The organism is Cyanobium sp. FACHB-13342 (genome assembly GCF_014697415.1).
GTDB lineage: Bacteria > Cyanobacteriota > Cyanobacteriia > PCC-6307 > Cyanobiaceae > Cyanobium_A.
This window is the reverse complement of sequence record NZ_JACJRT010000014.1, coordinates 163,263-267,074: the sequence shown is the minus strand read 5'-3', so window position 1 is coordinate 267,074 and position 103,812 is coordinate 163,263. Positions and strand designations below refer to the sequence as shown.

Sequence of the window (103,812 nt, the reverse complement as noted above, 5' to 3'; positions counted from 1 at the left end):
TGGCAGTGGGAAAGTGCCTTTGGGGTGGAGCTGAACGATGATGGAACAACAGGGTATGCCGCTGTTGATGTGGTTGGAGGGCGCCTGGTGCGCCCGATCGGAGCTGTTTATGGGGGGACCTACTACATCGACCGTGATGGCGATGGGGATACGGATGACCTGCTGAAGCTGCGCAACAGCTCGGGTGTGAGTTACAGCGATGCGAGTTCAGCATCGTGGGACGCCAAGGGAGCACGTGCTTTTGGAACTGGGTATCAAGTGCTGCTGGATGGCACGGGGGCCTATGAAGGTCAAGGCCTGGTCTGGACCACGAACAGCGCTGGAGTGATTACGGGCAGTACGGGCTGGCTCTCGGGCCAGAGCCTATGGACGTGGGAAGACGCTTTCGGGTTTGACGTTAATGCGGATGGTGCCCTTGGTGATCCCAATGCATATCAGCCCAATCCCCTTCTGCCTATTAGAACCGACCTTCTTCAAACCACGTATCTAATAAGCCAAACTGATTATAGAACCTCAACGACAATCGAGTCCTCCGGCTCACGTACAGATTCTTTTTCCTACTCATATGATTATCAATATCTCTTAGATGCTCAAGACAGGCCTCTGGCTGTCAAGCGAGATACGATTCAACTTGATTCTACATATACTCAATCCGGTCCTGACTATGTTGATTATTTTTATTATATCTACGGCCCTAGCGGCATTGCTGTTGCTGAGTTCTTCGCTGAGGACAATCGTGAAGGTTATATCGCTAACCCTGTTGAGCTTCGTCGAATTGTAACTGTTAACGTCCTCGATGGTGGGTTGATCGCCGCAGAAAAGCTTGTTTTTTCTCAGGGTAGTCTTTATGCGGGTTCCTTTGGTCAAAGTTTGTCGTTAAGTGAAGCTGTCGGCTATCGATATGAAAGCGGTCCCAACGGTGGCATTTTCAATGAAGCAATTGAAAACCTTCCTTGGCCTGATCCCACAACCTTTGATGCAAGTGTTGAAATCTTCGGCGGTGTACGACAGACAACCTACACCTCGACTCCCATGAGTTTTTATGATGGTCGGCTTGTTGTCACTGAGACCGGTGATTCCATTGGTTATGACGCAGTTGTCTTCAATCCTCCCTCAGGCGATGATGAGGCGGGAATATCTTTTTCGGTCGACCTCTATGAGGGTGGTTCGGATAGCCTGTTGCGCTGGCTTCGGTCTGATGTGCTTTTCGACTCTCCTAGTTCTGCCCTGGAGATCATCAGCGGGGCCTACCTAAATGTATTTGGTGCCGCAGAGCCATCGGATAGTCTCTTGGCATCCCGACTTGTATCACAGGGTTCCTATGGGATTGGAGATGATCCATATTCGCGCTCTGTTGTGTATCAATACGATTCTCTAACCGGTCTAATGACGGGCTTCAGCGAGTCTTATCGCTCTGAAGATCCGTTTGGTTCATATAGTTCTCAAACTAATATCCAGGCTACCTATTCGACGGGTCTGTCCGCAGAAGCTCAATTGATCCCTGATTCTTCTTTGCTCGATGCGATGTCAACGCAATTGGCTCAGACTGCACTCCTGCAATTCCAGTGGACCCCGGAACAAGGCTTGTTGTTTGCCGATCTCTACACTGGGCTTTAGGCCTGAAGTTCGCGTCTCAACCGATCTTGAGTTCAAAAGCCGTGATGGCCTTATAAGCTGATTACAAAAACAATTGCGCAAGAACCCTTCTTGTTGGCGGGGATGGCTTTGAAAGGCGTTGGTTATCGCCCTATTCCCTTACCGTGTAGCTGATCTGCTCGCCCACCTTAAAGAGTGGGATCGTGGTGTTGATCACGGTGTCCACCGTGGAGATTTCGTCTGGGCTTTCGTCGGTGCGTACCACTACTACGCCTGGCGGGTTGGTGTAGGTGTAAATGTTGGTGCTGTTGGATTCCTCAAACCGGCCTGAGCCTGATGTCTTGATCGGTTTGGGTCCTTTTTTGTACCAGGTTTCGTTGAATACAAAGCTGTTCTTGCCCGTGCTCACCTGTTCCACATGGCTGTAGGAGCCATCGGTTGAGCTGCCTCTCCATTTCGAGGTGCGGGTGTTGAGCGCGGAGGCTGGATCATCCCTTCGCTTGGCGCGGGTCAGCTCATCACAGGCCAGCAGGTTGCCAGCCAGGAGCAGCCCTGTCGCGAGGGCGAGTCCGCGATGGAGCGCCTGTTGGCTTGCCATGTCCGATTCCCACACCATGGCTGACTGCACCCTATGGACCCTGGCGGGCCGTGTCAAACGGCCTGGGTGCCAGCAGTTCCCCCGAATTGTGTGCTCCCCGTCATTCAGCTTCATGGACCGCTTTTGGCCGAAAGAGCCAGCCATAGCTGCGGTTTGCCTTGTTCAGGTTGCGTCGTGCGAGTTCGCTCCTGTGTCGTAATGCGGACGGTGGTCGCTGAACTCGCTATCGATAGGGGCAGTTGTCCTGCCCTGTGGGTTTGTACCTCCTTCACTTGCACCTCCATGGCCTGTTTCGGGGTCATGACCTCGAACTGGGTCGTGATGCGGACACCGGAGGGCAGACCACCTACGTGCTCGAGTTGGCCCGCAGCCTCGCCCTGCGGCCGGAGGTGGAGCGGCTGGACGTGGTGACACGGCTGATCCGGGATCGCCGCGTGTCTGCCGATTACGCCCAGCCCTGGGAGTCGCTGGGCCCCGGTGCCGCCATACGGAGGCTGGCCTTCGGGCCACGCCGCTATCTGCGCAAAGAGTTGTTGTGGCTGCACCTCGATGCGTTGGCCGATGCGCTCACGGAAAGCCTGCTTGCCCAGGACCGTTTACCCGATTGGATCCATGCCCACTACGCCGATGCCGGTTACGTGGGTGCCCTGCTGCGGCAGCGTTTGGGCATTCCGCTGGTGTTCACCGGCCACTCCCTGGGCCGGGAGAAGCGGCGGCGCCTGATCGATGCGGGTGTGGATCCGCGTCAGATCGAGGAGCACTACGCGATGGCCCGGCGCATTGAAGCTGAAGAACTCGCCCTGGCCCACAGCAATCTGGTGGTGACCAGCACCCGGCAGGAGCTGGAGGTGCAGTACGCCCGCTATGGCCGCTTCTGCGCGGATCAGGCCGCCGTGATTCCCCCCGGTGTCGACCTGCGCCAGTTCTTTCCGCCCCAGGCCGCCCTGGAGGAACCCCTGGTGCAGGGGCTGATCGAGCCCTTTCTGCGCGATCCCGCCAAGCCGCCGGTGCTGGCCATCTGCCGGGCCGATCACCGCAAAAACATTCCGGCCCTGGTGGAGGTGTTTGGTCGCTCCGAGCGTCTGCGGCAGCAGCACAACCTCGTGCTCCTGCTGGGTTGCCGCAACGACCCCCGCCAGCTGGAGAAGCAGCAACGGGAGGTGTTCCAGCAGGTGTTCGAGCTGGTGGACCGCTTTGATCTCTACGGCCAGGTGGCCTATCCGAAGCAGCACGAGCGCCACCAGATTCCGGCCATCTACCGCTGGGCGTCACGGCTGGGTGGTGTGTTCGTCAATCCAGCCCTCACCGAGCCCTTCGGCCTCACCCTGCTGGAGGCCGCGGCCTGCGGTGTACCAATCGTGGCCACCGATGACGGCGGTCCCAAGGACATCCTGGCTCGCTGCCAGAACGGTCTGCTGGTGGACGTGTCCGACCTCGATGCCCTGCAGCAGGCCGTGGAGGACAGCCTGGCCCAGCCTGAGCGCTGGCGGCGCTGGCGTGACAACGGGGTGGAGGCAGTGAGCCGCTCCTTCAGTTGGGACGCCCATGTGAACCACTACCTGGGGGCGGCGACGGCCGCGGGCCACCAGGCCGCCAGCCTGCGGCCCCGCCGCTGGTTTCAGCAGGGTGAAACCGTTCCGCCTGAGCGTCCCGAACGGCTGATCGTGCTCGATCTCGATGCCAGCCTGGCCGATCCGGATCCGAGCACCCTGGCTGAATTGCGGCGACGTTTGCTGGCCGAACCCCAGCTGGGCATTGGCCTCACCAGCGGCCGCTCGATCCAGGCGGCCCGCCAGCGCTTTGCTGAACTCCACCTGCCCGAGCCCTGGCTGTGGATCACCCAGGCCGGCACCGAGATCCACATCCGCACGGCCGAGGGCCTCTGGCCCGATCACCACTGGCAGCGCCACATCGGCCGGCGTTGGGACCGGGGTGCGGTGCAAGCCGCGCTGGCGCCACTCCAACCGCGGCTGCGCCTGCAGGATCCGGCCCAGCAGGGTGCCTTCAAGGTGAGCTATCTGCTGCAGGAGCCCGACCAGGGCATCCTGCCCCTGGTGCGTCAGACCTTGCAGCAGCACGCTCTGGCGGCCCGAGCCCACCTCTTCCAGCACTGGTACTTGGATGTGCTGCCGCTCACCGCCTCCAAAAGCGAGGCCCTCCGCTATGTCGCCCTGCGCTGGCAGCTACCCCTCAGCGCCATCCTGGTGGAGGCCAGCGAGCAGGGGATTGGAGCATCACCGCTTTCTGCGGGGCTGAAGACTCTTCTCCCTCAGGGCAGGGGTTCTTCGCTGCTGACGCCGGCGTAGTGGCTGTTGCCGTCGGGCATCCAGTAGCTCAGGTCGTTGTGCCAGAACGCCCGGCCGGGCAGTTGGCGGGTGGCGAGTTTGGTGCTGGCCATGGCGGTGAGCAGCTGCCCCATCTCCACGGGGGAGAGATCGGTTTTGACATCGTCGCCGGCGATCTTGAGCAGCTCCGGCAGCCGGGCCAAGGTGGTGGGCTGGGCCAGTTTGCGGAACACCTCGGCGAGCACCAGTTTTTGCCGCTCCATGCGGCCCAGGTCGCCCAGTTCATCGTGGCGGAAACGCAGGAAGCCTTCGAGCTGCTCCCCCTTCAGCACCTGGCGGCCGGGGTACAGGTCGATGTAGAGGTTTTGGGTGTTGTCGACGTAGTACAGGCGCTTGGGCACGTCGACCTCGACCCCGCCGAGGGCGTCCGCCAGGTGTTCAACGGCCCGCAGGTTGACCCGCACATAGCGGTCCACCGGTGCATCCAGCAGGTTGGTGAGTTCCTGTTTCAGGGCCCCCATGCCGCCGAAGGCATAGAGGGCATTGGCCTTGACGATGCCGTACTCGGCCGATTCCACAAAGGTGTCCCGCGGCACCTGGGTGAGCTGGGTGGTGCCGTCCTTCAGCTGCACCGTGAACATCACATCGGTGTTCTCGCCCACGTTGTCGGTGCCGATCACCAGGATGCGCCGGTTGCCGATGCCGAAGGGATTGATCAGGCTGGTGAGGTGTTGGGGCCCATGCACCAAGGCCGCCATCGCCCCACTGGCCAGCTGGGGCAGGGGCCCGGCCAGGCCATAGCCGAGGGCGATGCCCAGGGCGAAGGGCACCAGGGGGCGGCGTCGGTTGCGGCGAGGGCTCTCGCCGGCGTGAGCAGCGGGTTTGGGCCGGCCGGTCTGGCGTTGCTCACGCCCTGATTGGCGCTGCTCCCGAAGGTTGTGCAAGTCGGTGACCACAGCCCCGCGACTGCTGTCGCGTCGGCTGCGACGCGGGCGGGGTTGGGCCTGGCTCATGGCGGCACCATAAGGGCCGAAACCCTGCTGCACCAGGGGGTGAGCGCCGCTTGCTCAGCTGGAGGGCTCCACGCGGATCTGGGCGGCGGCCCCATCGGCCTTGCGGCGGGCCTCGGCCTCGTTGCTGCCGCGGGCCAGGGCCACGCCCATGCGCCGCTGGGGGCGGGCCTCCGGCTTGCCGAACAGCAGCACCTGGGTGTCCTCCTCGCTGAGGGCTTCTGCCACGCCGCTGTAGGTCACCGGTGCGCCGGCGGCCTCCGCCAGGATCACCCGGCTGGCGGCTGCGCCGAGGCTGCGAATGGCTGGGATCGGCAGGCCCAGCACCGCCCGCAGGTGCAGCTCGAACTCGCTCAGGTTCTGGCCCACCAGGGTCACCAGGCCCGTGTCGTGGGGGCGGGGTGAGAGCTCGGAGAACACCACCTCGAGCTCCCCAGCGGGGGTGCGGCAGAGAAAGAATTCCACGCCGAACAGGCCGGCACCGCCCAGGTTGTCGGTGACGGCCTGGGCCATGGATTGGGCAGCGGCCAGCTCGGCGTTGCCCAGGACGGCCGGCTGCCAGCTGGCCTGGTAGTCGCCCCGCTCCTGGATGTGGCCGATCGGTGGGCAGAAGAGGGTGGGTCCTGCCCACTGCTTCACGGTGAGCAGGGTGATTTCCAGCTCGAAGCGCAGGAACTCCTCCACGATCACTCGCGCACCGGCACCACGGGCGCCGGCCAGGGCGGCGTCCCAGGCGGCGGCGATGCCCTCGGGCCCCGGCACCACGCTCTGCCCCTTGCCTGAGGAGCTCATCACCGGCTTCACCACCACCGGCCAGCCCAGTCCGGCTGCCGCCGCGGCCAGCTCCTCGGCGCTTTCGGCGTAGGCGAAGCGGGCCGTGCGCAACCCCAGCTCCGTGGCGGCCAGGTCGCGGATGCGGTCGCGGTTCATGGTGACGGCCGTGGCCCGGGCCGTGGGAATCACGGTGATGCCCTCGGCTTCCAGCTCGGCCAGGGCATCCACGGCCAGGGCTTCGATCTCCGGGATCACCAGGTCGGGCCGGTGGCGGCGCACCACGGCCTTGAGGGCCTCGGCGTCGGCCATGGCGATCACCTCGGCCACGTCGGCCACCTGCATGGCCGGGGCGCCGGCGTAGCGGTCCACCGCGATCACCCGGCAGCCGAGGCGCTGGGCGGCGATGGCCACCTCCTTGCCCAGTTCACCGCTGCCCAGCAGCATCAGCGTGGCCGGCAGGGCACTGGGGGCTGGTGAGGCCATGGGGGACACCCGGCAAGATGGCTTTGATTTTCCTCCACACCGGGGCGCCTCGATGGGTTGGCTGTTGGGATTGCCATTGGGGTTCAGCACCGCCGGGGATGCCGCCAACGGTCTCCTGTTCGGCTGGGATATCGCCACCCTGCAGAAGTGGGCCCTGATCTATCTGGGCCTCTCCTCACTCGCCTTCGTGGTGGTGTGGGTTGTGGGTTATCTGCGGCGCAATTGAGCCTGGCCTCTCAAGGCAGCAGGGTGAGTTGCCGCACCGGCGATTCTTCGTTGATGAAGCCGTAGGCCTCGAAGACCGCTGGATCGGGGTGGGTGATGTGCTGGCCATCGCTGTGGCGCTCCAGTTGGAAGCCCTCGCTGGCCATGCGCCGCATCAGTTCGGCCGCCTCTTCAAAGCGGGAGGCCATGGCCGCCAGGCTGGCGCAGTCGGAGGTGAGGCCGGTGTCCTTCCAGCTGAAGTAGGCCATGGGGGGCGGTGGCAACGGCAGGGCTCAGGGCAGCAGCACCAAACCCAACACCACCAGTAGCAGGCTGGCGACCCAGAAGCGGATCACCACGCCCTGTTCCGCCAACCCACCCAGTTCGAAGTGGTGGTGCAGCGGCGCCATCCGCAGCAGGCGTCGACCCTGGCCCGTGGCCGGGTTCTTGGTGGCTTTGAACACCCACACCTGCAGGATCACCGAGAGGGATTCAGCCAGGAACACCCCGCCCATCAACAGCAGCGGCCAGAGGCTGTTGGAAAGCAGGGCCACGGCGCTGAGGGCGGCCCCCATGGCCAGGGAGCCGGTGTCTCCCATGAACAGCCGGGCCGGGTGGCGGTTGTGGGCCAGAAAACCCAGCCAGCAGCCCGCCATGGCGGCGCAGAAGCCGGCCAGGGATGCATCTCCTTCGTGGCCGCGCAGCATCAGCTGCAGCCCCAGGCCGGTGAACACCACGGCGCCGCAGCCGGCCGCCAGTCCGTCGAGACCATCGGTGAGGTTGGTGGCGTTGCTTTCGGCCAGAAACACAAACAGCCCCAGGGGCCAGATCAGCAGCCCGATCGGCAGCACCCAGCCCAGGGGCAGGCCGATGTCGCCGGCGTCGGCGCCCCCCAGCCACTGGCCGGTGGCGGCCCAGGCCAGAAACAGCACGGCCGCTCCGGCCTGGAGCAGCAACTTGCCCCGGGGCGTCAGGCCCGTGTTGGTGCGGCGGGTGAGGCTGCGCCAGTCGTCGATGGCGCCGATGGCCATGTAGGCCAGGGTGATGGCGGCAACGGCCAGCAGGCGCGGATCACTCGGGGTGATCAGGCCGCCCACCAGCACGCCCACGGGCACCACCAGCAGCCCACCCATCGTGGGGGTGCCGGCCTTGCTCAGGTGGCCCTGGGGCCCCTCTTCCCGGATCACCTGGCCGAGCTTCAGCCGGCGTAGCCGGGGCACTCCCCAGGCGGTGACCGCCGCGCTGATCAGGATTGCCAGCAGCAGGGGCGGGGTGAGCTGGGCGGCTCTGGTGTGCCAGTCGACCAGCAGACAGGCCAGCAGCAGCAGAGCGCCGAGGGCCCAGGCCGCCTGGCGGCTGGTGACGCTTCCCTCGGAGGGCTGGCCAGAACCGGAAGACAGGACCAAGGGAAGGGGCGCTCGCTCGCCCCAGTCTCCCCTGCCCGATTCAGTCTTCCCAGTCTTCGTCCTGTTGCTCGTCGTCCTTGTTGTAGTCCTCCTTTTCGCCCATCAGCGCCGAGAGCTCTTCCTCTTCCACCGTGCTCACTTCGGTGCTGGCGGTCTCCTCGTCGGCCACCAGGCGGCCGCTGGTTTCCAGCCAGCTCAGCAGGTCGGGCTCATCCCGCAGCGGCAGCACCGGTGCCGGCTCGCTGCGCCCGTAACGGGTGAGCGAGGGGTTGATCGTGTCGAGTCGACTGCTGCCAGTGGTCGCCAGTTTGCTCATCGGAGGAGGCTGCGCCCAGTACGTCCAATCCACCACCATAGCGAGGTATCCGGTGGTTCCCATGAAGCTGGCTGGGGTGGTGCGCCTCTGGGCCCTGGCGCTGGCGATCAGTGCCGTGCTGGCCGCCGCTGGGGAGCGCTGGCCGGCTCCCTTGCCCCTGCAGCCGTCACTGGTGTGGAGCCTGGTGTGGCTGCCGCCGCTGGGGATGGGGCTCTGGTTGCTGGTCCGTTGGCGGCTGCCTGGGGGCTCCGGGGTGCCCGATCCGGGCGCTCCCGACCCCGACAGGGGAGAATCGATCGATTGAGCGCAGGGAGTGCGTTGATGGGTCGGGCGAAGAAGGCGGTGCTGGCCTATTCCGGCGGCGTGGATACCAGCGTCTGCATTCCCTACCTGATGCAGGAGTGGGGCGTGGAGGAGGTGATCACCTTCGCCGCCGACCTGGGCCAGGGCGACGAACTGGAGCCGATTCGCCAGAAGGCCCTCGATTCCGGCGCCAGCCAGTCGATCGTGGGCGATCTGATCGAGCCCTTCATCACCGAATTCGCCTTTCCAGCGATCCGGGCCAATGCCCTCTATGAAGGCCGCTACCCGCTCAGCACGGCCCTGGCCCGGCCGCTGATCGCCCGCCGTTTGGTGGAGATTGCCCGGGAGGTGGGGGCCGATGCGGTGGCCCACGGCTGCACCGGCAAGGGCAACGACCAGGTGCGCTTCGATGTGGCCATCGGGGCTTTGGCACCCGATCTCAAGGTGCTCACCCCGGCCCGGGAGTGGGGCATGAGCCGGGAGGAAACGATCGCCTACGGCGAGCGCTGTGGCATTCCCTCACCCGTGAGCAAGAAGTCCCCCTACTCGATCGACCTCAACCTGCTGGGCCGTTCGATTGAGGCCGGCCCCCTGGAGGATCCCAACGTGGAGCCCCCGGAGGAGATCTATGCCATGACCGTGTCGGTGGATGCGGCTCCGGCGGCGCCCCAGATCGTGGAGATCGGCTTTGAGCAGGGCAATCCGGTGAGCCTCGATGGCGTGCGCCTCGATCCCGTGAGCCTGATCCGTCAGGCCAATGCCCTGGCCGGCGGCCACGGCTTCGGCCGCCTCGACATGGTGGAAAACCGGGTGGTGGGCATCAAGAGCCGGGAGATCTACGAAACCCCTGGGCTGCTGCTGCTGATCAAGGCCCACCAGGAACTCGAGAGCCTCACCCTGGCCGCGGATGTGCTGCGCACCAAGCGCCAGCTGGAGCAGCAATGGGCCGATCTGGTGTACCAGGGCCTGTGGTATGGCCCCCTCAAGGAGGCCCTCGATGGTTTCATCGAGCGCACCCAGCAGAGCGTCAACGGCAGCGTGCGCATCAAGCTGCACAAGGGCAACGCCACCGTGGTGGGGCGCAGCAGCGCCACCAACAGCCTCTATGTGCCCACCATGGCCACCTACGACGCCGGCGATCAGTTCGATCACCGCGCTGCCGAGGGTTTTATCTATGTGTGGGGTCTGCCCACCCGTCTCTGGGCGGCGTCACGCCGGCGCTAGGCCGCCCGGTTGCCGTTGAAGCCGAAGGCGTGCAGCAGGGCCTGGCGCATCCGTGGACGGTCTTCCTGTCGGGGCATGAGGTAACGCTGCCGGCTCGGTTCTGAGCCCGGCTGCAGTTGCAGCAGGTGGTGCCGCAGATCGGCGTTGTCCTCGAGTAGCCGCTGCTGCTGTTCGAGCATCGGCTGCAGGCGCTGGCGGAACTTGTCTTCGAACAGGGCCGGCAAATCGTCCAGCAGGGCTTGCATCGCCTGCAGTTCTTCACGGGTTTTGGCGAGTTCCTGTTCCAGTTCTTCCTGCCGCTCTCGCTGCTGGTGCCATGAAAAAACCGAAGCGGCAGAAGGCTGCCACTTCGGTGCGGGTGGGATCACCGCCGGTGAACCCGATTCGGTTGTGCTGCGGTCCAGCTCCATGGCGGGACATTACGATCCAGCCCGTTATTCCACAAGCTGGATAGCGATTTCAGACCGCGGCGGGCTCCATGGGGGCCGCTTCGCTCACGGCACCGGGCAGGGAGCGGGGAGCGGGCATAGGGCCGTCCTGCTTGACGGTGAGATAGCGGATCACATCCTCGGAGAGACGCATGGCCCGCTCCAGCGGGGCCACCTGCTGGCCGTCACCGTTGTGGTTGAGCTGCACGTAGATGCCTTCACGGTGCTTGGCGATCGAATAGGCGAGACGGCGCTTGCCGCGCATCTGGCAATCGAGCACTTCACCACCGGATTCGGTCACCAGATCGCGGTACTTGGCGACATGGGTCTCCACCTCTTCCTCCGGGATGTCCGGACGAAGGATGTACATGGTCTCGTAATAGGGCTGCGTCATGGTCGCTTCGGAGGTGTCGCCTCAGGGTTTGGGGCAGCGGCCAGCGGGCTGAGGCCCACCAGCGACGGATCGATCACCTTACAACTGCATCCGCACCGCCTCGGACAGGCTGGGGATCTCGGCGTCCTTGCCCCGCAGGTTCTGGATCACGGCGAAGGCCACCAGCACCAGAATCCCCAGGAACACCGTGTTGCTGAGGGTCTTGCCGACAAAATCCAGGGCATTGAGCTGGAGCACCTGGAAGGCCAGCGCCACCAGCACCACCACGATGTCCACCAGGATCGCCTGCAGCACGTTGAAGCGGATCAGGTAGGGCACCCGGTTGTTGCGCACCACGGCCAGGTAGAGCACCAGGAACAGCACCAGCCCGCCAAAGGGCACCACCTGCTCCAGCAGCGCCACCGGCAGGGCCGGCAGGCCCAGCCATTGCAGGGCCGGGAACAGGCCCACCAGGCCCCGGCCGAAGCCGTAGGCATCGCTCCAGGGCAGCAGGTAGGCCAGGGCGGCGAGCAGCCGTTGCCAGATCGGGGGTGCCTGCATGGCCTCAACACTGCCGGGGTTTCAGGCTAAGCGGGCTCGAGCTGGGCCAGGGCCGCCGCCCGCATCGCCGCCACGGGCACGGTGTCGAGACCCGTCCACTGGCGCAGGGCCGCCGCCCCCTGCTGCACCAGCATCTCCAGCCCATCCAGGCCCTGGCAGCCCCGGGCGCCGGCGGCCCGGAGCAGGGCGGTGGGCCTGGGTGTGTAGATGAGGTCGTAGACGGTGCTGTCGGCTTGCAGGGCCTCCAGTTCCGCCGCGGTGAGCGGGCAGCGCTGGGCCGCTGCGGGGTCGCTGGCCGAGGCCATGCCCACCGGCGTGGTGTGCACCACCAGATCGGCCTGGGCCAGGGCGTGGGCGAGCTCGGGCCCGTCGGCTCGCCAGGCGAGCCCCTCCAGCTGGGGCGCCCAGCTGCGGCAGGGGCCCAGCAGGGCCTCGAGGGTGGTGGCGTTGCGGCCCGCCACCTGGATGGCACCGCAGCCCAGTTCCACCAGGCCGGCCACCACGGCCCGGGCACTGCCGCCGCAGCCCAGCACCACCGCCCGCTTGCCCTGCCAGGGGCTGCCGCTCGTCCGCAGGGGAGCCAGAAAGCCCGCCACATCCGTGTTGTCCCCCAGCCAGCCGCCTTGGGGGTGGCGCACCAGCGTGTTCACGGCCCCCACCCGCTCGGCCAGGGGGGAGAGGCCGCGGCACAGCTGGGCCACCGCCTGCTTGTGGGGCAGGGTGACGTTGAGGCCACGGCACGCGACGGCGTCCAGCCCCCGCACCACCGTCTCCAGCTGCCCAGCGGGCACGGGCAGGGCCAGGTACACCCAGTCGAGCCCGAGCTCGGCCAGGGCGGCGTTGTGCATCGCCGGCGACAGGGAGTGGCGCACGGGATCGCCGAGAACTCCAGCCAGGGCAGTGTGTCCGGAGATCGGTCGGGCCATGGGCGCAGGCGGCAGCGGCAGGGGCTGTTCGGGAACCACACCTCGCCTGGGAAGGCTCCGGCTGCTGAAGATGCTCCCAGTCAGATTCATTCACCGTAAGGAGGTGGGAACCCATGGGCAAGGTTGTCGGTATTGACCTTGGAACCACGAACAGCTGCGTGGCCGTGATGGAGGGGGGCAAGCCCACCGTGATCGCCAACGCCGAGGGGTTCCGCACCACCCCGTCCGTGGTGGCCTACACGAAGAACCAGGACCAGCTGGTGGGGCAGATCGCCAAGCGTCAGGCGGTGATGAACCCCGAGAACACCTTTTATTCCGTCAAGCGCTTCATCGGCCGTCGGGTGGATGAGGTGAACGAGGAGTCGAAGGAAGTGAGCTATGGCGTCGAGAAGGTTGGCGCCAACGTCAAGGTGAAGTGTCCGGTGCTGAACAAGCAGTTCGCCCCCGAGGAGGTGAGCGCCCAGGTGCTGCGCAAGCTGGCCGAAGACGCCGGCAAGTACCTCGGTGAAACGGTCACCCAGGCGGTGATCACCGTTCCCGCCTACTTCAACGACTCCCAGCGCCAAGCCACCAAGGACGCCGGCAAGATCGCTGGCCTCGAAGTGCTGCGCATCATCAACGAGCCCACGGCGGCCGCCTTGGCCTACGGCCTCGACCGCAAGAGCAACGAGCGCATCCTGGTGTTCGACCTGGGCGGCGGCACCTTCGACGTGTCCGTGCTCGAGGTGGGTGATGGCGTGTTCGAGGTGCTCTCCACCTCCGGTGACACCCACCTGGGTGGCGACGACTTCGACAAGGTGATCGTGGATCACCTGGCCGACAGCTTCAAGGCCAACGAGGGCATTGATCTGCGTCAGGACAAGCAGGCCCTGCAGCGCCTCACTGAGGCCGCTGAAAAGGCCAAGATCGAGCTCTCCAGCGCCACCCAGAGCGAGATCAACCTGCCGTTCATCACGGCAACGCCTGAAGGGCCGAAGCACCTCGACCTCACCCTTACCCGGGCCAAGTTCGAGGAGCTCGCCTCCAAGCTCATCGACCGCTGCCGCGTGCCGGTGGAGCAGGCCCTCAAGGACGCCAAGCTCTCCTCCGGCGAACTCGACGAGATCGTCATGGTGGGCGGTTCCACCCGCATCCCCGCGGTGCTGGAGCTGGTCAAGCGCGTGACCGGCAAGGACCCCAACCAGACCGTCAACCCCGATGAAGTGGTGGCCGTGGGCGCCGCCATCCAGGGCGGTGTGCTGGCCGGTGAGGTCAAGGACATCCTGTTGCTGGATGTCACCCCGCTGTCCCTCGGCGTGGAGACCCTCGGCGGCGTGATGACCAAGATGATCACCCGCAACACCACCATTCCCACCAAGAAGACCGAGGTGTATTCCACGGCGGTGGACGGGCAGACCAACGTGGAGATCCACGTGCTGCAGGGTGAGCGGGAGATGGCCAGCGACAACAAGTCGCTCGGCACCTTCCGCCTCGATGGCATCCCCCCCGCTCCCCGGGGCGTGCCCCAGATCGAAGTCACCTTCGACATCGACGCCAACGGCATCCTCAGCGTGACCGCCAAGGACAAGGGCAGCGGCAAGGAGCAGAGCATCTCCATCACCGGTGCCTCCACCCTCAGTGAAAACGAGGTGGAGAAGATGGTGAAGGACGCCGAAGCCAATGCCTCGGTGGACAAGGAGAAGCGCGAGCGCATCGACCTGAAGAACCAGGCCGAAACCCTCGTCTACCAGGCCGAGAAGCAACTCGGCGAGCTGGGCGACAAGGTGGGCGCCGAGGACAAGGCGAAGGTGGAGGCCTCCTCCGCCAAGCTCAAGGAGGCGATTGCCAAGGAAGACTTCGACACGATGAAGTCGGAGCTGGAAACCCTCCAGCAGGTGCTCTATGCCGCCGGTGCCGCCGTGTACCAACAGGCTGCCGGCGCTGAGGCCGGTGGTGCTGCTCCGGGTGGCAACGGTGCTGATGCCGGCGCCGGTTCCGCCAGCGATGACGTGATCGACGCCGAGTTCACCGAGAGCAAGTGAGCCCGGTTTACTGAAGGTCTGGACTCCCTCGGGAGTCCTTCAGCCCCCCGTCAGGGGGGCTTTTTGCTGGGCTGGGCCCGGGGCTCAGGCGCCCACGCCGGCTAGGGCGGCCTTGGCTTTGGTGACCACCGGGGCGGGCAGGGTGATGTAGCCCAGGGCTGGGGCCTGCTGCTGGGCTGCGTCACTCAGGGCGTAGGCCAGGGTGCGCTGCAGGGCGGGCAGCTTGCTGCCGTTGCCGCTCTTGTAGAGCAACACCCAGGTGAAGGTCACGATCGGGTAGCCGGCGCTGGGGTTGGGATCGCTGCCGGTGAGGTCAGCCCCCAGGTTGATCGTGGCCAGGGCCTGGCTGGCGCTGGCGGCATCGGGGCGGGCGTAGGTGCCGGAGCGGTTGGCGATCGCGGCGGCCTGCAGGGCACCCCGCACGTAGGCGGCCTCCACATACCCGATGCTGCCCTTGGTCTGCAGCAGGCTCGCGGCGACGCCCTCATTGCCCTTGGCGCCGACACCGGTGGGCCAGTTCACCGATTTGCCCACGCCGGGACCGTTCTTCCAGCTGGGGCTGAACGCGGCCAGGGAGTTCGTGAAGTTGTAGGTGGTGCCGGAGCCATCGGAGCGCACCACCACCTGGATCGGCTGGTTGCTGCAGCCCAGCTCCTGGAAATTTTTGATCTTGCCCTCGAAGATCTGCACCAGCTGGGCCTGGCTGAGCTTGAGGTTGCAGCCGGGCAGGTTGTAGGCCACGGCGATGGCGCCGGCGGTGAGGGGCAGCTGCACCACGCCTCGTTGGATGGCCGCGGCTTCAGCGCTGTCCAGGGGTTTGTCACTGGCCGCGAAGTCGACCGTGCCCGCCTCAAATTGGCGCACGCCGGCCCCCGAGCCCACCGACTGGTAGTTGACCTGGATCTTCTCCTGGCTGGCCAGATCGGCAAACCAGCGCTGGTAGAGGCCCGCCGGGAAACTGGCTCCGGCGGCCTGCAGCGCCTGGCTGGTGCCGCCAGTGTTCGGGCCGCCACCTGGGTTGCCGCAGCTGCTGAGGCTGAGCAGGCCGGCCAGGCCTAGGCCAGTTCCCAGCAGGGCGCTTGGGCGGACGCGGGTGACGGCCATGGAGGAGCGAAAGACAGGGTTGGGTGGTCCCGGATCCGAGCCACCCGCGCAGGTTAGGGCTTCGTTAAAAGATCTCCGGACGGCGCTTCCAGCTGGTCGGCGACCCATTCCGCGGTGGCCGGGGCCAGCAGCACGCCGTTGCGGTAGTGGCCGCTCGCGAGCAGCAGGCCTGGTTCCAGGTGCTCCAGCAGCGGTGCCGGCCGACCGACCGGATGGGGCCGGTGCCCCTGCCACTGGCGGAGCACCTCCGCCTGCTGCAGCCAGGTGGGGGCCGCACCGCCCAGGCGTCGCAGGCTGGCCAGGGCGGCGGGGTCGGGGTGGTCCCCCGGCTCCAGGGTGGCCCCCAGCCACAGCCGGTTGGGGGGGCGGGGCACCAGGTTGAGTCCTTGCCACACCATGGCGCCAGGCCAGGGGGTGTTCCAATTGCTGGTGGGGGGCAGCGCCAGTTCCAGGGCTTGGCCCAGCACCGGCTCCAGGGCCCGCCCATGGCCGAGGGGCTCCAGCAGGGCGGCGCTGGCCACCCCGGCACAGAGCACCACCACCTCGGCTTGCAGCGCCTGGCCTCCGCGCGTCTGCACCGTCCAGCCTGCCGGGCTCCGCTCCAGCTGCGCCGCGCCATCGCAGCAGGTTTGCAGGCCCCGTTCCAGCCCATCCCGCAGCAGCGCCTCCAGCACCGGTGCGGGATCCAGCTGGCCGTCCTGCGGGGAGAACAGACCCCCCAGGGCGGCTTCCGGCAGGGCTGGGGCCAGGTCATCAAGCTGCTCCCGGCTCCAGAGTTCCAGGGGCAGCCCCATGGCCTGACGGTCGGCCACCAGCCGTTGCTGGCGTTCCAGCTCCTCGGCGCTGCTGGCCAGCAGCAGCAGGCCTGGTCGCCAGGGCAGGGGCTGGCCCCGCTCCTCCAGTTGCTGACGCCACTGGCCCCACAGCTCCAGGCTGCGCTGGCGCAGCCGCCAGGCCCGGCCACTGTGGCGGTGAAACACCTGGGCCATCAACACGCCCAGGGCGGCCCAGCTGCCCGTGTCCGGAGGCGGGTTGCAGCGGCGATCGGAGTCCAGCGGCAGGGGATCGAGCAGCAGCACCCGGTGGCCGCGCCGCAGCAGCTCCCAGGCACAGGACCGGCCCACCAGTCCGGCGCCGATCACAACGACCGAGCGGGGACGGGCGGGCCGGGCCAGACCCTCGCCAGGGCTGGGGGAGGCGATCAGCAGATCAGACCTGCTTCAGGTTTTCCTGCACCTGGGCGGGGAACACCTGGGCGTAGAGGCCGAAGCCGCTGGCCACCTTGATGTAGGCCTTGCGCAGCTTGTCGCCGTCCTGGAGGCGGCAGGCCTCATCGAGCTGGGCCAGGGCCGTCTTCAGGGCGGTGGCCCGCTTTTCAGCTTCGGGGCGGTCGGCGGGCAGCAGGCGCTGGTTGATGTAGCTCATTTCCCGGCCCACTTCCTGCATGGGGCCATGGATCAGGTTGGCGGTGAACACCCAGTTGCGCTCATTCACCAGGCTGGCCAGCTCGGGCAGGCGGTTGCGGGCGGCCAGGAAGCCTTCGGCCTGGCGCTCGATCAGGGCCATGTCGGCCGGGCTGATGCTGGGGGCCTTGCGGCCCTGGCTGCCGTCACAGGCGGCCAGACCCAAACACAGCACCGCCACCAGGCCCACCATCACCAGACGGCGCAGCTGCTGCATCAGGGCAGCGGTGGCCGAAGAAATCCGCGCAGAAGCCATCACAGGGACCAACACCAGGATCGTGGCGCTGAGTGTATCGGGGCTGGCCTGCCGCCCCACTCCGTCTGTAGCCCCTTGCAATCTGGGCCTGGCCACCCTGGAGGTGCTACGTCTGCATGGACGTCGACCGCGGCCATGTCTGCTCCCACCGCCATCCTGCAGATGCTGTGTCCGGATCAACCCGGACTGGTGCGGGAGCTCTCCGGGTGGGTGGCTGCCAACGGGGGCAACATCGTGCATGCCGACCACCACAGCGATCAGGGCGCCGGCCTGTTTCTGAGTCGGATTGAGTGGCAGCTGGAGGGCTTTGGCCTGCCCCGGGAGGCGATCTGTCCCACGGCCCAGGCCCTGGCGGAGCGGCTGGGTGGCGAATACAAGGTGACCTTCTCCGATGACCGCCCGCCGGTGGCGATCTTCGTGAGCAAACAGGACCACTGCCTGCTGGATCTGCTGTGGCGGGTGCGGACCGGTGAGCTGCCGATGCGGGTGCCGCTGGTGATCGCCAACCACCCCGATCTCGGCTCGATCGCCGAGGAGTTTGGAGCGCACTTCGAGTACGTGCCGATTTCAGCGGTCAACCGGGAGGAGGCGGAGGCCCGCCATCTGGCCCTGTTGGCGGAGCACCGGATCGAACTGGTGGTGCTGGCCAAGTACATGCAGGTGCTCACCCCCCAGTTTTTGGCGAGCTTTGATCCCCCCGATGCCTTCCACCGGGTGATCAACATCCACCACTCGTTTCTGCCGGCCTTCAAGGGTGCCCAGCCCTATCACCGGGCCTGGGAGCGGGGCGTGAAGCTGATCGGGGCCACGGCCCACTACGTGACCGAAGAGCTCGATGGCGGCCCGATCATTGCCCAGTCCACCGTGGGTGTGGGCCACCGCGATGAGGTGGACGACCTGATCCGCAAGGGCCGCGACACCGAACGCCTGGCCCTGGCCCGGGCCGTGCGCCTGCACCTCAAGCACCAGGTGATGGTGTATCGGGGGCGGACGGCGGTGTTTGAGTGAGCTCCGGTTCACGCTGTTTGAGGGCCTCTGCTGCGTGCGAGTGCAGCGTTGTCTTGGGCAGCGGTCCCTCCAGGTGGTCCCAGGGCAGCACGCGCTCCGAGCTCCAGGTGGCGTGAATGACGTCCTCCCAGCTGGGTAGGTCGGCGCCGGGCTGTTCGCGGATGGCTCGGTACGCCTGTTTCCAGCCCCCCAGGCTGTCGTGGTTGCCGCGGGCGGCGGCGATCACCGGGGCGAGGCGGCGGTCACTGCGGGACAGCAGGGCCTGGATCACGCTCCAGCCGTAGCTCTCGGGCCGCAGTTCGATGCCCTTGGGCTTGAGCCGCTTGGCCAGCAGCTTGAGCCGTTTGTCGGCCTCGGGGCGCACGCCCTGCCACTGGAAGGGGGTGTGGGCCTTGGGCACGAAGGTGCTCACCCCCAGGGATAGCCGCAGCCCTGGGGTGGCCTTTTTCAGATCCAGCAGCAGCGCCGCGGTGGCCTCCACATCGGCCTCCTCTTCGGTGGGTAGGCCCACCATCCCGTAGAGCTTCAGGCCCGTGAGGCCGCCCTCCTTGGCGTAGCGGGCGGCGGCGTAGATCTCCTCGGTGGCGAGTTTTTTGTTCACCACCTGGCGGATCCGCTCGCTGCCGCTCTCGATCGCGATCGTGAGCGACTTGCTGCCCCGCTTGGCCAGGATGCGCCCCAGTTCGGGGGTCACGGTGGCGGCTCGCACGGAGCTCACGCTGACGCGGGTGCCCTCAAAGCGATCCTGATCCAGCCAGGCCAGCAGGTCGGCGAACTGGGGGTGTTGGGTCACCGAAGCTCCGAGCAGCCCCAGGCGCTGGGTGGCGGCGAGCCCCTTCTCCACCGCTGGGATCAGGCCGTCGTCGAGGCTCGGTGTGCGGAAGGGCAGGGTGAGGTAGCTGGCCAGGCAGAAGCGGCACAGCTCCGGGCAGCTGCGCACCACCTCCACCATATGGATCGAGGGCCAGGCCGCCTCGGGCGTGATCACGGTGGAGTGGCTGAGGGTGTTGCCGCGCCAGGTCTGCTTGGCCACGGTGGCGGGGATGCCGGCCTCCGTGGGTTCCACCGCCAGCAGCTCGCCCTCGCTCGCGTAGCGGGGGGCATAGAGGCTTGGCACGTACACCCCCGGCACCTGGGCCAGGCGGCGCAGCCGTTCCGCCCGCGGCGCCTCGCGGTGCGCCTGCAGGGCATCCACAAAGGCGGGCAGCAGCAGCTCACCGTCGCCCAGCAGCACCACATCGAAGAAGGGGGCCAGCGGCTCGGGGTTGGCCGTGAGCACGGGCCCGCCGCCGAACACGATCGGGTCGCTGTCGCCGCGCTCGCTGGCCCAGAGCGGGATGCGCTGCTGCTCGAGCAGATCCAGCAGCACGGGCCCATCGAGCTCCCAGCTCAGCGACAGGCCGAACAGGTCGCAGTGGCGGTGCGGTGGGTCGCCCTGGTCGGTGAACAGGCGCCGCACGTCCACATCGGCCCGCTGGGCCAGCGTGGCCCACACCACCTGGTAGCCCAGGCTGGTGATCCCCACCGTGTAGGTGCTGGGGAAGGCCAGCACGGCCCTTAAGGCTCCGGCTACCGGCTGGGCGGGCTCAAACAGCAGGGTTTCCTGGTTCAGGGGCTGGGGGCCGGTGGTCCCACCAGCGTGTCATTCAGCGCGAACCGCCAGAAGCGGCCTTGAGCCAACGATCGGCCTCCTCCACACTGGCTTTGCCGCTGCTCTTTTCGAACACACAGATTTCCAGTCCCCGCTTGCCCTGCATGTGGGGCTGGGGATAGCGGCCCTCCAGCACCAGCAGGCTGAGGCCTGGGCCCGGCAGGTCCAGCCGTTCACCCCGGACCCGCATCTGGGTGAGACGGCTGGCGGCCCCGCAGGCCGTGCGCACCTTGGCGTCGTAGGCGCTCCAGGCGGCAGGACTGGAGGCCTGGGTGGGAGTGATCCCGAGGGCCAGGCCCAACGCGAGTCCCAGGGGCAGCCCCCATGGATGTCTCGAAAGCAAGCGACGGTCTGCAGTCATGGGATAGGGGGGCCTTGGGCTCAAACCCCCGCCAGCAGTTTGGCCTCCTCGTCAGCGCTCACCACCCGGCCGGCATCTTCGAAGCCGGCGATCTGGTCGAAGTTGAGGTAGCGGTAGAGCTCATCGCCATAGGGATCGATCTTTTCGGCGGCGATGGCCAGATATTCGGTTTTGGTCGGGATCCGGCCCAGCTGGGCGCACACCGCCGCCAGCTCGGCGCTGCCGAGGTACACCTGGGCGCCGTTGCCGAGGCGGTTGTTGAAGTTGCGGGTGCTGGTGGAGAACACGGTGGTGTTGTCCTCCACGCGCGCCTGGTTGCCCATGCAGAGGGAACAGCCGGGCATCTCCATGCGGGAGCCGGCGGCTTCGAAGGTGGCGTAATAGCCCTCCTCCTTCAGCATCTCCTCGTCCATGCGGGTGGGCGGGCACACCCACAGGCGCGCGGCGTTCTGTCCCTGGCCCTCGAGCACGTTGGCGGCGGCGCGGTAGTGGCCGATGTTGGTCATGCAGGAGCCGATGAACACCTCATCGATCGGTTTGCCCGCCTCCTCGGAGAGCAGCTTGACGTTGTCGGGGTCGTTGGGGCAGGCCAGGATCGGCTCGGTGATCTGGTCCAGGTCGATCTCGATCACGGCGGCGTACTCCGCATCGGCATCGGCCTCCAGCAGCACCGGATTGGCCAGCCAGGCCTCCATCGCCTGGATGCGGCGGGCCAGGGTGCGGGCATCGCCGTAACCCCGGGCAATCATGTTCTTGAGCAGGGCCACGTTGCTGCGCAGGTATTCGCTCACCGTCTCCACGCTCAGCTTGATCGTGCTGCCGGCACAGGAGCGTTCGGCGGTCGCGTCTGTCAGTTCAAACGCCTGCTCCAGCTTGAGATCGGGCAGCCCCTCGATCTCCATGATCCGGCCGTTGAAGACATTTTTCTTGCCCTCCTTGGCCACCGTCAGCAGCCCCTGCTGGATCGCCACATAGGGGATGGCGTTCACCACATCGCGCAGGGTCACGCCTGGCTGCAGCTTGCCGGTGAACTTCACTAGCACCGATTCGGGCATGTCCAGCGGCATGGCGCCGATGGCCGCCGCAAAAGCCACCAGACCCGAGCCGGCCGGGAAGGAGATGCCGAGGGGGAAGCGGGTGTGGCTGTCGCCGCCGGTGCCCACGGTGTCGGGCAGGAGCATGCGGTTGAGCCAGCTGTGGATGATGCCGTCGCCGGGGCGCAGGGCCACGCCACCGCGGGAGGCCATGAAATCCGGCAGTTCGGCGTGGGTTTTCAGGTCCACCGGCTTGGGATAGGCCGCGGTGTGGCAGAAGCTCTGCATCACTAGGTCGGCGCTGAAGCCCAGGCAGGCCAGCTCCTTCATCTCATCGCGGGTCATGGGCCCGGTGGTGTCCTGGGAGCCCACGGTGGTCATCAGCGGCTCGCAGCTGGTGCCGGGGCGCACGCCCGGCAGGCCGCAGGCCTTGCCCACCATCTTCTGGGCCAGGGTGAAGCCCTTGCCGGTGTCGGCCGGGGCTACGGGCCGGATGAACAGCTCGGAGGCGCTCAGACCCAGCTGGGCACGCACCTTGTCTGTCAGGGAGCGGCCGATCAGCAGGGGGATGCGGCCACCGGCGCGCACCTCATCGGTGATCGTGCTGGGCTTGAGCTCGAAGCGGGCCACGATGTCGCCGGCGCCCGGTTCACCGGCGGCGCGCTCGATCGTGCCGGCGTAGGGCCGGATCGTGATCACATCACCGGAATTGAGGGCGCTCACGTCGCACTCGATCGGCAGGGCGCCGGAGTCTTCGGCGGTGTTGAAGAAGATCGGGGCGATCTTGCCTCCCAGCACCACGCCGCCGCTGCGCTTGTTGGGCACGTGGGGGATGTCGCTGCCGGTGTGCCACAGCACCGAGTTGATGGCCGATTTGCGGGAGCTGCCCGTGCCCACCACATCGCCCACGTAGGCCACCGGGTGACCCTTGGTTTTCAACTGGGCGATCAGCTCCAGGCCCCCCGGCATGCGGGTCTCCAGCATCGCCATGGCGTGCAGGGGGATGTCCGGGCGGGTGGTGGCGTGGGTGGCGGGGGAGAGGTCGTCGGTGTTGGTCTCCCCCTCCACCTTGAACACCGTCACGGTGATCTCCGCCGGCAGCTCGGGCTTGGCGGTGAACCACTCGGCGGCGGTCCAGCTGTCCACCACCCGCTTGGCGTAGGGGTTGCTGGCCGCCAGCTCCAGCACATCGTGGTAGGCGTCGTACACCAGCAGGGTGCGGCTGAGGCCGGCGGCGGCGGCCTCGGCAATGGCCGGATCGGCGTTGGAGAGCAGGGCGATCAGGGCGCCCACGTTGTAGCCGCCGATCATCGTGGCCAGCAGCTGTACGGCCTGCACCGGACTGACGAGCGGGCTGCTGGCGCTGCCCTGGGCCACGGCGCTCAGCCAGCTGGCCTTCACGTAGGCGGCCTCATCCACCCCGGGGGGGATGCGCTCACTCAACAGGTGCAGCAAAACCGTCTCTTCCCCGGCCGGCGGGGCCTGCAGCAGTTCGGTGAGCGCTTGGGTCTGCTCGGCGGAGAGCGGCAGGGCGGGCACGCCCAGGGCTTCGCGCTCGGCCGCGGCGGCTCGGTAGCTGGAGAGGAAGCTGGCTGCAGACATGCCCGATCGCATCAATCTGCGTCCCATTCTTCTTCGCGACCGGCCCAGCGTTTGGTCGCCATGGCTGCTGACTAGGGTGGGATGCTCCCGCGCAGCGCCGTTCTGACGGCCTCAGGCCCATGCCCACCACCACCTCCGACTTGCATGTGGTGGAAACCCGGCCACTGGTGTCGCCGGCCCTGTTGCACCGCGAACTGCCGATTACCGAGCGCTCGGCGCTCACCGTGCAGCAGGCCCGGGAGCGGATTCAGGCGATCCTGCACGGCCGCGATTCCCGCCTGCTGGTGATCGTGGGGCCCTGCTCGGTGCACGACGTGGCGGCTGCTAAGGAGTACGCCACCGCGATGGCCGCGGCCCACGAGCGCTATCGGGATGCGCTGGAGATCGTGATGCGGGTGTACTTCGAGAAGCCCCGCACCACCGTGGGCTGGAAGGGCCTGATCAACGATCCCCACCTCGACGGCAGTTACGACATCAACAGTGGGTTGCGGGTGGCCCGCGGCCTCTTGCTCCACCTGGCCGAGATGGGGCTGCCCGCGGCCACGGAATTGCTCGATCCGGTGGTGCCCCAGTACATCGCCGACCTGATCAGCTGGACCGCCATCGGCGCCCGCACCACCGAGAGTCAGACCCACCGGGAGATGGCCTCCGGCCTCTCGATGCCGATCGGCTTCAAGAACGGCACCGATGGCAGTGCCATCACCGCCATCAATGCGATGGAGGCCGCGGCCCGGCCCCACCACTTCCTCGGCATCAACGGCGAGGGCCATGCGGCCATCGTCACCACCACCGGCAACCCCGATGGCCATCTGGTGTTGCGGGGCGGCAAGCGCGGCACCAACTACCACCCCGAGGCGGTGGAGGAGGCCGCTGCCGAGCTGGCCAAGGCGGGCCTGCCCCCCCGTTTGATGGTGGATTGCAGCCACGGCAATTCCAACAAGGACTACCGCCGGCAGGGCGAGGTGGCTGCCCAGGTGGCCGAGCAGCTGCGCGCCGGCTCCACCCACGTGATGGGCGTGATGCTGGAGAGCCATCTGGTGGCGGGCAGCCAGAAGATCCCCAACGATCTGGCCCAGCTGGATGTGGGGGGCCTCACCTACGGCCAGAGCATCACCGATGCCTGCATTGATCTGGCCACCACCACCGCGGTGCTCGACAGCCTTGCCGAGGCGGTGCGGGAGTCCCAGGCTGCCCGCTCCCTGGTGCCGGCCTGAGCTGGGGGGATCAGCTGAGCTGCTGCCAGAGCCACCCGGTGGTCAACGGCACGGTGAAGTTGTCGAGGCCCATCACGGCTATCTGCTCCAGGGCCACGGCCACGCTGGCGATGGCCAGCAGGGCGGCCGGCCCGGGGTGGGGCAGACCAGCGGCCACGGCCAGCTGACGCACCAGCAGCAGCATCGCCAGGCTGCCCAGGGCCATGGCCCCGGTGCCCACGATCGATTTGCGTTGCCCCCAGACCCGCCAGCTCGGCGAGGTCAGCAGGGGGCCCAGCAGTCCGGCCAGGCCATCCCCCACCGCCATCACCAGCACGCCGGCGGCCACCGCGGCCGGGTGCCCCGGCCAGAACAGCAGCAGCAACAGGGTGATCGAGGCGCCGTAGGCGATCGTGCCGTAGCTGGAGCGGCCCACATCTTCGATGGCGGGCAGCAGGCGGAAGCGGTGGTTGAAGGCGGCCACCAGGGTGATGGCTCCGGCGGCGGGCACGGCGATCAGGCGGTCGATGCCGCAGGCCCAGGCGATCGGCACCACGGCTCCGGTGCCGATGTGCACGAGTTTGCGGCTCCACTCCCGCTGCCCACTCCAGCGCCGCCGCACCTCTCGGGCGGCGATCGCCAGCAGGGCGAGCCAACCGGCCACCGCCGCAACGCCCAGGAGCTGTTGCGGCCAGCCGCCGGCCATGGGCTCAGGCGGCCTGCTGGTAGTTGCTCATCAAGCGCAGCTTCATGATCGCCTTGGCTTCCAGCTGCCGCACCCGCTCCCGGGACACGTTGATCAGCCGGCCGATCTCGGCGAGGGTGAGCGGTTCCGAGCCCTCCAGCCCGAAGCGCAGTTTGAGGATCTTCTGTTCCCGGTCATTCAACTGGGACAGCCAGGTGCCCAGATGCTCCTTCTGGATGTGCCGGTCCATCGAGTCCATGTGCTCGTTGCTGGCCGGGTCGGCAATCAACTCACCCAGGGTGCTGCGGTCTTCCTCGCCACGGGCATGGGCATCGAGGGAGGCGCAGGGGGCGCTCTGGGACATCAGCTCCTCCAGGTCCTGGGGGGCCATGTCCATGGCGTGGGACAGCTCCAGGCGGTTGGGCTGGCGACCCAGACGGTGGGACAGCTCCCGGCTGATGCGCCGCATCTTGGAGAGCTTTTCGCTGATGTGAATCGGCAGGCGGATGGTGCGGGCGCTGTTGTCGATGGCCCGGGTCATTCCCTGGCGAATCCACCAGTAGGCGTAGGTCGAAAACTTGTAGCCCATGGCGGGGTCGAACTTGTCGACGGCGCGCTCCAGGCCGATGGCCCCTTCCTGCACCAGGTCGAGCAATTCCAGCCCCTGGTTCTGGTACTTCTTGGCCACGCTCACCACCAGGCGCAGGTTGGCCGCCATCATCCGGTCACGGGCCCGTTGGGCCATGCGCAGCTGGCGCTTGTGCTTGGGGGTGAGCTCCTCGGCCGGAAGCTGTTGGAGGCGTTTACCGGCCTGCACGTGGTGCGCCAGCTCAATCTCTTCGGCGGCCGTGAGCAGGGGCACCCGTCCGATCGTGCTCAGATACCAGCCGATGGAATCGGCACTGAGACGTCCGCCGGCCCGGGGGCCCGTGGGCTTCGGTTTGGTTGCTGACGCTGAACTGGATGCCATCAACGATGGCGAAAGCTTCGAGACGTTGCTGTCAACAACGTTCAAAGCGGATTGCAAAGGCGTCCCCACACCCAAGCCTCCGTATTGGATTTGGCCGGAATGTAGCACTGCAGGGCACCGTGCAACGGATTGATTTGGAAGATTTCCTGTATGGATTGCTGCCGATCAATGCGATGTCGTGTGCTGGAAAGCCTCAGCTGGTAGGGACCAAACCACCGCGCCAGCGACGCATCATCTCGCGCTGCACCAGTTGGGCTTCTCCTTCGTGCTGGTGTTGGCTGAAGTGTCCCTCGCTGTCCATGTGCCACGCGCCGGTGTCATGCAGGTAGAGGTCGAGGATCTGTTCGAGTTGCTGGCGGAGGCGTGGATCTTCGATCGGGGCCACCGCCTCCACGCGCCGATCCAGGTTGCGTGACATCCAGTCGGCACTGCCGATGAACAATTCGGCGTCGCCGCCATTGCCGAACCAGAAGATCCGGGAGTGTTCGAGAAAGCGGCCGATCACACTCACCACGGCAATGTTGTCGCTGATGCCGGCCAGCCCTGGCCGGAGGCTGCACATGCCCCGCACCACCAACTCGATGTGCACACCGGCCTGGGACGCCTCGTAGAGCAGGGCGATGATCGCTGGATCCACCAGGGCATTCATTTTGGCCCGGATGTGGCCGCCGCGGCCGGCCTGGGCATGGTCAATCTCGCGGCGGATCAGGCCCTCCATGCGGCTGCGCAGGGTGACCGGCGCCACCAGGAGCCGGCGGAAGCTCTGCTGCTTGGAGAAGCCGGTGAGGTAGTTGAACAGCTCCACCAGATCGGCGCCGAATTCCGGACGGGCCGTGAGCAAGCCGATGTCGGTGTAGAGGCTGGATGTTTTGGAGTTGTAGTTGCCGGTGCCGATGTGCACGTAACTGTTGAGGCGTTCCTTTTCCTTGCGCACCACCAGCAGGATCTTGGTGTGGGTCTTTAGCCCCAGCACGCCGTACACCACGTGCACGCCGGAGGCCTCCAGTTGTTTGGCCCACTGGATGTTGTTGTCTTCGTCGAAGCGCGCCTTGAGCTCCACCAGGGCCATCACCTGCTTGCCGTTCTCGGCTGCCCGGATCAGGGCCGCCACCACCGGTGAATCCTTGGAGGTGCGGTAGAGAGTCATCTTGATGGCCAGCACCGACGGGTCGTCGGCGGCCTGGTTAAGGAATTCCTCCACGGAGGTGGAGAACAGGTCGTAGGGGTGATGCACCAACACGTCACCGCGGCGGATCACCGAGAAGATGCTCTCGAACTCCTCCGCCTTGATGGAACCGTCTTCCAGCTGGCCCTTCTGGGTGCGGGCCAGGGCGGGGGCGGTGCGGCCCTTGTGGGGTTTTTCCTTGAGCTGCGGCAGGGGGATGCTCAGCAGGCTCATCAGGTCGTCGAGGCCCAGGGGGCCGTTGATCCGGTAGACGTCTTCGGGCTCCACGGCCGTGCCCTCCATCAGCAGTTGCACCACCGCCTCCGGCATCTCGTCGGCCACCTCCAGCCGCACCACCTCGCCGCCCCGGCGGCGTTTGCGCAGGCCCTCCTCCAGGGCCTCCATCAGGTCGTCGGCCTCCAGGTCGCGCAGTTCCAGGTCGGCGTCGCGGGTGACGCGGAAGAAGTAGTGCCCTTCCACGTGCATGCCGGGGAACAGCAGGCCCAGGTTGAAGGCCACCACCTGCTCGAGGGGCACGGCGGTGTACACGGGTTCGGGCTGCTTGCCACTCAGGTCGGTGGGGATCTTGACGAAGCGGGGCAGGTTTTTCTGGGGCACCTTCACCCGGGCGAATTCCTGTTGGCCGGTATCGGGGTCGCGCACCAGGGCGGCCACATTGAGGCTCAGGTTGCTGATGAAGGGGAAGGGGTGGGACGGGTCCACCGCCAGGGGGGTGAGCACCGGAAAGATCGCGTTCCGGAAGTAGGCCTCCAGCCACTCCCGTTGGGAGCTGTTGAGGTTGGCGTAGTCGATCAGGTGGATGCCGTAGTCGGCAAGATGGCTCTTGAGGGAGTGGCGGTAGTGCTGCTGCTGCATGTCCAGCAGGGGCCGCAGCTTGGTGCGGATGGCCTTGAGCTGTTGCTGGGCGGTGAGGCCGTCGTCGCTGAGGGTGCTGACCCCGGCTTCGATCTGGGACTTCAGCGAGGCCACCCGCACCATGAAGAACTCATCGAGGTTGTTGCTGAAGATGGCGCTGAATTTCGCCTGTTCCAGCAGCGGGGTGTGTTCGTCGAGGGCCTGGGCCAGCACCCGGTAGTTGAACTCCAGCCAGCTCAACTCGCGATTGATGTAGAGCTCAGGAGCGAGGGGCGCGTCAGCCTGGGAGTCCGCCATACCACGCCTGGGCTTTCGTTAGTGGCAAGGTAGCAATCTCAACCGTCAGACCCGTGTAGTCCTGCTGTCATCGCCTCCGCTGGTGGCGTCGGCAGGCCCCCGGCCACCAGCAGGGCCACGCCCACCAGCAGGGTGATGCCCAGCCAGAAGGGGCTCTGGCGACCGGTGGTTTCGTAGGCCAGGCCCGCCAGGGGTGGCCCCAGAAAACTGCCCAGGCTCTGCAGCCCCTGCAGGCTGCCCAGGGCCGCACCCTGGCCCTCGCTGTCGAGTCGGCGGGACACCAGGCTGCGCAGGCAGGGGGTGACCAGGCCCGTGCCCAGGGCCAGGATCGCCACGGCGCTGAACACCACCGGCTGGGCATTGGCCCGGGTGGCCATGGGGATCAGCAGGCAGCCGGCGATCACAAAGCCGAGGCCCGCCAGGGTGAGGCGCCATTCGCCGAAGCGTTTCACCAGCGGACCGATCAGGCCGCCCTGCACCACGGTGGCCACCACGCCCACCACCAGGAAGGCCGCGGCGGCCAGGCCTGGCCCCCAGTTGAAGGCCTGCTTGAAATACAGCACCAGCACGGCGGTGAAGCCGTTGAAGGCGAGGAAGAACAGGAAGAAGGCCACGCACAGACGCCGCACCTGGGGGTTGGTGAACACCCGCTGCAGGGCAGTGAACGGGTTGAGATCCCGTTTGCGGGGCATGGCGCGGCGGGCGCTCACCGGGTGGGTTTCCGGCAGCACGGTGAGCACCAGCACCAGGTTGAGCACGGCGATGGCCACCGCCACCAGCAGGGGCAGGGTGACGTTGAGGCGGCCGAGCAGGCCGCCGAGCGCGGGGCCGAGGATGAAGCCCAGACCGAAGGCCACCCCGATCAGGCCGAAGGCCTTGGCCCGCTTCTCCGGCGGGGAGATGTCGGCCAGCACGGCGCTGGCGGTGGCGGCGGTGCCGCCGCTCACCCCGTCGATCAGTCGGGCTCCGAACAGCAGGGCCAGGGGCAGCCCGGCCGCCTGGGCTGCGGGCCAGAGGGTGGCCCAGGGCAGGCTGATGGTGAGGGCAAACAGGGCCAGGCCCAGCACCGAACCCGCCACGCAGATGCTGATCACCGGCTTGCGGCCGAAGCGGTCGCTCAGGGCACCGATCAGGGGCGTGAAGGCGAACTGGGCGATGGCGTAGCTGCCCGCCAGCAGACCCAGCACCCGGCCGTCGTTGGTGAACCCCGCCAGCAGGAACGGCAGCAGCGGGAACACGATGCTCTCCCCCAGCCGGTCGTTGAGCAGGGTGAGGAAGGCGCAGAAGAAGGTGGAGGGGCGTCTCCAGCGCATGGCGCAAGCCTCGGGGCACTGCCTACAGTTGAACCCATCACCCCATCCGTTGTCCTTGCTTCAGCCGTTGGAGTGTTCGCCGGAACTGCCGCAGGAACTTCCTCCGGAACTGCAGAGCAGCCGGATCGTGGTGATCTCAGATTTCAACTGTCCCTACTGCTACACGCTCAACGAGTGGCTGAACCAGCTGGGGGTGGCTGAGCGGGTGTACTGGGTGGGGGTGGAGCACAAATCCCATCTGCCGTTTGAGTTCTCGGCCACCAACCAGCCGGACGATCACACCACCCTGCTCAAGGAGGTGGCCGATGTGCAGCGCCGTGCTCCCGAGGTGGAGGTTCAGCTGCCGCCGGTGTGGGTGAATTCCCACCAGGCGCTGCTGCTGCAGGCCGCCGTGGAAGCCGATGAACCCGCCCTGGCGGCACCTTTGCGTACGGCGATCTTTCGCTCCTTCTGGCGCGATCAACGCAACATCGCCAACGCCCAACAGCTTCACCACTGCCAGCAGCAGGCCGGGGTGGAGCCCGATCCGGAGCGGTTTCTCGACCCGGAGGCCCTCGATCGGCTCACCACTTGGTGGCGTCTGGAGCTCGACCGCATTCCCTGCATGCTTGCCCCTTCCGGTGCGCGTCACCTTGGCCTGCAGGACCGGGCGGCCGTTGAGGCGTTTGTGCTGGGAGCCCTGCACGATCCCCCCGCCGGTCCGGCCTGCCGATGAGCGCCTCCTCTGCCGAGGATCGGCAGCGCCTGGAGCGGGAGATCCGGCGGCTGCGCCATGAACTGCAGCAGGCGGTGCATGCGCTGCCCCATTTGCGCCAGATGGTGCAGTTCAGCGGCGACCTGCTGATCCTGGCGGGGGCCGGTGGGCGGATCCTGGAGGCCAATGGCCGTCTGGCCGAGGCCCTGGGGGTGCCCCAGCACGCGCTCTACGGCGAGCGGCTGCAGCAGTGGATGCCCAATCCTGGCCAGGTGCGCCTGCTGGAGGAGCGGCTGGCGGCCACGGCCGACCCCGTGCCGCTGCGGATGGAGCTCGACCTGCAGCCCTTGCAGGGGGAGCCCCTGGCCCTGGAGCTCGAGGCCCATCCGCTGCTCCAGCAGGGTGAGGGTGAACCCCGCTGGACCCTGGCGCTGCGCGACATCGGCGTGCGCCGGCAGTTGGCGAGCAGCGAGGCGGCCCGCCAGGTTCAGGCCAGCCTGCTCGCTTCGCTGGGCACCAGCGAGGCCCGCTATCGGGCGTTGGTGTCCCAGCTGGCGGATGGTCTCGGCCAGATCGATTCGGGCACCAGGCTGCTGTTTGCCAATCCCGCCCTGCATCGGATCCTGGCGGTGGCGGACGGGGAGCTGCAGGGCCGGCGCCTGCTGGAGTTCCTCACGCCCCAGGCGCGGGGGGCCTTCGAGCAGATCTGGGGAGCCGTGCTGGCCGGCCAGGAGCGTCGGATCACCCTGCCGCTGCTGGCGGCCGACGGCAGGGCCCATCAGGTGGAGATGACCCTGCAGCCTCCCTCCCCGGGGGAAACGGAGCCCGGCTCCGCCCCGGCCGTGGGCCTGATGCTCCGGGACGTCACCGACCTCACCTGCGCCCTCGACGAGCTGACCGCCCTGGCCTTTCACGACCCTCTGACGGGTCTGGCCAACCTGGAGAGCTGCCGGCGTGGCTTGGAGGGCCGCTTGGCCCAGGCGGGGGGACATCCGTGGTTGGTGCTTTGGCTCGACCTCGATGGCTTCCGCCGGGTCAACCACAGCTTCGGACGGGAGGTGGGCGATGCCTTGCTGCAGGCCGTGGCCAACGCCTTGCGGGCCTGGGCAGGCCCCTCCGATCTGCTGGCCCGACTCGGTGGGGATGAGTTTGTGCTGGTGCGGGAGCTTTCGGGCCCGGCAGAGGATTCGCTGGCCCTGGGCCGCCAGGCCGAAGCGGTGCTGCGGCAGCTGCGGGCTGCCCTCAGCCAGCTGCCGGTTGGCGAGGAGATGGCGCCCATGGCCCTGGGATTCAGTGCCGGCTACTGCCTGGCGCCGCTCCATGGCCAGCAGGTGGAACCGCTCCTGCAGGGGGCGGCCACGGCCCTCAGCCGCGCCCGTGAGGTGGCCCCGGGCACGGCCCTGGCCTACGAGCCCACGTTCACCACGCGCCTGCGTCGGGAGATGGAGCTGGAGGCACGCCTGCATCAGGCCGTGGGCGATAGGGCGTTGCGGTTGGTGTACCAGCCCCAGTTCGACGGGAGCGGGTGTCTGCTGGGGGCGGAGGCGTTGCTGCGCTGGAACGACCCGACCCTTGGCGCCGTCCCTCCGGCGCGGTTTGTGGCCCTGGCGGAGCGCACCACCCTGATCCATTCCCTGGGCCAGTGGGTGCTGGGGGAAGCCTGCCGCCAGCTGCGGGCCTGGCTGGATGCGGGGCTCCAGGTCCCCCGGCTGGCGGTGAATCTCTCGCCGCGCCAGTTTGAGCTCACCTTGCCGCCCCTGGTCGATCAGGTGATCGCCCTGTTGAAGCGCTATCGCCTACCAGCGGGAGTGCTCGAGTTGGAGATCACCGAAAGCTGCATCCTGCCGGTGGCGGGCGTGACCGCCGCGGTGCAGGATCTGGCGGCCCTGGGCGTGCGGCTCGCCCTCGATGACTTCGGCACCGGGTATTCCTCTCTGTCGGTGCTGAATCGCCTGCCTCTGCACAAGTTGAAGATTGACCGCAGTTTCATCCAGCACCTGGAAACCAGTGACGCGGCCCGCACGATCGTGCGGACCGCCCTCGCCATGGGTCGGGGCCTCGGCATGCAAACCCTGGCGGAGGGCTTGGAGACCGCCGGCCAGTTGGCCGTGCTGGAGGCCTTGGGCTGCGATGCCTACCAGGGGTATTGGTTCAGCCATCCCCTCGAAGTGGAGGCTTTTGCGGCGCTGTTGGGTGCTCAGCTCGCCGGCAGCACGGAGAAGTGATGCACCACCAGTCCCTTGCGTTGTTCCGGCCGACCGTCCATGCCCCCTGGAAGATCGATCTGGGGCATCAGGGTGGCCGCAGCCCAGCTGTCGTATTGCGCTTGTCCCTCCCACAGGGACACGATCATGAGACCGCCTTCCACTTCCGCGACCGTGCGCAGCAGCTGGGCCTGAGGTTGCTCCTTGCCCTCCAGCTGGGCCAGTTCCACCTTGAATTGCTCCAGTGTTGCCCCGGGCCAAAAATTCGCCACCATGTGCATGGCCAGGTCTCCAGCGGTTGTTCTGCCCAATGAATCTGGCAGGGGCGCTTGGGTTCTGCCCAGACAGGTGCTTGTACTCACCCTGCTCACGAAACGGCGCTCCTAGCGTGGGGGAAGCCTGTTGAGGAGATGAGATGACGACCTGCAACGTACCTTCCACCACCGTTCCCGCCGCCACCGCGGTTACCGCTGCCACGGAGGCCCTGCATCAGCTCAAGGAGCTTGCCCAACGTGATCCGCTCTTTGCGGCCGCCCTGATGGCCACGGGTTCCACTGAAGAGGCCGTTCTCGTGGCCCAGAGACACGGGATTACGCTGAGCCCGGAGGCCCTCTGGCGCCATCGGGGCACCCTGATGACCGGCGGATTGCCCACTTGGCGGGGGTGATCGCGTCGGCCACGCGGGGTGGTGGTGTTAAGAACACCAGTGGGAAGGTTCAACCGGTTGCCGACCCCACACACCTCGCGAGCTGATCGCCCTGGCCCCTGTGGAGCCCCAACCGATGCCGGAGCTGCGGAGCCAACTTCCGCTAGGTGCCGAACCCCGGCTGGCTGCGCGCCTCCGCCGTCGCCTCGCGGCTACCCCTGCCCAGCCCCTGCTGCTGGTGGTGCATGGCCGCTCGGGCGGCCAGCTGCCTGAAGCGCTGGTGGCCCTCGCGGCTGAGCTGAAGCGCCGCCGCGGGTCACCCGTACGCCTACAGGCCCTATCGGCGCCTGCCCCGCCGGAGCCCCGGCAGCTGGGGCTCCGCCATCAGCCGCTCACCCTGGTTCCCTTGCTACTGCTGCCAGGCGGCCATGTCCGTCACGACCTGCCGGCGATCGTGCGCCATTGGTCGGCGTTTGCGCGGGTGCAGCACTGGCCCTTTGTGGGGGCCTGGCCTTGCTGGCAGGCGGCGCTGGCCCAGGAGTTGGCGGTGTTGGGGTCTCGGGAGTCCCAGGGCTTCGTCCAGCCCCTGCTGCTGCACCATCCCCTGGAAGGCTGCCTGGCCCAGCGTTACCTCGCCACCCTGGAGCGCCGCACCGGTGCTCGCTGCCTGGCCACTCCATACAGTGCGGAGCATCTTGCGGAGCTGCAGCTGACCCTCACGGCGCCGGCCCTGCCCCTCGCCCTGGCGGCCAACCGACTCACCGATAGCCTGGCCCCCCTGGTGGGTCCACCGCTACTGGAGCGCCCGCGTTTTCAGCAGCTGCTGCTGGCCGAATTGGAGGCCCTGCCATGAACGCACCCGGCACCGTGTATCTGGTGGGGGCTGGTCCGGGGGATCCCGAGCTGCTCACCCTCAAGGCCCATCGGCTGCTGCGCCAGTGCGATGCGCTCGTGTACGACTCCCTGGTGCCGAAGGCGCTGCTGGATCTGGTGCCGGAGGGTTGTGAGCGTCATTTCGTGGGCAAGCGCCGCGGCCACCACTCGGTGCCCCAGCCCAGCACCAATGCGGTGCTGGTGGAGCTGGCCAGCCGCCACCGGCTGATCGTGCGGCTCAAGGGCGGCGATCCCTTTTTGTTTGGACGCGGCGGGGAAGAGGCGGCCCATCTGGCGGCCCGGGGCGTGCCGGTGCAGGTGGTGCCCGGCGTCACCGCCGGCATTGCCGCGCCCGCCTATGCGGGCATTCCGGTGACTCACCGCCGCGCCGGCTCCAGCGTCACCTTCGTGACGGGTCACGAGGAGATCGACAAGGGCCGGCCCGGGGTGGACTGGCGCGGCCTGGCCCAGAGCAGTGATGGCCTGGTGATCTACATGGGCCTGCACAACCTGCGCCGCATCGCTGAAGAGCTGATGGCGGGGGGCCTGGCGCCCGACACGCCCGCGGCCGTGATCCAGCAGGGCACGGTGCGGGGCCAGCGGCAGCTGATCAGCGTGCTGGCCGAGCTGGCCGATCGGGCGGAGGAGCAGGGCTTCGCCTCGCCTTCGATCGTGGTTCTGGGTGAGGTGGTGGCCCAGCGGGTGCCGGCCTGTGCCCCCGACCCCGCCGATGCGGAGATGCCGATTCCCTTCTGAAGCCAGCGGCTCGCCCCAATCGGCGCCGCCAAACCACCTGGAGAACTGGTCTGCGGAAACCGGGATTGGGTAGTGGATGCAACCTCTCTCCCCGGGGGCGCTGCGGTCTAGTGGCCCATTGCACCCGCACCCGTCCGTGCCTGTCCCCATGGCCGCCCCTCCCCTGCAGCAGGCGCCGATGTTCGAGCTGATTCCCTACGAGAAGTTCCGCGATACCCCGGCTGTTCGCTTCTTCGACATCACCGTGGCCAGCTCCAATGCCCGCGACCTGGTGATCCATTCCGGGCCGGCGGTGAGTCCTCCCGATGAGGAGAGCACCGGCGCCTGGCAGTTCTATCTGCATCCCCACCAGGAGGACAACCTGCTGGCCCTGCATGGCGGCCGCACCTTCTACCTGGTGAACTTCGGCTGGAACTATCCGTATCACATTGTTCGGCTGGACACCGGCGGCGACATCCTGCGCATTCCCCCCGGCACCTTCCACCGCTCCGTGTCCGATTCCGATGGTTCGGTGGTGCTCAACCAGGCCGTGAGGGAGGACGGGGCCAGCGTGGTGCGCGAATTCCGCTTGTACAACAGCCGCCGGATCCCGCGCCTGTTTGCCATCACCTACAAGACGGCGCCGTTGCCCAAGCTGCACGGGGTGAGCTGGTAGGCCAGTAGCCGCAGCAGCATCGGCTGCCGACTGTCAGAGGCACCTAACGGACCTGGGCCAGATAGTCGCAGGTGGCCTGCACCGACATCGCCCGGCTGAACAGGAAGCCCTGCCCCTGGCTGTAGCCGTTCTCCAGCAACCAGGTGCGTTGGCTTTCCGTTTCCACGCCCTCTGCGGTGATGGTGAGCGCCAGATCCGCACCCAGAGACTGGATGGTCTTCAGCACCTGGTTGCTGGGGTTGCGCGGGTCGTTGATGCGCTGCACGAAACTGGAATCCACTTTCACCGTGCGCACCGGGTAGTTGTGCAACCGGCTCAGGGAGGAGTAACCGGTGCCGAAATCGTCGATGGCGATCGACACGCCCTGGCGTCGCAGGGTGTTGAGGAAGGCCCCCAGGTCAGAGCCGTTGTCCTGGAGGTAGTCCTCCACCAGTTCCACCTGCAGGTGCCAGCCCGGGGGCAAGGGTGTGGTGCGGATCAGCTGGAGCAGGCGGATCCGTAGGGCTTCGTTCTCCAGCAGCAGGCCTGAAAGGTTCACGGACAGCTGTAGGGGCCGTTCCGGCGCGACGGCGGCCAGCTGCTGGCTGGCCTGGAGCGCTTTGTGAATGATCTGCAGATCGAGCTCCCCACTGAGGCCGGCCAGGTGGGAGATGGGCAGAAAGGCATCCGGCAGCAAGATGTCGCTGGACTCGGTGCGCCAGCGCATCAGACACTCCAAGCCCACCGGATCTCCCGTGCCTAGATCCACGATCGGTTGGAGGTACGGAATGATCTCGTTACGGCGAATCGTGCGACGCAGGTCGGTTTCGATCTGGTAGTGCTGCTGGACAGCCAGTCGTGAGGGCAAATCAATGAACCTGAACGCCCTGTTGGTGGAACGATCCGTGATCGCAATCCTTTGGGCGATGCTGGCGTCAGAGAGTAGGGAATCCGGGTCGTTGTAGTTGTTTTTGAAGATCACAACACCCGCGCTCATGTTGAGTTCCAGGTCACGATCATTCAGTTTTAGGGGTGTTTCAAGGCTGGCGACGCAGCGTTCGACGATGGCTGTGACGGCGGCCTCTTCGGAGAGGTGGGGCAGCACGATGACCACCTCGTTTTCGGAGAAACGGGTCATGGTTGCCTGGGGAGGCAAGCAGCTGCGCAGGCGCTCCAGGCCCGTTTGCACCAGGCTCTCGGCCGCGGCAGTGCCCAGGGTGGCGCTGATGCGGGAATACTCCTTGAACTTGCAGCGGGCCAGGGCAAAGCAAGGGGGCTGATCCAGTTCAAACATCAGCGTCAGCATCTGCATCAGCTGGTCCCGATCCATCACCAGCGTGATGTCGCTCAGTAGCTGAATGTCGGGGGGAGCGGCCTTGGAATCCTGGATCTGGAGAGCCCGTTCTGCCGATTGCAGCAGATGGGCTTCACGCCTCAGTTCCATCTGGCTCACCACCTGGCGGGCCAGCCGTTCCATGGAGGTGATCTGCTGGGGCGTGAGGCTTCTGGGTTCAAGGTCAATGGCGCAGAGGCTGCCCAGCACCATGCCGTTGGCGGCGATCAGGGGGAAGCCGGCATAGAAGCGGATCCGCGGTGGTTCCTTAACCAGGGGGTTGTCACAGAAGCGTTCATCCTCCAGGGCATCAGGGATGATCAGGGGTTTGCGCTGAACAATCGTGTGCCCGCAAAATGAGATATTGCGAGGTGTTTCCTGGGGCGCATCTTCAAGTCCAACGCAGGATTTGAACCACTGCCGATTTTCATCGACCAGGCTGATGATGCCAATCTTTGCGCCGGTGATGTCCTGCACAAGATGGGTGATGTCATCAAAGATGTCCTCTGGTGAGGTATCGAGAACGCCATAGCTGTGCAGCTCCTTCAGCCGAGCCGGTTCCTCTTCGGGGATGGGGGCTTCCAGCACCGGCCTCAGCCTTCAGGGGATCGAGTCTCAAGTTAGCCAGGCTGTTCAGGTCTGGGGATGTCTTGCTCTGTGGCGATGCCCGATGTCGCCTGTTTCCGGGCTACCCGCAGGGCCGCATCCGAGCGGGCCAGCAGCGTATCCGGCTTCTGGTCTTTGCCCGTGAGGCTGCTGATGCCGATCGAGATGCTGGTTGGCACCTGTCCGTGTTTGTCGGTGAGCCCCAGCTCGCGGACCAGGGCCCGCAGCTCGGTGGCCATCTCCTGGGCGGCGATGCCATCACAGTCGGTGGCGATCACCACGAATTCATCACCGCCACTGCGAAAGAAGTGATCGGTGATGCGCAGCCGCAGCCGCACCGCACTGGCCACCCGTTTGAGCACCAGATCACCGGTTTCATGGCCAAATCGGTCGTTGATCGCCGTCAGGCCATCCACATCCAGGGTGAGGCAGCTCAGCGGTTCGCCCGTGCGTCGGGATCGATGGCATTCCTCCTTCAACCGTTGGAACAGGGCGGCCCGGTTGCCACAGCCGGTGAGCACGTCGCTGGTGTTGAGCTGTTCGAGTTCATCCCGGGAGCGCCGCAGGGCCAGGTTGGCCTCCCGGAGATCGTCGGCCAGTAGGCGCGTCTGCTGGATTCGCTGGTTCACCAGTTGCACCATCATGCGCAGCTCGATGATCAGGGAAGGGGCCAGGGTGGCGATGCCGTCGTTGTTGGACAGCAGGGGGCGCAGCACGGCGTTGACTTCCCGTTCGAACAGGGCACCGAGGGCCATGCTGGCGATCGTTCCCAACACCAGCATCACCAGCACCACACCCAGCAGGTAGGCACTTTGGTTCTGCATGCGTTTCACCAGGGTGGCAGCCGGCTGGACCACCTGAATCAGCACCGATTCTTGGTCGCTACTCCTGTGGAGCTGGCTGTAACTCCAGTAGCCGTTGATCCACTTTTTCAGCATGGGCAACGGCTGCCTGGAAATCAGCACCGACAACTCGCGAGGATGGACATAGCTGCGCCCACCGTCGGTGAATGACTTGTCCAGCCGTGCGAACAGTTCGGGATCAGAGCTGATGCTCTTGCCGTTGGCTTCAATGTGGCGGTAGGCGACGTCGCCACCGGGCAGTTCTGTCAGGGGGCGAGAGGCCGCAACGGCTTGATTGACCGCTTTGAGGTTATCCAGCTCTGCCTGCTGCACCGCCAGCTCCAGTTGGTAACCGGAGGCCATCGTGATGAACAGGGTCGGAATGGTGGTGATCAGCAGCACCAGCCCCACAATCACACCCCGCAGTGAGATGCCACTGCCCATGCCTTTGCGGTTCTCAATGGCGCTGATCAGCACATACAGCACAAAGGCAATTGTGGTGTTGAGAATCCCGTTGAAGCTTTGCTTCAGGGCTGTGACCGCAACATTGGTGGCATCAATTTTAAGGATCAGGCCGTAAAACAGCGCCACCAGGGGGCTGCCCAGCACGATCCAGTAGCTGATCGCCAGCGGAATGATGGCGCCGGTGCTCCTGTCGATGGAACGGCGCCCCAGCTGCCCCAATCCCAAGGTGAGCCAGACCAGTTCGGCCGTGAAGATCACCACGGCCCAGGGGTGGCCCCAGAGCTTCCAGGTCACCAGGCTGGCGATGCATCCCATCGGGATGCACCATCCCGTGCGCCACAGCAGCAGGGCCAGGATTGGCAAGGTGGAGCCCAGGAGCACCTGAATCCCGTAGAAGAGTGGCAGGGGCTGCAAGTTGAGCAGCACCGCCAGGCCGGTGAACAGGGCCAGTACCAGGGCCTGTTGGCGGGATGGTGCGGTGGCTGAAGCGGCAGGGAGGGGAACCATCGCCGCAAGGTAGGGGTCGCCGGCTGGCTCGGGCCCAACTGTGAAGTTTTCGGGATCGCCCGTGGCCGGGCTCTCACCCGTTGGTCTGTTCGTCCATTGTTGATCTGCGTTCGAGATCGCGATGACGTTGCTCTCGATTCCTGGTTGGTGGGGGCGCCAGCTTCCGGTTGTGCTCGGATTGGCCATGGGCCTGCTGAGCCTGACGGGCTGCAGCCCGGGCAGCCATGCGGTGAATGTGCCGGTTTCCAGCTGGCCGGGCTATGAATATTTTTTTCTGGCTCAACAGAAGGGACTGGCCGAGCGCCACAACCTGAAGCTCACCACCTCCCAGTTTTCCGACCCCCAGGAGATCGTCCACGCCTATCTGCGTGGTGAGATTCCGATTGCCCAGCTCACCACTGTCGAACTGGTGGACATCTGTGGACGGGTCCCCGAGCGGTGTCCCCAGGTGGTGCTGATTCTGGATGAATCCCGGGGGGCCGATATCCTGGCGGCCCGTCGGGATGTGGGGTCTGTCAAAGCGTTGGCGGGTCAGACCATCGGCATGACTTTTTCCACGCTGGGGCCCTACTTTGTGAGCCGGGCCTTGCAGCGCTCCGGGCTGACCTTGGATCAGGTGGTGATTCGGAATATGCCTCTGGCTGAGATGCCAGAGGCCCTCGCCAAGGGCACTGTGGATGCGGTGGCATTTTTCCCACCGTTCAGCGATGCTGCGCTGCGGTCTGGACACTCCAGAGTGCTCTTTGACAGCCGTCAGATTCCAGGCGAGATCTTTGACGTGCTTGTGGTTGACCCCGCCTATCTCAAGCAGCACTTTGTGGCGATCACAAAGTTGCTCAGCACCTGGCAGGATGCCCACGACTATGCCAAATTCCATCCCCGTGAAGCGCTGATACTGATGGCCCGGCGCCAGAATGTGAGTGTTCAGGAGTTTCAGGCAGCTGAGCGGGGATTGGTTTACTTTTCCCTGGCAGAGCAGATGGCGTTGTTGGCTCCGGGGGGTGTGATGGAACGAAACCTCAAGGCCGTTCAGCAGGTGCAGCAACAGCTGAAGCTGGTGCGTCCGGATGCCCCGCTGCCGCAGGTGAACGCCCGTGTGGTGCAGGAGGCGGGACGATGACGCCAAGGCGCTGGCCCTCTCGGAAGCAAAGCCTGGCCTGGCTGGCGGGTTTGGCCCTGCTGGCGGCAGGGGTGGGGGTTTGGCGCCTGCTGCGGCAGGACCCCAAGGTGGTGGTCGCCATCACCAGCTGGCCGGGGTATGAGTCGTTTTACCTGGCGGAGCAGCGACGTCTGGGCCAGCGCTTCGGCCTGGATCTGCGGGTGCAGCAGTACAGCTCCCTCGATGATCAGCGCGCTGCCTATGGACGCGGTGATGTGGACATCATCGCCACCACGATTCCCGATGCGATCGCCATCTGCCAGGAGGCCCCCAGCCGCTGCCCGCAGCTGATCCTGGTGCTGGATCAATCCGTTGGGGCTGATGTGCTGGTGAGTCGGCGGGAGATCACCAGCGTGCGCGATCTGGTGGGGCAACGGGTGGGCCTGGAGCGCGCTGTGCTGAGCGAATACCTCCTGCTTCGGGCCCTGGAGTCGGAGCGGCTTGGCTTGGATCAGGTGCGCCTTGTGCACGAAGGGCCCCAGGGCCTGGTGGCTGCCTTCACGCGAGGCGATCTGGCCGCGGTGGTGACCTATCCCCCCCACGCCAACCCCTTGCGTGCCGATCCGCGCTACCGGGTGCTGTTCAGTTCCCTCCAGACTCCCGGGGAGGTGTTGGATGTGTTGGCGGTTAATCCGGCCTTTGCCCAGCGCCATCCCGATCGGGTGAGGAATTTGGTGCGCACCTGGTGGGCCTCCCGCGCCTTGGTTCAGGCCGAGCCGGTGGCGTCCCAGGCGTTAATGGCCCAACGGGAGCAGGTGAGCCCGGCCGCCTTCCTGGAGTCTGAGCGCTGGATCCGGTACCCGGGCCGAGGTGAGCAGGATCGCCTGCTGGGACAGTCGGGTGCGGTGGCCCAGGTGGTGTCTCGCATGGCGGCCCACATGGTTGCCGCCCGCCGGATTGAGCCCGAGGAACCCCTCCCCAAGCCCACGCGCGCCTTTCTGGTTCAGCCGTGAGGGGCTGGGATGGCGATTTCCTAAGAGTTGACCCTGGGGCCGGACTGGCCTGTGTGGTGCCTCTAGATTTTTTCAATCTCTTTTGGGTTGATTAGTCAACATCGCCCTTCTTTCGGACAGGGTGCTGGTTCTACCGCTGCATACGGTTATTCATCCCTAAGCTCATGATTCTCTTGAACCAAGCTGACTTGCCGGAACCCTCTCTGTCGCCGGGCCCCTTTGGCTGAAGAGTCCCTGCTGAAGGGTCGGGTCAACAAGCAACTCTGGTTGTTGGTGGCCTTCACCGGTGCCACGGGCTCTGCCCTGATGGCGTTGCTGGCTGGTGCCCTTGTGCTCTCCACCAACGCCAATGAACAGCTGCGCAATGCCACCAACCTGGAACGGTCCCTGAGTGAGGGGATGACCAGTTATCGGCCGCTGCATGATTTGCATCGTCAGCTGCAGCGGGCGGCCTCGAACCAGGCGCTTGAGAGTGCGCTGGTGGTGGATCGACGGGGGGTGGTGCTGGCGGCTTCCAACAGTGCCTTGGTGAGCATGCCCCTGCAGCATGTGCTGCAACTGCCAGCCGAGCAGCCCCTCAAGGCGATCTTTGCGGATTGTCCGGCGCAGGATGGCGTGGTGGCCTGCCTCAACCAGGACCGTCGTGTCTTTCTGGGCCCCCTGCCCTGGCTGGGGGGGGAGGCCCTGGTCACGATGCGCCAGTTTCCGTTGGCCCTGGAGGGCCTGGGTCGTTTCGGCGACCGCGCCACCTTGATCACCGTCATTGATCTGCGTCCCCAGCGCAACCAGGCCCTCAACTTCGTGCTGCTGGTGTTCGCGGCCGGCACCTTGCCCTTGATTTTTGGTTGTCTGGGCCTGCTGTTGCTCGTGCGCCGCAAGCTTTTGCCGGAGCTGCTCAACCTGGCTCAGATCGATGCGCTCTCGGGAATCTTCAACCGCCGCACCTTCCTTGAAACGGCCCGGGAAGTGTTGGCGAAGGCGGAGCGGGTTGGGGTGCCCTGCTCGCTGGCGGTGGTCGATGTGGACCACTTCAAGACCATCAACGACCAGAACGGCCACGAGGTGGGCGATCAGGTGATCCGCCACGTGTCCCAGTTTCTCGCTGGGGTGGGCCGCAGCAATGATCTGGTCGGCCGGCTGGGGGGAGATGAATTCATCATCCTGCTGCAAAACCCCAGCGCCAAGGCGGTTCAGATGTTGGAGCGCACCCGCCAGCAGCTCCAGGTCACACCCCTGCGCAAGCAGGAGGGCGGGGTGGTGGAGATTGAGTTGTCCGTGGGCGTGGCGTCCACGGCTGGGGCCAGCGGCTACAACCTGGAGGCCCTGATGGGGGCCGCGGACGCTGCCCTCTATGTGGCTAAGGATCGGGGCCGTCACCAGGTGGTCTGCCTGGAGCTGGAGTCTCCCGGGGAGGGTTCAGCCGACGACGGTTGGACCGTGCGGATGGCGTGACCGCTCGATTCAGACGGGGTCGAGAACCACAGCCGGTTCTTGGATATCGGCCTCAATGCTCCACTCCAAGGCGCTCTCCACCCCGTTGGGCCCTGAGAAGCTGCCCGTGATCGCGGCCGTGAGTTCCGGTTTCGAGGAGGTGGCCAGGGTGATGTAGCGGTCGTCCACCACCCCCATGCCGCTGGGGTCGAAGCCCCGCCAGCCCGCCCCGGGCAGGTACACCTCCGCCCAGGCGTGCAGGTCGTAGCGCTCCGGTTTCGGCTCCAACAGGTGGTAACCGCTCACGAAGCGGGCCGGCAGCCCCACGCAGCGGCAGGCCTCCACCATCAGCATGGCCAGGTCGCGGCAGGAGCCCACCCGCTCCTTGAGGGTGCGACCGGCGGGCCAGGCGGGGCCCACATGCCGCTGGGTGTACTTCACCCGGTCCTGGATGATTTCCACCAGCTGCTGCAGAAACATCAGCGCGCGCTGGTCGCTGCCCATCAGGGCTTCCTGGGCCATGTCCACGGCGGCAGGATCGTGTTGGCCATTGGGCAGCCAGCCCTCGAGGCTGCCGGCCAGGTCACCGTTGAGGTGACCCACCGGATAGGGCAGCAGGGGTTCGTTGTCCTCCAGGCAGGCCCGCAGCAGGGGAGCGGTGTCCGTTTCCACCAGGCTGCTGGCCCGCACCAGGAAGGCGTCCGTGGCCCCGCTGAAGCGGGCGCGGAGGATTTCATCGCCACTGGCGGCCACCAGGGGGTAGAGCCGGCCCGGTTCTGGCGTGACGGTCAGCTGGAAGTCCAGCAGGCGCTGAAAGCCATGGCCCCTGGGCTTCAGGCAGAAGCGATGGGGCCCCAGCAACACCGGAGCGCTGTACCGGTAGGTGAAGGTGTGGATTACGCGGGCACGCATGCGGGCTCGGCGATGAAGTAGCGCTGCTCGATCAGATCATGGAGCCGGTTGAGGTCCCGTTGCAGGGCGTCAATCGACTCGTGCAATCCTCCGGCGATCAGCTCGTCGATGCGGGTGTAGCTCCAGCGGGCCAGGGTGAGCCCACTGAGGCATTCGAGATCATCGGGAGCTCCCGGCACCGCTTGGCCCCGCACGATCCGCAGGGTTTCGTGGATGCGCTCCAGGCAGTAGCGCACCGACCGCGGAAAGATCGGGTCGAGCAGCAGAAAGGAGGCCACGGCTTTGGGTTCGATCGCCTGTTGGCGGGACTGGCGGAACATCTGGTAGGCCCCGGCGCTGCGCAGCAGGGAGATCCATTGCAGTTCATCCAGCACGCCGCCCACCTCGTCCGGGGAGGGCAGCAGCAGGAAGTACTTCACATCGAGGATCCGGGTGGTTTTTTCCGCCCGCTCCAGCACCCGTCCCAGGCGGCTGAATTGCCAGGAGAGGTCGCGGCTGAGGGTGGCATCGGTGATGCCATAGAACAGCTGGCAGGCCCGGCGGATGTCCCGCAGCTGCTCCTGGGGTGGCTGTTTCCAGAAGCCCTCGTTGTCGAGCAGGGTCCAGTAGATGTCGTTGAGCTGTTCCCACATTTCGGTGGTGATCACCTCGCGGATTTGGCGGGCGTTTTCCCGGGCGATGGCGATGCAGTTCACCACGCTGTTGGCATTGGCTTCGGCCCGCACCAGAAACTCCACCACCTGGTCAGGCCCACCGCCTGGATAGAGACGATCGAACAACTCCCGATCGCCGCTGGCGTCGATCAGGGGCAGCCAGGGCTCGGCGCTGCCCGGGGGGCAGTCGAGGGCCATGGCCTCGCTCACTTCCACGAAGCGGGAGATGTTCTCCGCCCGTTCCACGTAGCGGTTGATCCAGTAGAGCGAATCGGCTACCCGGCTCAGCATGGAACCTCCTGCCGTGCGGCGCCGGTCTCCTCGCTTTCACTCACGATCCAGGTGTCCTTGCAGCCGCCGCCCTGGGAGGAGTTCACCACCAGGGAGCCCCGGCGCAGGGCCACCCGGGTGAGGCCGCCGGGGCTCACCCAGGCCCCCTTGCCCCGCAGCACGTAGGGCCGCAGGTCCACGTGGCAGGGGAACAGCTCGCCCTCGCTCAGGGAGGGAACGGTGGAGAGTTCCAGGGTGGGCTGGGCGATGTAGTTGCGGGGATCGGCCTGGATCTTGCCGGCAAATTCGGCGATCTCCTCCCGGCTGGCGTGGGGGCCGATCAGCATCCCGTAGCCGCCGGCTTCCGCCACCGCCTTCACCACCAGCTCGCCCAGGTGGGCCAGCACGTAGGCCTGGTCATCGGGTCGGGCGCACAGGTAGGTGGGCACGTTTTCGATGATCGGCTCTTCGCCCAGGTAGTAGCGGATCATCTCCGGCACATAGGCGTAGATCAGCTTGTCGTCGGCCACGCCGGTGCCGGGGGCGTTGGCGATCGCCACCCGGCCGGCCCGGTAGGCCGCCATCAGGCCCCGTACCCCCAGCATCGAATCGCTGCGGAACACGGCTGGATCGAGGAAGTCGTCGTCGATGCGCCGGTAGATCACATCCACCGGTTCGAGGCCGGCGGTGCTGCGCATCCACACCCGGTCGTCCTGGCAGACCAGGTCGCGGCCCTCCACCAGCTGGATGCCCATCTGCTGGGCCAGGTAGCTGTGCTCGAAATAGGCGCTGTTGAACACCCCGGGGGTGAGCAGCACCACCTTGGGGGTGTCGGTCCAGGGGGCCAGCTCCCGCAGGGTCTGCAGCAGGTGGGAGGGGTAGTCGTCGATCGGCTGCACCGTGCGCCCCGAGAACAGGCTCGGGAACATGCGCTTCATCACCCGGCGGTTTTCCAGGAAATAGGCCACGCCGGAGGGGCAGCGCAGGTTGTCCTCCAGCACCCGCCAGGTGCCCTGGCCGTCGCGCACCAGGTCGAGGCCGGAGATGTGGCACCAGCGACCCAGCGGCGGTTCGAAGCCCTGCAGCTGGGGTCGCCAGCCCTGGGAGCTTTCCACGTCTTCCCGGGGGATCACCCCGTCGCCCAGGATTCGCTGGGGGCCATAGACGTCGGCGAGGAAGAGATCTATCGCTTCCAGCCGCTGAAACAGACCGTCCTCTAAGCGCTGCCAGTCCCCGCTGCTGATCAGTCGGGGTAGGGGATCGAAGGGCAGGATCCGTTCGCCCCCCTGGCTGCCGGAGCCGTTGAGGCGGAAGGTGGCCCCCAGCCGCCGCAGCAACACGCCGGCCGCCGCGTGGTTGCGGTTGAGTTCGTCGAGGCCCAGCTGGCCCAGGGAGGAGAGCAGGGGGCGCAGGGCTGTGCGGGGCACGTCCACCGCGCTGAAATACTCGTCGTAGCCCCGATCGGGACGGTATTCCGTAAACATGCTCCACCACGGCGCTGGCCGGATCATGTCCACCGGTGGTGCCCCTCGCCGGTGTGGGTTGATACGAAAGAACAGCTCGAAGTCTTGGCAGGCCCCGGTTTTCGCGTTTAGGTTGAAGGCGTGGCAATCTGCGGCGGCCCTTGATGCCCAGTCATCTCCCCAACCTTTCGGGTGACGCGCCCACGCAGCAGGGGAGCACCTGGGCCGATGCCTTTGGGGCCGAACTGGGGGAGTTTGAGGCGGAAACCATCCTCCGCACCGCCGACGACCTGGAGACCCTTGGCCCTCCGGAGGGCCATCGGCGCCATGAACGCCTGGTGGCCCCGCCCTGCCGGCCCGTGCCGATCCAGCTGCAGCATCCGGACGGCTCCCCCCGCACCGAATGGTTTTACGCCGACATCCTCGACATCAGCCTGGGGGGTCTCTGCTTGCTGATCACCGAGAGCCATGCGCTCGAGGTGGGCCATGGGGTGCTGGTGGATTTCAAGGCCCATCGCAGCAGCGATCTGCATCGGGTGCCCGGGCTGGTGCGCTGGTTTGTGCGCTCCGGCAGTGTCACCACCATGGGGCTCGGATTTGCCCAACCGCTCCCCGAACTCCCTGAGCTTCTGCCCGAGCGCCGCCATCGTCTCCGCAATCCCAACGAAGCGCCCAAGACCTAGGGCGGGTTCGAGAGCCAGAGGGTGTCCTGTAGGAGTTGTGATGAATCCTTCCCCCCTGCGCAATGCGGGCTTCCGTTCTGTGGCTGCTGTTGCGGGGCTAAGCCTGGCGCTGGCGGCCTGTGGTGGCGGTGAGCAGGCCTCCGGCCACTTCGACGGTGAGGTGAAGGTGGGCATTCTTCACTCGCGCTCCGGCACCATGTCGATCTCCGAGAACACGGTGGCCGAGGCTGAGTTGATGGCCATTGATGAGATCAATGCCAAGGGCGGCGTTCGGATTGCTGGCAAAAAGTTGAAAATCGTTCCCATTGAGGAAGATGGGGCTTCCGATTGGCCCACCTTTGCGCAGAAAGCTGAGAAGCTGATCGATCGGGACCGGGTGGCTGTGGTGTTCGGGGGATGGACCTCCGCGAGCCGCAAGGCGATGCTGCCGGTGTTCGAGGCGAAGGATCACTTTCTCTTTTACCCGATTCAGTACGAAGGCCAGGAGTGTTCCAGGAACATCTTCTACAGCGGTGCTGCACCCAACCAGCAGGCGGAACCTGCCGTGGACTGGCTGCTGAAGAACAAGGGTCAGGCCTTCTTCCTGGTGGGGTCGGATTACGTGTATCCGCGGACGGCCAACACAATCATGAAGGAGCAGCTGAAGGTGAAGGGAGGCACGGTGGTTGGGGAGGAGTACCTGCCGCTGGGTAACACGGCGGTGGCTCCGATCATCGCCAAGATCAAGCAGGCCCTGCCCACGGGTGGTGTGATCGTGAACACCCTCAATGGCGATAGCAATGTGCAGTTCTTCAAGCAGATGCAGGCCGCTGGGATCACGCCGGCCAAGGGCTACTCGATCATGAGCTTCTCGATCGCTGAGGAGGAGATTGCCGCCATTGGCCCTGAGTATCTCCAGGGAACCTATGCGGCCTGGAATTACTTTCAGACCCTCGATACACCAGCCTCCAAGCGATTCACCAAAAACTTCAAGGCCATGTATGGCGAGAATCGGGTCACCAATGATCCCTCTGAAGCCGCCTACATGATGGTGTACCTGTGGGCTGCTGCTGCTGAGAAGGCCAACAGCATCGATGACAACAAGGTGCGCGAGGCCCTGGTTGGGGTGAGCTTCGAGGCCCCGGAAGGCAAGGTGACCGTGCAGCCCAACCACCATGTGGAGAAGCTGGTGCTGATCGGTGAGGTGCGGGAGGACGGCCTCTTCAAGATCCTCGAGAACAAAGGCTTTGTGAAGCCCGTGGCCTGGAACCAATACGTGCCCGAAACCAAGGGCTACACCTGTGACTGGACCCGAACGGACGTGCCCGACCCCGGCAAGTTTCAGGCCAGGGTCAAGCTGTGAACCGCTGGTTGTCGTGACCCCGCGCCCTGGCTAGGAGTGGGCTTTCAGCTTCTGGTTCACGTGTCCATCCGCGCATCGTTGGTTGTTGGCTTCACCGGTGCCGCCCTGGCGGCGTCCCTGGCCCCGGTGCAGGCCCAGACCTGTCAGTTTCTGGCCCCGGTGGGGGGCAACGGCACCACCAACGTGATCACCAAAACGATCGGCCCGGGCAATCCCTTCGGCCGGCCCAATTGGAACACGGACTTTTTCGTGACCCAGCCCTACGGCAGCTTCAAGTTCTTCTTCACCGCCGATTCCTCGGTGAGCGCCACCTATCCGATCCAGGGCTACCTGAAGTTCACCGATGGCTCCAGCCTGCAGGTGATCAACGAGTCGTTTGCGCCCCAGATGGGCACCGGCCGCATGTGGGGCCCCTTCCCGGCGATTCCTGGCAAAACGGTGAGCCAGCTCAACTTCAAGATCGGTGCCAGTGCCGATCAGGCGGCCACGGGCTTCACCTATCGGATTTCGACGATGGGCTGCAACTGAGCGAGAGCAGTGCCCGCCAGAACGTCTCCGGTGAGCCGGTCTCAGGCGAGCTGGCGGTTGGCCCCCCACCCAGGGGGGTCTCCCCCAGGTGGCTGATCGGCCGGCAGCCCAGGCTGTTGATCAGCCAGGCGGCCTCGCCGCGCAGCAGATCCTCTGCGGCGATCGGGGCCTCCGCCACCAGCCCCTGATCCAGGGCCCGCTGCCGCATCACCCCCGGCAGGCAGCCGCTGCTCAGCGGTGGGGTGAGCCAGCGCCCCTCGCGGCGCACCAGCAGGTTGGCGGTGGTGGCGCAGCAGAGGCCGCCGGCGGAACTGGGCAGCAGGGCGTCGTCGGCGCCGGCCTCCTGGGCCTGGCGGCGGGCTTGGATGGCGGGCCCGTAGGCGAAGGTTTTGCACCGGCTGAGCAGGCTGGTGGCGCTGCGCTCCTCCGTGGGGCTCACGATCACCCGCAGCGGCGTGAAGCTGGGCGCCGCGGCGCTGAGTTGCAGCCAGAAGCTCGGGGTGCCGCCGCCCGTGATGGCGATGCCGCGCCCGCCGCCGGGGCCCCCACCCCGGCTCCAGTTGAGCCGCAGGGCGCCGCGGGTGATGCCGCTGCGGGCGATGGCCTCGGCGATCAGGGGCGCCGCGATCGCGGCGCTCGGCGGCGGCGGCAGGGCCAGCAGGGCGGCCGAGCGCTGCCAGCGGCCCAGATGCTCCTCCACCAACCAAGCCTCGCCGGCGTCCACCAGCAGGGTTTCAAACAGGCCATCGGCCAGCAGCAGGCCCCGGTCGCTGATGGGCAGCGTCAGGGCGTCCGGCGAGCCCCAGCGGCCCTGCCCCGCGGCGTCGCCCACCCAGGCGATGGCGGCCGGTGGGGGGCCACTCATGCCAGGGCCTCCAGCAGGGGTTGGAGCTTCCAGCCCAGTTCCTCCGCTTCGGCGGTGGGGTCGGAGTCGGCCACGATGCCGCAACCAGCGTGGGCCCGCAGCCGCTGGCCGCGCAGCAGCAGCGAGCGGATCAGGATGCTGCTGTCGAAGCTGCCATCACCGCCCAGCCGGAACAGGGAGCCGCAGTAGGGCCCGCGGGGCACCGGCTCGAGGCCGTGCAGGCGCTGGCAGGCGCGGATCTTGGGGGCGCCGGTGATCGAGCCCCCCGGCCAGCAGGCCCGCAGCAGGTCGATGGCGGTCAGCCCCGGCCGCAGCTGGCCCTGCACCACCGAGGTGAGGTGGTGCACCTGGCGGTAGCTCTCCAGGCCCACCAGCTGGGGCACCTGGATCGAGCCCGGGATGCAGACCCGCCCCAGGTCGTTGCGCAGCAGGTCGACGATCATCACGTTCTCGGCCCTGTCCTTGGGGCTGCACACCAGGTCGGCGGCGGCATCGGCGTCGCGCTCCGGGTGGGGATGGCGCGGCCGGGTGCCCTTGATCGGCCGGGTTTCCACCCGGCCGGCCCCATCCACCTGGAGAAACCGTTCCGGCGAGGCCGAGAGCACCGCTTCGCCGCTGGCCCCCGCCCCGGCAATCGCCAGGCCGCCAAAGGGGGCGGCGCAGCTGCGGCGCAGGCGGCCGTAGAGCTCCAGGGGATCGGCCGGACTGCCCAGCTGGTGCTCACAGCAGGTGGTGAGGTTGGCCTGGAACAGATCGCCGGCGGCGATCCAGGCGAGCACCTGCTCCACCTGGGTGGCGAAGCGTTCGGGTGGGGTGTGCCAGTGCCACTGGTCTGGGGGGATCCCGGCGCCGGCGGCCTCGGTGCCAGCCACCGGGCCGAGCCTTTCCAGCTGGTCCGCGAAGGTGGCCAGCCGCCGCGGATCATGGCCTTCGAGCCACTGCTCCTGGGCTTCGTGGTCGATCACCAGCACCGGGTCGTGGCGGGCGGCCCAGAGCAGGGCCATGTCGCTCGGATGCCAGTGGGGGGCGGGCTCCACCCAGGCCCCGGCCTCGTAGCTGAGCCAGCCCATCCAGTGACCGCCGGCGGCGGCCAGCTCGGCCAGCACGGCAAAGGGATCCTCGGCGCCGGCTTGGCCCGGCAGGCCGCGGCAGCAGCGCTGCTCCAGCGGCGCCAGGCCCAGAACGCTGCGGCGGCCCTGGGGGCTGCCATCGCCATCGAGCCACACCAGCCCCGCCGGACCCAGGTCGGCGGCCAGGGCCCGCACCAGGGGCCAGGGGTCCCGCCAGGCCAGGGGGTGGCGCCGGTTCATGGGGCTGGGGGCCGGCTGGCCAGGTCGGGCCGGCCCGCTTCGATCAGGGCGGCATCGCGGATGCGGCAGCTGTCGCACACGCCGCAGGGCTGGTCGCCGCCGCTGTAGCAACTCCAGGTGGCCGCAATCGGCACGTCCAGCCGCAGGGCCTCCTGCACGATCTGGGTTTTGCTCCAGTGCACGAGCGGGGCCCAGAGCTGGGCGCCGTGGCCCTCGCGGCCGGCCTTGCTGGCCAGGTCGGCCAGGGTCTGGAAGGCGGCCAGGTAGTCGGGGCGGCAGTCGGGGTAGCCGGAGTAATCCACGGCATTCACCCCCAGCACCAGCCGCCCGGCGCCGCGGGCCTCGGCCAGGCTCAGCCCCAGGGCGATGAACACGGTGTTGCGGCCCGGCACGTAGGTGCTGGGAATCACGCCCGCCTCCACGCCACCGGTGGGGATGGCCTGGGCCCCATCGGTGAGGGACGACCCTCCCCAGGCGGCCAGGTTGACGTGGATCGTGTGGTGCTCTTCGAGGCCGAGGCTGGTGGCCAGGCCGGTGGCGGCCTCGAGCTCGCGGCGGTGGCGCTGGCCGTAGTCGAACGACAAGCCGATCACCCGGTGGCCGGCCTCGAGGGCCAGGGCTGCCGCGGTGGCCGAATCCAGCCCGCCGGAGAGCAGGGCGATGGTGAGGGGCTGGGCGGACACGGAGGGGCCGGGCGGTGCAGCACAGACCTGCAGGCTGGCAGATGGCTGACGCTGGCGGCCAGTCTCGCCAGACTGCGGCCACCGTCTGTTGATCGGATTGCTGCGATGGTTCAGCGCCTGCGCCCTTGGCTCCGCTCCCCCCGCGTGCTGGGGCTGGCCTGCGGGGCGCTGGCCCTGGCCCTGGTGCCGGCCTCGGTGCCGCAAGCGGGGGCCATTCCCCGGCTGGATCTCTCGGGCTACCCCAAGCCGGCGCCGGGGGATCGCCGCTGGGTGATCCAGCTGCCGGGGGTGCTGCGGCCCAATGTCGATCCCGCCCTGTCGTCCAACCCGGCCGACTGGCGGGTGCAGCTGATCGTGGGCCAGATGGCCCAGGTGGATTGCAACCGTCAGATGTTTGGCGGCAAGCTCCGCCCCGTGAAGCCTGCCCAGGAGGGTGGGCCGGTGATCTACCGGGTCACGGATGTGGGCGCCCTGGCCTCCACCCGCATGGCCTGTCCGCCGGAGCAGCCCCGCCGCCGGGCCTTCGTGCCGATGGCGGGCAAGCCGTTTGTGGTGCCCTACAACGCCAGCCGCCCGATCGTGGTGGATGCTCCCCGCCCCCTGGAGCTGCGCTGGCGGCTGTGGAAGGCCGAGAGCCAGGAGCGGCCGGCCAACCTGTTCTGACGCCCATGCCGCCTGTGCGTCGGATGGCTCCCTGGGCGGGTGTGGGGCTCGCCCTCTCCCTGCTCCTGGCGGGCTGCCGGGGGGCGGTGGCGCCGCTGGAGAACGTGCAGATCACGATCGCTCCCGGGGCCGGGGGTGATCGGGTGGCCAGCGCCAGCCTCAGGCAGCTGGCCGGCCAGATGGTGCACGACTTCATGCGGGTCAATCCCGGGGTCAACCTGCATTTCCGCTACGTGCCGGAGGGGCAGCTGCTGCAGAACGTCAGCGAGCGCTCGTCGTTGGGCGTCGGCCCGGATCTGCTGATCACCCGGGTGCCGGCCGCGTTCAACCTGGCCCGTCGCGGCTACACCAGTCCGGTGGAGCTGGGGGCGGCCCAGCTCGAGCCGCTGCGGCTTCAGTTTTTGCCGTCCTTTCGCCAGGGCCAGGGCTACGCCGCCCTGCCGCTCCTGGTGCAGCCGAGCCTGGCCTGCTACGACCGGCGGCGCCTGTCGCGCCCCCCCGCCAGCCTCGAGCAGTTGGTGGCCCAGGCCGCTGCGGGCCGGCGCATGGGCCTGTCGCTGGAGCTCCATGAACTGCTCTGGACCGCCACCGGTTTTGGGGCCCAGCCCCCGCTGCTGCATCTGTTTGATCCGAAGACGGTGGCTGGGGGGGCGCCGCGGCTGGATCCGGCGGCCCGGGGCCGGGTGCTGGCCTGGTTGCGCTGGCTCTACCGCTCAAACGTGATCCCCAGCCTGGTGTTTGTGGACGATGGCGACCAGCTGGTGCAGCGGCTCGAGCGGGGCCAGCTCGACTGGATCAGCTGCAACGCCACCGCCATCGGCCGGCTGCGCAAGTCGCTGGGCACCCACCTGGCGGTGTCGGTGCTGCCGCGGGGGGTGAACGGCCAGGCGAGCCGTCCGCTGGCCAATGTGCTGGTGCTGAGCTTCGGCCGCGACTCCACGCCGAGCCAGCGCCGGGTGGCTGAGCGCTTTGCCCTGTTTGCCCTCAACGACTTCAGCCAGAACAACCTGATGGTGCGCGCCGAGGGCAACATGCCGGTGAACCAGAACGTGGTGGTGCCGGTGAAGGAGGCGCCGGAGCTGGCGGCGATGGAGGGGAGCCTCCGGGATTCCCTCGTGCTCACCTTTCAGGAGGGCGTGCGCATGCGTGAGCTGGCCGATCCCCTCAGCCAGCTGCTGAAGGAGGCCGTGTACGGCGAGCGCAGCGCGGAGCAGGTGCTGGCGGCGATGGAGGCGCTGGCGGGCCGATGAACGATCTCCTCTATCTGATTTCCGGTTGGAGCGGCTTGCTGCTGCGCGGCTCGGTGCTGCTGCAGGTGGGTGTGGCTCTGGGCCTGCTGGTGGCCCATCGGGCCTGGCGGCTGCGCTGGCGCCCCTCGGCGGGCAGCTGGCTGCGGGTGGCGGGCGAGCTGGCGGTGATCGCGGCGCTGCAGCTGGCCTGCGTGGGCTTTGGCCTGGCGCGCCTGCCGGCGGGTCTGCTGCTGCTGGTGCTGCAGCTGGTGGCGGTCTGGACGGTTCTCGATGGGTTGCGGCTGGTGTTGCGGCGGTTCCACCCAGCGGCGGCAGTGGAGGCCTACTGGGTGCGGGCGGTGCGGCCGCTGTTTGTGGTGCTGGTGCTGCTGGCGCTGGTGGAGCGGCTCGATGGCCTCGGCGCGGTGGCCTCCCTTCCCCTGCTGGAGCTGTTCGGCGAGCAGCTCACCCTGGGCGGCACCGTGCTGCTGCTGACTCTTCCCTACTTCCTGGTGGTGCTCTCGGAGCTGCCGGTGCTGGTGCTCGGGGCGGTGCTGGAGCGGCTGATGGGCATGACGGCCGCCAACCGCAAGGTGTTCGAGTTGATCCTGCGCTACGTGCTGATCGGTGTGGGAGTGCTCTGGCTGGGCAACCAGATCGGGCTGAACGGCACGGCGGTGGCGGCCATTGCCGGAGGGTTGTCGGTGGGCCTGGGCTTCGGCATCAAGGAGGTGTTCTCCAACTTCGTGAGTGGCCTCTGGCTGCTGTTCGAGGGATCGGTGCGGCCGGGGGAGATCCTGCTGTTTCAGGGCGATCCGGTGGAGGTGCGGCGCCTCGGCCTGCGGGCCGCCACCCTCTGGCGCAGCCGCGACAACGTGGAGCTGGTGGTGCCCAACCAGATCTTTTTCACCGACACCACCACCACCTACACCGGCAGCGACCGCATGCGCCGCAGCGAGGTGCTGGTGGGGGCGGCCTACCGCCACGACCCCGATGCGGTGATCGCCCTGCTGGAGCAGGTGGCCCGGGCCCATCCGCGGGTGCTGGCGGAGCCGGCTCCCAAGGCCCTGTTGCTGCAGTACGGCGAGTCGTCGATCGACTACGGCCTGCGCTTCTGGATCGCCAATCCGATGCGCAATAGCGACATCAGCAGCGAGATGCGGCGGGCGATCTGGCATGCCTTCCAGGAGCGGGGCATCGAGTTTCCCTTCCCCCAGCGGGTGCTCACCCAGGCCAGCGACCCCTGAGGCCTCAGCGCACCCCCAGCAGCTTGTGGCTCTGCAGGCTGAGCCGCCAATGGGGGTGGCGGCGCACGTAGTCGATCGCCAGGGCCTGGCCTCTGGGGCACTCCCAGCCCGGTTGCAGCAGCAGCGCGGGGCCGGGGCTGCCGGCGCGGGCCGTTTGGGTCTGGGTGGCCATGGCCGCGGCGAAGGCCAGATCGGCGGCCTCGTGCACCACCACCTTGAGTTCGTGGCAGGCCGCCAGCAGCTCCGCGGTGGGCGGCCGGTGGCGCTTGGGCGAGAGGGTGATCCAGCTGAAGCGGCCGCTGAGCGGATCCACGCCGCTGGTTTCCAGGTGCAGCGGCAGGCCTGAGCGCTCCAGGGCCTGGCAAAGGGGCCCGAGATCGTGGTGCAGCGGCTCGCCGCCGGTGACCACCACAAAGGCGGCGCCGGCCGCCGCGGCGGCCCTGGCTTTGGCGTTCAGCGAGGCCAGGGGCTGTTGGGGGTGCACCGCTGCGGGCCAGGAGTGCTTGGTGTCGCACCAGGAGCAGCCCACGCTGCAGCCACCCAGGCGAATGAAGAAGGCGCTGCGGCCCGCATGGAGCCCTTCGCCCTGGAGGGAGTGGAAGGTTTCCACCACCGGGAGGGACTCAGCGGCCGGGGGCTGGGGCACGGGGGAGCACGCCTGGGGATTGACCTGGCTCTGGTCTAAGCCCCGGCGGCAGAGGCGTCTTCAGGAAATTTTCATCTCTTGGTCGACGGCCCTTCAGTTTTGCTGGCTGCGGATAGCACACGGAGGAGATGTGAAGGCACGGGCCGCGCTTCGAGCATGCATTCCTGGGCGGAACAGTGTGGCCCGATACATTTCGCAATTTTATGCAGGAACTGCATAGCGCTGGGCTTCTCTTCCTGCGGATTAGCCCGGATTCTTGGTTGTGCAGGCACCAAAAAGACTTCTCAGCGATCTCTCAGATTCGTCAAAGCCCTTGCACCGCAATGGTTTTTAGAGCTGATCGCTACCTTCGCTGTGGGCCGCGCGTAGCCCTGTCCTGCAGGCCGGCCGGAGCTTGGTGCTAGCGTTTCGGGGTTAATTTAGTTGGCGCTTGAGCCAAATAAGGTTCCTTCATGCCCAGGAACTTTTGTCAAGGTTGCGCATCGTTTACATAACCCACTCCTATGGCCGACCTCCTCGCTTTGGATCCGATCACCGGGCTCGCTCCCGAGCCCGTTCTGCTGGATGCCAGCCTTGAGAGCGATGCGGTCGTGCTTACGGACGCTGAGGGCACGACGGCGACCGTGACCGTGGAGGTCGCGTCCAGCGAGCCGGTGAGCACGGATACGCCTTCAGATGGCCCGATCACGCTTGGGGACAACGGCTGGTGGGACGCCGATGGCGACTACACCGCCTTCACCCCCGAGGAGCAGCTGCAGGCGTCGCTCCAGAAAGCCTGGGCCTATCTCGCCACCTCCGCCAGCTCCGATCCGACCGGCTTCGAAGCCCTGCTGCAACAGGTATTCGGCAGCAGTGATCCCGCGCTGATCGAGCTGCTGGCGTCCGGCACGGGCCTTGTGGGCCTGAATTTCGCCGTGGCCAGCGCCACGGAGATGAACGGTGCCCTGGGTGCCTATGCGGTGGTGGGTGCCGACGGCACGGAAACGACCTATCTGAGCGAGATGCTGCTCAGCAGCGGCGACAACGCCGCGATCCTGGCGGTGCTGCTCGAGGAGATCGGCCACGCCCTCGACACGCGCCTCAACGGCAGCACCGACACCCTCGGCGACGAAGGCGAGCTGTTTGCTCAGTTGGTGCTGGGCAACGATCTCACCACCGAGCAGCTGGCCGCGATTCAGGCGGATGTCGACAGCACCACCCTGACGATTGATGGGGTGGAGGTTGGGGTGGAGGCGGCCGCGGCAACCACCAATACTTATAAATCCAATGGCATAAATGGGACGCCCACTTTTACCATACAAGCGAATGGAAATTTATTAGTAGAAGGACTTGTCAATGTCACATTAACATCAACCGGATCAGGACCAGTAACAAATAAATATGAAATCACGCTCTCCATATCCTGGGGGACGGGGCAGGCGAAGACGGTGACTGCGGTCGTCACTGACTCCGGAAGCGGCGGCGTGGGAACACGGGCTTTCGCGGCCACTCTTTTGGCGACCGACCTGGCTGCTTTTAACAATGCCAGTGATTCAACCATTGGAGCAACCGCGTTCAAATTCGATACGGCGGGAACTGGCTTAACTGGCGATCCTACATTCAACTACACATACAGCTTCGGGGCCATTTCTGGAGATACCTCTGGTAATGTCACAGAGCTAGGGGGGGATAATAATTCTCTCCAGCCAACGGATACATTCGGAGTTGCCTCTGGAGATGCCAATGGAACGACGTCTGGTGGTAATTGGGCCTTGGTGTCAGGCTCGGGCGCGACTCTCGGTACTGCAGTTGTTGCGACAGATGGAGGTTGGACTTATACGCTAGACAACGACAATTCTACGGTTCAATCGTTAGCTGCTGGTGCCACGAGAAAGGACTCGTTTAGTGTGCGGAATGGGGGTCAGTCTCCGATCCAAATTGAGATCACGATCCTCGGCACCAACGATGCCGCCGTCATCACCGGCACCAGCACCGCTTCGCTGACAGAAGGTGACACCGCCGCCGCCATCAGCACCAGCGGCAGCCTGTCGGCCACCGACGTCGACAGTTCCGCTGCCTTCGTCGCCCAGACCGACGTCGCCGGCAGCAACGGCTTCGGCAAGTTCTCCATCACCACCGCTGGCGCTTGGACCTACACCGCCGACTCCGCCCACAACGAATTCGTTGACGGCACGACCTACACCGACTCCATCACCGTCGCCACCGCAGACGGCACCAGCAAAGTCATCACGGTCTCGATCCTCGGCACCAACGATGGCCCAGTAGTTGATGTCGAGCCCCTTGATTCAACTATCGCCCTCCTCAAGAATGTTTCTTTTAACCTCTTTGGAGATTTGGCATTTGATGATGTCGACCAGGGTAGCGAGCCTCTTGTTTATACGTACTCCGTCACTAACTTTAGTGGATCAGCCGTTTCTTCTGCTCAATATCAGATTATTAATGGTGTTATTTCATTCAAGGAATCTGGCTTCTATCGTGTTGCTGTAACCGCTACCGATAGCGAAGGCGCTTTCGTCACCTACGACGCCTATGAGTTCAGCGTCATGGACCCCGTTCGCTTCGGCAATGGTGATCTTGATCAGATCGACTTCTCTAGTGCGGATCCTGGCCAGCAGTTCCGCCTGGTGTGGACGCCGTTCTTGGCCGCTGACGGTACGATGAAGTACAAGCTGTCTGCCACCAATAGCGGTAACTTCGCTTTGGGTGTTGCTGTCGACAGTGCGATCGATCGCGATTTTATTGTAGATCTCCCGGAATTGGCATCCAAGCTCGGAGGCTTCCAGCTGCGTGATGGTTCTTCCATTTCTGTGTATCAGTCCGTTAGCTATGACGCCTTTGGTGGATTGGTTTATGAGGGCGACCCCCTTGTATTGGGTGCGGGGGATTTCTCGTATGACTCTGCCACGGGGAAAATCACCATTCAGAGCGAATCTTGGGCTGGCTTTAATCAGGATCCGGATTCTCTAATCTATTTTGTCTTCAAGCTTGAATTTGATTTAAATCCGCTGTATTATAGCGGCGTCTCTGCTGCACCCGATGGCTCGGGAGGGCTCGATGCCATGCTCGGGACAGTGAAGATTGTCGACGACCTTGAGGCTCTGTCCTTTGAGGTCAGCTACATTGATGATAATGATGTTTTGACGGATGATATAATTGGAGGGTCCACTGCCTATGGCGACAACGAGTTTAAGAATGCTCGCGCTTTTAATGGAATCCTCGATAAAGATGGGTTTGACAAGTTGATTGGTGGCTACGGTGGGAATGCTGCTCTACTTAAAGCTGGTCTGCGGAAGGGTTCAGAAGCTGTTACCTCAAAGACTGTTATTGATCTCGATACTAAAGTCACGGGAATGCAGGATTCGGTGGGCGTCGACAGCGATCTCTATTTCATGTCAAGTTACGCCCATTCGGGTTCAACGGCTACCTACACCACTGGTGTCACGGTGGATAGCTTCACCAAGGCTCTTGGTTCCAGCTATCAAACCTTCTTGGCAGACCATCGCCTTAGCACTCTGGATTCGGACAAAGACGGCCTAGTTGATTTCACCGAGCAGCAGTTCGATTGGGGTGGGAAGGTGAAGATGGTCACCCAACTGATTGGATCTGACTTGGTCTAAATATTCAGCCCCATTCACCGCACCCCCTGCAACTTATTGCTTTGCAATCTGAGTTGCCACTGCAGGTGCCGGCGCAAATAGTGGATGGTCAGGCTTTGGCCATCCACGGTGATCAATCCGGTTTGTAGGTGCAGGATTGGGCTCCCGGCTTTCCTTTGGCCGCCCAGCCCCTGCCCGGCCATTTCTTCGGCGAACGCCAGATTCTCCGGCCTATGCACTAGCACCTTCAGCTCATCGCACCCCGCCATCAGCTCAGGAGGTGGTGGCCGATGTGCTTTGGGCTAGAGCGCGAAACAGGTGCAGTGGCACTTTCGCAGCGTCCAGGGTGTGGCAAAGGGGCCCAAGATCGTGGTGCGGCGGTTCTTGGCCGGGTTCACCACGATGCCCCCCCCCCGCCGGATGAAGAAAGCGCTGCGGCCGGCGTGAAGGCTTTCACCCTGGAAGCAGTGGAAGGTTTCTACTCCCGGGAGGTTCAGGTCCTTCCCGGGTGTGGACATCACAGGTTGACCTCGGCCATGGGCTCCATCCTCGGGCAGGGCCAACAACAGGGGCACGTAGTTTTGCCGAATGGTGTCAATCGCACGGCCAACACCTTCCCTTTTCGTCCCCAGTAGTAGACTTTAATGGCATCAATGGGGGCATGGCCGCAATGTTTCGCCCCTGTCTGATTGTTCCATTCCGGTCCATCCTTTAGGTTCTTTTCCACCTCTTGGCTCAGGAGATCTTCCCGCAGCACTTGGCTTCCGAAGGCTCTACTTCCTACGGCATCCAATGATTAGCACTTCGCCCGAATGGGTAGACCTGCCGCTTGATGTGCTCCGCCAATTGGCCCATCGGGGCTTGTTGCGGGCCTTCATTCGTGCCGACTGCCTCGAAGCCGTCGTCGATCAGGAACCCCTTACCGACGAGGAGGTGCAACAGGCCAAGGCCCTGTTCGCCCGGGAGCTGCAGCTCACCGATCAGGCCGCTGTGGAGCGTTACGCCCAGGCCCAACTACTCAGTCCGGCTGCCTTGGCGGCCCAGGCCCTGCGCCCGGCCCGCCAATTCAAATTCAGTCAGCGCCAGTTCGCCCCCAAGGCGGAAGCCCGCTTCCTGCAGCGCAAGAGCCAGCTCGATCGCGTCGTGTACAGCCTGCTGCGGCTGCAGGATCCCGGCCTGGCGCGGGAGCTCTACCTCCGCATCGACGACGGCGAGGCCAATTTCGCCGATCTCGCCGCCACCTATGCCGAAGGTCCGGAGAAGGCCACCCGCGGCATCGTCGGCCCCGTGCCCCTCACCCAGGCCCATCCCGTACTGGCTGAGCGCCTGCGCACCGCGCCCCCGGGGGTGGTGCTCGAGCCCTTCCGGATCGAATCCTGGTGGCTGGTGGTGCGCCTCGAGAGCCTCACCCCCGCCACCTTTGATGCGGCCACCGCCGCCCGCATGGCCCAGGAACTCTTTGAGCAGTGGATCGGCGACGAGGTGGAGCGTCGCCTCTCTGAGCTGCGGCCCCTGCTGCAGATCGGCGTGTCGCCCGATGCGGGCCAGCAGCCCAGCTCCGGCCCATCATGAGCGCCATGGACGTCACCGCCCCACTGTCACTGCCGGCCCATCCCGCCTTCGCCGGGTTGTCACCCGCCGGCCGCAGCCGGGTGGAGCAGCAGCTCAGCCGCCGGGTGTTTGCCGTCGGCGATCCCCTCTCCCAGGCCGGCGTGATTGCCGCGGAGATCCTGCTGATCGAAGCCGGCAGCGCCCGGCTGCTGGTGCGGGATCAGGGCCGGCTGCGCACCGCCGAGAAGCTCGGCCCCGGCAGCTTTGTGGGGCTGGCCTCCCTGCTGCGCGCCGCAGCCTGTGAAGAGGTGAGTGCCGGCACCGAGCTGCAGGCCTGGGTGCTCGCCGATGCCCTCGTGCTGGAGCTGCTGGCCACCGAGCCCTCCTTTGCTGCCTGGTGCGCGGCCGAGCTGTTCACCGCCGAGCTGGCCGCCCTGCTCGCCCTGCAGCTGGAGCAGCATCCCCAGGCGCGCACGTCTCTGCTCGAGCTGCTGGAGCAGGCCCGGCCCCAGGCCCGCTTGGTGGCGCCGGAACCCGCGGCCCTCGCCGCCCTCTCCGCCGATCTCAGCCTGCTGGCCGCCAGCCACAACCTGCCGGACCACCCCCTCGGTGCCGCGCTCAATCCCCGCCAGGGCGTGCCCGCCGCCACGCCGCCCCTGCCGCCGCGGCTGATCGCCCTGCCGGCGGGCCTACTGGAGCCGGTGGGTCCGGTGCTGGAGGCCGAGCTGATGCCCGAAGGCGATGGCAGCCCGGCGGGCACCTCCGCTGGAGCCGCAGGCCCGCCGCTGGCGTCGGCCCTGGATCTGGGCCAGCGGGATCGCACGGCCCTGCAGCTGCTGCGCGGCAACGGCCCCCTCGAGGAAACCCTCGCCTGTTTCCAGATGCTGGCGGCCGAGCTCAAGCTCCCCTTCCGCCGCGATGCGATCGAGAAGATCCTGCGCGATGTGTTGCGCCGCGGCCAGACGCCGGACCTCCAGCTCTGCGGCAACCTCGCCGCGATGATGGGCCTCCACGTGAGCGGCGTGCGGGTGCCGGCCACCCAGGGCACCCGGCTGCAGACGCCGGCCCTGATCCCCTGGCAGGGCGGCTTTGCCGTGGTGCGGGGCGCCAACGCCCGCGGCCTGCTGCTGGCCTCGCCGCGCGACGGCTGGGTGGAGCTCCTCCCCGACCAGCTGCCGGAGGCCTTCCCCGACGGCATCGATGTGCTCCTGCTGGAGCGCAGTTCCGCCACCCCGGAGCAGCGCTTCGGCTTTGCCTGGTTCTGGCCGGCCCTGCAGCGCTATCGCGGCATCCTCACCCAGGTGCTGATCGCCTCCTTTGTGGTGCAGCTGTTCAGCCTGGCCAACCCCCTGCTGATCCAGGTGATCATCGACAAGGTGATCAACCAGCGCAGCCTCGACACCCTCCAGGTGCTCGGCTTTGCCCTGGTGGTGGTGACCCTGATGGAGGGGGTGATCGGCGCCCTGCGCACCTTCCTGTTCAGCGAAACCACCAATCGCATCGACCTGCGCCTCGGCGCCGAGGTGATCGACCACCTGCTGCGGCTGCCGCTCAACTACTTCGATCGCCGCCCCGTGGGCGAGCTCGGCACCCGCATCGCCGAGCTGGAGAAGATCCGCAACTTCCTCACCGGCCAGGCGCTCACCACCCTGCTCGATACGGCCTTCTCGGTGATCTACATCGCCGTGATGCTGCTCTACAGCTGGCTGCTCACCCTGATCGCCCTGTGCGTGCTGCCGATCCAGATCGGCCTCACCGTGCTCGGGGCTCCCCTGTTCCGCCGCCAATACCGCGACGCGGCCCAGGAGAACGCCCGCACCCAGAGCCACCTGGTGGAGGTGCTCACCGGCATTCAAACGGTGAAGGCCCAGAACGTGGAGATGATCAGCCGCTGGAAATGGCAAGACCTCTACGGCAAATACATCTCCCGCAGCTTCGAGAAAACGATCACGGGCACGGCCCTGTCGGAAACCTCCCAGGTGCTGCAGAAGCTCTCCCAGCTGCTGGTGCTCTGGGTGGGGGCCTCCCTGGTGCTCTCCGGCGACATGACCCTGGGCCAGCTGATCGCCTTCCGGATCATCTCCGGCTACGTCACCCAGCCCCTGCTGCGGCTCTCCTCGATCTGGCAGAGCATCCAGGAGCTCAAGGTGTCGTTTGAGCGGCTGGCCGATGTGGTGGACACCCCCGAGGAGTCCGACGAGGCCGACAAGCAGAAGATCCCCCTGCCCCCCATCGCCGGGGAGGTCTGCTTCGACGACCTCTGCTTCTCCTTCACCCCCGGCGGCGCCCAGGTGCTGCGCCACATCGATCTCACCATCCCCGCCGGCACCTTCGTGGGCGTGGTGGGCCAGAGCGGCAGCGGCAAGAGCACCCTCACCAAGATGCTCGCCCGCCTCTATTCCCCCGATAGCGGCCGGATCCTGATCGACCACTACGACATCGACAAGGTCGAGCTCTATTCCCTGCGCCGCCAGATCGGCATCGTGCCCCAGGAGCCCCTGCTGTTCACCGGCACCGTGGCCGAAAACATCGCCCTCACCGATCCCGATGCCAGCAGCGACGCCATCGTGCAGGCGGCCCGGTTGGCCTGCGCCCACGACTTCATCATGGAGTTGCCGGCTGGCTACAGCAGCAACGTGGGCGAGCGTGGCGCCGGGCTCTCGGGGGGGCAGCGGCAGCGGCTGGCCCTGGCCCGCACCCTGCTCTCCCAGCCCCGCCTGCTGGTGCTCGATGAGGCCACCAGCGCCCTCGACTACGACACCGAGCGCCGCGTCTGCGACAACCTGCTCGACAACCTCCAGCACTGCACCGTCTTCTTCATCACCCACCGGCTCTCCACCATCCGCCGGGCCGATCTGATCGTGATGCTGCACGAAGGAGCGGTGGTGGAAACGGGCACCCACGACGAGTTGATGGAGCGCCGCGGCCGTTACTACGCCCTTTACCGCCAACAGGAGGCCAGCTGATGTCGATCGTGCGCCGCGCCCAGAACGCCATTGAGCGGCGGGTGCAGACCAGCCATGAGGAGATGGCGCTGCAGCAATCGCGCTTCCTGGCCCGCACCATCACCTGGGCCCTGCTGGGCACCACGGCGGTGGGCCTGGCCTGGCTGGCCTTCGCCAAAACCGATGAGGTGGTGGTGGCCCCCGGCAAGCTCCAGCCGATCGGCGATGTCAAAACCATCCAGATGCCGGTGGGTGGCGTGCTCGAAACCATGCTCGTCAAAGACGGCCAGCGGGTGACCAAAGGCCAGGTGCTGCTGCGCCTCGACAACGAGGCCACCCTCGACCGCCAGCAGAGCCTGGGCACCACCATCGCCGCCAAGCAGGCCCAGCTGCGGCTCAAGGAGGTGGAGCTGGCCCGCTACCTCAACCTCAACGACACCGAGCAAACGGTGACCCGCCAGAACCTGGTGCTCGAGCGGGAGATCCTCGATCGCCTGGCGGGCCTCAAGGCGGTGGGCGCCTCCGCCGAGCTGCAATACCTCCAGCAGCGCAACAAGGTGCGCGAGGTGGAGGGCGAGCTGGCCAAGCTCAAGGTGGATCGGCTGCGCCAGAGCGCGATCCTCGAGCAGGCGGTGGAGCAGCTCAAGGGGGAGCTGGCCGATCTGGGCAGCAAGCTCACCGAGCTGCGGGTGAATATCCGCTACCAGGATGTGCGCTCCCCGGTGGACGGGGTGGTGTTTGATCTCAAGCCCACCGGCCCCGGCTTTGTGGCCCAGGGCAGTGAGCCGGTGATGAAGATCGTGCCCTTCGATGCCCTCCAGGCCAAGGTGGAGATCGAGAGCAGCGACATCGGCTTTGTGCGAGTGGGCCGCCCGGCCGACATCAGCATCGATTCCTTCCCCGCCACCGATTTCGGCGTGCTGCTCGGCACCGTGAAGGGCATCGGCTCCGACGCCCTACCCCCCGACGAGCGCCACCAGACCTACCGCTTCCCCGCCACCCTCACCCTCGACAGCCAGCAGCTCAAGCTCAAATCCGGCAAGAGCCTGCCGCTGCAGGTGGGCATGTCCCTCACCGCCAACATCAAGCTGCGCAAGGTGACCTACCTGCAGCTGCTGCTGGGCGAGTTCAAGGACAAGACCGATTCCCTCAAGCAGATCTGAGCGGGGCTCCCTGCTCGCTGCTCGGCTGGGCCCGCATCTCCTGGGGAGAGCGCGGCAGCCGTTGCTGGGCCGCCTCGATCAGGCCGCGGAACAGGGGGTGGGGCTTGCCGGGGCGGGAGAGGAATTCGGGGTGGTACTGGCAGGCCGTGAAGAAGGGGTGGTCCTTCAGCTCGATCAGCTCCACCAGGCGCCCATCCGGTGAGGTGCCGCTGATCTCGTAGCCCGATTCCAGGAACAGGCTGCGGTAGGCGTTGTTGAACTCATAGCGGTGGCGGTGGCGCTCATACACCACCTCGTCGCCATAGAGCCGCTGGGCCATGGTGCCGCCGGTGAGCCGGCAGGGGTACACGCCCAGCCGCATCGTGCCGCCCAGGTCCACCACGTCCTGCTGCTCCGGCAGCAGGTGGATCACCGGATGGGCTGTGTCGGGATCGAGCTCGGCGCTGGTGGCCCCGGTGAGCCCCGCCTGGTTGCGGGCCCACTCGATCACGGCGCACTGCATGCCCAGGCACAGGCCGAGGAAGGGCACCCGCTGTTCCCGGGCCCAGCGGATGGCCGCCACCTTGCCGTCCACGCCCCGGTTGCCGAAGCCGCCGGGCACCACCACCGCATCCATGCCGGCCAGCAGGGCTTCGGCCCCCTGGGTTTCGATCTGTTCGGCGCACACCCAGTGCAGATCGAGGGAGGCATCCCGATCCAGGCAGGCATGGCGCAGGGCCTCCACCACCGAGAGGTAGGCGTCGTTGAGCTGCACGTACTTGCCCACCAGGGCCACCTTCACGGCGGGGCCGGGATGGCGCAGCTTGGTCACCAGCTCCTGCCAGCGGGCCATGTCGCTGTCGTGGTCGGCGAGCTGCAGCACATCGAGCACCTCGCGGCAGAGGCCCTCCTGCTCCATCGCCAGGGGCACCGCATAGATGCTGTCGGCATCGAGGGCCTGGATCACGGCCCGTTCCGGCACGCCGCAGAAGCCACCGATCTTGCGCTTGAGGTCGCTGGTGATCGCCCGGTCGCTGCGGCACACCAGCACGTCCGGCTGGATGCCGATCGAGCGCAGCTCCTTCACCGAGTGCTGGGTGGGCTTGGTTTTCAGTTCGCCCGCTACGCCGATGAAGGGCAGCAGGGTCACGTGCACGTAGGCCAGGTCTTGGCGGCCCACATCGCCGCGGAATTCGCGGATGGCCTCCAGAAACGGCAGGGATTCGATGTCGCCCACCGTGCCGCCGATCTCGGTGATCACCACATCGGCGTGGCTGTTGGCGGCCACCCGGTGGATGCGTTCGCGGATCTCGCCGGTGATGTGGGGGATCACCTGCACCGTGCCGCCGTTGTAGTCGCCGCGGCGCTCCTTGTTGATCACCGCCTGGTAGATCGAGCCGGTGGTGACGCTGTTGAGGCGCGTCATCGCCGTATCGGTGAAGCGCTCGTAGTGGCCCAGGTCGAGGTCGGTCTCGGCGCCGTCATCGGTGACGAACACCTCCCCGTGCTGGTAAGGGCTCATCGTGCCCGGGTCCACGTTGAGATAGGGATCGAGCTTGAGGATCGACACGCTGTAGCCGCGGCTCTTGAGCAGGCGCCCCAGGCTGGCGGCCACGATCCCCTTGCCGATGCTCGACACGACGCCGCCGGTCACGAAAACGAACTTGCTCATGTCCCTGCGGCGGATTCTTCAATGTACCGGGCACCCCAAGGGCGCCCCAGCCGGCTAGGCCTCCAGCAGGCTGCGCAGCATCCAGGCCGTCTTCTCGTGGATCTGGAGGCGCTGGGTGAGCAGGTCGGCGCTGGGCTGGTCGTTGGCCGCGTCAGCGGTGACCATCACGCTGCGGATCGTGCGGGCCACGGCCTCATGGCCCAGCACCAGTTCGCGCACCATCTCCAGGGCGGCCGGGATGCCCTGGCTTTCCGGGATCGAAGAGAGCTGGCCGTAGGTGGCGCCGCCAAAGGGGGCCGGGCAGCCCAGGGCCCGGATCCGTTCGGCGATGGCGTCGAGGGCGGTCCACAGTTCCGTGTACTGCTCCATGAACATCAGGTGCAGGGTGTTGAACATCGGCCCGGTGACGTTCCAGTGGAAGCCGTGGGTTTTCGCATAGAGCACGGTGCTGTCGGCCAGCACCCGGCCGAGCCCCTCCGCGATCTGCAGGCGCTGGGCTTCGGGGATGCCGATGTCGATGGGGGGTGTGGTGCTGGCCATGGCGGCGGATCCGGATTGCCTTCCTTGTAGTCCCAATTCGTCGGCTTGGCTCGTTGGGCTGGGGGCCTCAGTCGAGGCTGCCGAGGTAATCCTTCACCCGGCAGCGGTTCTGGGGCTGGCGCAGTTTCAGCAGGGCCCGCGATTCGATCTGGCGCACCCGCTCCCGGGACAGGTGCAGGGCTTCGCCGATTTCGGTGAGGGTGCGGGGGGTGTCGTCCTCCAGGCCGAACCGCTGGCGGATCACCAGGGCTTCGCGGCTGTTGAGGTCCTGCAGCAGGGCTTCGAGGTCGTCGTGCAGCTGCTCGCGGGCCAGTTCCTGCTCGGGCGTGTCGTGGCTGTCCTCCAGCAGATCGCCCAGCTCGGTGTTCTGGTCCTTGCCGACGCGGCCTTCCAGGGAGACGGGGCGCGGCACCTGCAGCAGGGTCTGCCGCACCACGGCTTCGCTGAGCTCCAGCTCCCGGGCGATCTCGGCCACGCTGGGGGTGTGGCCGAGCCGGGCGGTGAGCTCCCGCTGGGCACGCTTGATCCGGTTGAGTTTCTCGGTGATGTGCACCGGCAGCCGGATCGTGCGGCTCTGGCTGGCGATGGCGCGGGTGATCCCCTGGCGGATCCACCAGTAGGCGTAGGTGCTGAAGCGGAAGCCCCGGGTGGGGTCGTAGCGCTCCACGGCCCGTTCCAACCCCAGGGTGCCCTCCTGCACCAGATCGAGCAGCTCCAGGCCCCGGCGCTGGTATTTCTTGGCCACCGCCACCACCAGCCGCAGGTTGGCCTGGATCATCCGCTCCTTGGCCCGCTTGCCGCGGTGCAGGGCCCGGCGCCGTTCGGCCCCATCCAGCGCGCTGGCTTCCCCTTGCTGGAGCAGCTGTTCCCGTTGCTGCACCAGGCGGGCCAGGGTGAGCTCCTCCTCCTCGCTCAGCAGGTCAACCCGGCCGATGTCCTGGAGGTAGAGCCGCACCAGGTCGGTGATGGCGGGGGAGTTGGGCAACCCAAAGGGGCAGGGGCGTTCTCACGGTTGCCACCGCCGGCCCGGGCGACGCCGATTGCTCCGATTTGTTTTGGTTTTCAGCCGGCTTCCTCCTCCACCCAGGTGCTGGCCACGTGCAGTTCTTCGAGCTGCTGGTTGGCCACACCGGCGGGCGCCTGGGTCATCAGGCAGCGGGCCTGCTGGGTTTTGGGGAAGGCGATGGTGTCGCGGATCGACTCCTCGCCGGCCAGCAGCATCACGATCCGGTCCACGCCGAAGGCCAGGCCCCCGTGGGGCGGGGCGCCCATGTCGAGGGCGTCCATCAGGAAGCCGAACTGCTGGTTGGCCTCCTCCAGGGGCAGGCCGATGGTCTGCAGCACCTGGCGCTGCAGGGCCGAATCGTGGATGCGCAGCGAGCCGCCGCCCAGCTCCAGGCCGTTGAGCACCAGGTCGTAGGCCTGGGCGCGGGCCGTGGGCAGGGTGGTGGCCCAGGCAGCGGGATCTGCCCCAAGGTCTTCGCTGTTGGGGGCGCAGAAGGGGTGGTGCAGCGCCTCGAGGCGGTTTTCGCCGGCGTTGAACTCGAACATCGGGAAATCCACCACCCAGAGGAAGTTCCAGCTGTCGTTGTCCCGGTCGGGCTGGACCAGCCCCAGCTCGCGGGCCAGGAACTGGCGCACCCGATCGAGGGCCTTGTTCACCGTGGCGGTGTCGCCGGCGCCGAACAGGATCAGGGTGCCGGGCTCGGCGCCGGTGCGCTCCAGCAGCTCGGCCTTCGTGGCCTCGGAGAGGTTGTCCTTGATGGCGCCGATCGTGTCGATCTCGCCGCCCTCGCGCACCCGGATGAAGGCCAGGCCGCCAGCGCCGGCCGCCTGGGCCTCACTGAACACATCGCCGCCGGGCTTGATGCGCACGTTGCTGAGGGCGTCGTTGCCGCCGGGCACCGCGATGCATTTCACCGAGCCGCCGGCGGCCACGGCGCCGGAGAACACCTTGAAGCCCATGCCGGCCACCAGGTCGGACACATCGGTGAGCTCCAGGCCGTAGCGGGTGTCGGGCCGGTCGGTGCCGTAGCGCGCCATGGCCTCATGCCAGGTGAGCCGCGGGAAGGGGCGGGGCAGCTCCACGCCTTTGACGGCCTGCCAGATGCTGGTGATCAGGGCCTCGTTGAGCTCCAGGATTTCCTCCTGGCCCATGAAGCTCATCTCGATGTCCAGCTGGGTGAATTCCGGCTGGCGATCGGCCCGCAGGTCTTCGTCGCGGAAACAGCGGGCCACCTGGTAGTAGCGCTCGATGCCGCCCACCATCAGCAGCTGTTTGAACAGCTGGGGCGACTGGGGCAGGGCAAACCACTCGCCGCCGCAGACCCGGGAGGGCACCAGGTAGTCGCGGGCGCCTTCGGGCGTGGAGCGGGTGAGCACCGGGGTTTCCACCTCGATGAAGCCCTGGTCTTCGAGGAAGCGGCGGGCGGCCTGGATCGTGCGGGCCCGCAGGCGCAGGTTGCCGTTCATGCGCTCGCGGCGCAGGTCGAGGTAGCGGTGGCGCAGCCGCAGCTCCTCGCGGGTGTTCTCCTCGTCGTGCACCGACACGGGGAAGGGCAGGTTGCCCTTCACGGCATTCAGCACCGTGATGGCGCTGGCAAGCACCTCGATGCGGCCGGTGGCCAGCTTGTCGTTGATGGCGTCGGCGGGGCGTTCCCGCACCGTGCCCTGCACCTGCACCACCGTTTCATTGCGCAGGTGCTCGGCCACGGCGAACATCGCGGCGCCGTTGTCCGGGTCGACGGTGATCTGCACCGTGCCGCTGCGGTCGCGCAGGTCGATGAAGATCACCCCGCCATGGTCCCGGCTGCGGTCCACCCAGCCGCAGAGCTGAACGGCCTGGCCGGTGGCATCGGGGCGCAGGTCGCCGCATCCGTGGCTGCGCATGCTGAGGAGGTGGGAAGAGCAATGGGCGATTGTCCCACCCGGGGGGTGATGGTGGGGCTGTCAGCGCCGATAAAACGGACGCTTCACCACCACCGCCGGCTCGGCCTTGCCGCGGATTTCCACGGCCAGTTCGGTGCCCAGCTTGGCGGCCGCCACCGGCACGTAGGCCAGGGCAATGGCTTGGCCGAGGGTCGGCGACCAGGTGCCGCTGGTGATCTCCCCCACCCGCTCTCCGTTTTGGAGCACCGGATAGCCATGGCGGGCGATGGCACGGCCCTGCAGGGTCAGGCCCACCAGGCGCCGCTCCACCCCCTCCGCGGTCTGGCGCTCCAGCACCGCCCGGCCGATGAAGGGCTTCGGCATCTCCAGGTGCACCAGCCAGCCCAGGCCCGCCTCCAGGGGCGTGGTGGCCCCATCCATGTCGGAGCCATAGAGGTGCATGGCTGCCTCCAGGCGCAGGGTGTCGCGGGCGCCGAGGCCGCAGGGCGTCACGCCCTCCGCCAGGAGCTGGGCCCACAGGGCCAGGCCCGCCTCGCGGGGCAGCAGCAGCTCGAAGCCGTCTTCACCGGTGTAGCCGGTGCGGCCCAGGAAGGCGTTGCCGAGGCCCGGCAGATCCAGCTCCCGGTGGCCGAAGCGGGGCAGGCCCGCCAGGTTGGCTCCGCTCAGGGCCTCCAGCCGGGCCTGGGCCCCGGGGCCCTGCAGGGCCAGCAGCACGCCATCGCCCTTGCGGTCGGCCACCGTGATCCCCTGGGGCTCCAGCTGGCTACGGATCCAGGCCGTGTCGGCCTCGGCGCAGGCGGCATTGATCACCAGCAGCAGCTCGTCGGTGCTGCCATCGCTGCTGCCATCGTCCCTGGCCACCTGGCCCCGGTCGTAGACGATCACGTCGTCGCGGATGCCGCCGGCGTCGTTGAGCAGCACCGTGTAGCAGGCTTCGCCGGGGCCAATGCGGAACAGGTCGGTGGGCACCAGGCCCTGGAGGGCGTCCTTGGCCCCCGCCCCCCGCAGGCTCAGCACCCCCATGTGGGAGATGTCGAACATCCCGCAGCCCTGGCGCACGGCGTTGTGCTCGGCCACCAGCCCGGAAAACTGCACGGCCATCTCCCAGCCGGCGAAGGGCACCATCCGGCCCCCGGCCGCCCGGGCGGCATCAAAGAGGGGGGTGCGCTGGAGGGTCATGGCCGGATCCTATGCAGACCCTGCGGCAATCCAGAAGCAACTTGGAAGATTCGGCTCTCCGCCTACCCGGATTCCGTAGCCGTGCATACCTTGAGAGACCCAAACCCCACGTCTGGATGGGTCAGCGTCCCTGCTGCCGCAGCTGCCGCCATTGCGCTCCCCCCAGTGGGGCGGAATTCGGCTGGTGCCAGCTGCGCCAGCTGCCGATCCATCCCGACTTCGCCGCCGAACTGTGGTGCCACCACTGGACGGCCCGGCCGCCGCGGTTGCCGGTGATGGCGGCACCTCCCTCCGGGGCAGGAACGGCCACCGAGCCCAACCACCAGCTCAGCCTCGAATCGGCCCTGACGGAAAGCTGAAGCAAATCTAAAGGCTTCCTGCAAATCCGTGTTCTGTGGTCCTCGTCACTAGGCGTGGGGGGTGATGGAGCTGTATTAAGGACTCCTGGTGCTGCGAGGGGGTGGCTGAATTGGTGGCGTCTCCGACGATCAACACGCCGATCGAGCTGATGGCGGCTCAGGTGGACTGTGAGGTGCTCACGCTCCCCACCGGCGCCAAGGTGTTTGTTCGGGGATCCCGGGCCGATTCCATCTATGGCGTGCGCCGCGGCATCATCGAAGTGATTGGGGAAGCCGGCGAAAAGCTCTGCTACCGGCCCGGTGAGCTGTTCAGCTACCAGGACATCGTCTGGCGGGATGGCATCTACCGCAATGACGCCGTGGCCCGGACCCCGGTGGAAATCCTGCGCCTCGACCGCCTGCGGTTCCTCAACCTGCTGCACAACCACCCCACCCTGGCGGTGTTGCTGATCAGCCAACAGCACGAGCGCCTGCGGGAGCAGCGCACCAGCGGCACCTGCTGCTACTGAAGCTCCCGTTCGATGGCGGCGGGGATGGCGTCGAAGGCGCCGCGCTGCCAGCGGGGACTCCAGATCTCCGAGCCAGCGACCACGGCCGCGGCGCGGGCGGGATCCGGCTGCAGGTAACGACGGCCATCGCTGGCGGCGAACGTCCAGCTCCACCAGCCGCTCGGGTACATGGGCACCCAGCCGTACAGCGGATCGGCGTGGCCGAACACCTCGCGTAGCAGCTTCACCGTGTCGAGGTGCACCTGGCGGAAGGCTTCGGGCGATTCGCTCTGGGTGGCGAACACGCCGCCGGGCCGCAGGATGCGGCGGCACTGCTCGAAGAAGGCCCGGTTGAACAGCCCTTCGGCGGGGCCGGCGGGGTCGGAGCCGTCGACGATCACCACGTCGTAGCTGGCATCCGGGGCGTTCGCGGCCCAGGCGATGCCATCGCCCACGGTGAGGTGGAAGCGGGGGTCGCTCCAGCACCCGTCGCCGATGCTCGGCAGGTATTGCTGGCTCCACGCCACCACCAGGCCGTCGATCTCCACCAGGTCGAGGTGCTGCACGCCGGCGTGGCGCAGGCACTCGCGGGCGGTGCCGCCATCGCCGCCGCCGATCACCAGCACCCGCTCGATGCTGGCGGCGCTGCAGAGGGCCGGGTGCACGATCGCCTCGTGGTAGTGCCGCTCCTGGCGCTCGGCCGTCATCCAGCAGCCATCGAGCAGCAGGCCCTTGCCGTACCGCTCGCTCTCGATGATGGTGACCCGCTGGAAGTCCGACTGCTGCTCGGCGATCACCTGGCCGGCCAGGCCGTAGCGCACGCCGTCGAAGATCTCGTCGATCCAGCTGGGGGCGGGGGCGGGTTGGCTGCTGCTCTCGGCCATGGGCGCTTGGATTCCTGCTTCCACCTTTGCGCACCGCCCGTGTGCCCCCCGTGACAGCCTGAGGTTCAGGTGAGTGGAGAGATGGCCGGCGCCCAGCCCACAGCTGATCTGCAGATCCCGCGGGTGGGTGGCACGGCGCTGCGTATTCCGGCGGCCGCCCTGACCTGGCGTTTTTCGCGCTCCTCGGGGCCCGGCGGCCAAAACGTGAACACCACCGATTCGCGGGTGGAGCTGGTGTTCGATCTGGCGGCCTCCCAGGCCTTGCCGCCGCTGCTGCGGGCCCGGGCCCTGCGGAGGCTGGAGGGAACCCTGGTGGATGGCTGCGTGGTGATCGCGGCCAGTGAGCACCGCTCCCAGTGGCAGAACCGGGTGGCAGCGCAACGGCGCCTGGTGGCGCTGCTGCAGGAGGCAATCAAGCCCCCGCCCCCGCCGCGCCGGCCCACCAAACCCACCCGGGGTTCCCAGGAGCGGCGCCTGGCGGCCAAGAAGCAGCGCGGTGCCATCAAGGGCCAGCGGCAGGCGCGCCCCCAGCTGCCGGACGACTGAAAGCACCAAGGGCAGACGGGCCGGGAGGTGCGTGCGGGCGGTGTCCTGAATCTGTACAGCCTGTACAGAATTTGTGAGGGTGGGGCTGCCAGGGGTTTAGGGGCTGGTTGGCGACCCGTGTTCGGCCCGAATCTCCGCCTTGGCCTGCCGCCAGAGGCCCTCCAGCTCGCGGATGCTGCGGCCTTGCAGATCGCCGCCCAGGGCGGTCTCAACCCGGGAGAAGCGATCGAGGAAGCGGCGGTTGGTGCCGGCCAGGCCCGCCTCGGGGTCGATGCCGCACCAGCGCGCCACGTTCACCAGGGTGAACAGCAGATCGCCGAGCTCCTCCTGGGCGTGGGCCCGATCCCCACTGGCCCTGGCTTCGGCCACCGCTTCCTTGAGCTCCTCGAGCTCCTCGTGCACCTTCTCCCACACACCGTCGATGCCGTCCCATTCGAAGCCGGCGGCGGCGGCCTGCTTCGAGATGGTCATGGCGCCGGCCAGGGCGGGCTGGCCCCGCACCTTGCCCGCCAGGCGATCGCTGAGGGGGCTGGTGCTGGCCAGGGCCTCGGTGGACCTGCCTTGGATCTGTTCCTCCGCCTTGATCGCGTCCCAGAGCTGCTTGACCGCCGCGCTGTCGGCAGCTTCCGCTGCGGCGAACACGTGGGGGTGGCGGCGCACGAGTTTGGCGCTGAGGCCCGTGGCGATGGTCGCCAGGTCAAAGCGGCCTGCTTCGCTGGCGATCTGGGCGTGCAGCACCACCTGCAGCAGCAAGTCGCCCAGTTCCTCGGCCAGGTGCTGGTCGTCGCCGTGGCGAATGGCATCGGCCACCTCGTGGGCCTCCTCCAGCACGTAGGGCACCAGGGAGGCGTGGGTCTGCTCCCGGTCCCAGGGGCAGCCCCCTTCGGGATCCCGCAGCCGGGCCACCACGGCGATCAGCTCGGCGAGGGCCGCAAGGGTGGGGGTGCTGGAGGGGGAGCCCATGGCGGTGACGGTTGGCGGTGCGCGGTTGGGCCACCCTCTCACCGGCGCCGCCGGCGCCAACGCCGCAGCAGCCGCGGCGTTTTGGGCATCGGATCACCGTCCTGCAGCAGATGCAGCCAGGTGCTGGCCTCCAGGCCCACCAGCGCCGCGATCACCAGGGGCTGGTGCCCCTGCCAGAGCTGCAGGGCCCCCTGCACTAGGGCGGCTGGCGCGGGGGTGCCGAGGGGTTGGCCCAGCCAGCTGAGGCCGATCAGCAGGGCGCCCAGGTAAAGCAGCCGCCCGCAGCTGCCCACCACGGGGCTGTGACTGATCACCGAGCGGTGGCGCAGCAGCCGCCGGTAGGGCCACCACAGCAGCCGCAGGGGCCCCCAGCGGCGCGTGGGGTTGGAGCGGGTGTCGAGGTCGGGGGAGAGCAGCAGGCCCCCCAGCAGAAAGGCCAGCCCGGCGCAGGCCACGCCTGCCAGGCCCAACAGCGGCCACCACAGCAGGCCGAAGGGCAGGCTCAGGGCCCAGGTGGCCCGGTCGTGGCTGCGGCCGCTGGCCACGGTTCAATGCCCCCGCAGGACGGGTGGGCCGATGGCGCGCAACCGCTCGCCGCTGCCATCGCCTGGCCGCCAGCGCCGGTTGATCCAGTAGTACTGCTCGGGGTAGGCCTGGATCCAGGGCTCGTGCCAGCGGGCCAGGGCCGCCATCTGGGCCGCCAGGGCCTCGTCGCCCTGGCCCGGCCAGAGCGCTGGACCGCAGATCAGGCGAAAGCGGCCGTCGTCCTCGCGCACATGGGCCACCGGAAACAGGGGGCAGCCCGATTTCTGGGACAGGGCGGCCGGCCCCTTGGCGAAGCGGGTGGAGAGGCCCAGGAAATCGACCTGCAGGTCACTGTCGCCGCTGTAGAGGTCGGTCATCATCACCAGGCTGCCGCCCCCCCGCAGACAGCGAAACATCGCTTTCGCATCGAACTGGGAGATCCAGCCGCAGTGGCTGTTGGCGCTGCGGGCACGGTTGAGCAGGCGATCACTGATGGGGTTGTGGGCCGGCCGGAAGACCACCGAGAGGGTGTCGATCTGTTCGCTGAGCCAACGCAGGGCCAGATCCCAGCAGCCCAGATGCAGGGAGCCGACGATCACCCCCTGGCCCTGGCGATGCAGGGCCAGCAGGTCGTCCAGCCCCTCCCCTTCGGCGCGGACCAGGGTGCTGTCGACCGGCTGGATGATCGATTCGAGGCAGGAGAGAAAAAAGCTGTCGATTGAGCGCTCGGCGATGGTCTGGCGTTGCGCGGGGGAGAGCTCGGCGCCGTAGACCCGTTGCAGGTTGGCCAGGGCCGTGGCGTGCCGTTGCTGCAGCCAGGGCCTGGCGAGTTGGTGGGCCAGGCGGATGCCGCGAACCATGGTGCGATGGCTGCGTCCCCGCAGCAGGGCCAGGAGCAGCCGCACGGCGCAGGCCTCCAGCTGCCAGCGCAGCGTCTGCGGCACGGAGGCTGGGCTGGGCTGGCGACGGACCATGGAGATGTGGTGTAGGTTGCGCCTCACGCGCGATTAGCTCAGCGGTAGAGCGCCTGCCTTACAAGCAGGATGTCGCTGGTTCGAACCCGGCATCGCGCACTGGACGCTCCCATGCAATGGGCACCTCTGGATTGCGGCAGCCTTTGAACGGCTTTGCTAGGCCCAAGGTTGTCAGTCAAGGGATTTCAGAAATTGGTTGATTTGGGCTGCACAAGCCCCAATCTCATGCTGCAAGGCGGCATGACCTCTGCCTGAATCCCTGGCGAGAAGAATCTCCATTTTGTCACCGAGTCTTCGCTTGGCCTCCTCCAGTTGTCCGAGCTCCACCGGCACCATTTCGTCCCCATCCACGGCGATGGCCAGCACGCGGGCCTGAATCTCCTCCAGCTTTGGGGACACGTTGAATTCGTCATTGGCACGTAGTTGATAAATCCAGTCGTTGGCATCTATTTTTGCGGCAATCTTTTCCGCCAGCCTGGGCAGGTGACGCAGGGATCGCTCCCGGGTGGGAGCCGCATTCCAGAGATGGTTGACCCCAGACATAAAGATCCAATAGGCCATGATGGCCAAGGGGAAGTTCCGTGGGGGTTCTTTGTAATTGCCGCCGTCCCAGGTTGGATCAATGAGCAACGGTTCAATGCCGAGATAATCTTGCATGCCACGACGGCCGGCCAGGGCAAATGGGGAGGCAATCATCGGAATAATGCCCTTCACCACATGGGGATATTGAACAGCCCATTGCCAGGTGAGCCTGCCGCCATAGGAGCTGCCGATGACGGCCCGTAATTGTTTGATGCCAAGCTCGTTGGTCACCAGATGGTGCTGGGCGCGCACCACATCGCTGTGCTGATAGGCGGGGAACCCCATGCGCAGGCCATCGCTGGGCTTGCTGGAACGTCCTGCGCCAATATTATCTGAAATAATAACAAACGTGCTGTGGAGATCTAGGGGTTGACCAGGGCCGTACATCTGGCTAGTCCACCAGTCTTCGGCATACATCTGCCAGCTGCTTGCCGTTCCATGAATGAGCAAGATCGCATTTGTGATATGCCCGTCCAGGTCATGCTGGGGCGTGCCCAGGGTGACGTAATTGATGCGTGCTGGGGCCAGTGTCTGACCGTTGTTGAACTCGATCTTGCGAATCAGATGCAGCCTTTCGCTGCCGCCGCCGATGGGCGTGTCGAGATCATGCATGCCGATTGAGCCTGAATGGCTTGCCCTTGCTCTCTGTCAGTGGTTTCGGCGTGTTGTCGAGCCAACCCGGTCCCAGACTCCTGACCTCCGTGGGTCACCAGTGCCGTCCAGCTGCTGCCCGGGCGAGCAGGGGCGCCAGACCGGTTGTGGGGCGTCAGCCTTCGGGGAACAGCAGGTTGGCCAGCTCGTCGGCATCCACGTCATAGACGCGGGCGAGGCTGGTTTCGATGGCGCTGGTCACCTCGCCGGGTAGGAAGCGCATGGCATTGAGGGCGTCGTCGGCGATCTCCTCGGTGAGCAGCTTGTCGTCGCCACCCAGCTTCTCGTCGTTGATCACCGCCATCACCCAGCTCTGGTAGGCGTACACGAGATCGCCGAACTCCAGATCGGGGTCGTTGAAGTCGAGGGCCATGGGTGCTGCAGGCACGTGCTTTTGCAGTCTGCCCGCCCGTGGGCAGGATGGCAGGTATGAAGGCCACCAACCTGCAGGCAACCCTGTTCGATTTCGCCATCGGCGAGCTGGTGCGGCAGCACCGCGAGAGCTTTCAGCCGCTGTGGAGCACCGAGAGCTGGGCCAAGCTGATGATCTGGCTGTCGCTCAACTGCGGCTGCAGCGGCGATCGGGAGGGGCTGGAGGCCTTTGCGGGTGCTCTGGGTCCGGTGCTGAGCGGCCGGATGCGGCGTCTGTTCTTTGAGCGGGAGCTGGAGGATCTGGACCTTCAGGTGATGGCCGACCCCGCCGAGCAGCAGGTGCTGGTGATGCCCATGGGCCCGCCGGGCCCCCTGGATGTCGGGCGGGTGGCCCAGGCCTTGGAGCGGGTGGGCCTGGGGCCCCAGCGGGTGGCCCCGCGGGAGCGCTGGCAGGAGTTGGATGCGGTGGTGGCCATTCCCTGGCTCGACCTCCCGGAGGAGTGCCCGTGATGGATCTGATCGCCCCCTACCGGAATGCTGGCTACGCCGCCCTGGCCGATGGGGTGATGGCCTTCTTTGAGCGGCGGGTTGATCTGCAGCGCCCCGGAGTGGCCTTCGGTCCCGAGGGTGAGGCCGGGGCGGGTGCAGAGCCGGCCAAGATCTCCACCGATATCAGCCTGGTGGCGATCGATCGCTCCGATCCCGAGGCCTTCGCCCTGGCGGAGGTGATTCTGCGGGGGGTTTCGGCGGGGTTGGAGCGCTATCTGCAGGAGCGGCCCCTGTTTCGCGACTGCTGCCCGGAGCAGCAACTGTTCGTGAATCCGATCTTCAACCTGCAGCGCTACGCCCCTGGTGAGGGCTTCAAGCGCTGGCACTGCGACTGGACGATCAGCGACGAGGCCACCGAGCCGGTGCACCGCGTGCTGGCCTGGATCCTCTATTGCAACGATCTGCCGGAGGGCGGCACCGAATTTCATTGGCAGGGTCACCACGAGGAAGCGGAGCGGGGCAAGCTCGTGATCTTTCCGGCGGGGCCCTCCCACATTCACCGCGGCCGCGTGAACCCCACCCACAGCAAAACCATTGCCACGGGCTGGATCAATGCCGGCAGCCGTGAGGGCTATCTGCGCCGTCTGGCTCAGGCCTGATCCGGGCGCTCCCAGGTCTTGGCGGCCCACAGCAGCTCGCCCATGTCCCAACCGAGGTTGTCGAAGTTGCGCACGGCCATGGCGTCGTCGCTCTCGAGCAGCAACTGGGCGAACCCTTTGACCAGGGCGGCCGGTTCGAGGGTCAGGCCTGCCTGGGCGGCCACGGCGGCCAGGTCAGCCGCCGTGGTGGCTCCGCGCATCTGGCGTTGCAGGTCTTCGTTGGAGCGCACCGCAGCCAGAAAAGCCTCAACCATGGGGAAAGATGACCAACAAACAACCCTAGATCTCCAGGCCGCTGTCAGCGTCCCGTTTGTGTTCTGGAACACCAGCTTCGGCCTGCTCAAATCGCCAGAATGGGTCGATTGATCGGCCATCGTTTGAACACTGCTCCTTCGATGACCGGTCCGAGGGCATCCAGCATTTCTCAGCCCGGCAGGCCACCCGCGCGGCGGCGTCGTCTGAGAAAAATCCGTGGCGTGTTTCTCCAGGTGCTTGTGCTCTGCGCCATCAAAGTGGCGGTGCATGCCCTGGGTTTGGAGCGGATCAGCGTCAACCAGCTGTTTTCGGCGATGGTCGCCTCGACCGTTTTTCTGCTGGGCTTTCTGTTGAGCGGCGTGCTCACGGATTTCAAGGAAAGCGAGAAGATTCCCGGTGAATTGGCCACAGCCCTGCAGTCCTTGACGCTTGAGATCCAGGCGATTCGGGCCTATCACCCGGAGGCCCGTGTTGCGCCAGCGATTGAGGCTGTGGCGGGTTTGGGCCGTTCCCTGCTGGATTGGTTGAAGGAGCGGATCAGTACCGATCAAATCCTGCTTTGCCATGAGCAGTTGCACCGCGAGGTGGTGCTTGCTGCGGTGCAGTTCAAGGGTGATGCCTCCACCCTGCGGGGGCGACTCATGCAGGACATGGCCACCATTCTGCTCAAGGTGAACCGGGTGCAGACCATTCGCGACACCACGTTTGTGCCGCTGGTGTACTGGATGGCGGATATTGCTGCGGTGTTGCTGTTTGCCGGTCTGGTGATGGCGCGCGCTGAGAATCTTGCTGAGTCAGTTTTCTTTTTGGCGGTAATTTCTTTCATTGTGATCTTGCTGTTGCGTTTGATCGACGATATCGACAATCCTTTCGGCCATTCCGATGTGGACTCAGCCGAAGATGTTTCGATCGAGTTGCTTGAAAAAACCGTCTCTCGGTTGAAAGCCCATCAGGTTTGACTTCGGTCCTCGGCTGAAGCTGGCACTGGGGCTGGAGATCTTTCACCGATGGGGTTGGATGCTCTGGTGGTTTTCGGGGGGCCACGCCATCTCGTACTGCACCTGTTGCGGGAATGGAATCTCGATGCCCTCTCGCCGGAAGGCCTGCCAGATCGCCTGGTTCACGTCGCTGCAGATCCCGACGTTGTCCAGCGGATTGGCAATCCAGAAGCGCAGGGCGTAGTGGATGGCGGAATCGCCGTAGTCGAGCAACAGGGCTTTGGGGGCTGGAGTGTGCAGCACCCCTGGCACCTCCAGCGCGGTGGCCTCCAGCAGGGCGATCACGGCGGCGGGATCGTGGTGGTAGGCCGCTCCCACGCTCACCTGGCTGCGGCGCATGCGGTCGCTGGCGGTGTAGGAGGTGGCTGGTGCGGTGAAGAACATCTGATTGGGGATCAGCAGTTCGGCGTTGTCGCGGCTGCGCCAGAGCAGGGTGGCCCGCAGGCCGAGCCGGCGCACCTCACAGGGATCGCCATCCAGCATCAGCACTTCGCCGGGCCGCACGGACCCCTCAAACAGCAGCCAGAGGCCGCTCACAAAGTTGGAGAACACCTCCTTGATGCCAAAGCCCAAGCCCACCGAGAGGCCGCCAGCCACGGCGATCAGGGCGGTGCTGTTGATGCCCAGGTGCATGGCGACGCCCACCAGACCGAGCCCCACCACCAGGTAGCGAAGCATCAGTTCCATGGCCTTGCGGCTGCCGTCGCTCAGCCCCAGGCTGCGCTGGATCAGCCAGGCCACGCCGGCCGCCGGGGGTCCGCAGCCCACCAGCACCAGGTAGACCACCACCAGGGCGTTAGACAACTTGCCGAAGCTCATCGACACTCCCAGCAGCTCTCCCAGTCGGATCACGGCGAGGTCGTTGACGTTGTCGACCTCCCCGATCAGCAGCAGGGCAGCGGCCACCAGGTAGGCGGGCCGCAGCAGCCGCGCTTCCAGTTCATGCAGCTGCTGCGCTGGCAGCCAGCGGGCCAGGGGCTGGTGCAGCAGGCTGATGCCATACCAGCCCAGCCATAGCAGCCCCAGCAGGCTTGCCAGCCGCTGGGGCAAGCCCAGGCCAGCCAGGGCCAGGCAGCCCAGGCCCAGGACCAACAGGCCTAGGGGCGGATAGGCGAGCAGCGGCAGTGCTGGTAGCCAGTGTCGGTGCTGGGCTTGTCGGGTGAGCAGCACCACGGCGATCACCAGGCCCAGCTGCACCAGCACCAGGGGCCGTTCCAGGTAGCCCAGCCAGCCGAAGATTTCCAGCAGCAGCTCTTTCATGGGCGGGTCTGCAGGATCTGGACCAGCTCGGTGGTGGCGCCCTCGGGGCTGCGCTCCCCGAACACCAACTCCGTCAGCAGGGTCTGCAAGCGGGGAATGCGGGGGTCATTGGAGTGCACCAGGGTCACCAGGCTGTTGCTCTGAAGGCCCTGGTTGGAGGCGGCCACCATGGCGGCCAGCACCTGGGAGCTCTGCACGGGCACGGTGACGAAGCGGTTGGCCGGCAGCACCGTCTGGGATCCCAGGGTGATGCTGCGCTGGGTGAGCGGATTGACGGTGTAAGAGCTGAAGGCCAGGGCGCGGCGCCGCCCCTCTGCGCTGGAGCTGCGGCCGAGGGCCAGCACCCGCAGCCGGTTGATCGGGCTGGCCCGGTGACCCTCCCCATCCGGCAGAGGGGCAACCCCGAGGGCGCTGCCCATGGCCCGGCGCAGCTGGGGCAGCACGGTGCTGCGACAGGGGATCCAGTCGAGGCGGCCGGCCTTGAATTCCGCTTCGGCGGTGGGTTGGTCAGGGAAGAAGCTGACCCGCTGCTGGCTGCTGGCGTTCTGCATCCAGCTCAGCCAGCCCGTCAGGGCCTGGCGTTCGGCCGGGTTGGGCGGTTGCCCCAGCACGGCCCGGTCGAGGGCGGGAAGGGCTCCGGTGCTGCCCACGCTCCAGAGCAGGTAATAGAGGTCGATCGACAGGCCAATGGGGTGACCGTTGGCACTGGCGCTCAGCAGCTCCTTGAGGGTGGCTGGGGGGTTGGGCAGGCGCTCCCGGTTGAAGCAGCCCAACTGGGTCTGCACCAGCAACGGCAAGCCTGCCAGCTGCCCATCCGGGCTGCGCAACCGCCTCAGCTCCTCGGCGTTGAAGTTGGCCCGCTGGTCGTTGCGGATGGGGAAGGGATCCACCAGGCCGGCCTTCAGGAGGCGCAGGGCCGAGTCGCCATTCACCAGCAGCAGATCCGGGGCGAGCCCACTTCGGCTGCGCTGGCGCATGACCTCCACCAACTGGTCCTCGGGGTAGAGGGCGAACTGAAACCAGGTGTCGGGGTGGATCTGGCGGAACCCCTTCTCCACCGCTCCCAGGCGGTCCTCAAATTCCTGCTTCAGCTCCGAGGTGATGGTTTGGTCTCGGTTGGCTCCGATCGCCACGTAAACCATGCCGGGCCACTCCCGGCCCCGGCTGCACCCCCCGAGGGGGGCGAGCAGGGCCAAGCCGGCCAGCAAGCTGAGCAGGGGGTGCCAGCGGCGGTGGGATTTCTGAGCGGTGGGGGGCGGGGCCATGGATGGCACGAGCTGGCCCATCATCCCGCTGCGGCGGCACTTTGCGAGCATGGCCCCCCTGCCTGCTGCCGCCGTGTCCGCCGAAGCCCTGCCCAAGACCTACGACCCGGCGGGCACGGAAAGCCGCTGGCAGCACGCCTGGGAAACCAGCGGCGCCTTTCACCCCGATCCCAGCGCTCCCGGCGAGCCGTTCAGCGTGGTGATCCCGCCGCCGAACGTGACCGGCAGCCTGCACATGGGCCATGCCTTCAACACGGCCCTGATCGACACGATCGTGCGCTTCCAGCGCCTCCGCGGCAAAAACGTGCTCTGCCTCCCCGGCACCGATCACGCTTCGATCGCCGTGCAGACGATCCTCGAGAAGCAGCTCAAGGCCGAGGGCCAGCGCAAGGAAGACCTCGGCCGGGAGGCTTTCCTGGAGAAGGCCTGGGAGTGGAAGGCTCAGAGCGGCGGCACGATCGTGGGCCAGCTTCGCCGGCTCGGTTATTCGGTGGATTGGCGGCGCGAGCGTTTCACGCTCGATGCCGGCTGCAGCGCGGCGGTGATCGAGGCCTTCAACCGCCTGCATGAGCAGGGGCTGATCTACCGGGGTGAATACCTGGTGAACTGGTGCCCCGCTTCCGGCTCGGCGGTGAGCGATCTGGAGGTGGAGATGAAGGAGGTGGATGGCCACCTCTGGCACTTCCGCTATCCGCTCAGCAGCGGTGCCGGCTTCCTCGAAGTGGCCACCACCCGCCCCGAAACCCTGCTGGGCGACACGGCTGTGGCGGTGAACCCGAAAGACTCTCGCTATGCCGAGCTGGTGGGGCAGACCCTCACCCTGCCGCTGGTGGGCCGCACGATCCCGATCGTGGCGGACGACCACGTGGATGCGGAGTTCGGCACCGGCTGCGTGAAGGTGACCCCCGCCCACGACCCCAACGACTTCGCCATTGGCCAGCGCCACAACCTGCCGCTGATCACGGTGATGGCCAAGGACGGCTCGATGAACGAGGCCGCCGGCCCCTTCCACGGCCTGGATCGCTTCGAGGCGCGCCAGGCCGTGGTGGCCGCCATGGAGGCCGAAGGCTTCCTGGTGAAGGTGGAGCCCTACCGCCACAGCGTGCCCTTCTCCGATCGCGGCAAGGTGCCGGTGGAGCCGCTGCTCTCCACCCAGTGGTTTGTGAAGACGGAGCCCCTGGCCGCCCGTTGCCGCGAGGCCCTGGAGAACTTCGATCCCCGCTTCGTGCCAGAGCGCTGGAGCAAGGTCTACCGCGACTGGCTCACCGACATCCGCGACTGGTGCATCTCCCGCCAGCTGTGGTGGGGCCACCGCATCCCCGCCTGGTTTGTGGTGAGTGAGACCGGCGGCGCCATCACCGACACCACGCCCTATGTGGTGGCTCGCGATGAATCAGAAGCCATGGCGAAGGCCGAATCCATCTACGGCACTGGCACCCACGCCCACCCGTTGGTGCTCGAGCAGGACCCCGACGCCCTCGACACCTGGTTCTCCAGCGGCCTCTGGCCCTTCTCCACCCTGGGCTGGCCCGATGCCGATGCCGCCGATCTGGCCCGTTGGTATCCCACCAGCGTGCTGGTGACGGGCTTCGACATCATCTTTTTCTGGGTGGCCCGGATGACGATGATGGCCGGCGCTCTCATGAGTGCGCGGGAAGGCTCTGGAATCCCGTGGATTCCATTCAGAGACGTCTACATCCACGGCCTGGTGCGGGATGAACAGAACCGCAAGATGAGCAAATCGGCGGGCAACGGCATCGACCCGCTGCTGCTGATTGAGCGCTATGGCGCCGATGCCCTGCGCTTCGCGCTGGTGCGCGAGGTGGCAGGCGCGGGTCAGGACATTCGCCTCGACTACGACCGCAAATCCGACACCTCCGCCACGGTGGAGGCCTCGCGCAACTTCGCCAACAAGCTCTGGAACGCCACCCGTTTCGCCCTGATGAACCTGGGCGGGCAGACCCCCGCCAGCTTGGGTGAGCCCGATCCGGCGGCCCTGCAGCTGGCCGATCGCTGGATCCTGTCCCGGCTGGCCCGCGTCAACCGCGAAACGGCTGAGCGCTACGAGAGCTACGGCCTCGGTGAAGCGGCCAAGGGGCTCTACGAGTTCGCCTGGAACGAGGTGTGCGATTGGACCATTGAGCTGCTCAAGCGGCGCCTCAACCCCGGTGACAACCCCAGCCCCGAGGCCCTCGCCGATCAGCGCACCGCCCGTCAGGTGCTGGCCAAGGTGCTGCAGGAGTTGCTGGTACTGCTGCACCCGCTGATGCCCCACCTGAGCGAAGAGCTCTGGCACGGGCTCACGGGTGAGCCCGAGGGCACCTTCCTGGCCCTGCAGCCCTGGCCGGCCCTTGATGGGGCCGCCCTCAACGACGGCCTGGAGGCCCAATTCGCCGAGCTGATCGAGGCGATCCGGGTGGTGCGCAACCTGCGGGCCGTGGCCGGGCTCAAACCGGCCCAGCCAGCGCCGGTGCAGTTCGTCACTGGCCGCGGCGAGCTGGCCCAGTTGCTGCAGGAGGCCACCGCCGACATCACCGCTCTCACCCGGGCCGAGAGCGTGGTGGTGCTGGATCCCGCCGCCGCCGAGGCCGCCCGCGGCCAGCGGGCCCTGGCGGGGGTGTGCGGCGAACTGCAGGTGTTGCTGCCGATCGAGGGCCTGGTGGATCTCGACGCCCTCAAGGGCCGCCTCGACAAGGACCTGGCCAAGGCGGAGAAGGAGATTGCTGGGTTGGCGGCCCGTCTCGCCAACCCCAATTTTGCGGGCAAGGCCCCGCCGGAGGTGGTGGCGGAATGCCAGGCCAACCTGGCTGAAGCTCAGGCCCAGGCGGAGCTGGCCCGCCGGCGGTTGGCCGATCTGGGGGGCTGAGCCTGGGCTGCCGGCCCGCCCTAACGTCAGCCCATGGATCGATCGACTCCGCCCCCAAGCCCCGAGGAACTCGAAGCTCGGCTGGAGTCTGTTGACGGCCGTCTGCAGCAGGTCACGATGCGGCTCGAGGCCCTCTGTGATCTCCTGGTGGCCCGTGGTGCGGTGGGCGAGCCGGAGCTGCTCGCGAAGGTGCGGGAGATCGACCTGCGCGATGGCATCGAAGATGGCCGCAACGTGGCCCCCCAGGTGCAGGTGTGTGCCAAATGCGGCCGTACCCGCGTGGGTGAGCACCGCTTTTGTGCCCACTGCGGCAGTGATGCCCTGCAGGCGCTCTGATCGCCCTCAATTCACCTTCTGATTCATGTCTTATCCCATGAGGTCACTGCGCTGGCTGCTCCTGCTGGTGGCCCTGCCCCTGCAGGCAATTGCGGCCCCTGAATCTCACCAGGCGATCCGGGCCGACTACCGCTGCTTGGGCCGATTCGATGCGGTGGATGTCACCGCCCTGTTCTTTAACCAGCCCCCTGCTGAGCTGGTGCTGCTGGTCGGTGAAATGGCCACGCGTCTGCCCCAGCTGCTGTCCGCCGATGGCGGCCGCTATGGCGCTGGCGATCAGGAGTTCTGGGTCAAGGGGGATCGGGCCAGCTGGCGGCAAGGATCAGCTCCGCCGATGCGCTGTGGGCCCAGGCCGTGATCGATCCCAGCAGCCTCAGCCTGGATTGGCAGCGCTGGCTGCCCGTCCTGCAGTCCCCCCTCGGTGCCGTGGCCTTTGTGCCGCTCTACGCCCTCTGGGTCACCCTGTTGTTGCCGGGGGTGTGGGCTTCGATGCTGGCCGGGGCGCTGTATGGCCCCTGGTGGGGCAGCCTGGTGGTGTTTGTGGGCGCCTGCCTGGGGGCGGAGGCGGCGTTTCTGCTGGGGCGCACCTGGCTCCGGGAGTGGGCGCGCCGGCGCTTGAGCGCCTTGCCCAAGTTGCAGGCCGTGGAGCAGGCGGTGAGCCGGGAAGGGCTCAAGTTGGTGCTGCTCACCCGTCTTTCGCCGGCGTTTCCCTTCTCCCTGCTCAACTTCGCCTACGGCCTTAGTGAGGTGAGTTGGCGCGACTACTCGATTGGTTTGGTCGCGATCCTGCCGGGCACGATTCTGTTCTGTGGATTGGGGGCTCTGGCGGGCGATGTGGCCCGCTTCGGGCAGGTGCTCTCCGGCCAGGCCGATGCGGGTACCTGGGCCCTACGGATTGTGGGTCTGCTGGCCACCCTCGGTTCGGTGTGGTTGGTGGGACGGGCGGCGCAGCGGGCGCTTCAGGTTAAGGATTGATTGTAATTAGAGGGTGGTTTGTGATCTGCTTGCGGTGCAATTGTCGCCTGCACCACATCGCTACCGATGTTGCTTAAATTCCTAACCAGGCCATAAACAGCGAGGGCTGGTGCTCAGGCCACGGTGATGTCAGACCGAATTTGTCTGACCCATGGCTCCCGCCCCCAAGGCCAAATCCAGCGTCAATTTCGAAGTCCCGGCAACCGCTCGTAAATCGGAGAGTGCCGTTCAAGTAGCAGCGCCTGCTGTGGCCAACAGCTACGCCTTCCTAGGTCAGCCTGCTGATGCTCCCGAAGCTCCCCTGCTGGGCAGCCTCAACCTGACGCCCACCGGCACCTCGGGCGAGCAGTTCCAGACTGAAATCTCTGCCGCCGTCACCATCGGCGGCACGTTGTTTGTGTTCTCCAGCGGTGGCGGCAGCACTCTGCAGGTAACTGACGCCACCACCGCATCGGCCCCGGTCTTGCTGGAGCGAGTGAGCTATGGCGGCGACTACCTCTCCACATCCGTAGCCAGCTACGGCAACCTTCTGGCTGTGGCCCTGTCGCCGGCCGATTACGACACCAACGGCGGCCTGGGCCTGGTGCGCTTTTATCGCGTCGGCGTTGACGGCACGCTCACCCAGATTGCCGATGTTGCGGTGGGCTATCTGCCCGATGGGATCGCCTTCAATGAAACCGGCACCAAGCTGGTGATTGCCAATGAAGGTCAGCCTGCGGCCGGTTACACCCTGGATCGGCCCGGCAGCATCGGCATCATCGACATCACCGGCCGTGCCGGCCAGGAGCGCTTCAGCTACACCGATCTTGGCTTTGCCGGGATCACCCTGCCGGAGGGGTTGCGCCTCTCCGGTCCCGCTGGCACCACCCAGGCCAACGACATCGAGCCGGAATACGTCTCGATCCTGGGCAACTACGCCTACGTGACCCTGCAAGAGAACAACGCCGTAGCCAAGGTCAACCTGGCCACCAAAACGATCGAGACGATCTTCTCCCTGGGAACGGTTGACTACAGCACCCAGCTGGTGGATCTGACCGATAAGGATGGCGGCTTCAAGCCCCTGCTGGGCCAGGCCTATGAAGGTCTGCGCATGCCTGATGGCATCGCCGCCTACAGCGTCAACGGCAAGGACTACTTCATCACCGCCAACGAGGGTGATGGCCGTGAGTACGGCACCTACACGGATGAGGCCCGCGGTTCCGGTAATGCCAACCGGGTCAAGCGTCTGACGGATGACGCCAATGTCGGCACCGATCTCACCACCACCTTCGGCAGCCGCAGCATCACCATCTTCGATGCCGATACCGGTGCCCTGCTTTGGGACAGCGGCAACACCCTGCAGACGATTGCCTTCGCTGCCGGTGTGTATGACGACGGTCGCAGCGATGACAAGGGCGTGGAGCCCGAGGGTGTGGTCGTCGCCAAGGTGGATGGCCGCAGCTACGCCATCGTCTCGCTGGAGCGTGGTACCAGCTCGATGCTGGCCGTGTTCGATGTGAGCGATCCCAGCTCCGGTCAGTTCGTCACCAGCACGGTGATCGCCGGCAGCGTCTCCCCCGAGGGCCTGAAGGTGGTCGAGGCCAGGCAGAGCCCCACGGGTAGGGCCCAGTTGCTTGTCTCCAACGAGATCTCCAACACCCTCAACGTGTTCGACCTCGAGGCCCTGATCGCCGCGCCTCCGGTGGCCGGTGCCGGCACCTTCGCTAGCACCATGCTCATGGATGTGGCCGGTGGTCCTGAGCTGAAGGTCACCAGCTTGATCACCAACGGTGAATTCACCAATGGCCTCAATCCTGGCGATAGCGTCTACGCCCCCACCGGCATCTTTGACGGCCAGGGTGCTTACGAGAATGGCGACGGCAGCTACACCTTGTTGGTCAACAGCGAGCTGGGCGCTGATCGCGGCTATGGCTACCTGTTGCCTGGGGTTGAGGGTGGCTTGACCGGTGCCCGCGTCAGCAGCCTGGTGATCGATAAGGACGTCGACGATGACGCCAGCAACGGCTACCAGAGTGCCGTCATTGCCGGTGGCCTGGCCTACGACAGCATCTATCTTGATGGCTCAGCCACGGCGATCGATCAGGCTGCCGATCTGGGTGCCGGCTTCAAGCGCTTCTGCGCCGCCAACCTGGTGGAAGCCAACAGCTTTGGAGCAGACACGGGTTTTGCTGATCGCATCTACCTGGTGGGAGAGGAGGAGTTCAGCGGTGACGGTGGCTCCTTCTTCGCCCTCGATGTGAATGGGCGCGCCATCCACGAGGTGGTGGGCTTCGGCAAGGGCACCTGGGAGTCGGCCACGATCATCAACACTGGCAGCACAGACACGGTGGCCGTGCTGCTGTTTGATGACGCCAAGGCGCCTCTCTACATGTGGGTGGGCACCAAGAGTGCGGCTGCCGATGCCAGCTTCCTGGAGCGCAATGGCCTGGCTGCCAGCCAGGGCACGCTTTACACCTTTGTGACCACGGCGTTGCTCGAGAACGGCGTGAGCATTGGCCCGGACTCCTCCGATCTGTTCGCCTTCACCCAGGCCAACGGCATCAATGTTGCCATCAATGGCAGCTGGGTGGATCTGGCGAGCCTCGATCCCAACTACGCCAGCCTGGGCGCCCCCGCGTTGCGCCAGCTGGCCGTGAATGCTGGTGCGCTGCAGCTCAGCCGGATCGAGGATGGCGAGGTGAACCCGCTTAACAGCCAGCAGGCGGTGTTCGTATCCACCGGTACGGCTGATTTCAACAAGGGTGATCTGTATGGCAACGTCTACACCCTGGATTTCAGTGACGCCTTCGGCAGTGACGGCTTGGTTGCCGCCTCTGGTGAATCGGTGCTCAAGGTTGTCTACGACGGCGATCTGCTGGCTGACCCCACCACGGGCATCCGCAACCCCGACAACATGACCATCAGTGCCGATGGTTATGTCTACCTCCAGGAGGACCGGGCCAACGGCGGCGGCACCAATATCAGCGCCGGCAACTTCGGCACCCAAGAGGCTTCGATCTGGCAGCTGGCAATCGACCCGATCACCGGTGACTCCATCGACGATCCCACCCGTTGGGCCCAGATCGATCGCACCGCGGTGCCCACTGTCTACGGCCAGACGGATCCCAATCCAGCTGACTACGGCAACTGGGAATCCTCCGGCATCATCGATGTGTCGGCCATTTACGGCGAGGCGGCCGGCAGTCTGTTCCTGGCTGATGTGGAGGCTCACAACCTCACCAATGGCAACATCGGCAGCAGTGGTTACCTCGTCCAGGGCGGTCAGCTCACCCTGATTCAGAACCCTGATTTGATCTGAACCAGATTCAGGGTTGTTGCTGCAGGGGCCCCGATCGGGGCCCCTTTTTCATGGCAGCCGCGAGTCCCGCAGGGCCGCAATCAGCACAAACCAAGCCAGCCGCAGCTTGGCCAGCGGCCCTGGCCGCGCCGCCAGTTCGGCGTATTTGGCCCGGCCGCACTCTGTTTTGATCCAGCGGTGCACAAGGGGAGTGGCCATGGCAGCCAGCCTAGGAATGGCGCCCGCATCCGGCCGGGGCCAGGATGACTCCAGCGCTGCTTCTGCATTCATGGGTTCTCTGCTGCGGGTGGTGGGTCTGGCAGTGGGGGCGTTGCTGGCGTCTGGCCCCGTGCAGGCCGGTGTGGTTACTTGCGTGCGGCCCGGCGTTCCCGTGGCTTGCAGCGTCGGTGTCGGTGCCCCCGGTGTGGGTGCTGGCGCGCCAGGTGTGGGCGTGCGGCCCGCGGCTGGGCCTGGGGTCGGCCCGAACTATGGCGGTCCGGCCAACGTTCACCCGGCGGCCGGTCCTGGTGCGGGTCCGAATGTGGGCCGTCCGGCCAACAGGCCCGGCATGCGCTAAGGCTCGAGCAGCTCCTGCAGCCCCGCCTCATCCAGCACCGCCACTCCCAGGGCTTCCGCCTTGCTGAGCTTGCTGCCTGCCTCCGCGCCAGCCACCACGTAGCTGGTTTTCTTGCTCACCGAACCGCTCACCTTGCCGCCAGCGGCTTCGATCAGGGCCTGGGCCTGACTGCGGCTGAGGTTCGGCAAGGTTCCCGTGAGCACGAAGGTCTGGCCGGCCAGGGGGGGCGCAGCGTCGGCCCCAGCTGCATCGGCCGCTGCCAGGTCCTCGGGGCTGGCGGCCAGGGAGAAGCCCACCTTCTTCAGGCCCTCCAACAGCTGCTGGTTGGCCGGTGTGGCGAACCACTGCTGCAGGCTCTGGGCGATCTCCATGCCGATGCCGTGGATCCCGGTGATCCACTCCGGGGTTTCACGGGCGGCGGACTCCAGAGCCTCGATACTCGCGAACGCCTTGGCCAGCGCCTTGGCATTCACCTCCCCCACGTGGTGGATGCCCAGGCCGTAGAGCTGGCGGTGCCAGGGCTGGGCCTTCGAGGCGGCCAGCGCTGTCACCAAGTTTTCGGCGCTCTTCGCACCCATGCGCTCCAGGCTGGCCAGTAAGACAGCGTCGAGGCCGTAGAGGTCGGCGATCGACTTCACGTGCCGTTTGTCCACCAGCTGCTCGATCAACTTCGCCCCCAGGCCATCCACATCCAGGGCCCCCTTGCTCACCCAGTGGCGCAGGGCGCCGCGCAGGATCGCCGGGCAGCTGCTGTTCACGCAGCGGGTGGCCGCCTCCCCCTCCTCCCGCACCAGCCCTGAGCCGCATTCCGGGCACACACGCGGCAGCTCCAGCCGGGTGGCTCCCGCCGGCCGCAGATCGGGCAGCACCCGCACCACCTCGGGGATGATCTCGCCCGCCTTGCGCACCACGATCGTGTCGCCGGCGTGCAGATCCAGTTCCGCTAGCCGGTCGGCGTTGTGCAGGGTGGCCCGGCTCACGCTGGTGCCGGCCAGGGGCACGGGCTCGAATTCGGCCACCGGCGTCACGGCGCCGGTGCGGCCCACCTGACAGGCCAGCCGCAGCAGCTTGCTGGGGGCTTCTTCGGCGGCGTATTTGAGGGCGATGGCCCAGCGGGGGGCCTTCTGGGTGAAGCCGGCGGTGTCCTGAAGGCGCAGGTCGTTGAGCTTCACCACCACCCCATCGGTGGCATAGGCCAGCTGGCGGCGGCCGGTGTCCCACCGGCTGAAGAAGGCTTCCACCGCCGCCAGATCGGGCAGCAGCTGCCGATTGGGGTTCACCTTGAAACCGGCGGCCTGAAGCCACTCCAGGGCCTCTGCCTGGGTGGTGGGCCGGGGCGGTTCATCCGGGCCCGGTTGCCAGTCCTCCGGCAGGTGCAAGGTGTAGGCGAAGAAATCCAGCCCGCGGGCGGCCACCACGCGTGGATCGAGCTGGCGCAGGGTGCCGGCGCAGGCGTTGCGCGGGTTGGCAAACAGGGCCTCGCCCCGGGCTTCCCGCTCGGCATTGATCGCCGCAAAGGTGGCATCGGGAATCAGGGCCTCGCCGCGCACCTCCACCCAGGCCGGGGGGTGCTGGATCAGCAGCCGCTTTGGCACCGTGCGGATCGTGCGCACGTTGGCGGTGATCTCCTCGCCCCGTTCGCCGTCGCCGCGGGTGGCGGCCCGCACCAGCAGCCCGTGCTCATAGCTGAGGGCCAGGGCGTTGCCGTCGATCTTGAGCTCGCCCACCATCGCCAGGGGGGTGCCAGGCTCCCGGTCGAGCACCTTCAGCAGCCGGGCGTACCAGGCCTCCAGCTCTTCGAGTGAGAAGGCGTTGTCGAGGCTGAGCAGGCCGATGCGGTGCTCCACGCTCTGGAAGCCGTCGGCTGGGGCGCCCCCCACCCGTTGGGTGGGGCTGTCGGACGTGATCAGCTCGGGTTGGGCGGTTTCGAGCTCCAGCAGCTCCCGGTAGAGGCGGTCGTAGACCGCGTCCTCCATCTCCGGGGCATCGAGCACGTAGTAGGCGTGGGCCGCCCTGTTGAGCAGCCGACGCAACTCCTCCGCGCGGGCCTGGCCTGAACTCACGGGAGCCGACTCAGGCCGCGGCCAGCTTGGTGATCCGATCGACACGCCACTGTTCCTCCACCTTCACAAAGGTGAAATCGAGGGGCAGTTCGTCGTTGCCGTCGCTCTTGAGCTTCACGGTGAGGATCAGCTGACCGTCGTCGAGCCGGGGCCGGCCCGATTTGAGGTTGCGGTACTTGTTGAGCTGCAGGCCGGCCAGGAAGCGAATGAACTGCTGCCGGTTCACGTGGGAGCGGTAGTTCTTGGTGGTGAGCAGGTAGGCCCCATCCACCTGGCCGCTGGCCACCTGGGTGAAGAACTGTTTGATCAGGGGGTTGATGCCGCGGGCGCTCAGCACCAGCTTCACGGCCGTGATCGTCCAATACAGGAGCAGGGTCCCGGCTCCGGCCAGCAGGGCCTTGGTGCCGATGTCGCGGGTCAGACCCCAGTCCATCTCGGGTGCAGGTGCAAATGGAATGCCCGAGTCTGACCGACCACCGGGGCAAGGCGGGCCCGCTGGCGTCAGCCCGCCACAATGCGCGCACCATCGATGCCCTTGGTGGCATGCCCCTGGAGCCCCTGTTGCCGCTCTTCCACCGGCTCGACCGGGAGTGGTTTGACGGCAGCCTGGCGCCTGGTGGCCAGCGCCTGGTGGAGCTGCGCTGGAGTGATGGCCGCATGCGCCGCACGGCCGGGATGTATCGCTTCGGCCGCCATCCCGATGGCCGGCGCCTGTGCGAGATCGTGCTGTCCCGGCCCCTGCTGGAGCCCCTGCCCCGGGAGGCCACCCTCAGCACCCTGTGCCACGAAATGATCCATGCCTGGGTGGATCGGGTGGTGGGCGCCCAGGAGGTGCACGGGCCCCAGTTCCGGGCCCGCATGGCCGCCATTAACGGGGGCCAGCGTGAATTTCAGGTGAGCATTCGCCACCGCTATCCGCTACCCGCCAGCACCGTGCCACCCCGCTGGTTGGCCTGCTGCCCCAACTGCCAGGTTCGCGTTCCCTACCGCCGCCGGGTGCAGGGTCTGGCCTGCCGTTTCTGTTGCGACCGGCTCCACGGTGGTCGCTGGCATGCCAGCTGCCTGTTGCGGTTCGAGCAGGCGGCCTAGGGTCGCACCAGTGCGGCAGCGGCATGGGCGTTTTCCTCTGGACCCTGGAATTCGGGGGGCTCACCATCGCCCTGGTGGGGTTGGGCCGGGAGCGCTGGCTGGCGGGTCGGCGGCGTTGGCTGGATCCCTAACCTGGGCCCATGGCTGAACCCTGGTCCGATCGTCGCCCTGCCCCGCGCCGCGGCTCCGATCCGCTTGAGCAGCGCCTCGATCGGCTGGTGAGTGCCGGCCGCCAGCTGGTGGACGGTGTGTCCGGTGCCCGGCCCGGGTCCCGTTCTGCGGGGCGCCCAGGCCTGCCGCGGCTCGATGGCCTGGGCCGCTGGGTGGAAGACAAGCTCGATTGGATCCTGGAAGAGGACGACGACTGGCGCGAGCCCTGGCAGGAGGCCAAGCCCCAGCCCCGCTCCGACGAGTTTCGCCCCCAGCCCAGGGCTGAGATCCGGCCGCGCCGCCGGCCCCTGGAGGCCATCTCCCGCCGCAGCCCAGCCCCCCAGCCCCCGGATGGGGCCGAGTGGCCCAGTGATGACGTTTTTGTGGTGCCCCGTTGGCAACGGGGGGTCGTCGGGCCTGGTCCCCAGCCAACCCAGTCGGCCCCGTCCACGCCCCCGACGCCTCCCGCCTCCCCCGGTCGGGCGTTGCCCCGTTCCACCCGGCGCCGCGCCGACGGCTGAGGGCCCGAAGCGGAAAACCTCCCTAGCCTGAGGCCAGTTGCAGTCGGATGGGATGGGCAGCCTTGTGGTGGTGGGGTTCCCCAAGGCGGAGGAGGCCGAGCAGGTGCGGCGTGAGCTGGTGGACATCCAGCGTGAGCAGTTGATCGCCCTCGAGGACGCGGTGGTGGTGGAGCACGACGCCGAGGGCCAGGTGCACCTGCGTCAGGCGATCAACCTCACGGCGGCCGGTGCCCTCGGTGGCGGTTTCTGGGGCACCCTGGTGGGCTTGCTGTTTCTCAACCCCCTGCTTGGGGCTGCCGTGGGCGCCGGCGTGGGTGCCGCCTCGGGCTCCCTCTCCGACATCGGCATCAACGATGGCTTCATGCGCGAGCTGGGCGAGACCCTGCCCCGCGGCAGCGCGGCCCTGTGCCTGTTGGTGCGGGAAGCGACGCCGGATCGGGTGATCGAGCGCCTGCGCGCCCATGCCCCCCACGCCAAGCTGCTGCGCACCAATCTCAGCCACACGGATGAGGATCAGCTGCGGGAGCTGCTGGAGCGGGCCCGCCTGCAGGCGGAGGCCCTGCGCTTGGGTTGAGCTTGTCGCCGCACCTGAAAGCTGCAGCCCCGCTGCTTGAGCTCTTGGTTGACCGGGTTCACCAGCGCTTCTGGCAGATCGCCGGCCATCTCCTCGGCCGAGGTGCTGATCGAGGGGGACCCTTGCACCAGGGCCGCCAGGAGGTCAGCCCACTGGCTGATCAGGTGGTTTTCGGCCATGGGCCGCAACCCCTGCCCCTCCAGCAGCAGGGCACAGCCCTGGCCATTCCAAACCGCACTGGGGTTGGGGGAGTGGGGATGGTGCTGATAGGCCAGTCCCTGCGTCAGGGCCTGGGTGCTGGGGGCGCCGTTCCCCTGGCGTAGGCCGGCATCACTGAGCAGGCGGCCGCAGTGCACCGCCGAAATTCCATAGATGCGGCCCAGGTCGGTGAGGCTCAGCCAGTGGGTCTCCGCTGCGTCGGAGCGTGGCTTGGGGGTGGTCATGGCCAGGGTTCCCGGCGCGGTTGCCCCCATGCTGGCCAAAGCATGACCTGCGTCAATCCGTCAAGCCCCCTTTGCTGCAACCCGTTACGGAGTTTGCAAACTGTTATGGCGTTCTGGTGTGGTTTGCGACGGGGTCTCGTCTGGCCCGGGACTGGCGGGCCCCAACCAGCGCTCTAGGGCCGGCGAAAACACCTCCCGGATCACGGTCAGCTCCTTACCGCCGCGGAAGAAGCGGTAATGGCGGCTCCAGAAGGGGCCCGGTTCCTCGAAGCGCTCCTCCAGCCAGGGGGCATCCACCCGGGCCAGCCCATCCACTTCTCGGAAGAGTTCGGCCCGGTTGCTGGTGAGACTCCGCCAGATCGGTTGCTCCCGCTGCTGCAGATAGGCATCAGCCTGCTGCTGATTCCACCAGCTTTCGGCCCAGGCGAGGGTCTGCGCGCCGCAGCGCAGCCACACCTGGCGGCGTAGCAGGGGGCCGTCGAGTTCGCTGATTTCCGGGGGGGGCGGGCCGCCGCGGCTGGCACAGGCGGCGTCATCGGCCGCCATGGCGATCAACTCGATCTCCACGGGGTAGCCCGTGAGCAGCTGAAAGTGACGGGTCGGGCTGCCGTCCCCCAGCAGCATGAGCCGCCAGGCGCCGGAGAGCACCGCACCGGCCTGGCCGCTGAGCACAGCCTCGGTTGTCGCCTGCCAGATCACCTCGGGGGAGGACAGCAACTGGTCAGCCGGCATGCACGAGGACTTCAAGCCACATCTGCTTAGGCTAGGAAAAATGGCTTGAGGGTCGGGATTGGGATCGTCCGTGTTGCCGGTCGGCTTGCCGGATGTGGTCGTGACCAACTTCCATCGCCGCTACACCGGGGTGTCCGCCACGGTGAGGGCCCTCGTGCCGCTCCAGCGCCAGTCACTGCCGATTGGGCTGCTGGATTGGGGGCGGCTGGGCCTGGCTTCAAGGCTGCGTTGGTGGGATCTGTTGTGGCGGGGTTGGTCACGGCCATCGGGGGGTCGCTATCGGGTCTGGCATGCCCGTCGGGATGTGGAGATCGTCGCCGGGTTGCTGTTGAAAAAGCTGTTCCGTCAGCCCTGGAAGATTGTGTTTACATCGGCAGCTCCCAAGCCGCCGGGAGCCTGGTTGGCCGCCTTGTTGCGTCACTGTGATGCGGTGATTGCGACATCGGCAAGGTCGGCTCAGTTCCTAAGTTCTTTCACAGAGATCATCCAGCATGGCGTTGATATTGATGTGTATTCGCCGCCTCCCGACGATGCATTGGAGAGACTTCATGAGCCCTTGAATCTGCCGGGGCTGTCCGTTCCCCCGTCGTTGCAGAACCTCTATTGGATTGGGGCGTTTGGCCGTATCAGGCCCAGTAAGGGAACGGATCTTCTTGTGGAAGCCTTGATCCAGGTGCTGCCAGATTTTCCCGCGTTTGCGGCCGTAATGACGGGTTTGTGTCAGTCGAAAGATGCTGGGTTTCAGCGGGAGCTCCAGGATAAGATTGACGCTGCTGATTTAACCGATCGGATTGTATTTTTAGGGGATCTTGATCGCGAAACGGTTTTAGCCTGTTATCGCCGTGTGTTGCTCTGCGTGGCGGCTTCTCGAACGGAGGGGTTTGGTCTCACCCCCCTCGAGGCGATGGCCTGCGGGCGGGCTGTGTTGGTGTCTGGCGCGGGAGTGTGGCCCCAGGTGGTCGATTCCGAGGTCGGAAGTTCTTTTGAAACCGGATCGGTGGCTTCGCTTGCGACTGCCTTGCGAGGTTTGCTGCAGAATCCGCCCCTGTTGTGGCAGCAGGGGCGGCGCGGCCGTGAGAGAGCGGTGGCCTGCCATTCCCTCCAGGGAGAGGCTGATCGGATCAATCAGCTGTATCGGCGGTTGATGGCTTAGGGCGCGGGTTTGTAGCCAGCTCCGTGGTCTTGGCGGGCACTCAGAACGCCTTGGAGGAAGGCACGATTCTTGTAAAACTTGCGCTTGCTGAGCAGGGTGCTGGGGGACAGCAGTTGTCGGATCGCCGACCAGAGTGCTTTGCGGTAGGCCCCATGGATGTGGTGCTTGGTCGTGGTGTAAACCAGCGATCGACCCATATGCCAAGCCTTTAGGGCTGACACCTTGGCGGAGCGGCCACTGGAGTGGCCGCTGAGGTGCATCACTTCAGCCGTCGGAATGAACCAGATCGGCCCTACTTGTTGGCGTAGGCGCACGCTGATGTCATCATCTTCATGGTAAAGAAAAATATTGCCATCAAAGCCGCCAACCTGATCAAACGCTCCAGCTCTGACAAACAAGGCTGCCCCGGACAGAACAGGCACTTCGCTGGCATGGGCTGGGGGTTTGCGTTGCAGGATCTGCTCCGGCTTTAGCAGGCAGCTACGGCGTTTGAAAGCGGGTGCACCGCGTTGATTGACGATGCGTGGATTGAATGCGGAGGCTTCAGGGTGGGCGTCGGCTGCAGATTCCAGTTGGGCAATGGTTGTGGCGTTGAGAGTGCTGTCTGGATTGACAAAGAAGAGGAATTCGCTGCGGCTGAGAGCGGCCCCTTGATTGCAGGCCGAGCCAAATCCTGAATTGTTCGTATTGGTGATCAGGTGAGCCTGATAGCTGTCAGCGAGCTCTCGGGTTGCGGCACTATCCCCAGAGCCGTTGTCCACCAGGATTGTGGTGGTTCCTGGGGGAATGGATGCCAGCAAATTCTTCAGCACTGCTGAGCTGTTGAAGCAGACGGTCACCACGGTGCTGCGGCTCAATGGCTGAGGAGCCACGCTCAGAAACCACTGCTGATGCTCACCCGGCGCTGTTCGCCACCCTTCACGATCACAGCACTGTCGCCGCTGGCGGATTGCAGGCGCCAGCCGCTGCTGCCGATGCTTTCGCCCACGGCCGCACTGGTGGAACTGCCTCCGATCTGAAAGATGGCCGAACCGCTCTGGCCCGGCACCTGCACCACGCCCACCAACTGGGGTGCCCCGCCACCTCCACCGCCAGCCCCGCTGGCGTTTCCACCTGAACTGTTGCCACTGCCACTGCCACTGGCGGCGGGGGCGGGGCTGGTGATGCGACTGTTGACCGGAACCCTCAGCACATCGGCCGAGGGGGCACTGCTGGCGGGAAGGGACGCCAGTTCCTCCATCCAGGGTTCGCCAGGTGGCGGTGGCGGCAGCTCGCCGTCCTTGCCCGCTTCGGCGGGCGCGGCTGCGGTTTGGTCGGCATCCGGCGTGGTCGCGGCCGTGCCCGGACCCATGGTGCGCAGCCGCTCGATCAGGAGCATGTTGCGTTCCTGTCGGATCGCCTGTTGGGATTGATTCCACACCCCGAGAACCACGAGGGCAGCGCCGGAGACCACCAGCACCGACCCGCCAGCGGCGGCCAGGAGCAGACCCGGTCGGCGCCCCAGCTGGTCGACCCAGTGCTGGACTGGGCCCAGTCCCCCAGGTGTGGGGGAGCCGATCCGGCCCGTGGGTCTGCTGCGGTTGCTGCGATTGTTTCGGTGTCGCGGCGGGGCCATCGGCTGGGGCCGCTCGATCGCCGGCTCCGGGGCAGGGGGGAGGTCCTGGAGCTCAACCGGGATGCTCTCGAGTGCTTCGGAGGGGCTGGGGTTGGCCAATGCGGGAGAGGGGGGGGTATCGCAGACCTCCACCTCAATCGGCTTTTCGGGTTCAAAGACCCGATTGAGCACCTGCTCAGCCTTCAACTCCCAGTAGGCCCGGGAGGTGGGGATGCCGCGTAACGGACTCACCTGCCCTGCTCCCTCATGTCGTGGGGTCCACAGTACTGACCGTTTCCAGGGTTGACGAGTTTTGGCGCCGCCGGATCTCCAGCCAGAGCATCAAGGCGGTGATGTCGGCCGGACTCACCCCGGGGATGCGGGTGGCCTGGCCCAGGCTGAGGGGTTGCACGGCGGCGAGCTTTTCGCGGGCTTCCTTCGACAGGGTGCCGATGGCGGCGTAGTTGACATCGGCGGGTATCGGCTGGTGCTCCTGTTTCCTCACCCGGTCGATCTGCTGCTGTTGGCGGGCCAGGTAGCCGCTGTATTTGATGTCGATTTCGGCGCCCTCCCGCACATCGGCCGGTAGCTCGGCAGCGGCCAAGCCGTGGCGCACCAGATCGCTGCTGTGGAAGCCCGAGCGGCGCAGCAGGTCGGCCAAGGTGATCGAGCCCCGGATGGGGGCGCCGGTGGCGGTTTCTACCGCTGCTGCCGCCGGGTCGCTGCCCTTGAGACGCACGGTTTCGAGCCGGTGTTTTTCGGCCTCAATGGCGTCCTGTTTGCGGGTGTAGATCTCCCAGCGCCGGTCGTCGATCAGGCCCAGGGCCCGGCCCAGGGGGGTGAGGCGCCGGTCGGCGTTGTCGCCGCGCAGCACCAGCCGGTACTCGCTGCGGCTGGTGAGCACCCGGTAGGGCTCGCGGAGATCCTTGGTGATCAGGTCATCGACCATCGTGCCGATGTAGCTGCCCTCCCGGGGGAAGTGCACGGGATCCTGTCCCCGCACCTGGCGGGCGGCGTTGAGCCCTGCCACCAGCCCCTGGGCGGCGGCCTCCTCGTAGCCGGTGGTGCCGTTGAGTTGGCCAGCGGAGAACAGCCCGGCCACCCGTTTGGTTTCCAGGGAGGGCTTGAGCTGGGTGGCGGGCAGGTAGTCGTAGTCGACCGCGTAGGCGGGGCGCAGCATCACGCATTGCTCCAGGCCCGGCAGGGTGCGCAGCAGCTCCAGCTGGAGCCGCTCCGGCAGGCCGGTGGAGAAACCCTGCACGTAGATCTCCGGCGTGTCCCGGCCTTCCGGCTCCAGGAAGATCTGGTGGCTGTCCTTGTCGGCAAAGCGCACGATCTTGTCTTCGATCGACGGGCAGTAGCGCGGGCCCTTGCTGTCGATGAAGCCGCCGTAGATCGGCGTGAGGTGCAGGTTGTCGCGGATCAGCTGGTGGGTGGCTGCCGTGGTGCGGGTGATGTGGCAGCTCATCGGCTCACCGCTCACCCAGCTGGCCGGATCAAAGGAGAAAAAGCGCTCCTGGGCGTCACTGGGTTGCTCCTCCAGCTGGTCGAGGGCGATGCTGCGCCGGTCGACGCGGGCCGGGGTACCGGTTTTGAGGCGTCCCATCTGGAAGCCCAGGGCCTCGAGGGCCTCGGTGAGCCCCTCGGCGGGCTGCTCGCCGGCGCGGCCGGCGGGCATGGATTGGTTGCCCACCCAGATCTGGCCCCCCAGGAAGGTGCCGGTGGTGAGGATCACGGCCGGCGCGGCGTAGACGCTGCCGAAATAGGTGCGTACGCCGGTGATCCGGCCCGCTCCGTCCGCTCCCCCTTCCACCTCCAGTCCTGTGACCATCGCCTCGCGGAGGGCCAGGTTGGGCGTGTGCTGCAGCAGCTGCAGCATCTGGCGGGCGTACTGACGCTTGTCGGTTTGGGCGCGCAGGGCCCACACCGCCGGGCCGCGGCTGGCGTTGAGCACCCGCTTCTGCAGGGCGGTGGCATCGGCGAGGCGGCCGATCACGCCGCCCAGGGCGTCCACTTCATGCACCAGCTGGCTCTTGGCCGGACCGCCCACGGCCGGGTTGCAGGGCTGCCAGGCGATGCGGTCGAGGTTGAGCGAAAACAGGGCGGTGGAACAGCCCAGGCGAGCTGCCGTGATGGCCGCCTCACAGCCGGCATGGCCGCCGCCCACCACGATCACGTCGAAGTGTTCATTCCAGGATTCGGTGCAGGTGCGAGAAGCCGCCATGGTGGGTATTTAAGGCGGGCGGCTGTTCGCAGGGGCCAGCGCTTCAGTGCCAGTGCGTGCGGATTTCCTCGGCCAGATAGCCCCAGAGCCTGGGCTGGAGCGGGTGCCGCAGCACCGTGCGGCGGGGGTGGCGCCAGGGATGGAGCACTTCCTCGGGCTTCGGGCGGCCGTGGAATTTGAGGATGCAGCTGGCCTCAAGCTGCTGCTGGGCGGCGAGTGGATCGCGGGCCGCGAGTTTGCGCAGGGCTTTGTAGGAGCTCACCCATCCCTTGGGCCAGTAGGCGAGGGCAGCGGGAGCTTGTTGGCGAAAGACCTCAAAAATGAAGTTCTGGTCTCCCGGAAAGCTCTGGTCCCCATAGCGACCGTCTTGCCAGCTGGTCCATACGGCCTGGGTGTAGGCATCGGGCCGGCACCAGAGCACAGAGGAATTGAGGATCGGGTAGTTCCAGTCGCGGACGCCGATCACACTGGCGATGCTGGAGCGGCCTCGCTGCACCAGGGGGTCCAGGCTGGCGCGGATCACCAAGGTGGTGTCCAGAAACAGAAAGGGATCGCGGCCGGTCAGGGCTTGGTCGAACAGGCGCAGCTTGCCGAAATACCCCTGCAGGCCACCGCCCTGCAGATCCCGCACCTCCAGCTGCTGGTGATCACTGGCCGGCGGCCCGAACCGCCCGGGTTCGGGCCGGTCGGTGAACACGATGAAGCGATGGGGTTCGGCTAGGTGGCGTCCGACCATGGCGGCCAGCCGGCTCACCCAGGGATCCGGGTAGCGGTGTCCGGTTTGTACGGTCGTAATGGTTAAAACCGGATTTGAGATATAATTGCTCATGGGATATGGCTAGCGCATAGAGGTATTGAGTTGGCCAGGATGCTAAGAGGAATTGCTTAGCCAGGCAAAAAATAAAGTCAATTCTTTGCTGGGCGCCCAGTAATATTGACTTGTTTTGGAATCATGAGATAATTGATGGAGGCTTGGATCAAGGCGAATTACTCGGTTCTCTATTTCTCTGAGATCTTCTTCAGTTGCGGCAACAATTAGAATTCGTTGGTTTTTCCCTTTGAGGGTTTTGTGATTTGCGATATTCTCTTGTGCTTGCCCTTCCTCCTTGGGAAGATCTAGGACGGTTGTTTCAGGAAACGCAAGGCGAGCATTTCCGGCCAGAAAAATACTGTCGGTGACAATTAAATCTGGGGCTTGGTAGCTTTTCCTTAGGCTTGAGATGAGCTCTGATGTGGGTTGATTGCGAACACGGCTTTTTCCAGTAATGCCCGCCAAGGCTATGCCGCCAACCATGATCGCTGTCGTAGCTGCTGCTCCTGCGAGTGCGGTTGCTGTGAGCCATTTGGCTCTAGTTTTCGGGATTGATGGCAGCAGACTTGCTGCACTGATAGGAGTAAAAAACAACAGACATTGAAACCAATGACTCCTTGGAATCACATCTCTTGTGACAACTGTGATGATGACAAGAATAGAGCCCACCATCACAAGCGGTAACCGTTGAATCAAGGCTTTGGCTGGCTCCTTGGATGGTTCCGCGATTAGCAATTTCAGCCTTTCCGGCCAGATCAGGGCAAGAGCTGCAATCCAAAATGGACTGAGAAAAGCAAAGGCAACGCCAAAGCCTATAAATGGCCAAGCTACAGCTGGAAGATTGGTTGTTTTCGCATCTCTGATTCCACTCAAGGCGAGATCGCTATGAGATGCAATCCAAGCCATGTGTGGCATCAACAAAATCAGACTGCTGCCCAAGGCGACCAGCATGCCTCGCTGCGTGAATAGGCTTCTGATTCTTGGGACTAGAAGGCTCCCAGTGGTCAAGCCAGCAAGGAAGAGTGCGAAATTGTATTTGCTAAGCATTCCGCCTGCAACGAACACTCCAAGCCATGCCCAATAGTCAAGTCTGCTGGGGTTTTTGCTCAGTTTAATTAATAGCCAAAGTGTATATGAGGCTATTGTTGTTGCAAGAACAGAGTGCGTTAAGCTTGTTTGTGAGGACCAGGTGAATTGGGGGATTAGGGTGAGGCCACAGAGTGACGCAATGTGCTGGTCTTTTCGGAATCGAAGTTCTTTGCCGATCAGCAAAAAGGCGCTAGCCAGGAGGCTAATAATGATGGCTTTTAAAATAAAGAGGCCCAAGAGTGAAGGGCCTGTAATGATGAATATCAGCTTTGCTAGGTAAGTATATAGTGGCGGCTGGTCACCATAGCCAAGTGACCAATTCTGCGTCAGTAAAAGTTGCTCTGCGTCATCAAAGCTTGCTGTTTTTAAAACCAAAGTCTGGGCGATTGCATTTCCCATCAGGTAAACAGTGATGCCAGCCCACAGTTTCAATAGAAATTTATTGATCTTTTCATCCTCTACTCGTTGATTGTCTGCCATCGGTTTGCCAGTGCTGCCAGATTCTTTATGCCGCCAGGTTGCGGAACCGGGTGAATTGGGGCTCGAACAGCAGTTTCACCGTGCCCACCGGCCCGTTGCGGTGCTTGGTCACGATCACCTCGGTGATGCCGCGGTCAGGGGTTTCCGGGTTGTAGTACTCGTCGCGGTAGATCATCAGCACCAGGTCGGCGTCCTGCTCGATCGAGCCCGATTCCCGCAGGTCGCTCAGCATCGGGCGCTTGTTGGTGCGCGATTCGACGCCGCGGCTGAGCTGGGAGAGGGCCATCACCGGCACGTTCAGCTCGCGGGCCATGCCCTTGAGGCCCCGGGTGATGCGGCTGAGCTCCTGCACCCGGTTGTCGGGGGTGGAGCCCTCCATCAACTGCAGGTAGTCGATCACGATCAGGCCCAGCTCCTTGCCGGTTTCGGCCATCAGCCGGCGGCAGAGTGAGCGCATCTCCAGCACGCCGGAGTTGGGTTTGTCGTCGAGGAACAGGGGTAGCTGGCCCAGGGTGTTGATGCCCTGCCCTAGGAGGGGCCATTCCTCCTGCTGCAGCCGGCCGGTGCGCAGCCGGCCGCTCTCGATGCCCACCTCCATCGACAGCAGGCGATAGGTGAGCTGCTCCTTGCTCATCTCCAGGGAGAACACACACACCGGCAGGGCGTGGAGCTGGGCCACGTTCTTGGCGATGTTGAGCACGATCGAGGTTTTGCCCATCGCCGGCCGGCCGGCCACGATGATCAGGTCGCTGCGCTGCAGCCCCTGGGTGATGGCATCGAGGTCGTAGAAGTTGCAGGGGATGCCGGCCACTGCGGTGCCCAGCGAGCGGCTTTCGATCTCGTTGAAGGTGCTGGTGAGAATTTCGGCCGTGGGGGTGAGGCCGGTGCTCGGTTTCTCCTGGCTGATGGCGAAGATCTTCTGCTCGGCTTCGTCGAGCACCTGCTCCATCGGCTTGCTCTGGTCGAAGCCCAGCTGGATCACCTCGTTGCC

The 103,812-nt window shown here is 66.3% G+C and carries 99 protein-coding genes, 1 tRNA gene and 1 pseudogene (1 of these 101 cut by a window edge); 44 read left to right on the top strand and 57 right to left on the bottom strand.

The genetic code is table 11. The features are described from left to right. Positions 1-1,617 (top strand): hypothetical protein (locus H6G16_RS11820; protein WP_190390501.1); only part of this gene is annotated, 1,617 nt, incomplete at its 5' end. A 130-nt stretch (positions 1,618-1,747) separates the two neighbouring features. Here H6G16_RS11820 and H6G16_RS11815 read toward each other — a convergent pair. Next, on the bottom strand, positions 1,748-2,194 hold the full coding sequence (locus H6G16_RS11815) for a hypothetical protein (RefSeq protein WP_190390500.1): 447 nt from the start codon (positions 2,192-2,194) through the stop codon (positions 1,748-1,750). Positions 2,195-2,445: 251 nt separating this feature from the next. Here H6G16_RS11815 and H6G16_RS11810 point away from each other — a divergent pair, with 251 nt between their 5' ends. Beyond that, positions 2,446-4,500, top strand: a complete 2,055-nt coding sequence (locus H6G16_RS11810) for an HAD family hydrolase (RefSeq protein ID WP_190390499.1) — start codon at positions 2,446-2,448, stop codon at positions 4,498-4,500. Here the strand turns inward: H6G16_RS11810 and H6G16_RS11805 are convergent. Continuing rightward, on the bottom strand, positions 4,464-5,492 hold the full coding sequence (locus tag H6G16_RS11805) for an LCP family protein (RefSeq protein WP_190390498.1): 1,029 nt from the start codon (positions 5,490-5,492) through the stop codon (positions 4,464-4,466). The two genes, H6G16_RS11810 and H6G16_RS11805, sit on opposite strands and share 37 nt — an antisense overlap. Before the next feature lie 54 nt (positions 5,493-5,546). Further along, complete coding sequence (gene purT / locus H6G16_RS11800) at positions 5,547-6,746, bottom strand: formate-dependent phosphoribosylglycinamide formyltransferase (protein WP_190390497.1); 1,200 nt, start codon at positions 6,744-6,746, stop codon at positions 5,547-5,549. A 52-nt stretch (positions 6,747-6,798) separates the two neighbouring features. Here purT and H6G16_RS11795 point away from each other — a divergent pair, with 52 nt between their 5' ends. Then, positions 6,799-6,972 (top strand): cytochrome B6, encoded by a 174-nt coding sequence (locus H6G16_RS11795; RefSeq protein ID WP_190390496.1) that lies wholly within the window; start codon positions 6,799-6,801, stop codon positions 6,970-6,972. A 10-nt stretch (positions 6,973-6,982) separates the two neighbouring features. On the opposite strand, the gene H6G16_RS11790 is transcribed toward H6G16_RS11795, so the two are convergent. From H6G16_RS11790 to H6G16_RS11780, 3 genes are all read right to left on the bottom strand, one after another. Further along, a complete protein-coding gene (locus tag H6G16_RS11790; RefSeq protein WP_190390538.1) occupies positions 6,983-7,219 on the bottom strand; it encodes a hypothetical protein in 237 nt (78 codons plus the stop codon). 24 nt (positions 7,220-7,243) lie between these two features. Next, complete coding sequence (gene mraY / locus H6G16_RS11785) at positions 7,244-8,278, bottom strand: phospho-N-acetylmuramoyl-pentapeptide-transferase (RefSeq protein WP_242036412.1); 1,035 nt, start codon at positions 8,276-8,278, stop codon at positions 7,244-7,246. A 118-nt stretch (positions 8,279-8,396) separates the two neighbouring features. Then, a complete protein-coding gene (locus H6G16_RS11780) occupies positions 8,397-8,672 on the bottom strand; it encodes a DUF3134 family protein (RefSeq protein WP_242036386.1) in 276 nt (91 codons plus the stop codon). Positions 8,673-8,733: 61 nt separating this feature from the next. Between H6G16_RS11780 and H6G16_RS11775 the strand changes: the two genes are divergently transcribed. Further along, entirely contained in the window at positions 8,734-8,976 is a 243-nt protein-coding gene (locus H6G16_RS11775; RefSeq protein WP_242036411.1) for a hypothetical protein, read from the top strand. Positions 8,977-8,993: 17 nt separating this feature from the next. Then, positions 8,994-10,199 carry an argininosuccinate synthase gene (locus H6G16_RS11770; protein WP_190390493.1) on the top strand — a complete coding sequence of 402 codons (1,206 nt, stop codon included), beginning with the start codon at positions 8,994-8,996 and terminating at the stop codon, positions 10,197-10,199. On the opposite strand, the gene H6G16_RS11765 is transcribed toward H6G16_RS11770, so the two are convergent. The 4 genes from H6G16_RS11765 to H6G16_RS11750 all read right to left on the bottom strand — a co-directional run bounded on the left by H6G16_RS11765 (position 10,196) and on the right by H6G16_RS11750 (position 12,487). Next, positions 10,196-10,609 carry a hypothetical protein gene (locus tag H6G16_RS11765; RefSeq protein ID WP_190390492.1) on the bottom strand — a complete coding sequence of 138 codons (414 nt, stop codon included), beginning with the start codon at positions 10,607-10,609 and terminating at the stop codon, positions 10,196-10,198. The genes H6G16_RS11770 and H6G16_RS11765 overlap by 4 nt on opposite strands. 49 nt (positions 10,610-10,658) lie before the next feature. Beyond that, a complete protein-coding gene (gene rpsF / locus H6G16_RS11760; protein WP_190390491.1) occupies positions 10,659-11,021 on the bottom strand; it encodes a 30S ribosomal protein S6 in 363 nt (120 codons plus the stop codon). A gap of 78 nt (positions 11,022-11,099) precedes the next feature. After that, positions 11,100-11,561 carry a Tic20 family protein gene (locus tag H6G16_RS11755; protein ID WP_190390490.1) on the bottom strand — a complete coding sequence of 154 codons (462 nt, stop codon included), beginning with the start codon at positions 11,559-11,561 and terminating at the stop codon, positions 11,100-11,102. A 26-nt stretch (positions 11,562-11,587) separates the two neighbouring features. Then, the gene (locus H6G16_RS11750) at positions 11,588-12,487 is read right to left on the bottom strand and encodes a shikimate dehydrogenase (protein ID WP_190390489.1); all 900 of its coding nucleotides are present in this window, start codon (positions 12,485-12,487) and stop codon (positions 11,588-11,590) included. A 113-nt stretch (positions 12,488-12,600) separates the two neighbouring features. On the opposite strand from H6G16_RS11750, the gene dnaK reads away from it, so the two are divergent. Continuing rightward, on the top strand, positions 12,601-14,508 hold the full coding sequence (gene dnaK / locus H6G16_RS11745; RefSeq protein ID WP_190390488.1) for a molecular chaperone DnaK: 1,908 nt from the start codon (positions 12,601-12,603) through the stop codon (positions 14,506-14,508). Between the two features lie 84 nt (positions 14,509-14,592). On the opposite strand, the gene pstS is transcribed toward dnaK, so the two are convergent. The 3 genes from pstS to psbQ all read right to left on the bottom strand — a co-directional run bounded on the left by pstS (position 14,593) and on the right by psbQ (position 17,292). Then, positions 14,593-15,612, bottom strand: coding sequence for a phosphate ABC transporter substrate-binding protein PstS (pstS, locus tag H6G16_RS11740; protein WP_190390487.1), 1,020 nt, complete (start codon positions 15,610-15,612; stop codon positions 14,593-14,595). A 53-nt stretch (positions 15,613-15,665) separates the two neighbouring features. Then, positions 15,666-16,754, bottom strand: a complete 1,089-nt coding sequence (locus H6G16_RS11735) for an FAD-dependent oxidoreductase (protein WP_347238877.1) — start codon at positions 16,752-16,754, stop codon at positions 15,666-15,668. A 67-nt stretch (positions 16,755-16,821) separates the two neighbouring features. Then, positions 16,822-17,292 carry a photosystem II protein PsbQ gene (gene psbQ / locus H6G16_RS11730; RefSeq protein WP_242036409.1) on the bottom strand — a complete coding sequence of 157 codons (471 nt, stop codon included), beginning with the start codon at positions 17,290-17,292 and terminating at the stop codon, positions 16,822-16,824. Between the two features lie 174 nt (positions 17,293-17,466). Here psbQ and purU point away from each other — a divergent pair, with 174 nt between their 5' ends. Beyond that, positions 17,467-18,339 carry a formyltetrahydrofolate deformylase gene (gene purU, locus H6G16_RS11725; RefSeq protein ID WP_190390484.1) on the top strand — a complete coding sequence of 291 codons (873 nt, stop codon included), beginning with the start codon at positions 17,467-17,469 and terminating at the stop codon, positions 18,337-18,339. Here purU and H6G16_RS11720 read toward each other — a convergent pair. The 3 genes from H6G16_RS11720 to acnB all read right to left on the bottom strand — a co-directional run bounded on the left by H6G16_RS11720 (position 18,290) and on the right by acnB (position 22,987). After that, positions 18,290-19,891, bottom strand: a complete 1,602-nt coding sequence (locus H6G16_RS11720) for a radical SAM protein (RefSeq protein ID WP_347238876.1) — start codon at positions 19,889-19,891, stop codon at positions 18,290-18,292. The two genes, purU and H6G16_RS11720, sit on opposite strands and share 50 nt — an antisense overlap. Before the next feature lie 94 nt (positions 19,892-19,985). After that, complete coding sequence (locus tag H6G16_RS11715; RefSeq protein WP_199289367.1) at positions 19,986-20,291, bottom strand: hypothetical protein; 306 nt, start codon at positions 20,289-20,291, stop codon at positions 19,986-19,988. 80 nt (positions 20,292-20,371) lie between these two features. Continuing rightward, positions 20,372-22,987 carry a bifunctional aconitate hydratase 2/2-methylisocitrate dehydratase gene (gene acnB / locus H6G16_RS11710; RefSeq protein WP_190390483.1) on the bottom strand — a complete coding sequence of 872 codons (2,616 nt, stop codon included), beginning with the start codon at positions 22,985-22,987 and terminating at the stop codon, positions 20,372-20,374. Between the two features lie 119 nt (positions 22,988-23,106). Between acnB and H6G16_RS11705 the strand changes: the two genes are divergently transcribed. Then, positions 23,107-24,201: a 3-deoxy-7-phosphoheptulonate synthase gene (locus H6G16_RS11705; protein ID WP_190390482.1), complete on the top strand. Its 1,095-nt coding sequence runs from the start codon at positions 23,107-23,109 to the stop codon at positions 24,199-24,201. Between the two features lie 10 nt (positions 24,202-24,211). Here the strand turns inward: H6G16_RS11705 and H6G16_RS11700 are convergent, their stop codons facing one another. From H6G16_RS11700 to H6G16_RS11685, 4 genes are all read right to left on the bottom strand, one after another. Continuing rightward, positions 24,212-24,886 carry a dolichol kinase gene (locus H6G16_RS11700; protein WP_190390481.1) on the bottom strand — a complete coding sequence of 225 codons (675 nt, stop codon included), beginning with the start codon at positions 24,884-24,886 and terminating at the stop codon, positions 24,212-24,214. Positions 24,887-24,890: 4 nt separating this feature from the next. Beyond that, a complete protein-coding gene (locus tag H6G16_RS11695; protein ID WP_242036385.1) occupies positions 24,891-25,835 on the bottom strand; it encodes a sigma-70 family RNA polymerase sigma factor in 945 nt (314 codons plus the stop codon). A gap of 193 nt (positions 25,836-26,028) precedes the next feature. Next, entirely contained in the window at positions 26,029-28,173 is a 2,145-nt protein-coding gene (gene ppk1, locus H6G16_RS11690; RefSeq protein ID WP_190390479.1) for a polyphosphate kinase 1, read from the bottom strand. Positions 28,174-28,211: 38 nt separating this feature from the next. Beyond that, positions 28,212-29,486 carry an MFS transporter gene (locus H6G16_RS11685; protein WP_190390478.1) on the bottom strand — a complete coding sequence of 425 codons (1,275 nt, stop codon included), beginning with the start codon at positions 29,484-29,486 and terminating at the stop codon, positions 28,212-28,214. Positions 29,487-29,541: 55 nt separating this feature from the next. On the opposite strand from H6G16_RS11685, the gene H6G16_RS11680 reads away from it, so the two are divergent. Both H6G16_RS11680 and H6G16_RS11675 read left to right on the top strand, forming a co-directional pair. Beyond that, complete coding sequence (locus tag H6G16_RS11680) at positions 29,542-30,201, top strand: DsbA family protein (RefSeq protein WP_190390477.1); 660 nt, start codon at positions 29,542-29,544, stop codon at positions 30,199-30,201. Then, entirely contained in the window at positions 30,198-32,405 is a 2,208-nt protein-coding gene (locus tag H6G16_RS11675; RefSeq protein WP_190390476.1) for an EAL domain-containing protein, read from the top strand. Before H6G16_RS11680 ends, H6G16_RS11675 begins: the two co-directional genes overlap by 4 nt. Here the strand turns inward: H6G16_RS11675 and H6G16_RS11670 are convergent. After that, positions 32,378-32,659 (bottom strand): hypothetical protein, encoded by a 282-nt coding sequence (locus H6G16_RS11670; RefSeq protein ID WP_190390475.1) that lies wholly within the window; start codon positions 32,657-32,659, stop codon positions 32,378-32,380. The genes H6G16_RS11675 and H6G16_RS11670 overlap by 28 nt on opposite strands. 140 nt (positions 32,660-32,799) lie before the next feature. Between H6G16_RS11670 and H6G16_RS11665 the strand changes: the two genes are divergently transcribed. From H6G16_RS11665 to H6G16_RS11650, 4 genes are all read left to right on the top strand, one after another. Continuing rightward, positions 32,800-33,051: a Nif11-like leader peptide family natural product precursor gene (locus H6G16_RS11665; protein WP_190390474.1), complete on the top strand. Its 252-nt coding sequence runs from the start codon at positions 32,800-32,802 to the stop codon at positions 33,049-33,051. Between the two features lie 115 nt (positions 33,052-33,166). Further along, on the top strand, positions 33,167-33,883 hold the full coding sequence (locus H6G16_RS11660) for a CbiX/SirB N-terminal domain-containing protein (RefSeq protein ID WP_190390473.1): 717 nt from the start codon (positions 33,167-33,169) through the stop codon (positions 33,881-33,883). Next, the gene (gene cobA / locus H6G16_RS11655; RefSeq protein ID WP_190390472.1) at positions 33,880-34,659 is read left to right on the top strand and encodes a uroporphyrinogen-III C-methyltransferase; all 780 of its coding nucleotides are present in this window, start codon (positions 33,880-33,882) and stop codon (positions 34,657-34,659) included. Before H6G16_RS11660 ends, cobA begins: the two co-directional genes overlap by 4 nt. A 178-nt stretch (positions 34,660-34,837) precedes the next feature. Then, positions 34,838-35,314 carry a redox protein gene (locus tag H6G16_RS11650; protein ID WP_190390535.1) on the top strand — a complete coding sequence of 159 codons (477 nt, stop codon included), beginning with the start codon at positions 34,838-34,840 and terminating at the stop codon, positions 35,312-35,314. Between the two features lie 43 nt (positions 35,315-35,357). On the opposite strand, the gene H6G16_RS11645 is transcribed toward H6G16_RS11650, so the two are convergent. Both H6G16_RS11645 and H6G16_RS11640 read right to left on the bottom strand, forming a co-directional pair. Continuing rightward, positions 35,358-37,214, bottom strand: a complete 1,857-nt coding sequence (locus tag H6G16_RS11645; protein ID WP_190390471.1) for a sensor domain-containing phosphodiesterase — start codon at positions 37,212-37,214, stop codon at positions 35,358-35,360. A 32-nt stretch (positions 37,215-37,246) separates the two neighbouring features. After that, entirely contained in the window at positions 37,247-39,046 is a 1,800-nt protein-coding gene (locus H6G16_RS11640) for a GGDEF domain-containing protein (RefSeq protein ID WP_190390470.1), read from the bottom strand. A 121-nt stretch (positions 39,047-39,167) separates the two neighbouring features. On the opposite strand from H6G16_RS11640, the gene H6G16_RS11635 reads away from it, so the two are divergent. The 3 genes from H6G16_RS11635 to H6G16_RS11625 all read left to right on the top strand — a co-directional run bounded on the left by H6G16_RS11635 (position 39,168) and on the right by H6G16_RS11625 (position 42,610). Next, complete coding sequence (locus tag H6G16_RS11635) at positions 39,168-40,166, top strand: ABC transporter substrate-binding protein (RefSeq protein WP_242036384.1); 999 nt, start codon at positions 39,168-39,170, stop codon at positions 40,164-40,166. Beyond that, a complete protein-coding gene (locus H6G16_RS11630; RefSeq protein WP_190390469.1) occupies positions 40,163-41,158 on the top strand; it encodes an ABC transporter substrate-binding protein in 996 nt (331 codons plus the stop codon). The genes H6G16_RS11635 and H6G16_RS11630 overlap by 4 nt, the downstream gene beginning before the upstream one ends. Positions 41,159-41,377: 219 nt before the next feature. Continuing rightward, positions 41,378-42,610 (top strand): GGDEF domain-containing protein, encoded by a 1,233-nt coding sequence (locus H6G16_RS11625; protein WP_190390468.1) that lies wholly within the window; start codon positions 41,378-41,380, stop codon positions 42,608-42,610. Between the two features lie 9 nt (positions 42,611-42,619). Here the strand turns inward: H6G16_RS11625 and H6G16_RS11620 are convergent, their stop codons facing one another. The 3 genes from H6G16_RS11620 to H6G16_RS11610 are packed head-to-tail and all read right to left on the bottom strand — an operon-like array spanning position 42,620 to position 45,908. Then, entirely contained in the window at positions 42,620-43,501 is an 882-nt protein-coding gene (locus H6G16_RS11620; protein ID WP_190390467.1) for a transglutaminase family protein, read from the bottom strand. Then, positions 43,486-44,445, bottom strand: a complete 960-nt coding sequence (locus H6G16_RS11615; protein ID WP_190390466.1) for an alpha-E domain-containing protein — start codon at positions 44,443-44,445, stop codon at positions 43,486-43,488. The genes H6G16_RS11620 and H6G16_RS11615 overlap by 16 nt, the downstream gene beginning before the upstream one ends. After that, positions 44,439-45,908 carry a circularly permuted type 2 ATP-grasp protein gene (locus tag H6G16_RS11610; RefSeq protein ID WP_190390465.1) on the bottom strand — a complete coding sequence of 490 codons (1,470 nt, stop codon included), beginning with the start codon at positions 45,906-45,908 and terminating at the stop codon, positions 44,439-44,441. The genes H6G16_RS11615 and H6G16_RS11610 overlap by 7 nt, the downstream gene beginning before the upstream one ends. Before the next feature lie 143 nt (positions 45,909-46,051). On the opposite strand from H6G16_RS11610, the gene H6G16_RS11605 reads away from it, so the two are divergent. The 3 genes from H6G16_RS11605 to H6G16_RS11595 are packed head-to-tail and all read left to right on the top strand — an operon-like array spanning position 46,052 to position 48,440. Beyond that, entirely contained in the window at positions 46,052-46,570 is a 519-nt protein-coding gene (locus tag H6G16_RS11605) for a PilZ domain-containing protein (protein ID WP_190390464.1), read from the top strand. A gap of 40 nt (positions 46,571-46,610) precedes the next feature. After that, entirely contained in the window at positions 46,611-47,912 is a 1,302-nt protein-coding gene (urtA, locus tag H6G16_RS11600) for an urea ABC transporter substrate-binding protein (protein WP_190390463.1), read from the top strand. 60 nt (positions 47,913-47,972) lie between these two features. Further along, positions 47,973-48,440 carry a hypothetical protein gene (locus tag H6G16_RS11595; protein ID WP_190390462.1) on the top strand — a complete coding sequence of 156 codons (468 nt, stop codon included), beginning with the start codon at positions 47,973-47,975 and terminating at the stop codon, positions 48,438-48,440. On the opposite strand, the gene H6G16_RS11590 is transcribed toward H6G16_RS11595, so the two are convergent. The 3 genes from H6G16_RS11590 to queC are packed head-to-tail and all read right to left on the bottom strand — an operon-like array spanning position 48,406 to position 51,298. After that, positions 48,406-49,305 (bottom strand): aminotransferase class IV, encoded by a 900-nt coding sequence (locus H6G16_RS11590; RefSeq protein WP_190390461.1) that lies wholly within the window; start codon positions 49,303-49,305, stop codon positions 48,406-48,408. The genes H6G16_RS11595 and H6G16_RS11590 overlap by 35 nt on opposite strands. Next, the gene (locus tag H6G16_RS11585; protein ID WP_190390460.1) at positions 49,302-50,615 is read right to left on the bottom strand and encodes an anthranilate synthase component I family protein; all 1,314 of its coding nucleotides are present in this window, start codon (positions 50,613-50,615) and stop codon (positions 49,302-49,304) included. The genes H6G16_RS11590 and H6G16_RS11585 overlap by 4 nt, the downstream gene beginning before the upstream one ends. After that, the gene (gene queC, locus H6G16_RS11580; protein WP_190390459.1) at positions 50,612-51,298 is read right to left on the bottom strand and encodes a 7-cyano-7-deazaguanine synthase QueC; all 687 of its coding nucleotides are present in this window, start codon (positions 51,296-51,298) and stop codon (positions 50,612-50,614) included. Before queC ends, H6G16_RS11585 begins: the two co-directional genes overlap by 4 nt. A 105-nt stretch (positions 51,299-51,403) precedes the next feature. Between queC and H6G16_RS11575 the strand changes: the two genes are divergently transcribed. The 3 genes from H6G16_RS11575 to H6G16_RS11565 are packed head-to-tail and all read left to right on the top strand — an operon-like array spanning position 51,404 to position 54,437. Then, on the top strand, positions 51,404-51,961 hold the full coding sequence (locus H6G16_RS11575; protein ID WP_190390458.1) for an ecotin family protein: 558 nt from the start codon (positions 51,404-51,406) through the stop codon (positions 51,959-51,961). A gap of 5 nt (positions 51,962-51,966) precedes the next feature. Next, complete coding sequence (locus H6G16_RS11570; protein ID WP_190390457.1) at positions 51,967-53,211, top strand: extracellular solute-binding protein; 1,245 nt, start codon at positions 51,967-51,969, stop codon at positions 53,209-53,211. Then, positions 53,208-54,437: a mechanosensitive ion channel domain-containing protein gene (locus H6G16_RS11565; RefSeq protein WP_190390456.1), complete on the top strand. Its 1,230-nt coding sequence runs from the start codon at positions 53,208-53,210 to the stop codon at positions 54,435-54,437. The genes H6G16_RS11570 and H6G16_RS11565 overlap by 4 nt, the downstream gene beginning before the upstream one ends. A 4-nt stretch (positions 54,438-54,441) precedes the next feature. On the opposite strand, the gene H6G16_RS11560 is transcribed toward H6G16_RS11565, so the two are convergent. After that, positions 54,442-55,083, bottom strand: a complete 642-nt coding sequence (locus H6G16_RS11560) for a radical SAM protein (protein ID WP_190390455.1) — start codon at positions 55,081-55,083, stop codon at positions 54,442-54,444. 503 nt (positions 55,084-55,586) lie between these two features. Here H6G16_RS11560 and H6G16_RS11555 point away from each other — a divergent pair. Then, the gene (locus H6G16_RS11555; RefSeq protein ID WP_190390454.1) at positions 55,587-58,700 is read left to right on the top strand and encodes a VCBS domain-containing protein; all 3,114 of its coding nucleotides are present in this window, start codon (positions 55,587-55,589) and stop codon (positions 58,698-58,700) included. 14 nt (positions 58,701-58,714) lie between these two features. On the opposite strand, the gene H6G16_RS11550 is transcribed toward H6G16_RS11555, so the two are convergent. Beyond that, the gene (locus H6G16_RS11550; RefSeq protein WP_190390453.1) at positions 58,715-58,948 is read right to left on the bottom strand and encodes a hypothetical protein; all 234 of its coding nucleotides are present in this window, start codon (positions 58,946-58,948) and stop codon (positions 58,715-58,717) included. A gap of 147 nt (positions 58,949-59,095) precedes the next feature. Next, positions 59,096-59,197 (bottom strand): annotated as a pseudogene (locus tag H6G16_RS13150) (7-carboxy-7-deazaguanine synthase QueE); the annotation flags it as partial. A 274-nt stretch (positions 59,198-59,471) separates the two neighbouring features. On the opposite strand from H6G16_RS13150, the gene H6G16_RS11545 reads away from it, so the two are divergent. From H6G16_RS11545 to H6G16_RS11535, 3 genes are read left to right on the top strand one after another with little or no spacing between them, the layout of a single operon-like run. Further along, positions 59,472-60,251, top strand: coding sequence for a peptidylprolyl isomerase (locus H6G16_RS11545; protein ID WP_190390452.1), 780 nt, complete (start codon positions 59,472-59,474; stop codon positions 60,249-60,251). A 5-nt stretch (positions 60,252-60,256) separates the two neighbouring features. Further along, positions 60,257-63,196 carry a peptidase domain-containing ABC transporter gene (locus H6G16_RS11540; protein WP_190390451.1) on the top strand — a complete coding sequence of 980 codons (2,940 nt, stop codon included), beginning with the start codon at positions 60,257-60,259 and terminating at the stop codon, positions 63,194-63,196. Continuing rightward, on the top strand, positions 63,196-64,338 hold the full coding sequence (locus tag H6G16_RS11535; RefSeq protein WP_190390450.1) for an HlyD family efflux transporter periplasmic adaptor subunit: 1,143 nt from the start codon (positions 63,196-63,198) through the stop codon (positions 64,336-64,338). The genes H6G16_RS11540 and H6G16_RS11535 overlap by 1 nt, the downstream gene beginning before the upstream one ends. On the opposite strand, the gene H6G16_RS11530 is transcribed toward H6G16_RS11535, so the two are convergent. The 5 genes from H6G16_RS11530 to gcvT all read right to left on the bottom strand — a co-directional run bounded on the left by H6G16_RS11530 (position 64,325) and on the right by gcvT (position 70,597). Next, complete coding sequence (locus tag H6G16_RS11530; RefSeq protein ID WP_190390449.1) at positions 64,325-65,989, bottom strand: CTP synthase; 1,665 nt, start codon at positions 65,987-65,989, stop codon at positions 64,325-64,327. The genes H6G16_RS11535 and H6G16_RS11530 overlap by 14 nt on opposite strands. A gap of 54 nt (positions 65,990-66,043) precedes the next feature. Next, positions 66,044-66,529: a Dps family protein gene (locus H6G16_RS11525; protein WP_190390448.1), complete on the bottom strand. Its 486-nt coding sequence runs from the start codon at positions 66,527-66,529 to the stop codon at positions 66,044-66,046. A 67-nt stretch (positions 66,530-66,596) separates the two neighbouring features. Then, entirely contained in the window at positions 66,597-67,514 is a 918-nt protein-coding gene (locus H6G16_RS11520; RefSeq protein WP_190390447.1) for an RNA polymerase sigma factor, RpoD/SigA family, read from the bottom strand. 77 nt (positions 67,515-67,591) lie between these two features. Continuing rightward, positions 67,592-69,418, bottom strand: coding sequence for an aspartate--tRNA ligase (gene aspS, locus H6G16_RS11515; protein ID WP_190390446.1), 1,827 nt, complete (start codon positions 69,416-69,418; stop codon positions 67,592-67,594). A 60-nt stretch (positions 69,419-69,478) separates the two neighbouring features. Then, entirely contained in the window at positions 69,479-70,597 is a 1,119-nt protein-coding gene (gcvT, locus tag H6G16_RS11510) for a glycine cleavage system aminomethyltransferase GcvT (protein WP_190390445.1), read from the bottom strand. A 116-nt stretch (positions 70,598-70,713) separates the two neighbouring features. On the opposite strand from gcvT, the gene H6G16_RS11505 reads away from it, so the two are divergent. Together H6G16_RS11505 and H6G16_RS11500 are read left to right on the top strand one after the other, a co-directional pair. Further along, entirely contained in the window at positions 70,714-70,956 is a 243-nt protein-coding gene (locus H6G16_RS11505) for a hypothetical protein (protein ID WP_190390540.1), read from the top strand. A 113-nt stretch (positions 70,957-71,069) separates the two neighbouring features. Further along, entirely contained in the window at positions 71,070-71,465 is a 396-nt protein-coding gene (locus H6G16_RS11500; protein WP_347238875.1) for a Crp/Fnr family transcriptional regulator, read from the top strand. Here the strand turns inward: H6G16_RS11500 and speE are convergent. Beyond that, complete coding sequence (gene speE / locus H6G16_RS11495; protein ID WP_190390444.1) at positions 71,459-72,328, bottom strand: polyamine aminopropyltransferase; 870 nt, start codon at positions 72,326-72,328, stop codon at positions 71,459-71,461. The two genes, H6G16_RS11500 and speE, sit on opposite strands and share 7 nt — an antisense overlap. Before the next feature lie 81 nt (positions 72,329-72,409). Between speE and arfB the strand changes: the two genes are divergently transcribed. Beyond that, positions 72,410-72,874: an alternative ribosome rescue aminoacyl-tRNA hydrolase ArfB gene (gene arfB, locus H6G16_RS11490; RefSeq protein WP_190390443.1), complete on the top strand. Its 465-nt coding sequence runs from the start codon at positions 72,410-72,412 to the stop codon at positions 72,872-72,874. A gap of 96 nt (positions 72,875-72,970) precedes the next feature. Here arfB and mazG read toward each other — a convergent pair whose 3' ends face one another. From mazG to H6G16_RS11475, 3 genes are read right to left on the bottom strand one after another with little or no spacing between them, the layout of a single operon-like run. Next, on the bottom strand, positions 72,971-73,837 hold the full coding sequence (gene mazG / locus H6G16_RS11485; protein ID WP_190390442.1) for a nucleoside triphosphate pyrophosphohydrolase: 867 nt from the start codon (positions 73,835-73,837) through the stop codon (positions 72,971-72,973). A 38-nt stretch (positions 73,838-73,875) separates the two neighbouring features. Continuing rightward, entirely contained in the window at positions 73,876-74,382 is a 507-nt protein-coding gene (locus tag H6G16_RS11480) for a DUF2227 family putative metal-binding protein (RefSeq protein ID WP_190390441.1), read from the bottom strand. A 3-nt stretch (positions 74,383-74,385) separates the two neighbouring features. After that, on the bottom strand, positions 74,386-75,363 hold the full coding sequence (locus H6G16_RS11475) for a lysophospholipid acyltransferase family protein (protein ID WP_190390440.1): 978 nt from the start codon (positions 75,361-75,363) through the stop codon (positions 74,386-74,388). On the opposite strand from H6G16_RS11475, the gene H6G16_RS11470 reads away from it, so the two are divergent. Next, positions 75,364-75,435: transfer RNA gene (locus H6G16_RS11470), tRNA-Val, on the top strand. Between the two features lie 72 nt (positions 75,436-75,507). Here the strand turns inward: H6G16_RS11470 and H6G16_RS11465 are convergent. Beyond that, positions 75,508-76,530 carry an alpha/beta fold hydrolase gene (locus tag H6G16_RS11465; RefSeq protein WP_190390439.1) on the bottom strand — a complete coding sequence of 341 codons (1,023 nt, stop codon included), beginning with the start codon at positions 76,528-76,530 and terminating at the stop codon, positions 75,508-75,510. Between the two features lie 154 nt (positions 76,531-76,684). Beyond that, a complete protein-coding gene (locus tag H6G16_RS11460) occupies positions 76,685-76,942 on the bottom strand; it encodes a hypothetical protein (RefSeq protein WP_190390532.1) in 258 nt (85 codons plus the stop codon). Positions 76,943-76,998: 56 nt separating this feature from the next. Between H6G16_RS11460 and H6G16_RS11455 the strand changes: the two genes are divergently transcribed. Together H6G16_RS11455 and H6G16_RS11450 are read left to right on the top strand one after the other, a co-directional pair. Beyond that, positions 76,999-77,451: a protein phosphatase gene (locus H6G16_RS11455; RefSeq protein WP_242036383.1), complete on the top strand. Its 453-nt coding sequence runs from the start codon at positions 76,999-77,001 to the stop codon at positions 77,449-77,451. Then, a complete protein-coding gene (locus H6G16_RS11450) occupies positions 77,451-78,089 on the top strand; it encodes a 2OG-Fe(II) oxygenase (RefSeq protein ID WP_190390437.1) in 639 nt (212 codons plus the stop codon). The genes H6G16_RS11455 and H6G16_RS11450 overlap by 1 nt, the downstream gene beginning before the upstream one ends. Here the strand turns inward: H6G16_RS11450 and H6G16_RS11445 are convergent. Continuing rightward, positions 78,080-78,343, bottom strand: coding sequence for a Nif11 family protein (locus H6G16_RS11445; RefSeq protein WP_190390436.1), 264 nt, complete (start codon positions 78,341-78,343; stop codon positions 78,080-78,082). The genes H6G16_RS11450 and H6G16_RS11445 overlap by 10 nt on opposite strands. A gap of 99 nt (positions 78,344-78,442) precedes the next feature. Here H6G16_RS11445 and H6G16_RS11440 point away from each other — a divergent pair, with 99 nt between their 5' ends. Beyond that, positions 78,443-79,303: a bestrophin family ion channel gene (locus H6G16_RS11440; protein WP_190390435.1), complete on the top strand. Its 861-nt coding sequence runs from the start codon at positions 78,443-78,445 to the stop codon at positions 79,301-79,303. 42 nt (positions 79,304-79,345) lie between these two features. On the opposite strand, the gene H6G16_RS11435 is transcribed toward H6G16_RS11440, so the two are convergent. Continuing rightward, entirely contained in the window at positions 79,346-80,602 is a 1,257-nt protein-coding gene (locus H6G16_RS11435) for a mechanosensitive ion channel domain-containing protein (RefSeq protein ID WP_190390434.1), read from the bottom strand. Then, positions 80,599-81,867 (bottom strand): hypothetical protein, encoded by a 1,269-nt coding sequence (locus H6G16_RS11430; RefSeq protein WP_190390433.1) that lies wholly within the window; start codon positions 81,865-81,867, stop codon positions 80,599-80,601. The genes H6G16_RS11435 and H6G16_RS11430 overlap by 4 nt, the downstream gene beginning before the upstream one ends. A 49-nt stretch (positions 81,868-81,916) precedes the next feature. Here H6G16_RS11430 and H6G16_RS11425 point away from each other — a divergent pair, with 49 nt between their 5' ends. From H6G16_RS11425 to H6G16_RS11405, 5 genes are all read left to right on the top strand, one after another. Further along, positions 81,917-84,733: a valine--tRNA ligase gene (locus H6G16_RS11425; protein WP_190390432.1), complete on the top strand. Its 2,817-nt coding sequence runs from the start codon at positions 81,917-81,919 to the stop codon at positions 84,731-84,733. Between the two features lie 33 nt (positions 84,734-84,766). Beyond that, on the top strand, positions 84,767-85,069 hold the full coding sequence (locus tag H6G16_RS11420; RefSeq protein WP_190390431.1) for a hypothetical protein: 303 nt from the start codon (positions 84,767-84,769) through the stop codon (positions 85,067-85,069). Between the two features lie 37 nt (positions 85,070-85,106). Continuing rightward, entirely contained in the window at positions 85,107-85,427 is a 321-nt protein-coding gene (locus tag H6G16_RS11415; RefSeq protein ID WP_190390430.1) for an MliC family protein, read from the top strand. After that, positions 85,424-86,044, top strand: a complete 621-nt coding sequence (locus tag H6G16_RS11410; RefSeq protein ID WP_347238874.1) for a TVP38/TMEM64 family protein — start codon at positions 85,424-85,426, stop codon at positions 86,042-86,044. The genes H6G16_RS11415 and H6G16_RS11410 overlap by 4 nt, the downstream gene beginning before the upstream one ends. Positions 86,045-86,195: 151 nt before the next feature. Further along, the gene (locus H6G16_RS11405; protein WP_190390429.1) at positions 86,196-89,342 is read left to right on the top strand and encodes a choice-of-anchor I family protein; all 3,147 of its coding nucleotides are present in this window, start codon (positions 86,196-86,198) and stop codon (positions 89,340-89,342) included. A gap of 48 nt (positions 89,343-89,390) precedes the next feature. Here the strand turns inward: H6G16_RS11405 and H6G16_RS11400 are convergent, their stop codons facing one another. After that, positions 89,391-89,540, bottom strand: a complete 150-nt coding sequence (locus H6G16_RS11400; protein ID WP_190390428.1) for a hypothetical protein — start codon at positions 89,538-89,540, stop codon at positions 89,391-89,393. A gap of 70 nt (positions 89,541-89,610) precedes the next feature. Here H6G16_RS11400 and H6G16_RS11395 point away from each other — a divergent pair, with 70 nt between their 5' ends. Beyond that, on the top strand, positions 89,611-89,898 hold the full coding sequence (locus H6G16_RS11395; protein ID WP_190390427.1) for a hypothetical protein: 288 nt from the start codon (positions 89,611-89,613) through the stop codon (positions 89,896-89,898). Here H6G16_RS11395 and ligA read toward each other — a convergent pair. After that, positions 89,895-91,961: an NAD-dependent DNA ligase LigA gene (gene ligA, locus H6G16_RS11390; RefSeq protein WP_190390426.1), complete on the bottom strand. Its 2,067-nt coding sequence runs from the start codon at positions 91,959-91,961 to the stop codon at positions 89,895-89,897. The two genes, H6G16_RS11395 and ligA, sit on opposite strands and share 4 nt — an antisense overlap. 10 nt (positions 91,962-91,971) lie before the next feature. Beyond that, positions 91,972-92,394: a hypothetical protein gene (locus H6G16_RS11385; RefSeq protein ID WP_190390425.1), complete on the bottom strand. Its 423-nt coding sequence runs from the start codon at positions 92,392-92,394 to the stop codon at positions 91,972-91,974. Between the two features lie 110 nt (positions 92,395-92,504). On the opposite strand from H6G16_RS11385, the gene H6G16_RS11380 reads away from it, so the two are divergent. The 3 genes from H6G16_RS11380 to H6G16_RS11370 all read left to right on the top strand — a co-directional run bounded on the left by H6G16_RS11380 (position 92,505) and on the right by H6G16_RS11370 (position 94,295). Then, entirely contained in the window at positions 92,505-93,050 is a 546-nt protein-coding gene (locus H6G16_RS11380) for a SprT family zinc-dependent metalloprotease (protein ID WP_190390530.1), read from the top strand. A gap of 140 nt (positions 93,051-93,190) precedes the next feature. Further along, a complete protein-coding gene (locus H6G16_RS11375; RefSeq protein WP_190390424.1) occupies positions 93,191-93,721 on the top strand; it encodes a hypothetical protein in 531 nt (176 codons plus the stop codon). 52 nt (positions 93,722-93,773) lie between these two features. Then, a complete protein-coding gene (locus H6G16_RS11370) occupies positions 93,774-94,295 on the top strand; it encodes a DUF1269 domain-containing protein (protein WP_190390423.1) in 522 nt (173 codons plus the stop codon). On the opposite strand, the gene H6G16_RS11365 is transcribed toward H6G16_RS11370, so the two are convergent. Beyond that, positions 94,235-94,738, bottom strand: coding sequence for a hypothetical protein (locus tag H6G16_RS11365; protein ID WP_190390422.1), 504 nt, complete (start codon positions 94,736-94,738; stop codon positions 94,235-94,237). The genes H6G16_RS11370 and H6G16_RS11365 overlap by 61 nt on opposite strands. A gap of 84 nt (positions 94,739-94,822) precedes the next feature. Next, the gene (locus H6G16_RS11360; protein WP_190390421.1) at positions 94,823-95,470 is read right to left on the bottom strand and encodes a chorismate lyase; all 648 of its coding nucleotides are present in this window, start codon (positions 95,468-95,470) and stop codon (positions 94,823-94,825) included. A gap of 73 nt (positions 95,471-95,543) precedes the next feature. On the opposite strand from H6G16_RS11360, the gene H6G16_RS11355 reads away from it, so the two are divergent. Further along, on the top strand, positions 95,544-96,623 hold the full coding sequence (locus tag H6G16_RS11355; protein ID WP_190390420.1) for a glycosyltransferase family 4 protein: 1,080 nt from the start codon (positions 95,544-95,546) through the stop codon (positions 96,621-96,623). Here the strand turns inward: H6G16_RS11355 and H6G16_RS11350 are convergent. The 6 genes from H6G16_RS11350 to dnaB all read right to left on the bottom strand — a co-directional run. Then, complete coding sequence (locus H6G16_RS11350) at positions 96,620-97,480, bottom strand: glycosyltransferase family 2 protein (RefSeq protein ID WP_190390419.1); 861 nt, start codon at positions 97,478-97,480, stop codon at positions 96,620-96,622. The genes H6G16_RS11355 and H6G16_RS11350 overlap by 4 nt on opposite strands. A 17-nt stretch (positions 97,481-97,497) precedes the next feature. Further along, on the bottom strand, positions 97,498-98,469 hold the full coding sequence (locus tag H6G16_RS11345) for a hypothetical protein (protein ID WP_190390418.1): 972 nt from the start codon (positions 98,467-98,469) through the stop codon (positions 97,498-97,500). 13 nt (positions 98,470-98,482) lie between these two features. Further along, complete coding sequence (gene mnmG / locus H6G16_RS11340; protein ID WP_190390417.1) at positions 98,483-100,441, bottom strand: tRNA uridine-5-carboxymethylaminomethyl(34) synthesis enzyme MnmG; 1,959 nt, start codon at positions 100,439-100,441, stop codon at positions 98,483-98,485. 43 nt (positions 100,442-100,484) lie between these two features. Next, the gene (locus H6G16_RS11335; protein ID WP_190390416.1) at positions 100,485-101,177 is read right to left on the bottom strand and encodes a hypothetical protein; all 693 of its coding nucleotides are present in this window, start codon (positions 101,175-101,177) and stop codon (positions 100,485-100,487) included. Between the two features lie 135 nt (positions 101,178-101,312). Then, positions 101,313-102,821, bottom strand: coding sequence for a glycosyltransferase family 39 protein (locus H6G16_RS11330; RefSeq protein ID WP_190390415.1), 1,509 nt, complete (start codon positions 102,819-102,821; stop codon positions 101,313-101,315). Positions 102,822-102,846: 25 nt separating this feature from the next. Then, positions 102,847-103,812 carry the 3' portion of a replicative DNA helicase gene (dnaB, locus tag H6G16_RS11325; RefSeq protein WP_190390414.1) on the bottom strand. 468 nt of this gene lie beyond the right edge of the window, so only the last 966 of its 1,434 coding nucleotides appear in the window; its start codon lies off the right edge, out of view; the stop codon is at positions 102,847-102,849.

Bases quoted from the DNA above. Each gene is read 5' to 3' on its own strand.
- H6G16_RS11575 (WP_190390458.1), top strand. From the start codon at position 51,404: ATGGTTCAGCGCCTGCGCCCTTGGCTCCGCTCCCCCCGCGTGCTGGGG.
- H6G16_RS11330 (WP_190390415.1), bottom strand. From the start codon at position 102,821: ATGGCAGACAATCAACGAGTAGAGGATGAAAAGATCAATAAATTTCTA.
- H6G16_RS11770 (WP_190390493.1), top strand. From the start codon at position 8,994: ATGGGTCGGGCGAAGAAGGCGGTGCTGGCCTATTCCGGCGGCGTGGAT.
- H6G16_RS11540 (WP_190390451.1), top strand. From the start codon at position 60,257: ATGGACGTCACCGCCCCACTGTCACTGCCGGCCCATCCCGCCTTCGCC.
- H6G16_RS11685 (WP_190390478.1), bottom strand. From the start codon at position 29,486: ATGCGCTGGAGACGCCCCTCCACCTTCTTCTGCGCCTTCCTCACCCTG.
- H6G16_RS11550 (WP_190390453.1), bottom strand. From the start codon at position 58,948: ATGGCGGGGTGCGATGAGCTGAAGGTGCTAGTGCATAGGCCGGAGAAT.
- mazG (WP_190390442.1), bottom strand. From the start codon at position 73,837: ATGGGCTCCCCCTCCAGCACCCCCACCCTTGCGGCCCTCGCCGAGCTG.
- H6G16_RS11440 (WP_190390435.1), top strand. From the start codon at position 78,443: ATGGGTCGATTGATCGGCCATCGTTTGAACACTGCTCCTTCGATGACC.
- purU (WP_190390484.1), top strand. From the start codon at position 17,467: ATGTCTGCTCCCACCGCCATCCTGCAGATGCTGTGTCCGGATCAACCC.
- H6G16_RS11420 (WP_190390431.1), top strand. From the start codon at position 84,767: ATGGATCGATCGACTCCGCCCCCAAGCCCCGAGGAACTCGAAGCTCGG.
- H6G16_RS11620 (WP_190390467.1), bottom strand. From the start codon at position 43,501: ATGCGTGCCCGCGTAATCCACACCTTCACCTACCGGTACAGCGCTCCG.
- H6G16_RS11395 (WP_190390427.1), top strand. From the start codon at position 89,611: ATGGGTTCTCTGCTGCGGGTGGTGGGTCTGGCAGTGGGGGCGTTGCTG.
- H6G16_RS11615 (WP_190390466.1), bottom strand. From the start codon at position 44,445: ATGCTGAGCCGGGTAGCCGATTCGCTCTACTGGATCAACCGCTACGTG.
- H6G16_RS11445 (WP_190390436.1), bottom strand. From the start codon at position 78,343: ATGGTTGAGGCTTTTCTGGCTGCGGTGCGCTCCAACGAAGACCTGCAA.
- H6G16_RS11450 (WP_190390437.1), top strand. From the start codon at position 77,451: ATGGATCTGATCGCCCCCTACCGGAATGCTGGCTACGCCGCCCTGGCC.
- H6G16_RS11455 (WP_242036383.1), top strand. From the start codon at position 76,999: ATGAAGGCCACCAACCTGCAGGCAACCCTGTTCGATTTCGCCATCGGC.
- H6G16_RS11610 (WP_190390465.1), bottom strand. From the start codon at position 45,908: ATGTTTACGGAATACCGTCCCGATCGGGGCTACGACGAGTATTTCAGC.
- mnmG (WP_190390417.1), bottom strand. From the start codon at position 100,441: ATGGCGGCTTCTCGCACCTGCACCGAATCCTGGAATGAACACTTCGAC.
- H6G16_RS11535 (WP_190390450.1), top strand. From the start codon at position 63,196: ATGTCGATCGTGCGCCGCGCCCAGAACGCCATTGAGCGGCGGGTGCAG.
- H6G16_RS11530 (WP_190390449.1), bottom strand. From the start codon at position 65,989: ATGAGCAAGTTCGTTTTCGTGACCGGCGGCGTCGTGTCGAGCATCGGC.
- H6G16_RS11425 (WP_190390432.1), top strand. From the start codon at position 81,917: ATGGCCCCCCTGCCTGCTGCCGCCGTGTCCGCCGAAGCCCTGCCCAAG.
- H6G16_RS11650 (WP_190390535.1), top strand. From the start codon at position 34,838: ATGTTCGAGCTGATTCCCTACGAGAAGTTCCGCGATACCCCGGCTGTT.
- H6G16_RS11465 (WP_190390439.1), bottom strand. From the start codon at position 76,530: ATGCATGATCTCGACACGCCCATCGGCGGCGGCAGCGAAAGGCTGCAT.
- H6G16_RS11790 (WP_190390538.1), bottom strand. From the start codon at position 7,219: ATGGCCTACTTCAGCTGGAAGGACACCGGCCTCACCTCCGACTGCGCC.
- H6G16_RS11365 (WP_190390422.1), bottom strand. From the start codon at position 94,738: ATGACCACCCCCAAGCCACGCTCCGACGCAGCGGAGACCCACTGGCTG.
- aspS (WP_190390446.1), bottom strand. From the start codon at position 69,418: ATGCGCAGCCACGGATGCGGCGACCTGCGCCCCGATGCCACCGGCCAG.
- H6G16_RS11700 (WP_190390481.1), bottom strand. From the start codon at position 24,886: ATGGCCGGCGGCTGGCCGCAACAGCTCCTGGGCGTTGCGGCGGTGGCC.
- H6G16_RS11660 (WP_190390473.1), top strand. From the start codon at position 33,167: ATGCCGGAGCTGCGGAGCCAACTTCCGCTAGGTGCCGAACCCCGGCTG.
- H6G16_RS11585 (WP_190390460.1), bottom strand. From the start codon at position 50,615: ATGAACCGGCGCCACCCCCTGGCCTGGCGGGACCCCTGGCCCCTGGTG.
- ppk1 (WP_190390479.1), bottom strand. From the start codon at position 28,173: ATGGCGGACTCCCAGGCTGACGCGCCCCTCGCTCCTGAGCTCTACATC.
- rpsF (WP_190390491.1), bottom strand. From the start codon at position 11,021: ATGACGCAGCCCTATTACGAGACCATGTACATCCTTCGTCCGGACATC.
- cobA (WP_190390472.1), top strand. From the start codon at position 33,880: ATGAACGCACCCGGCACCGTGTATCTGGTGGGGGCTGGTCCGGGGGAT.
- H6G16_RS11705 (WP_190390482.1), top strand. From the start codon at position 23,107: ATGCCCACCACCACCTCCGACTTGCATGTGGTGGAAACCCGGCCACTG.
- H6G16_RS11815 (WP_190390500.1), bottom strand. From the start codon at position 2,194: ATGGCAAGCCAACAGGCGCTCCATCGCGGACTCGCCCTCGCGACAGGG.
- H6G16_RS11670 (WP_190390475.1), bottom strand. From the start codon at position 32,659: ATGGTGGCGAATTTTTGGCCCGGGGCAACACTGGAGCAATTCAAGGTG.
- acnB (WP_190390483.1), bottom strand. From the start codon at position 22,987: ATGTCTGCAGCCAGCTTCCTCTCCAGCTACCGAGCCGCCGCGGCCGAG.
- gcvT (WP_190390445.1), bottom strand. From the start codon at position 70,597: ATGACCCTCCAGCGCACCCCCCTCTTTGATGCCGCCCGGGCGGCCGGG.
- pstS (WP_190390487.1), bottom strand. From the start codon at position 15,612: ATGGCCGTCACCCGCGTCCGCCCAAGCGCCCTGCTGGGAACTGGCCTA.
- H6G16_RS11555 (WP_190390454.1), top strand. From the start codon at position 55,587: ATGGCCGACCTCCTCGCTTTGGATCCGATCACCGGGCTCGCTCCCGAG.
- H6G16_RS11765 (WP_190390492.1), bottom strand. From the start codon at position 10,609: ATGGAGCTGGACCGCAGCACAACCGAATCGGGTTCACCGGCGGTGATC.
- H6G16_RS11755 (WP_190390490.1), bottom strand. From the start codon at position 11,561: ATGCAGGCACCCCCGATCTGGCAACGGCTGCTCGCCGCCCTGGCCTAC.
- urtA (WP_190390463.1), top strand. From the start codon at position 46,611: ATGAATCCTTCCCCCCTGCGCAATGCGGGCTTCCGTTCTGTGGCTGCT.
- H6G16_RS11675 (WP_190390476.1), top strand. From the start codon at position 30,198: ATGAGCGCCTCCTCTGCCGAGGATCGGCAGCGCCTGGAGCGGGAGATC.
- H6G16_RS11415 (WP_190390430.1), top strand. From the start codon at position 85,107: ATGAGGTCACTGCGCTGGCTGCTCCTGCTGGTGGCCCTGCCCCTGCAG.
- H6G16_RS11385 (WP_190390425.1), bottom strand. From the start codon at position 92,394: ATGGACTGGGGTCTGACCCGCGACATCGGCACCAAGGCCCTGCTGGCC.
- H6G16_RS11405 (WP_190390429.1), top strand. From the start codon at position 86,196: ATGGCTCCCGCCCCCAAGGCCAAATCCAGCGTCAATTTCGAAGTCCCG.
- H6G16_RS11370 (WP_190390423.1), top strand. From the start codon at position 93,774: ATGGGCAGCCTTGTGGTGGTGGGGTTCCCCAAGGCGGAGGAGGCCGAG.
- H6G16_RS11570 (WP_190390457.1), top strand. From the start codon at position 51,967: ATGCCGCCTGTGCGTCGGATGGCTCCCTGGGCGGGTGTGGGGCTCGCC.
- H6G16_RS11435 (WP_190390434.1), bottom strand. From the start codon at position 80,602: ATGAAAGAGCTGCTGCTGGAAATCTTCGGCTGGCTGGGCTACCTGGAA.
- speE (WP_190390444.1), bottom strand. From the start codon at position 72,328: ATGGCCGAGAGCAGCAGCCAACCCGCCCCCGCCCCCAGCTGGATCGAC.
- H6G16_RS11460 (WP_190390532.1), bottom strand. From the start codon at position 76,942: ATGGCCCTCGACTTCAACGACCCCGATCTGGAGTTCGGCGATCTCGTG.
- H6G16_RS11375 (WP_190390424.1), top strand. From the start codon at position 93,191: ATGGCTGAACCCTGGTCCGATCGTCGCCCTGCCCCGCGCCGCGGCTCC.
- H6G16_RS11630 (WP_190390469.1), top strand. From the start codon at position 40,163: ATGACGCCAAGGCGCTGGCCCTCTCGGAAGCAAAGCCTGGCCTGGCTG.
- H6G16_RS11695 (WP_242036385.1), bottom strand. From the start codon at position 25,835: ATGGCATCCAGTTCAGCGTCAGCAACCAAACCGAAGCCCACGGGCCCC.
- H6G16_RS11400 (WP_190390428.1), bottom strand. From the start codon at position 89,540: ATGGCCACTCCCCTTGTGCACCGCTGGATCAAAACAGAGTGCGGCCGG.
- H6G16_RS11525 (WP_190390448.1), bottom strand. From the start codon at position 66,529: ATGGCCAGCACCACACCCCCCATCGACATCGGCATCCCCGAAGCCCAG.
- H6G16_RS11505 (WP_190390540.1), top strand. From the start codon at position 70,714: ATGGGTCAGCGTCCCTGCTGCCGCAGCTGCCGCCATTGCGCTCCCCCC.
- H6G16_RS11795 (WP_190390496.1), top strand. From the start codon at position 6,799: ATGGGTTGGCTGTTGGGATTGCCATTGGGGTTCAGCACCGCCGGGGAT.
- H6G16_RS11430 (WP_190390433.1), bottom strand. From the start codon at position 81,867: ATGGCCCCGCCCCCCACCGCTCAGAAATCCCACCGCCGCTGGCACCCC.
- H6G16_RS11360 (WP_190390421.1), bottom strand. From the start codon at position 95,470: ATGCCGGCTGACCAGTTGCTGTCCTCCCCCGAGGTGATCTGGCAGGCG.
- H6G16_RS11780 (WP_242036386.1), bottom strand. From the start codon at position 8,672: ATGAGCAAACTGGCGACCACTGGCAGCAGTCGACTCGACACGATCAAC.
- H6G16_RS11635 (WP_242036384.1), top strand. From the start codon at position 39,168: ATGACGTTGCTCTCGATTCCTGGTTGGTGGGGGCGCCAGCTTCCGGTT.
- H6G16_RS11590 (WP_190390461.1), bottom strand. From the start codon at position 49,305: ATGAGTGGCCCCCCACCGGCCGCCATCGCCTGGGTGGGCGACGCCGCG.
- H6G16_RS11665 (WP_190390474.1), top strand. From the start codon at position 32,800: ATGACGACCTGCAACGTACCTTCCACCACCGTTCCCGCCGCCACCGCG.
- arfB (WP_190390443.1), top strand. From the start codon at position 72,410: ATGGCCGGCGCCCAGCCCACAGCTGATCTGCAGATCCCGCGGGTGGGT.
- H6G16_RS11775 (WP_242036411.1), top strand. From the start codon at position 8,734: ATGAAGCTGGCTGGGGTGGTGCGCCTCTGGGCCCTGGCGCTGGCGATC.
- H6G16_RS11805 (WP_190390498.1), bottom strand. From the start codon at position 5,492: ATGAGCCAGGCCCAACCCCGCCCGCGTCGCAGCCGACGCGACAGCAGT.
- H6G16_RS11565 (WP_190390456.1), top strand. From the start codon at position 53,208: ATGAACGATCTCCTCTATCTGATTTCCGGTTGGAGCGGCTTGCTGCTG.
- dnaK (WP_190390488.1), top strand. From the start codon at position 12,601: ATGGGCAAGGTTGTCGGTATTGACCTTGGAACCACGAACAGCTGCGTG.
- H6G16_RS11380 (WP_190390530.1), top strand. From the start codon at position 92,505: ATGCCCCTGGAGCCCCTGTTGCCGCTCTTCCACCGGCTCGACCGGGAG.
- H6G16_RS11750 (WP_190390489.1), bottom strand. From the start codon at position 12,487: ATGGCCCGACCGATCTCCGGACACACTGCCCTGGCTGGAGTTCTCGGC.
- purT (WP_190390497.1), bottom strand. From the start codon at position 6,746: ATGGCCTCACCAGCCCCCAGTGCCCTGCCGGCCACGCTGATGCTGCTG.
- psbQ (WP_242036409.1), bottom strand. From the start codon at position 17,292: ATGCAGCAGCTGCGCCGTCTGGTGATGGTGGGCCTGGTGGCGGTGCTG.
- H6G16_RS11335 (WP_190390416.1), bottom strand. From the start codon at position 101,177: ATGGTCGGACGCCACCTAGCCGAACCCCATCGCTTCATCGTGTTCACC.
- H6G16_RS11640 (WP_190390470.1), bottom strand. From the start codon at position 39,046: ATGGTTCCCCTCCCTGCCGCTTCAGCCACCGCACCATCCCGCCAACAG.
- H6G16_RS11605 (WP_190390464.1), top strand. From the start codon at position 46,052: ATGCCCAGTCATCTCCCCAACCTTTCGGGTGACGCGCCCACGCAGCAG.
- H6G16_RS11545 (WP_190390452.1), top strand. From the start codon at position 59,472: ATGATTAGCACTTCGCCCGAATGGGTAGACCTGCCGCTTGATGTGCTC.